The sequence below is a fragment of the Nonomuraea sp. NPDC002799 genome (genome assembly GCF_053592075.1).
In genome coordinates, this window is sequence record NZ_JBSFVA010000033.1 from 1 (window position 1) to 114,556 (window position 114,556).

Annotated in this window: 96 protein-coding genes and 1 pseudogene; 54 read left to right on the forward strand and 43 right to left on the reverse strand. The window is 72.3% G+C overall.

The features are described 5' to 3' along the window. Positions 1–134 (reverse strand): helix-turn-helix domain-containing protein (locus ACWD0F_RS39985; protein WP_449886316.1); only part of this gene is annotated, 134 nt, incomplete at its 3' end. On the opposite strand from ACWD0F_RS39985, the pseudogene tnpA reads away from it, so the two are divergent. Together tnpA and ACWD0F_RS39995 are read left to right on the forward strand one after the other, a co-directional pair. Further along, positions 134–385, forward strand: a pseudogene (gene tnpA, locus ACWD0F_RS39990) (IS200/IS605 family transposase); the annotation flags it as partial. The gene ACWD0F_RS39985 and the pseudogene tnpA overlap by 1 nt on opposite strands. Positions 386–511: 126 nt before the next feature. Further along, entirely contained in the window at positions 512–865 is a 354-nt protein-coding gene (locus tag ACWD0F_RS39995; protein ID WP_449886073.1) for an MmcQ/YjbR family DNA-binding protein, read from the forward strand. Between the two features lie 77 nt (positions 866–942). On the opposite strand, the gene ACWD0F_RS40000 is transcribed toward ACWD0F_RS39995, so the two are convergent. Further along, positions 943–1,818 (reverse strand): hypothetical protein, encoded by an 876-nt coding sequence (locus ACWD0F_RS40000; protein WP_449886076.1) that lies wholly within the window; start codon positions 1,816–1,818, stop codon positions 943–945. A gap of 108 nt (positions 1,819–1,926) precedes the next feature. Between ACWD0F_RS40000 and ACWD0F_RS40005 the strand changes: the two genes are divergently transcribed. The 8 genes from ACWD0F_RS40005 to ptsP all read left to right on the forward strand — a co-directional run bounded on the left by ACWD0F_RS40005 (position 1,927) and on the right by ptsP (position 8,537). Further along, positions 1,927–2,688 carry a DeoR/GlpR family DNA-binding transcription regulator gene (locus tag ACWD0F_RS40005; RefSeq protein WP_449886078.1) on the forward strand — a complete coding sequence of 254 codons (762 nt, stop codon included), beginning with the start codon at positions 1,927–1,929 and terminating at the stop codon, positions 2,686–2,688. Further along, the gene (pfkB, locus tag ACWD0F_RS40010) at positions 2,685–3,671 is read left to right on the forward strand and encodes a 1-phosphofructokinase (RefSeq protein WP_449886081.1); all 987 of its coding nucleotides are present in this window, start codon (positions 2,685–2,687) and stop codon (positions 3,669–3,671) included. Before ACWD0F_RS40005 ends, pfkB begins: the two co-directional genes overlap by 4 nt. 78 nt (positions 3,672–3,749) lie before the next feature. Then, positions 3,750–4,862, forward strand: a complete 1,113-nt coding sequence (gene mtlA, locus ACWD0F_RS40015) for a mannitol-specific PTS transporter subunit IIC (RefSeq protein ID WP_449886084.1) — start codon at positions 3,750–3,752, stop codon at positions 4,860–4,862. A gap of 3 nt (positions 4,863–4,865) precedes the next feature. Continuing rightward, complete coding sequence (locus tag ACWD0F_RS40020) at positions 4,866–5,174, forward strand: PTS lactose transporter subunit IIB (RefSeq protein ID WP_449886086.1); 309 nt, start codon at positions 4,866–4,868, stop codon at positions 5,172–5,174. After that, a complete protein-coding gene (locus tag ACWD0F_RS40025; protein ID WP_449886088.1) occupies positions 5,167–5,592 on the forward strand; it encodes a PTS sugar transporter subunit IIA in 426 nt (141 codons plus the stop codon). The genes ACWD0F_RS40020 and ACWD0F_RS40025 overlap by 8 nt, the downstream gene beginning before the upstream one ends. Continuing rightward, positions 5,589–6,605, forward strand: a complete 1,017-nt coding sequence (locus ACWD0F_RS40030) for a zinc-dependent dehydrogenase (protein ID WP_449886090.1) — start codon at positions 5,589–5,591, stop codon at positions 6,603–6,605. The genes ACWD0F_RS40025 and ACWD0F_RS40030 overlap by 4 nt, the downstream gene beginning before the upstream one ends. Positions 6,606–6,607: 2 nt before the next feature. After that, the gene (locus tag ACWD0F_RS40035) at positions 6,608–6,889 is read left to right on the forward strand and encodes an HPr family phosphocarrier protein (RefSeq protein ID WP_449886092.1); all 282 of its coding nucleotides are present in this window, start codon (positions 6,608–6,610) and stop codon (positions 6,887–6,889) included. Beyond that, entirely contained in the window at positions 6,882–8,537 is a 1,656-nt protein-coding gene (ptsP, locus tag ACWD0F_RS40040) for a phosphoenolpyruvate--protein phosphotransferase (protein ID WP_449886095.1), read from the forward strand. Before ACWD0F_RS40035 ends, ptsP begins: the two co-directional genes overlap by 8 nt. A gap of 44 nt (positions 8,538–8,581) precedes the next feature. Here ptsP and ACWD0F_RS40045 read toward each other — a convergent pair whose 3' ends face one another. The 3 genes from ACWD0F_RS40045 to ACWD0F_RS40055 all read right to left on the reverse strand — a co-directional run bounded on the left by ACWD0F_RS40045 (position 8,582) and on the right by ACWD0F_RS40055 (position 12,839). Further along, positions 8,582–11,080 (reverse strand): ATP-dependent Clp protease ATP-binding subunit, encoded by a 2,499-nt coding sequence (locus tag ACWD0F_RS40045; RefSeq protein ID WP_449886098.1) that lies wholly within the window; start codon positions 11,078–11,080, stop codon positions 8,582–8,584. A 78-nt stretch (positions 11,081–11,158) separates the two neighbouring features. Then, positions 11,159–12,193: an aldo/keto reductase gene (locus ACWD0F_RS40050; RefSeq protein WP_449886100.1), complete on the reverse strand. Its 1,035-nt coding sequence runs from the start codon at positions 12,191–12,193 to the stop codon at positions 11,159–11,161. A 4-nt stretch (positions 12,194–12,197) separates the two neighbouring features. Beyond that, a complete protein-coding gene (locus ACWD0F_RS40055; RefSeq protein ID WP_449886102.1) occupies positions 12,198–12,839 on the reverse strand; it encodes an SDR family oxidoreductase in 642 nt (213 codons plus the stop codon). A 24-nt stretch (positions 12,840–12,863) separates the two neighbouring features. Between ACWD0F_RS40055 and ACWD0F_RS40060 the strand changes: the two genes are divergently transcribed. Together ACWD0F_RS40060 and gndA are read left to right on the forward strand one after the other, a co-directional pair. Then, positions 12,864–13,556 (forward strand): HAD family hydrolase, encoded by a 693-nt coding sequence (locus tag ACWD0F_RS40060; RefSeq protein WP_449886104.1) that lies wholly within the window; start codon positions 12,864–12,866, stop codon positions 13,554–13,556. A 63-nt stretch (positions 13,557–13,619) separates the two neighbouring features. Next, the gene (gene gndA, locus ACWD0F_RS40065) at positions 13,620–15,044 is read left to right on the forward strand and encodes an NADP-dependent phosphogluconate dehydrogenase (protein ID WP_449886107.1); all 1,425 of its coding nucleotides are present in this window, start codon (positions 13,620–13,622) and stop codon (positions 15,042–15,044) included. Between the two features lie 127 nt (positions 15,045–15,171). Here gndA and ACWD0F_RS40070 read toward each other — a convergent pair whose 3' ends face one another. Then, complete coding sequence (locus tag ACWD0F_RS40070; RefSeq protein ID WP_449886109.1) at positions 15,172–15,963, reverse strand: acyl-CoA thioesterase domain-containing protein; 792 nt, start codon at positions 15,961–15,963, stop codon at positions 15,172–15,174. Positions 15,964–16,057: 94 nt separating this feature from the next. On the opposite strand from ACWD0F_RS40070, the gene ACWD0F_RS40075 reads away from it, so the two are divergent. The 4 genes from ACWD0F_RS40075 (at position 16,058) to ACWD0F_RS40090 (ending at position 20,617) form a co-directional block, all read left to right on the forward strand. Continuing rightward, positions 16,058–16,489 (forward strand): type II toxin-antitoxin system PemK/MazF family toxin, encoded by a 432-nt coding sequence (locus ACWD0F_RS40075; protein WP_449886112.1) that lies wholly within the window; start codon positions 16,058–16,060, stop codon positions 16,487–16,489. Between the two features lie 296 nt (positions 16,490–16,785). Continuing rightward, a complete protein-coding gene (locus tag ACWD0F_RS40080) occupies positions 16,786–18,312 on the forward strand; it encodes an FAD-dependent oxidoreductase (RefSeq protein WP_449886115.1) in 1,527 nt (508 codons plus the stop codon). 102 nt (positions 18,313–18,414) lie between these two features. Then, positions 18,415–19,161, forward strand: coding sequence for a DUF3152 domain-containing protein (locus tag ACWD0F_RS40085; protein WP_449886118.1), 747 nt, complete (start codon positions 18,415–18,417; stop codon positions 19,159–19,161). 19 nt (positions 19,162–19,180) lie between these two features. Next, complete coding sequence (locus ACWD0F_RS40090; protein ID WP_449886121.1) at positions 19,181–20,617, forward strand: carboxylesterase/lipase family protein; 1,437 nt, start codon at positions 19,181–19,183, stop codon at positions 20,615–20,617. Positions 20,618–20,641: 24 nt separating this feature from the next. On the opposite strand, the gene ACWD0F_RS40095 is transcribed toward ACWD0F_RS40090, so the two are convergent. Together ACWD0F_RS40095 and ACWD0F_RS40100 are read right to left on the reverse strand one after the other, a co-directional pair. Further along, complete coding sequence (locus ACWD0F_RS40095; protein WP_449886124.1) at positions 20,642–21,130, reverse strand: DUF5946 family protein; 489 nt, start codon at positions 21,128–21,130, stop codon at positions 20,642–20,644. 66 nt (positions 21,131–21,196) lie between these two features. Beyond that, on the reverse strand, positions 21,197–21,772 hold the full coding sequence (locus ACWD0F_RS40100; RefSeq protein ID WP_449886125.1) for a TetR/AcrR family transcriptional regulator: 576 nt from the start codon (positions 21,770–21,772) through the stop codon (positions 21,197–21,199). 110 nt (positions 21,773–21,882) lie between these two features. On the opposite strand from ACWD0F_RS40100, the gene ACWD0F_RS40105 reads away from it, so the two are divergent. From ACWD0F_RS40105 to ACWD0F_RS40115, 3 genes are all read left to right on the forward strand, one after another. Continuing rightward, positions 21,883–22,671, forward strand: coding sequence for an SDR family NAD(P)-dependent oxidoreductase (locus ACWD0F_RS40105; protein ID WP_449886128.1), 789 nt, complete (start codon positions 21,883–21,885; stop codon positions 22,669–22,671). An 88-nt stretch (positions 22,672–22,759) separates the two neighbouring features. After that, on the forward strand, positions 22,760–23,890 hold the full coding sequence (locus ACWD0F_RS40110) for an MBL fold metallo-hydrolase (RefSeq protein WP_449886131.1): 1,131 nt from the start codon (positions 22,760–22,762) through the stop codon (positions 23,888–23,890). Positions 23,891–23,933: 43 nt separating this feature from the next. Continuing rightward, positions 23,934–24,848 carry a pirin family protein gene (locus ACWD0F_RS40115; protein WP_449886134.1) on the forward strand — a complete coding sequence of 305 codons (915 nt, stop codon included), beginning with the start codon at positions 23,934–23,936 and terminating at the stop codon, positions 24,846–24,848. Here the strand turns inward: ACWD0F_RS40115 and ACWD0F_RS40120 are convergent. Both ACWD0F_RS40120 and ACWD0F_RS40125 read right to left on the reverse strand, forming a co-directional pair. Next, complete coding sequence (locus ACWD0F_RS40120) at positions 24,845–25,864, reverse strand: coiled-coil domain-containing protein (RefSeq protein WP_449886136.1); 1,020 nt, start codon at positions 25,862–25,864, stop codon at positions 24,845–24,847. The genes ACWD0F_RS40115 and ACWD0F_RS40120 overlap by 4 nt on opposite strands. A gap of 122 nt (positions 25,865–25,986) precedes the next feature. Beyond that, complete coding sequence (locus ACWD0F_RS40125; RefSeq protein WP_449886139.1) at positions 25,987–27,696, reverse strand: protein kinase domain-containing protein; 1,710 nt, start codon at positions 27,694–27,696, stop codon at positions 25,987–25,989. Positions 27,697–27,832: 136 nt separating this feature from the next. On the opposite strand from ACWD0F_RS40125, the gene ACWD0F_RS40130 reads away from it, so the two are divergent. The 3 genes from ACWD0F_RS40130 (at position 27,833) to ACWD0F_RS40140 (ending at position 32,188) form a co-directional block, all read left to right on the forward strand. Continuing rightward, positions 27,833–28,471, forward strand: coding sequence for a GNAT family N-acetyltransferase (locus ACWD0F_RS40130; protein WP_449886142.1), 639 nt, complete (start codon positions 27,833–27,835; stop codon positions 28,469–28,471). 378 nt (positions 28,472–28,849) lie between these two features. Beyond that, positions 28,850–29,374 (forward strand): hypothetical protein, encoded by a 525-nt coding sequence (locus tag ACWD0F_RS40135; RefSeq protein ID WP_449886145.1) that lies wholly within the window; start codon positions 28,850–28,852, stop codon positions 29,372–29,374. Between the two features lie 3 nt (positions 29,375–29,377). Further along, positions 29,378–32,188, forward strand: coding sequence for a hypothetical protein (locus ACWD0F_RS40140; RefSeq protein ID WP_449886148.1), 2,811 nt, complete (start codon positions 29,378–29,380; stop codon positions 32,186–32,188). Here the strand turns inward: ACWD0F_RS40140 and ACWD0F_RS40145 are convergent. Beyond that, positions 32,185–33,207, reverse strand: coding sequence for a LacI family DNA-binding transcriptional regulator (locus ACWD0F_RS40145; protein ID WP_449886151.1), 1,023 nt, complete (start codon positions 33,205–33,207; stop codon positions 32,185–32,187). The two genes, ACWD0F_RS40140 and ACWD0F_RS40145, sit on opposite strands and share 4 nt — an antisense overlap. Beyond that, a complete protein-coding gene (locus ACWD0F_RS40150) occupies positions 33,191–35,647 on the reverse strand; it encodes a glycoside hydrolase family 3 N-terminal domain-containing protein (protein ID WP_449886154.1) in 2,457 nt (818 codons plus the stop codon). Before ACWD0F_RS40150 ends, ACWD0F_RS40145 begins: the two co-directional genes overlap by 17 nt. A 342-nt stretch (positions 35,648–35,989) precedes the next feature. Here ACWD0F_RS40150 and ACWD0F_RS40155 point away from each other — a divergent pair, with 342 nt between their 5' ends. The 10 genes from ACWD0F_RS40155 to ACWD0F_RS40200 all read left to right on the forward strand — a co-directional run bounded on the left by ACWD0F_RS40155 (position 35,990) and on the right by ACWD0F_RS40200 (position 47,709). Then, positions 35,990–37,336, forward strand: a complete 1,347-nt coding sequence (locus ACWD0F_RS40155; protein WP_449886156.1) for an extracellular solute-binding protein — start codon at positions 35,990–35,992, stop codon at positions 37,334–37,336. Next, on the forward strand, positions 37,333–38,244 hold the full coding sequence (locus tag ACWD0F_RS40160) for a carbohydrate ABC transporter permease (RefSeq protein ID WP_449886159.1): 912 nt from the start codon (positions 37,333–37,335) through the stop codon (positions 38,242–38,244). The genes ACWD0F_RS40155 and ACWD0F_RS40160 overlap by 4 nt, the downstream gene beginning before the upstream one ends. Position 38,245: 1 nt before the next feature. Next, positions 38,246–39,136 carry a carbohydrate ABC transporter permease gene (locus ACWD0F_RS40165; RefSeq protein WP_449886162.1) on the forward strand — a complete coding sequence of 297 codons (891 nt, stop codon included), beginning with the start codon at positions 38,246–38,248 and terminating at the stop codon, positions 39,134–39,136. Positions 39,137–39,232: 96 nt separating this feature from the next. Next, positions 39,233–40,279, forward strand: a complete 1,047-nt coding sequence (locus tag ACWD0F_RS40170; protein WP_449886165.1) for a LacI family DNA-binding transcriptional regulator — start codon at positions 39,233–39,235, stop codon at positions 40,277–40,279. Positions 40,280–40,377: 98 nt separating this feature from the next. After that, positions 40,378–41,673, forward strand: coding sequence for a DUF1996 domain-containing protein (locus ACWD0F_RS40175; RefSeq protein WP_449886168.1), 1,296 nt, complete (start codon positions 40,378–40,380; stop codon positions 41,671–41,673). A gap of 128 nt (positions 41,674–41,801) precedes the next feature. Beyond that, on the forward strand, positions 41,802–42,536 hold the full coding sequence (locus tag ACWD0F_RS40180) for a response regulator transcription factor (protein WP_449886171.1): 735 nt from the start codon (positions 41,802–41,804) through the stop codon (positions 42,534–42,536). 111 nt (positions 42,537–42,647) lie between these two features. Further along, positions 42,648–44,222 carry a sensor histidine kinase gene (locus tag ACWD0F_RS40185; RefSeq protein ID WP_449886174.1) on the forward strand — a complete coding sequence of 525 codons (1,575 nt, stop codon included), beginning with the start codon at positions 42,648–42,650 and terminating at the stop codon, positions 44,220–44,222. An 82-nt stretch (positions 44,223–44,304) separates the two neighbouring features. Then, on the forward strand, positions 44,305–45,246 hold the full coding sequence (locus ACWD0F_RS40190) for a VTC domain-containing protein (protein ID WP_449886176.1): 942 nt from the start codon (positions 44,305–44,307) through the stop codon (positions 45,244–45,246). A gap of 6 nt (positions 45,247–45,252) precedes the next feature. Then, on the forward strand, positions 45,253–45,930 hold the full coding sequence (locus ACWD0F_RS40195; RefSeq protein ID WP_449886178.1) for a DUF4956 domain-containing protein: 678 nt from the start codon (positions 45,253–45,255) through the stop codon (positions 45,928–45,930). A gap of 6 nt (positions 45,931–45,936) precedes the next feature. After that, positions 45,937–47,709, forward strand: a complete 1,773-nt coding sequence (locus ACWD0F_RS40200; protein WP_449886181.1) for a CotH kinase family protein — start codon at positions 45,937–45,939, stop codon at positions 47,707–47,709. On the opposite strand, the gene ACWD0F_RS40205 is transcribed toward ACWD0F_RS40200, so the two are convergent. Together ACWD0F_RS40205 and ACWD0F_RS40210 are read right to left on the reverse strand one after the other, a co-directional pair. After that, positions 47,710–48,291, reverse strand: coding sequence for a hypothetical protein (locus tag ACWD0F_RS40205; protein WP_449886183.1), 582 nt, complete (start codon positions 48,289–48,291; stop codon positions 47,710–47,712). It lies immediately after the preceding gene. 2 nt (positions 48,292–48,293) lie between these two features. After that, a complete protein-coding gene (locus tag ACWD0F_RS40210; protein WP_449886185.1) occupies positions 48,294–49,061 on the reverse strand; it encodes a bestrophin-like domain in 768 nt (255 codons plus the stop codon). Positions 49,062–49,428: 367 nt separating this feature from the next. On the opposite strand from ACWD0F_RS40210, the gene ACWD0F_RS40215 reads away from it, so the two are divergent. Further along, positions 49,429–49,773 (forward strand): hypothetical protein, encoded by a 345-nt coding sequence (locus tag ACWD0F_RS40215; RefSeq protein WP_449886188.1) that lies wholly within the window; start codon positions 49,429–49,431, stop codon positions 49,771–49,773. A 47-nt stretch (positions 49,774–49,820) separates the two neighbouring features. On the opposite strand, the gene ACWD0F_RS40220 is transcribed toward ACWD0F_RS40215, so the two are convergent. Further along, positions 49,821–50,462 carry an Lrp/AsnC family transcriptional regulator gene (locus tag ACWD0F_RS40220; RefSeq protein WP_449886191.1) on the reverse strand — a complete coding sequence of 214 codons (642 nt, stop codon included), beginning with the start codon at positions 50,460–50,462 and terminating at the stop codon, positions 49,821–49,823. Between the two features lie 107 nt (positions 50,463–50,569). Between ACWD0F_RS40220 and ACWD0F_RS40225 the strand changes: the two genes are divergently transcribed. The 10 genes from ACWD0F_RS40225 to menC all read left to right on the forward strand — a co-directional run bounded on the left by ACWD0F_RS40225 (position 50,570) and on the right by menC (position 61,168). After that, complete coding sequence (locus ACWD0F_RS40225; RefSeq protein ID WP_449886194.1) at positions 50,570–52,150, forward strand: ABC transporter substrate-binding protein; 1,581 nt, start codon at positions 50,570–50,572, stop codon at positions 52,148–52,150. Positions 52,151–52,160: 10 nt separating this feature from the next. Further along, positions 52,161–53,348, forward strand: coding sequence for an ABC transporter permease (locus ACWD0F_RS40230; RefSeq protein ID WP_449886196.1), 1,188 nt, complete (start codon positions 52,161–52,163; stop codon positions 53,346–53,348). Next, positions 53,345–54,220, forward strand: a complete 876-nt coding sequence (locus ACWD0F_RS40235; RefSeq protein ID WP_449886199.1) for an ABC transporter permease — start codon at positions 53,345–53,347, stop codon at positions 54,218–54,220. The genes ACWD0F_RS40230 and ACWD0F_RS40235 overlap by 4 nt, the downstream gene beginning before the upstream one ends. Then, a complete protein-coding gene (locus ACWD0F_RS40240) occupies positions 54,217–54,990 on the forward strand; it encodes an ABC transporter ATP-binding protein (RefSeq protein ID WP_449886202.1) in 774 nt (257 codons plus the stop codon). The genes ACWD0F_RS40235 and ACWD0F_RS40240 overlap by 4 nt, the downstream gene beginning before the upstream one ends. Beyond that, complete coding sequence (locus tag ACWD0F_RS40245; RefSeq protein WP_449886205.1) at positions 54,987–55,895, forward strand: ABC transporter ATP-binding protein; 909 nt, start codon at positions 54,987–54,989, stop codon at positions 55,893–55,895. Before ACWD0F_RS40240 ends, ACWD0F_RS40245 begins: the two co-directional genes overlap by 4 nt. After that, the gene (locus ACWD0F_RS40250) at positions 55,892–56,890 is read left to right on the forward strand and encodes a M24 family metallopeptidase (protein ID WP_449886207.1); all 999 of its coding nucleotides are present in this window, start codon (positions 55,892–55,894) and stop codon (positions 56,888–56,890) included. The genes ACWD0F_RS40245 and ACWD0F_RS40250 overlap by 4 nt, the downstream gene beginning before the upstream one ends. An 81-nt stretch (positions 56,891–56,971) precedes the next feature. After that, a complete protein-coding gene (locus tag ACWD0F_RS40255) occupies positions 56,972–58,558 on the forward strand; it encodes a Na+/H+ antiporter (protein ID WP_449886208.1) in 1,587 nt (528 codons plus the stop codon). A gap of 67 nt (positions 58,559–58,625) precedes the next feature. After that, a complete protein-coding gene (locus ACWD0F_RS40260; protein ID WP_449886211.1) occupies positions 58,626–59,186 on the forward strand; it encodes an acyclic terpene utilization AtuA family protein in 561 nt (186 codons plus the stop codon). 120 nt (positions 59,187–59,306) lie between these two features. Further along, entirely contained in the window at positions 59,307–60,071 is a 765-nt protein-coding gene (locus tag ACWD0F_RS40265) for a GNAT family N-acetyltransferase (protein WP_449886212.1), read from the forward strand. Next, positions 60,068–61,168: an o-succinylbenzoate synthase gene (gene menC / locus ACWD0F_RS40270; protein ID WP_449886215.1), complete on the forward strand. Its 1,101-nt coding sequence runs from the start codon at positions 60,068–60,070 to the stop codon at positions 61,166–61,168. Before ACWD0F_RS40265 ends, menC begins: the two co-directional genes overlap by 4 nt. A gap of 36 nt (positions 61,169–61,204) precedes the next feature. Here the strand turns inward: menC and ACWD0F_RS40275 are convergent, their stop codons facing one another. Continuing rightward, the gene (locus ACWD0F_RS40275) at positions 61,205–62,854 is read right to left on the reverse strand and encodes a PucR family transcriptional regulator (protein ID WP_449886217.1); all 1,650 of its coding nucleotides are present in this window, start codon (positions 62,852–62,854) and stop codon (positions 61,205–61,207) included. 192 nt (positions 62,855–63,046) lie between these two features. After that, a complete protein-coding gene (locus ACWD0F_RS40280) occupies positions 63,047–64,360 on the reverse strand; it encodes a serine hydrolase domain-containing protein (protein WP_449886220.1) in 1,314 nt (437 codons plus the stop codon). Positions 64,361–64,702: 342 nt separating this feature from the next. Here ACWD0F_RS40280 and tuf point away from each other — a divergent pair, with 342 nt between their 5' ends. Further along, on the forward strand, positions 64,703–65,872 hold the full coding sequence (gene tuf, locus ACWD0F_RS40285) for an elongation factor Tu (RefSeq protein WP_449886222.1): 1,170 nt from the start codon (positions 64,703–64,705) through the stop codon (positions 65,870–65,872). A gap of 121 nt (positions 65,873–65,993) precedes the next feature. Here the strand turns inward: tuf and ACWD0F_RS40290 are convergent, their stop codons facing one another. From ACWD0F_RS40290 to ACWD0F_RS40330, 9 genes are all read right to left on the reverse strand, one after another. After that, complete coding sequence (locus ACWD0F_RS40290; RefSeq protein WP_449886225.1) at positions 65,994–68,936, reverse strand: glycoside hydrolase family 2 TIM barrel-domain containing protein; 2,943 nt, start codon at positions 68,934–68,936, stop codon at positions 65,994–65,996. Positions 68,937–69,051: 115 nt separating this feature from the next. Beyond that, the gene (locus ACWD0F_RS40295; RefSeq protein WP_449886227.1) at positions 69,052–70,299 is read right to left on the reverse strand and encodes a M20 metallopeptidase family protein; all 1,248 of its coding nucleotides are present in this window, start codon (positions 70,297–70,299) and stop codon (positions 69,052–69,054) included. Continuing rightward, complete coding sequence (locus tag ACWD0F_RS40300; protein ID WP_449886229.1) at positions 70,296–71,450, reverse strand: amidohydrolase family protein; 1,155 nt, start codon at positions 71,448–71,450, stop codon at positions 70,296–70,298. The genes ACWD0F_RS40295 and ACWD0F_RS40300 overlap by 4 nt, the downstream gene beginning before the upstream one ends. A 183-nt stretch (positions 71,451–71,633) precedes the next feature. Continuing rightward, entirely contained in the window at positions 71,634–75,017 is a 3,384-nt protein-coding gene (locus ACWD0F_RS40305; protein ID WP_449886231.1) for a phosphodiester glycosidase family protein, read from the reverse strand. 89 nt (positions 75,018–75,106) lie between these two features. After that, positions 75,107–77,200: a hypothetical protein gene (locus ACWD0F_RS40310; protein WP_449886234.1), complete on the reverse strand. Its 2,094-nt coding sequence runs from the start codon at positions 77,198–77,200 to the stop codon at positions 75,107–75,109. A gap of 62 nt (positions 77,201–77,262) precedes the next feature. After that, the gene (locus tag ACWD0F_RS40315) at positions 77,263–79,494 is read right to left on the reverse strand and encodes a hypothetical protein (RefSeq protein ID WP_449886235.1); all 2,232 of its coding nucleotides are present in this window, start codon (positions 79,492–79,494) and stop codon (positions 77,263–77,265) included. A 119-nt stretch (positions 79,495–79,613) separates the two neighbouring features. Beyond that, a complete protein-coding gene (locus ACWD0F_RS40320) occupies positions 79,614–80,465 on the reverse strand; it encodes a sugar ABC transporter permease (RefSeq protein ID WP_449886238.1) in 852 nt (283 codons plus the stop codon). Next, entirely contained in the window at positions 80,462–81,454 is a 993-nt protein-coding gene (locus tag ACWD0F_RS40325) for a carbohydrate ABC transporter permease (RefSeq protein ID WP_449886240.1), read from the reverse strand. The genes ACWD0F_RS40320 and ACWD0F_RS40325 overlap by 4 nt, the downstream gene beginning before the upstream one ends. 3 nt (positions 81,455–81,457) lie before the next feature. Continuing rightward, positions 81,458–82,747: an extracellular solute-binding protein gene (locus tag ACWD0F_RS40330; protein WP_449886242.1), complete on the reverse strand. Its 1,290-nt coding sequence runs from the start codon at positions 82,745–82,747 to the stop codon at positions 81,458–81,460. A 317-nt stretch (positions 82,748–83,064) separates the two neighbouring features. Here ACWD0F_RS40330 and pulA point away from each other — a divergent pair, with 317 nt between their 5' ends. The 3 genes from pulA (at position 83,065) to ACWD0F_RS40345 (ending at position 88,517) form a co-directional block, all read left to right on the forward strand. Further along, entirely contained in the window at positions 83,065–86,625 is a 3,561-nt protein-coding gene (gene pulA, locus ACWD0F_RS40335) for a pullulanase-type alpha-1,6-glucosidase (RefSeq protein WP_449886245.1), read from the forward strand. Between the two features lie 182 nt (positions 86,626–86,807). Further along, positions 86,808–87,455, forward strand: a complete 648-nt coding sequence (locus ACWD0F_RS40340) for a hypothetical protein (protein WP_449886247.1) — start codon at positions 86,808–86,810, stop codon at positions 87,453–87,455. A gap of 339 nt (positions 87,456–87,794) precedes the next feature. Beyond that, positions 87,795–88,517: a VIT1/CCC1 transporter family protein gene (locus ACWD0F_RS40345; protein WP_449886250.1), complete on the forward strand. Its 723-nt coding sequence runs from the start codon at positions 87,795–87,797 to the stop codon at positions 88,515–88,517. 246 nt (positions 88,518–88,763) lie between these two features. On the opposite strand, the gene ACWD0F_RS40350 is transcribed toward ACWD0F_RS40345, so the two are convergent. The 3 genes from ACWD0F_RS40350 to pgi all read right to left on the reverse strand — a co-directional run bounded on the left by ACWD0F_RS40350 (position 88,764) and on the right by pgi (position 92,292). Next, positions 88,764–89,126, reverse strand: a complete 363-nt coding sequence (locus ACWD0F_RS40350; RefSeq protein WP_449886253.1) for a spore germination protein GerW family protein — start codon at positions 89,124–89,126, stop codon at positions 88,764–88,766. A gap of 75 nt (positions 89,127–89,201) precedes the next feature. Beyond that, positions 89,202–90,659 carry a glucose-6-phosphate dehydrogenase gene (gene zwf / locus ACWD0F_RS40355; RefSeq protein WP_449886256.1) on the reverse strand — a complete coding sequence of 486 codons (1,458 nt, stop codon included), beginning with the start codon at positions 90,657–90,659 and terminating at the stop codon, positions 89,202–89,204. A 1-nt stretch (position 90,660) separates the two neighbouring features. After that, positions 90,661–92,292 carry a glucose-6-phosphate isomerase gene (gene pgi / locus ACWD0F_RS40360; protein ID WP_449886259.1) on the reverse strand — a complete coding sequence of 544 codons (1,632 nt, stop codon included), beginning with the start codon at positions 92,290–92,292 and terminating at the stop codon, positions 90,661–90,663. Between the two features lie 288 nt (positions 92,293–92,580). Between pgi and ACWD0F_RS40365 the strand changes: the two genes are divergently transcribed. Both ACWD0F_RS40365 and ACWD0F_RS40370 read left to right on the forward strand, forming a co-directional pair. Next, positions 92,581–94,884: a phosphoketolase family protein gene (locus ACWD0F_RS40365; RefSeq protein WP_449886261.1), complete on the forward strand. Its 2,304-nt coding sequence runs from the start codon at positions 92,581–92,583 to the stop codon at positions 94,882–94,884. Then, the gene (locus tag ACWD0F_RS40370) at positions 94,860–96,056 is read left to right on the forward strand and encodes an acetate/propionate family kinase (protein ID WP_449886264.1); all 1,197 of its coding nucleotides are present in this window, start codon (positions 94,860–94,862) and stop codon (positions 96,054–96,056) included. Before ACWD0F_RS40365 ends, ACWD0F_RS40370 begins: the two co-directional genes overlap by 25 nt. On the opposite strand, the gene ACWD0F_RS40375 is transcribed toward ACWD0F_RS40370, so the two are convergent. The 3 genes from ACWD0F_RS40375 to ACWD0F_RS40385 all read right to left on the reverse strand — a co-directional run bounded on the left by ACWD0F_RS40375 (position 96,051) and on the right by ACWD0F_RS40385 (position 98,317). Next, positions 96,051–97,118 (reverse strand): PAS domain-containing sensor histidine kinase, encoded by a 1,068-nt coding sequence (locus ACWD0F_RS40375; protein WP_449886266.1) that lies wholly within the window; start codon positions 97,116–97,118, stop codon positions 96,051–96,053. The genes ACWD0F_RS40370 and ACWD0F_RS40375 overlap by 6 nt on opposite strands. Positions 97,119–97,159: 41 nt before the next feature. Beyond that, positions 97,160–97,579 carry an ATP-binding protein gene (locus tag ACWD0F_RS40380; RefSeq protein WP_449886269.1) on the reverse strand — a complete coding sequence of 140 codons (420 nt, stop codon included), beginning with the start codon at positions 97,577–97,579 and terminating at the stop codon, positions 97,160–97,162. Positions 97,580–97,672: 93 nt separating this feature from the next. Beyond that, complete coding sequence (locus tag ACWD0F_RS40385; protein WP_449886272.1) at positions 97,673–98,317, reverse strand: response regulator transcription factor; 645 nt, start codon at positions 98,315–98,317, stop codon at positions 97,673–97,675. 306 nt (positions 98,318–98,623) lie between these two features. Here ACWD0F_RS40385 and ACWD0F_RS40390 point away from each other — a divergent pair, with 306 nt between their 5' ends. Both ACWD0F_RS40390 and ACWD0F_RS40395 read left to right on the forward strand, forming a co-directional pair. Beyond that, the gene (locus tag ACWD0F_RS40390) at positions 98,624–99,025 is read left to right on the forward strand and encodes a cation:proton antiporter regulatory subunit (protein ID WP_449886275.1); all 402 of its coding nucleotides are present in this window, start codon (positions 98,624–98,626) and stop codon (positions 99,023–99,025) included. A gap of 6 nt (positions 99,026–99,031) precedes the next feature. After that, the gene (locus ACWD0F_RS40395) at positions 99,032–100,192 is read left to right on the forward strand and encodes a cation:proton antiporter (protein WP_449886277.1); all 1,161 of its coding nucleotides are present in this window, start codon (positions 99,032–99,034) and stop codon (positions 100,190–100,192) included. Positions 100,193–100,213: 21 nt separating this feature from the next. On the opposite strand, the gene ACWD0F_RS40400 is transcribed toward ACWD0F_RS40395, so the two are convergent. Together ACWD0F_RS40400 and ACWD0F_RS40405 are read right to left on the reverse strand one after the other, a co-directional pair. After that, positions 100,214–101,206, reverse strand: a complete 993-nt coding sequence (locus tag ACWD0F_RS40400) for a hypothetical protein (protein ID WP_449886280.1) — start codon at positions 101,204–101,206, stop codon at positions 100,214–100,216. Further along, entirely contained in the window at positions 101,196–101,804 is a 609-nt protein-coding gene (locus ACWD0F_RS40405) for a copper resistance CopC family protein (RefSeq protein ID WP_449886283.1), read from the reverse strand. Before ACWD0F_RS40405 ends, ACWD0F_RS40400 begins: the two co-directional genes overlap by 11 nt. Before the next feature lie 73 nt (positions 101,805–101,877). Between ACWD0F_RS40405 and ACWD0F_RS40410 the strand changes: the two genes are divergently transcribed. Then, positions 101,878–102,168, forward strand: a complete 291-nt coding sequence (locus tag ACWD0F_RS40410; protein ID WP_449886286.1) for a hypothetical protein — start codon at positions 101,878–101,880, stop codon at positions 102,166–102,168. Here ACWD0F_RS40410 and ACWD0F_RS40415 read toward each other — a convergent pair. The 6 genes from ACWD0F_RS40415 to ACWD0F_RS40440 form a co-directional block, all read right to left on the reverse strand. Continuing rightward, positions 102,158–103,189: a fatty acid desaturase family protein gene (locus tag ACWD0F_RS40415; protein ID WP_449886288.1), complete on the reverse strand. Its 1,032-nt coding sequence runs from the start codon at positions 103,187–103,189 to the stop codon at positions 102,158–102,160. The genes ACWD0F_RS40410 and ACWD0F_RS40415 overlap by 11 nt on opposite strands. A gap of 231 nt (positions 103,190–103,420) precedes the next feature. Then, the gene (locus tag ACWD0F_RS40420) at positions 103,421–104,560 is read right to left on the reverse strand and encodes an FAD-dependent monooxygenase (protein WP_449886291.1); all 1,140 of its coding nucleotides are present in this window, start codon (positions 104,558–104,560) and stop codon (positions 103,421–103,423) included. A 27-nt stretch (positions 104,561–104,587) separates the two neighbouring features. Beyond that, positions 104,588–106,165: an MFS transporter gene (locus tag ACWD0F_RS40425; protein WP_449886292.1), complete on the reverse strand. Its 1,578-nt coding sequence runs from the start codon at positions 106,163–106,165 to the stop codon at positions 104,588–104,590. Between the two features lie 83 nt (positions 106,166–106,248). Next, positions 106,249–107,649, reverse strand: coding sequence for an FAD-binding oxidoreductase (locus ACWD0F_RS40430; RefSeq protein ID WP_449886294.1), 1,401 nt, complete (start codon positions 107,647–107,649; stop codon positions 106,249–106,251). A 64-nt stretch (positions 107,650–107,713) separates the two neighbouring features. After that, complete coding sequence (locus tag ACWD0F_RS40435) at positions 107,714–107,968, reverse strand: hypothetical protein (protein WP_449886297.1); 255 nt, start codon at positions 107,966–107,968, stop codon at positions 107,714–107,716. Between the two features lie 68 nt (positions 107,969–108,036). Beyond that, on the reverse strand, positions 108,037–108,933 hold the full coding sequence (locus ACWD0F_RS40440) for a hypothetical protein (RefSeq protein WP_449886300.1): 897 nt from the start codon (positions 108,931–108,933) through the stop codon (positions 108,037–108,039). Positions 108,934–109,179: 246 nt separating this feature from the next. On the opposite strand from ACWD0F_RS40440, the gene ACWD0F_RS40445 reads away from it, so the two are divergent. Continuing rightward, the gene (locus ACWD0F_RS40445) at positions 109,180–110,856 is read left to right on the forward strand and encodes an exo-alpha-sialidase (RefSeq protein WP_449886303.1); all 1,677 of its coding nucleotides are present in this window, start codon (positions 109,180–109,182) and stop codon (positions 110,854–110,856) included. Between the two features lie 309 nt (positions 110,857–111,165). Here ACWD0F_RS40445 and ACWD0F_RS40450 read toward each other — a convergent pair whose 3' ends face one another. From ACWD0F_RS40450 to fxlM, 3 genes are all read right to left on the reverse strand, one after another. After that, the gene (locus tag ACWD0F_RS40450) at positions 111,166–112,077 is read right to left on the reverse strand and encodes a DUF2382 domain-containing protein (RefSeq protein WP_449886305.1); all 912 of its coding nucleotides are present in this window, start codon (positions 112,075–112,077) and stop codon (positions 111,166–111,168) included. A 135-nt stretch (positions 112,078–112,212) separates the two neighbouring features. Then, on the reverse strand, positions 112,213–112,755 hold the full coding sequence (locus tag ACWD0F_RS40455; RefSeq protein ID WP_449886308.1) for a DUF4142 domain-containing protein: 543 nt from the start codon (positions 112,753–112,755) through the stop codon (positions 112,213–112,215). A gap of 122 nt (positions 112,756–112,877) precedes the next feature. Beyond that, complete coding sequence (gene fxlM, locus ACWD0F_RS40460; RefSeq protein WP_449886311.1) at positions 112,878–114,023, reverse strand: methyltransferase, FxLD system; 1,146 nt, start codon at positions 114,021–114,023, stop codon at positions 112,878–112,880. Positions 114,024–114,153: 130 nt separating this feature from the next. On the opposite strand from fxlM, the gene ACWD0F_RS40465 reads away from it, so the two are divergent. After that, positions 114,154–114,441, forward strand: coding sequence for a Fe-S cluster assembly protein HesB (locus ACWD0F_RS40465; protein WP_449886314.1), 288 nt, complete (start codon positions 114,154–114,156; stop codon positions 114,439–114,441). The last annotated feature ends 115 nt before the right edge of the window (positions 114,442–114,556 follow it).

The following is a 114,556-nucleotide window of genomic DNA, read 5'->3' on the forward strand; positions in this document are numbered from 1 at the left end:
CAGTACGGGTCCTTCTTGGCGTCGGCGAGTTGCGCGCACTGCTCGGCGTAGCCGAGGTGCCCGCCCCGCTTGCGGTACTCGCGGCGCTGTTGGAGGCCGGTGTTCCACACGCTGCGGCAGATCCCGCCCAGCACGCGAGTTCAACGGCGAAGACGACCACGTCCACCTGCTCGTCAACTACCCGCCCAAGATGGCGGTCTCCAAACTCGTCAACTCCCTCAAGGGCGTCTCATCCCTCTACCTGCGCAAGGAGTTCACCGGCCGCGTCAACCGCGTCCACATGAGGGGCCACTTCTGGTCGCCGTCCTACTTCGCCGCATCCTGCGGCGGAGCCCCGCTCACCATCATCAAGGCCTACATCGAACAACAGCGCCGCCCCACCTGACCGCTTCAGGGTCCGCGCCACGCGCTCCGGGATACCCCGCCTCCGCCGGGCCATCACCTTCGGAGACCACATTCATCCCCGGCCTGAAGGCCAAGGCTTTCTGTGGATCTTCGGTAACGTGGCCGTGTGGTCACAGTCGACGAGGTACGCCAGTTAGCTCTGACGCTCCCGCGCACGTCGGAGCATCTCATCAGAGACCGGGTCAAGTTCCGTGTGGGAAAGATCGTCTACGTGGCGTTCTCGCGTGACGAGACGCTGATGGGCTTCGGGTTCCCCAAGGAGGAACGCGAGGCGCTGGTGGCGGCCGAGCCCGCCAAGTTCCTCATGCCGAGGGAGTCCGACCTGCGTTTCAACTGGGTGGTCGTGCGGCTGGCGGCGCTCGACCCGGTGGAGATGCGCGAGCTGGTGCTGGAGGCCTGGCGCATGTGCGTGCCGAAGAAGGTCCGCCTGGAGCAGCAGCTCGGCTCTCAGCACCCCTGAGACCGGCCCGGTCGCCGCGTACGCCGCTGGTGCTGCCTGATGTGGTCCGTGGCCGTCATCGTGTCCCTCCGGTGGATCTAGGAGAGGCTGCGGTAGAGGTCTCGGGTGAGCGTGGTGACGCGCTTGACCGAGGAGCTCCACGTGGCGCCCGCCGGGTGCGCCGTCAGCACCGCCATGACGTAACGCTCGCCCTTGCCCACCAGACCGGTCGTGTACAACACCGGGCGGCCGTAGTCGGGCACGCCCGAGCCGGTGGCGCGCCGCGCGATCCACGAGATGGGCGCTCCGACGGCTCGAGCGTCGCACCTGACCGGCGGCGTCGTGCCGAAGCCCGACCAGCCCTGCTTGACCGCCCACGGCTTGGGCAACGCGTCGGGGATGCCGAACGTCTGGTCGAAGCCGTCGGTGCCGCACGGCGTGGACTGCCGCAGGTGGCCCAGGATCGTCTCCCTGACCTGGGGGGCCGCCCTGTCGAGCAGGTAGCGGTAGGTGCGGACGATGTCGTACGCGCTGAGCGAGGTGTAACCCCAGAAGCCGGGCTTGGAGGCGGGCGGCGGCGCGGTGTCGGACAGGCCGAGCTTGCGGGCGGTCCTGGTGATGATCTGCCCCTTGCCGCCTCGGTCCCAGAACGTCGTCGCCGCGCCGTCGTCGCTGGCGCGCAACATGACCTTCAGCAGGGCGGCGTCGGCCTTGGGCACGCTCTTGCGCCGCTCCAGGTAGTCGATCGCGATCAGGATCTTGACGACGGAGGCCGAGCGGTATCCGCGGTGCGCGTTCTTCGTGGCGACGAACCTGCCCGCTTGCCGGTCGAACACCAGCCACGCCGCCGTGGTGCCGGCGGGGACGCGGGGCGGCTTGGCCGCGGCGGCTCCCGGGGCCTGCGCGGCGCCGGCGGGCGCGGCGGGGGCGACGAGCGCGGCGACGACGAGGGGCACGGCGGCCAGAGGCTTCATACGCACCCGCATATACCTACCAGATTCGGCACGCTCGCTCTTGACCACCCAACGAAAACGGGTATAAACACAGAATAAACCAACTGGAAACGGCGGTGAATCAACATCATGTACGCCGAGGAGCGGCAGCAGGAGATCCTGCGGAGGGCGCGGTCCGCCGGCCGGGTCGACGTGGTGACGCTGGCCGCCGAGCTCGACGTGACCACCGAGACGATCCGCCGTGACCTGACGTCGCTGGAGCGGGCGGGCGTGCTGCGCCGCGTGCACGGGGGCGCGATCCCCGTCGAGCGGCTGGGGTTCGAGCCCGCGCTGGCCACCCGCGACGAGGTGATGACGGCGGAGAAGGAGCGCATCGCCAAGGCGGCGCTGTCCGAGCTGCCCGAGGACGGGTCCGTGATCATCGACGCGGGCACCACCACCGGCCGCCTGGTCCAGGTGCTGCCCGCCGACCGGGAGCTCACCGTCGTGGTCAACTCGCCGCCGCTGGCCACCGCCCTGGCCGCCCGCGCCAACCTGCACGTGATCATGCTGGGCGGGCGGGTGCGCGGCAAGACCCTGGCCACGGTCGACGACTGGGCGCTGCGCCCGCTGGCCTGCCTCAACGTGGACGTGGCGTTCATGGCGACCAACGGCTGCTCACCCGGCCGGGGCCTGACCACGCCCGACCCGGCCGAGGCGGCGATCAAGCGGGCCATGGTCGGGGCCGCGCAGCGCAGCGTGCTGCTGGCCGACCACACCAAGTTCAGCAACACCTACCTGGCCACGTTCGCCGAGCTGAGCGAGATCGACGTGGTGATCAGCGACACCGGGCTGGACGTGACGCTCGCCGCCGACCTGGCGGCGGCCGGTCCGGAGGTGATCCGGGCGTGATCCTCACTCTGACCCTCAACCCGAGTCTCGATCGGACCATCGAGATCGGCGCGCTGGACCGGGGCGCGGTCATCCGGGCCGCCGCCGCGCGCCTCGACCCCGGCGGCAAGGGCGTCAACGTCTCACGCGCGCTGCTGGCCAACGCGGTCGCCTCGCGCGCGGTGGTGCCGTTCGGCGGTGACGAGGGCAGGCAGCTCGTCCGCCTGCTCGCCGCCGAGGGCCTCGACATGGTCACCGTCCCCGTGGCCGGCACGACCCGCTCGAACGTCACGCTCGCCGAACCCGACGGCACCATCACCAAGATCAACGAGCCGGGCACCGCGCTGTCGGCCGCGGAGCTCGACACGATCGCCGACGCCGTCCTCGCCGCCGCGCACTCGGCCGACTGGGTGGTGGCCTCGGGCAGCCTGCCGCCCGAGGTGCCCGCCGACGTCTACGCCCGGTTGTGCCGCAGGTTCGCCGGGGCGGGCATCCACGTGGCCGTCGACACCAGCGGCCCCGCGCTCGTCTGCGCGCTCGGCGCCGCGCCCGCCCTGGTCAAGCCCAACCTGGAGGAGTTGTCGGCGGCCACCGGCAGGTCCATCAGCCGGCTGGGCGACGTGGTCGAGGCGGCGGGCAAGCTCCGGGCCGCCGGCGCGCGCACGGTGCTGGCCAGCCTGGGCGCCGACGGCGCACTCCTCGTCGAGGAGCAGGGCAGTTGGTACGGCGAGGCCGCGGTGACCGAGCCACGCAGCTCCGTCGGCGCGGGCGACGCCATGCTGGCCGGTTTCCTGGCCGGCGGCGGCCACGGCCCGGACGCGCTGGCACGGGCGCTGGCCTGGGGAGCGGCGGCCGTACGCCTGCCCGGCAGCCGGATGCCCGGCCCCGGCGACATCGACCCCGGCGCCGTCACCGTCGGCGCCCCCGACCCCGCACGCCCTCTCACCGCCGGCGCCCCCGACCCGAAACGCCCCCGCACCTCCCCTTCAGCCCGTCTCCCCTGATCCAGCCCTCCAACGTCACCTTCTATGTCCGGCACAGCGGCTTGATCACCTGCTCATCCCCCCGAAGGAGCACGTCCCATGGCCGACAGTTACACACCCACGGTCACCGGAACCGGCGTCAAGGCCACCATCCAGCGCATCGGCGGCCACCTGGCCGGCATGATCATGCCGAACATCGGCGCGTTCATCGCCTGGGGCCTGATCACCGCGCTGTTCATCCCGACCGGCTGGCTGCCCAACGAGACGCTCGCGAAGATGGTCGGCCCGATCATCTCGACCCTGCTGCCCGTCCTCATCGCCTACACCGGCGGCCGCATGGTCCACGGGCAGCGCGGCGCGGTCGTGGGCGCGGTGGCGGTGATGGGCGTCGTGGTGGGCACGGACGCCCCGATGTTCCTCGGCGCCATGGTCATCGGCCCGCTCACCGCCCTGATCCTGAAATATGTGGACAGGTTCACGGAGGAGCGGACCAAGTCCGGCTTCGAGATGCTGGTGGACAACTTCTCCGCCGGCATCGTGGGCGGCGCGATGGCCGTGGTCGGCATGCTGGGCATCGGCCCGATCGTGCAGGCGGTCACCACGGCCGCGGGCAACGCGGTCAGCTGGCTGATCACCAGCAACCTGCTCCCCGTGGCCTCCGTCCTGATCGAGCCCGCCAAGGTGCTGTTCCTGAACAACGCGATCAACCACGGCGTGCTCAGCCCCCTGGGCGTCACCGAGGCAGCCCAGGCCGGCAAGTCGATCCTGTTCATGCTGGAGTCGAACCCGGGTCCCGGGCTGGGGCTGCTGCTGGCGTACCTGCTGTTCGGGCCACGCGAGCTGCGGCCGAGCACCCCCGCCGCGATGATCATCCACTTCTTCGGCGGCATCCACGAGATCTACTTCCCGTACGTCCTGATGAAGCCCCGTCTCATCCTGGCCGTCATCGCGGGCGGCGCGGCCGGCGTGTTCACGTTCATGATCATGGGGGCGGGCCTGGTCGCCACCCCGTCGCCCGGCAGCATCTTCGCCTACCTCGCGGTCACACCGAGGGGCGGCTGGCTCGGCTCCGCGCTGGGCATCCTCGTGGCCACGGGCGTGACGTTCGCCGTCGCGGCCCTCCTGCTGGGCTTCGGCAGGGGCGAGAAGAAGGCAGAAGAGCCCGCCACCCCGGCGGAGCACGTGACCGAACCCGCCACCAAGGAGGCGTGAGCCATGGCCGGCATCGACAGCAAGGACATCCACAAGATCATCGTCGCCTGCGACGCGGGGATGGGGAGCAGCGTGATGCTCGCCTCCCAGCTGCGCAAGCAGCTCAAGGCGACCGGCGTCAGCGTCGAGCACACCCCGGTGAACTCCATCCCCGACGACGCCGACGTGGTCCTGTGCCACGCCGGGCTGGCCGACCGCGCCAGGGCGGCGGCGCCGGGGAAGGTGCTGGTGTCGTTCCAGATCTTCCTCGGCGACCCGGCGGTGACCAGGCTGGTGAACACGATCAAGAACGGCGGCACGGTCGATGCGTGACGACCTGCTCGACCCGCGCGCCGTGCTGCTGCACGAGAGCGCCGCCGACCGCGACGCGGCCATCCGCCGCTGCGGGCGGGCGCTGGCCGACGTGGGGGCGGTGGCGGAGCCGTACATCGAGGCGATGCTCGAACGCGAGCGCGTCATCTCCACCTACGTCGGCGAGGGCGTCGCCATCCCGCACGGGACGAACACCGCCAAGGACGACATCACCCGCGACGCGATCTGCGTGGTCCGCTTCCCCGGCGGCGTGGACTGGGACGGCGAGCGGGTGACGCTCTGCGTCGGCATCGCCGCCAAGGGCGACGGGCACGTGCCGCTGCTGGCGGCGCTGGCCGAGATCCTGCTCGATCCCGGCCGCGCGAGGGCGCTGCGCGAGGCCACCGAGGTCTCCGAGGTGCTGAAGGAGCTCACGTGAAAGTCGCCAGATTCCACGCGCCGGGCGACATCAGGATCGAGGACGCGCCCGAGCCCGTCGCCGGCCCCGGCGAGCTGAAGATCCGGGTACGCAACTGCTCGACGTGCGGCACGGACGCGAAGATCTTCGCGTTCGGCCACCACCACATCAGGCCGCCGCGCGTGATGGGCCACGAGATCGCCGGGGAGGTGGTGGACACCGGCGCGCGCGTGCAGGTGATCGCCGCGATCCCGTGCGGGACGTGCGCCGAGTGCCGGCGCGGCCGCCAGACGGTCTGCCCCGACCAGGAGTCGATGGGCTACCACTACGACGGCGGCTTCGCCGAGTACCTGATCGTGCCGGCCAAGGTGCCGGCCGTGGGCGGCGTCAACGTCATCCCGCCCGGCGTCGGCTTCGCGGAGGCGTCCGTCGCCGAGCCGCTCGCCTGCGTCCTGAACGGGCAGTCACTGGCCGGCGTCGGCGCCGGCGACGACGTGGTGGTGATGGGCGCGGGGCCGATCGGCTGCCTGCACGTCCGCCTGGCGCGGGCGCGCGGCGCGGCCCGCGTCTTCCTCGTGGACGTCAACGCGCGGCGGCTGGCGATGGCGGCCGAGCTCGTCCGCCCGGACGCGGCCATCGACGCCGACCCCGTCGAGCAGGTGCTCAAGCTGACCGGCGGCCGGGGCGCCGACGTGGTGATCACGGCGGCGGCGTCGGGGGCGGCGCAGGAGCAGGCGGTGCGGATGGCGGCCCGGCAGGGGCGGATCAGCTTCTTCGGCGGCCTGCCGAAGGACGACCCGATCATCGCGCTGGACGCCAACCTCGTGCACTACCGTGAGCTGAGCATCGTCGGCGCCAACGGCTCCAGCCCGGCGCACAACGCGGCGGCGCTGCGGCTGGTGGCCGAGGGGGCGGTGGTGGTGTCCGACCTCATCACCCACCGGCTGCCGCTGTCCCAGGTGCTCGACGGGATCGACCTCGTCAGCCGGGGCGCGGCCATCAAGGTCACGATCGAGCCCTCACCGGGAGGATAGCGATGGCACATCGAACGGTCGCCGTGGCCTCGGCCAGCGGGCTGCACGCCCGTCCCGCCAAGCTGTTCGTGCAGGCGGCGATGAAGCTGGGGGTGCCGGTGACGGTGCGGCTCGGCGAGAAGACGGTGCCGGCCAAGAGCATGCTGGGGGTGTTGTCGCTGGGGGCGGTGCGCGGCACCGAGGTGCGGCTGGAGGCGGACGGGCCGGGGGCGGAGGAGGCGCTGGACGCGCTGGCGGCGCTGCTGTCGCGCGACCTGGACGCGGAAGAGGCCGCCGATGCCTGACCCCGCGCCCGCAGACCCCGTGCCCACCGACCCCGTGCCCGCCGACAGCGGCCCCCGAGCGGGTGCCTCTGAGCGGCTGGGCGGGCTGGGGGTCAGCCAGGGCCGGGCGGCGGGCCCGGTCATCCGGATGGCGGGACCGCCCGCGCTGCCCGCGCCCCGCCCGGTGACCGACGCCGGCGCCGAGGCGGCCGCCGTCGCCGGGGCCCTGCGGGCGGTGAGCGCCGACCTCGGCCGGCGCGCCGCCGCCGTGGACGGGGCGGCCGCCGAGATCCTGGAGGCGCTGGCCATGATCGCCGACGATCCGCTGCTCCTGGAGGACGCGGAGCGGCGGGCGCACGACGGCATGGACGCCCCCCACGCCCTGGACGCGGCCTTCGCCCAGCACCGCGCGGCGCTCGCCGAGCTGGGCGGCTACCTCGCCGAGCGGGCCGCCGACCTGGACGACCTCAAGCACCGGGCGGTGGCGTTCGCGCTCGGCCTGCCCATGCCCGGCCTGCCCGCCCCCGGCCACCCGTACGTGCTGGTGGCGGCGGACCTCTCCCCCGCCGACACCGCGGGCCTGGGCCCGGACGTGCTGGCGCTGGTCACCGAGCGCGGCGGCCCGACGAGCCACACCGCGATCCTGGCCAGGGGCGCGGGGCTGCCGGCGGTGGTGGCGTGCGCGGGCGTCCTGGAGATCCCCGACGGCACGGTCGTCGGCGTGGACGGCGGGACCGGCGAGATCACCCTCGGCCTCACCGCCGAGGAGGCGGACAAGATCACCGAGCAGGCCGGCGCCGAGCGGGCCAGGCTGGCGGCGAGCAGCGGGCCGGGCAGGACCGCCGACGGCCATCCGGTGAAGCTGCTGCTCAACATCGGCTCGGCGGCGGACCTGCGGCCGGGCGCGGAGGGGGTCGGGCTGTTCAGGACGGAGTTCCTGTTCCTCGGCCGTACGACGGCGCCGTCGTTCGAGGAGCAGGTGGCCGCGTACGCGGAGGTGTTCGAGCGGGCGGAGCAGGTGATCGTGCGCACGCTCGACGCGGGCACCGACAAGCCGCTGCCGTTCCTCGGGCTGCCGGAGGAGCCGAACCCGGCCCTGGGCGTCCGCGGCCTGCGCGTCGACCGGCTGCTGCCCGGCGTGCTGGACACCCAGCTCGACGCGATCGCCGAGGCCGCCCGCGCGACGGGCACGCCGGCGTGGGTGATGGCGCCCATGGTCACCACGGTGGCGGAGGCCGCCGCCTTCGCCGGCCGCGCCCGCGCGAAGGGGCTGGCCAAGGTCGGCGTGATGATCGAGGTTCCGGCCGCGGCGCTGCGCGCGGGGCGGCTGCTGCGGGAGGTGGACTTCCTCAGCATCGGCACCAACGACCTGGCCCAGTACACCTTCGCCGCCGACCGCCAGCACTCCGCCTTGGCCGACCTGCTCGACCCGCGCCAGCCCGCGCTGCTGGAGCTGATCGCGATCTGCGCCGAGGCGGGGCGGGCGGCGGGCAAGCCCGTCGGGGTGTGCGGGGAGGCGGCCGGCGACCCGCTGCTCGCGCCGCTGCTGGCCGGGCTGGGGGTGACGAGCCTGTCCATGGCTCCCGTGTGCGTGCCCGCCGTACGGGAGGCGCTGGCGGAGCTCACGCTGGAGGAGTGCCGGGAGCGCGCCCGCACCGCCCTGGACTGACCCCGGCGCGCCCCTGAAGCCGGGGCCCCGTGACCCCGCCGCTCCTAGACGTGCTCGGGGTTGTACGCCCTGAGCCGCAACCGGCCGTCCTCGACGTCGATCGCGACCCTGCCGCCCTCGGCCACCTCACCGGTGAGCAGCATGGTGGACAACCGGTTGTCGACCTCCCGCTGCACGGTCCTGCGCAGCGGCCGGGCCCCGAACTCGGGCTGGTAGCCACGCTCGGCCAGCCAGTCCATGGCCGCGTCCGCGACCTCCAGGGAGACGTCCTGGCCGCGCAGCCGCTGCCGGGTGCGCTCCAGCAGGAGCTCCACGATCTGCCGGAGCTGCTCGCGGTCCAGCCGCTTGAAGATGATCGTCTCGTCGATGCGGTTGAGCAGCTCGGGCCGGAGCGAGTGCCGCAGCAGGTCCATCAGCCGGTCTTCCAGCTCAGCGGCGTCGCCCGCGGCGTCCAGGATGAGCTGGGCGCCGATGTTGCTGGTCATGATGATGATCGCGTTGGTGAAGTCGACCGTGCGGCCCTGCCCGTCGGTGAGGCGGCCGTCGTCGAGGAGCTGCAGCAGGATGTTCATGACGTCGGGGTGGGCCTTCTCGATCTCGTCGAGCAGGATCACCGAGTGCGGGTGGCGGCGGGCGGCCTCGGTGAGCTGGCCCGCCTCCTCGTACCCGACGTATCCGGGCGGCGCGCCGATGAGACGCGAGACCGTGTGCCGCTCCTGGAACTCGCTCATGTCGATGCGGATCATGTGATCCTCGCCGCCGAACAGGGCGGCGGCCAGCGCGCGGGCGAGCTCGGTCTTGCCGACGCCCGTCGGGCCGAGGAACAGGAAGCTGCCGATCGGGCGGTTCGGGTCCGACAGGCCGGCCCTGGCCCTGCGTACGGCCTCGGCGATGGCGACGACGGCCTCGTCCTGGCCGATCACGCGCTGGTGCAGGTGCTCTTCGAGGCGCATGAGACGCTCGCGCTCCTGCTCGGTGAGCTGGGTGACCGGGATGCCGGTGCGGCGCGAGACGATCTCGGCGATGTCCTCGACGCTGACCTGCGGCACGGCCTCCCGGCTCTGCCTGGCGCGCTGCACCTCGGGCCGGAGCTTGTCGATCTGCGTCGTCAGCTCCTTGGCCCGGTCGAAGTCGTCGGAGTGCTTGGCCTGGTCCTTGTCGCGGCGCAGCCCGTCGAGCCGCTCCTCCAGCTCGCGCACGTCGGCGGCCGGCGTGCTGGAGCGCAGCCGCACCCGGGCGGACGCCTGGTCCATCAGGTCGATGGCCTTGTCGGGCAGGAACCGGTCGGCGATGTAGCGGTCCGACAGGTGCGCGGCCGCGTTCAGGGCCTCGTCGGTGATGCGGACCTGGTGGTGGGCCTCGTAGGTGTCGCGCAGCCCGCGCAGGATCTCGACCGTCTCCTCCACGGTGGGCTCGGGCACCAGGATCGGCTGGAAGCGGCGTTCGAGCGCGGCGTCCTTCTCGATGTTCTTGCGGTACTCGTCGATCGTCGTGGCGGCGATGACGTGCAGTTCGCCCCGGGCCAGGGCGGGCTTGAGGATGTTGGCGGCGTCCATGCCGCCCTCGGCCGAGCCCGCGCCGACCAGGGTGTGGACCTCGTCGATGAAGACGATGGTCTCGTCGGCGTGCGCCCGCACCTCGTCGATGACCTTCTTGATGCGCTCCTCGAACTCGCCCCGGTACTTCGACCCGGCCACCATCCCGGTCAGGTCGAGGGCGATGACCCGCCGGTCCTTGAGCGTGTCGGGGACGCCGCCGTTCACGATGCGCTGGGCGATGCCCTCGACGATGGCCGTCTTGCCGACGCCCGGCTCGCCGATGAGGCACGGGTTGTTCTTGGTGCGCCGCGACAGCACCTCGATGCACTGCTCGATCTCGTCCTCGCGGCCGACCACCGGGTCGATCTTGCCCTGGCGGGCTTCCTCGGTGATGTCGCGGCCGAACTCGTCCAGCGACGGCGTCTCGCCGGAGGCCCGGCGGGCGTCGGACGAGCGGGCGGCGCCCGACCTGGTGGCCTGCTGCAGGTCCTCCACCGAGGCGCCCCGCTCCCGCAGCAGGCGGGCCGCGGCGGAGTCGCGGTTGGCGGCGATGCCGAGCAGCAGGTGCTCGGGCCCGATGTAGGACGACTCCATGGCGCGGGCGATGCGCTGCGCGTCCAGGATGGCCCGCTTGGCCGCCGGCGAAAGCGTCGAAGGGGGCTCGCCGGCCTGGCCGGGACCGGTCAGCTCGTCGATGCGGTCGCGCAGCCGGCCGACGTCGGCTCCGGCCGTGCGCAGCAGGTTCTGGATGGCGTCGTCGTCGGTCAGCGCGTCGAGGAGGTCCAGGACGTCCAGGTCCGGCGCGCCACGCCGGCCGGCCGCCTCCAGGGCTCCGCTGAGCACCTCCTTGGCGGGCTCGCTGAGCAGCTTGCCCACGTCCACCCGCTGCACGCCGGGCCTGGACGGCGGCCAGCCCTCCATGCCGCCCATCATCCGTCCGGTGAGCTCCTCGAACCCTCGGAACGGGTCCCCGCCAAAAAATGACCTGAACGGCATGTCCGACATGAATGTCCCCCTGAGTAGTCAGGGGACATCTAGCCGCACATGCCGCAAGTCATAGCCAGCAATCGGCAAAGCATCCGGTCAAGGACGTCTGCGGAGGTTCGGGTCGGTCAGCTCCGGCGGCTGCCAGCCCGCGTCGGCCGGGTTGAGCGTGACGCCCGGCGGGACGATCTCGTCGATCCGGTCGAGCACGTCGTCGCTCAGGCGTACGCCGGTGGCGGTGAGCTGGCTCTCCAGGTGCTCCATCGTGCGCGGCCCGATGATCGCCGAGGTGACCGCCCGGTGCCTGATCGTGAACGCCAGCGACAACTCGATCAGCGTGATGCCCGCCTCCTCGGCCAGTACGGCGAGCCGTTCGGCGGCGTCCAGCTTGCGCTGGTTGGCCTCCACCGACATGTCGTAGCGCTGGGGCAACATCGCCGACCGGCGGGTCTCCGGCGGCTCCTGGCCCTTGCGGTAGCGGCCGGTCAGCCAGCCGCCGGCGAGCGGGCTCCAGACGATGACGCCCATGCCGTGCTTCTCCGCGACGGGCAGCACGTCGGCCTCGATGCCGCGGGCGAGCGGGGAGTACGGCGGCTGCTCGCACACGAACCGCTCCAGCGAGCGCCGATCCGAGGCCCACTGCGCCTCGACCATGCGGTGCGCGGGGAAGGTGGAGCTGCCGAGATAGCGGACCTTGCCCTGGCGGACGAGGTCGGTGAGGGCGCCGAGGGTCTCCTCGACGTCGGTGCCGGGGTCGGGCCGGTGGATCTGGTAGAGGTCGATCCAGTCGGTGCCGAGGCGGCGCAGGCTGTTCTCGACGGCCTGGAAGATCCAGCGGCGGGAGTTGCCCCGCTGGTTGGGGCCCTCGCCCATGACGCCGTGGCACTTGGTGGCCAGCACGACCTGGTCGCGCTTGCCCGACTTGGCCAGGGCCTGGCCGACGAACTCCTCCGACTGGCCCTGGGAGTAGACGTCGGCGGTGTCGATGAAGTTGATCCCCGAGTCGAGCGCCCGGTCGATGATCCGGGCCGACTCCCCGGGATCGGCCTCACCCCACCAGCCGAACATCATCGCGCCGAGGCAGAGCGGGCTGACCTTGAGACCGGTACGTCCGAGTACGCGATATTCCGTCACGCCCTCACTCTGTCGCAACGAGCTCCACGATGGGCGTGCCGCCGGAGACGAGTTCGAGCGTGCGGCGGGCGGTGCCCGGGTTGGCGAGCAGCGCCACGATGACCGCGGCCACGTCGTCGCGCGGGATCGAGCCCGGCGGGACCTCGGGGGCCAGCAGGACCAGGCCGGTGCCGGGATCGTCGGTGAGGCGGCCGGGGCGCAGGATCGTCCAGTCGAGGTCGCGGGCGCGAAGGTCGTCCTCGGCCTCGGTCTTGGCCTTGATGTAGGCGGCCCACACCTCGTCGCCTCCGGGCTTCGGCGCCTTGCCCGCGCCCATGGAGGAGATCTGCACGAACCTGCCCACGCCCACCCGCTCGGCGGCGTCGGCGAGCAGCACGGAGGCGGCCCGGTCCACGGTGTCCTTACGGGCGGCGCCGCTGCCCGGCCCCGCGCCCGCCGTGAACACCACCGCGTCCGCACCCTCGACGATCCCGGCCACGTCCTCGACGCTCGCCCGCTCCAGGTCGCACACGACGGCCTCGGCTCCGGTGGCTTCGACGTCGGCCACGTGCGCCGGGTTGCGCACCAGGCCGACGGCGCCCGAGGCGAGGCGCTCCGCCAGGCGCAGGCCGATCTTCCCGTGGCCACCCGCGATGATGATCCGCATGGTTCCCCATGGTGTCATGGAGCCATGGACGACTTTCCGCAGGCCCCGACGCCGGCGTTCCTGTTCGACCTCGACGGGACCCTGATCGACAGCGTCTACCAGCACGTCATCGCGTGGCGGCAGGCCCTGTCCGGCCTGGGCATCGATCTGTCGGTGTGGCGCATCCACCGCCGCATCGGCATGAGCGGCGGGCTGTTCGTCAGCGCGCTGCTGCGAGAGACCGGGCTCAAGCTGAGCAGGGAGCAGATCGACGAGCTGCAGACGACGCACGCGGAGGCGTACGAGCAGCAGGCCGGCTCCGTCAGGCCGCTGCCCGGCGCGCCCGAGCTGCTGGCGGAGCTGACCGCGCGCGGCGTGCCGTGGGCCATCGCCACCAGCGGCTACGCCCGTACGGCCCGGCGCGCGCTGGGCCTGCTCGGGCTGCCCGAGGACACGCCGATGGTCACCCGTGACCTGGTGCGCAGGGCCAAGCCGGACCCCGACCTGTTCCTCGCCGGTGCGGCACTGGTCCACGTGGACCCGGCGCATGCCATGGTGGTGGGCGACAGCGTCTGGGACCTGCTCGCCGCCCGCCGGGCCGGCGCGCTCGGCATCGGGCTGCTCTCCGGCGGGTACGGCAGGGACGAGCTCGAACGCGCCGGAGCCTTCCGGGTGTACGCCGATCCGGCGGACATGCTGAGCCGGCTCGACGAGCTCGGTGTGCGGCTCGACGACTGATATCCGGAATATCCTGCCGAACCCCCGGGCTGGATCATGCGTATCCCCCACAGAGGAGCTTTGATGGACTTGGCAGACATCGGCGTCACCGGCCTGGCCACCATGGGGCGCAACCTGGCCCGCAACCTGGCCAGGCACGGATACGCGACAGCGGTGCACAACCGGTCGCACAGCCGTACGCGGCAACTGGTCGAGGAGTTCGGCGGGGAGGGCACGTTCGTGCCGTCGGAGGACCTGGCCGGCTTCGTGGCCTCGCTGAAGCGGCCCCGGCGGGCGATCATCATGGTGAAGGCGGGCGCGGGCACCGACGCGGTGATCGACCAGCTCGCCGACCTCATGGAGCCCGGCGACATGATCGTCGACGGCGGCAACGCGCACTTCGACGACACGCGGCGGCGCGAGGCCGCGCTGCGGGAGCGGGGCATCCACTTCGTCGGCACCGGCATCTCGGGCGGGGAGGAAGGCGCCCTGAACGGGCCCAGCATCATGCCGGGCGGGTCGAAGGAGTCGTGGGAGGCGCTCGGCCCGATCCTGCAGGACATCTCGGCCAAGGTGGACGGGGTGCCGTGCTCGGTGCACGTGGGCCCCGACGGTGCCGGACATTTCGTGAAGATGGTTCACAACGGCATCGAATATTCGGACATGCAGCTCATCGCGGAGTCCTACGACCTGCTGCGCCAGGCGCTGGGGGCGACGCCGGCCGAGCTGGCCGGGGTGTTCAGGGAGTGGAACCAGGGCGAACTCGACTCCTACCTGATCCAGATCACCGCCGAGGTGCTGGAGCAGGTCGACGCCGAGACGGGCAAGGCGATCGTGGACGTCGTGGTGGACCAGGCCGAGCAGAAGGGCACCGGCCGCTGGACCGTGCAGAGCGCGCTCGACCTGGGCGTTCCGGTGACGGGCATCGCCGAGGCGGTCTTCGCCCGCGCGCTGTCCGGCCATCCGGAGCAGCGGGCCGCCGCCGCGTCGCTGGAGGGCCCCCAGCTGTCCGGCACCGAGGGACGCGAGCTGGTCGAGGACGTGCGGCAGGCCCTCTACGCCTCCAAGATCGTGGCGTACGCCCAGGGCTTCGACCAGATGGCCGCCGCCTCGAAGGAGTACGGCTGGGACCTGGACCTGGGGGCGATGGCCACGATCTGGCGTGGCGGGTGCATCATCCGGGCCAAGTTCCTGGACCGGATCCGGGCCGCGTACGACGCGAACCCCGGCCTGCCGACGCTGCTGGCCGACCCGACGTTCGCCGCCGCGCTGAACACGGCCCAGGAGTCCTGGCGGCGCGTGGTCACCACGGCGGTGCGGATCGGGGTGCCGACGCCGGGCTTCTCCTCGGCGCTGGCCTACTACGACGGGTTGCGGCGCGACCGCCTGCCGGCGGCGCTGATCCAGGGGCTGCGCGATTTCTTCGGCGCGCACACCTACCACCGAGTGGACAAGGAGGGCGCCTTCCACACCGACTGGTCCGGCGACCGCACCGAGCGCCCGGCCTGACGGAGAGCGTGCGGCCTGACCGAGGGCGCGCGGCCCTCCGCCACGCCCGGCCCTCCGCCATGCCCGGCCCTCCGTCATGCCCGGCCCTCCGTCATGCCCGGCCTGACAGAGGGCGCGTGGCGGGCGGTCAGCGGCCGCCGATGGGGACCGCGTTGGCCACCGCCGTGACCACGCAGAAGCCGATCGGACCGGTGGTGTCGTGCAGGGTGACCTGCCCTGTCGCGACACCGCCGGCGCTCAGGTGCCCGGTGGACTCCACCCCGATGAGGTCGGTCCCGGGCAGCCGCGCCAGCGTCAGCGTGTAGTCGGCGTTGATGAAGCGCAGCCCGTCGGACCCGGCATTGCTGAGCGGGCTGGCGAAGTCGGCGGCCAGCGCCGTGCCGACGAACGGCGACACCGGCTCCTCGTCCACCAGCGGGTGCGTCTCCCGCAGCCACACCCGTCCCGGCCCGGGCTCGCCCCATCCGGTCAGCCGCCACAGGTCGAACGGCGGCGTCCAGTCCCCGCTCGTCACCGGCGGTCCCTCGGGCGGCCGCTCGTCCCAGGGCGGCGTGACGATCGCCTGCGCGCCGCCCGGCTGCTCGCCCTGCCGCAGCAGCACGGCGCCGGCCCGCGCGATCACCCCCTGGTCGGTGGAGATCGTCACGTCGACGACCCGGATCCTGCGCCCGTCCCTGACGAGCGAGGTGTGCACTTTCACCGGCAACATCGGGCTGTTGCGGAACAGATCGACGGTCAGCCGGGCGAACTGCATCCCCGGCTGGGCGTACTCCTGCTCGATCGCGCGGGCGGCCAGCCCGCCGAGCAGGCGGCCGTGCAGCATGTCAGGGGACCAGGGGCCACGGGCGTGCGGCGCGGGCACCAGCTCGCCCCGCTTGAGCATGAAGAACGGTTTGTCCGTATGGAACGTCGACGACACAGAATGAGATTCTAGTGGAGAGCCGGTGCTGGTAGGGAACCCGTGGCCCGCACCTCCGGTGGATTCGGCTCCGCGCGGGCCTTAGGCTCCTGCAATGCGCGATCTAGGTGAGGACCCCCAGCCCGCCCGGGGCTCGGTACGCGAGATCCATGCCCTCAACGCCCCCGTCACTCTGGCGTACTCCCCCGACCTCGACGGCCTGGCCGATCCCGGGGAGATCGTCTGGGCCTGGGTGCCCTACGAGGAGGACCCGGCCCGGGGCAAGGACCGGCCCCTGCTGATCGTCGGCCGCACGGGGCGCCGGCTGCTCGGCATGATGTTGTCCAGCAAGGGCGATGACGGGCCCGACTGGCTGGAGATCGGGCCGTGGGGGCGTGACGGCAAGGTGTCGTACGTACGGCTGGACCGGGTCTTCGTCCTGGACGAGGACGACATCCGGCGGGAGGGCGCCGTCCTGGACGGCGAACGGTTCGCGCGGGTGGCGGCCCGGCTCATGAAGTCCCACGGCTGGGACGCCGCCCGCTGATCCCGGCCCGCCGGGACCGTGGCACGGCGGCCCGGCGAAGGGGCGGGTCCCGTCTCCTTCGCCCAGCGGCGTGCCGGACGTCGTGCAGGCCCGCACCTCTCCGTCCGCGGCGCACCAGACGGTCGTCCCGTCCGACGCGGCGGCCCGGACGGGACGGGGCAACTGGACGGCGGCGGTGCGGAGAAGGCACCGGTCCCGCACCCGCAAAGCACGGAAAAGGCCGCGAAGGGGTATGCGCATGGCAAGCGACCGATCCCCGCATCAGCCCAGGTGAACACGGCTGCGATCATGAGTTCATGCGTGTTGTGGTGATCGGGAACGGCATCATCGGAGCCAGCGCGGCCTACTACCTGAGCGGCCGCGGCGCGACGGTGACGGTGGTCGACGGCGGCTACCAGGGCGCCTCGACGCAGGCGGGCGCGGGCATCGTGTGCCCGTGGGTGGACCACCCCGAGGACGACGACTGGTACCGCCTGACCCGGGCGGGCGCCCGCAACTATCCGGATCTGGTGGAGGAGCTGGGCGAGGACATCGGGTACGCCAAGGTGGGCGCCCTCCTGGTGTCCGAGGACCCGGCGGACCTGGAGCCGGTACGCGCGCTGTTGCGCCGCCGTCACCCCGCCGCGCCCGAGATGGGCGACATCACCGACGTGGCCACGCCGTCCGATCTGTTCCCGCCGCTGTCCGACACGCTGAGCGCGCTCCTGGTGCCCGGCGCGGCCCGCGTGGACGGCCGTTCGGTACGCGACGCGCTCCTGCGGGCCGCCGCCGCCCAGGGCGCCGAGATGCGCGCGGGCACCGCGACCCTCACCCCCGACGGCGAGGTGCGCCTGCACGCCAACCAGCCGACCGGCCCGCAGAGCAGCACGCCGGAGCCGCCGGACACCACCGCCTCGCCCCGGCTCCAGCCCCCGAACAACACCCCGTCCCACCCCCAGAACACACCTCGTCCCCAGAGCACGCCTCACCCCCAAGGCACGTCTCACCCCGAAGCCACGCCTCACCCCCAAGGCACGCTCCATCCGCAGGACAGGCCCCACCCGCAAGGCACATCTCACCCCGAAGCCACGCCTCTCCCCGAAGCCACGCCTCACCCCCAAGGCACGCTCCATCCGCAGGACACGCCCCCGCCAGGCGGCACCTCGTCCCGATCGCGGAACTCCGGGGGCGAGCCGGCCGCGGCCGGGCATCCTGGCGCGGTGAGCGGAGAGCCTGGATCGTGGCGTCAGGCCGCGCCCCTCGTCCCCGCCGCGCCCACCCCCTCTTCCACCGGCCTCGGCCGGCCCGCCGGCGAGGGCGTCCCGCTGGACGCCGACATGGTGATCGTCACCGCCGGGGCGTGGACCGGCGAGGTCTGCCGGCCGCTGGGCGTGGAGCTGCCGGTCTTCCCGAGGCGCGGTCAGATCCTGCACGCCACCCTGGAGGGCGTCGACACCGCCTGGTGGCCGATCGTGCTCCCGCACGCCGGCCCGTACCTGCTGGGCTTCCCCGGCTCGCGCGTCGTGGTGGGCGCGACCGTGGAGGACGTGGGGTTCGCGCCCCGCGTCACGATGGGCGGTCTGGACGAGGTGATCGAGGCGGGACTGCGGGTGGCGCCGGGGCTGTTCGGCGCGACGGTGACGGAGGTCAGGGTGGGCCTGCGCCCGGTGTACGCCCCCGGCCAGGCGCTCATCGGATTCCTGACCCCGCGGGTGGTGGTGGCGACGGGCCTGAGCGCGTACGGGCTGACGGCGGGCCCGCTCGCCGGCCGGATCGCCGCGGCGCTCGCCCTCGGCGACGAGCCGCCCCTCGACATCACCCCCTACGCCCCGCCCACTCCCTGAGCACGAGCGGCATCCACGAACCGGACACCCTGCCTACAAAGCGTGATAAGCGGCCACGTATGATCGGTTTCCTCCCCATCGTGATCTCGTGGGGAGGCCGCGTTGCCGCTGTTCGTGCTGCTGATCCTGCTGCTCCTGCTCGCCACCGGCTGCGGCGCCGAGCCACCCGTGGGGCCCGCGCCGCCACCCTCCGCCCAGCCCTCCACCCAGCCCTCCACGCTGCCCTCCTCCGGACCGCCCCGGCTCGAGTTGCCCCGGGTCGAGCCGCCCAGGGTCGCCCCGAAGGTGCGGGTGCCGCACGCGGCCTCGGGGACGTACGCGGTCGTGCACGGCGACGCGCCGCCGCGGCCCGGCCGTGGCCCGGTGGTGCGGTACCTGGTCGAGGTCGAGCGCGGCCTGCCGTTCGACCCGCGCGCCTTCGCCTTCGAGGTGCACCGCACGCTGAACGACGTCCGCGGCTGGGCCCGCTTCCGTCGCGTCGACCGCGGCCCGGTGCGCATCCGTGTCGCCCTGTCCAGCCCCCGCCTCACCATGCGCGAGTGCCGGCCGCTGCGCACCGGCGGCACGTTGTCCTGCTGGAACGGCACCCGCTCGGTGATCAACGCCCTGCGCTGGGCGAAGGGCGTGCCGCAGTACGAGGGCGACCTGGCCGCGTACCGGCACTACGTGGTCAGTCATGAGGTCGGGCACGGCCTCGGACACCACCACCGGTCCTGTCCCGGCCCCGGCCGGCTCGCCCCGGTCATGACGCAGCAGTCGAAGTCGCTGGGCCGCTGCCGCCCGAACCCCTGGCCCTTCCCCGCTCGCAAACCCGGCGAAAGCGACGACACTGAAGAGCGGAGGCCGTGAGCGCAGAGGGGATCCCGGGATGATCAGCATCGGCGGCGGCAGGGTGGCGGGCACGCGGGGCGACGACGGCATCGCGGTCTTCAAGGGCATACCGTTCGCGAAGGCGCCGTTCGGCCCGCTCAGGTTCGCCGCGCCGGTGCCGCCCGATCCGTGGGACGGCGTGCTGGCGGCCGACCGGTTCGGCGCGCGCCCGCCGCAACCGCCCATGCTGCCCGGCATGCCCCCGTGGGACCCGGCCGGCGGGCTCGACTGCCTCACGCTGAACGTCTGGACCCCCGACCCTGGCGGCTCCGGCCTGCCGGTGATGGTGTGGATCTACGGCGGCGCGTACCGCTCCGGCTACGCCGACCTGCCCCTCTACGACGGCGGGACGCTGGCGGGGCAGGGCGTGGTGGTGGTCACGTTCAACCACCGGATCGGTTTCGAGGGTTACGGCCACCTCGCCGGGGCCCCGGCCAACCGCGGGCTGCTGGACCAGGTGGCGGCGCTGCGGTGGGTGCGGGAGAACATCGCGGCGTTCGGCGGCGACCCCGGCGCCGTCACCGTGTTCGGCGAGTCGGCGGGGGCGGGCGCGATCGCGTCCCTGATGGTGATGCCGGCGGCCGAAGGGCTGTTCAGGCGGGCGATCGCGCAGAGCGTGCCGGGGATGTTCGCCACGCCCGCGCACGCCGCCCGCGTCACGGCGGCGATCGAGGCCAGAGCCGGGGGCTCCTCACTGTACGAGAGCGCGCCGGAGGCGCTCGTGGCGGCGGCGGAGGCGGTCGTCGAGGACGACATGGCGGGGAACGTCGAGCAATGGGGCCCGATCTCCTTCGCCGCCATCGCCTTCGCCCCGGTCGTGGACGGCGAGGTGCTGCCCGACGACCCGTGGCACGCCCTGGCCGCGGGCGCCGGCCGCGACGTGGAGCTGATCACCGGCTACAACCGGGACGAGTACCGGCTGTTCCACGTGATGAACGGCGGCTGGGGCGGCGACCTGGGAGCGGCCATGGACGCCCTCGCCCCGCCCGGCGCCGAGTCCGCCTACCGCGCCGCCCTGCCCGGGGCCTCCGACGAGGACCTGTACGTGCGGCTGCTGTCGGACTGGATGTTCCGGATGCCGAGCGCGCTGCTGGCCGACGCCCACACCGGCCCGGCCTTCGTCTACGAGCTGACCTGGAGCCCCTCGCCCACCTGGAAGGCCTGCCATGGGCTGGACGTGCCGCTGGTGTTCGGGACGGTCGGGGACGAGCTGGCGACGCTGCTGACCGAGGACTCGCCGGACCTGGCGAACCTGTCGGGGCAGTTCCGCACGGCGTGGACCGCCTTCGCCGCCACCGGCGATCCGGGGTGGCCCCGATACGAGCCGGAGACCGCCGTCACGCACCTGTTCGACGTCGAGCCCGCCGACGTGGCCGACCCGGAGGCCGCCTCGCGCGCCCTGTGGTGCAAGACCGGCGTTTCGCCGATCGGGTGAGAACGTCCAGGTCCCGGCGGCACGTCAGGTCGGGACGGATCTCCAGGACTCCAGGGTCGCTTCGGCGATGACGCCGACGCGGCGCCCGTAGGCCGGATGCCCGTCGGACACGAAGCTGCCGTCCGTGCACGGCAACTGGCAGAACGAGGCGCGGAAGCTCCCGGGAGCCCCGCCCGCCGGAAGCGGCGCGTACGCCGCCGGCGGCGCCATGTCATAGCCCGGCCGTGCCCGGTGCGAGTTGCGCGCCACCTGGTGCGCCATCACGCGAAGCAGCGCGTCGAGGCCCTCGGCCACGAAGAGCTGCAACCAGCGGAACTGCCCGTCGAGATACTTCTCCCGGCTCCCGGACGGATGCTGCAGGAGGTACGCGCAGACCACCGGCGCGTGCCACCGGTACATCTGCGGATCGGCCTGCTCCTCGGCCAGGATCGCGTGGTAGTAGTCGGCGCACACGCCGAGCGGGCCGGCGCTCGCCCCGCAGTCGCACCGCCGCATGCCGGAGCTGTCCGTCATGATCTGCACCCTAGGGAGGCGGCCACCACCCTGTCGACCGCATTTCGGTCCCCTGATGGCGGCGCGCTAAGCGAGCCCCTGACCTGTGCCGACCCCGCGCAGCAGCGTGTCGACCACGCGCGCCGCGAGCGCGTCCGGATCGCCGTCGCGGCGCTGCGCCGACTCGTGGATCAGCGCGTAGTAGACCCGCCTGGCCCAGCCGGCATCCACGTCGGTTCGGAGCACTCCCGCCTCCCGCGCCCGCGTGAAGAGCTGGTCGCACCTCGCCTCCACCTCGGCGTGCACGCGAGCCACCTCGGGATCGGACGACAACGTCCGGCCCATGGCGAAGCCCCAGTCGATCTTCACCCGCAAGACGTTCGCCGTCACCTGGTACAGCGCCACCAGCGGCGGCGTGGTGTCGGGATGGGCGGCGTCCACCGCGTCGGCGAACTGCCGGGTCGCCCACGCCGTCATCGCGTCCACCAGCGCCTCCCGCGAGGCGAACCGCCGGTGCACGGTCGTCCGCGCCACCCCCGCCGCCTCCGCGATCTGCTCCATGCCGGCCGCCGGATTCTTGCTGAGGACCCGCTCGGCCGCCTCCAGGATGCTCCGCACCGTGCGTTCAGCGTCGGACCGCAACGCCCGCGTCGTCTCACTCACCCCCTCAACGGTACGGCAACGTAGCCACTGAACTCTAACTTGCGTCATCAGTGTTGCAAGTCGTAGAGTTCCGGCATCTTAACTGACGCACATTGCTCCAAGGGGAACTCATGGACATGCGACTCACCGGCAAGACCGCCGTCGTCACGGGCGCGAGCAGGGGCCTGGGCCTGGCGATCGTCCGGACATTGATGGACGAGGGCATGCGCGTCGTGGCCGGCGCGCGCACGATCTCGCCCGCGCTGAAGGAGACCGGGGCGACCCCGGTGGCGGCCGACCTGTCCACCGCGCACGGCTCCGCCGAGCTGGTCGGCCAGGCGCTCACCGCGCTGGGCGAGATCGACCTGCTGGTCAACAACGTGGGCGGCGGCGACGGGGGCGAGGGGCAACTCGACGGCTTCCTGGGCTTCGGCGACGACGAGTGGCACCGGGCCTACGACCTGAACTTCCTCAGCGCCGTCCGCGTCACCCGCGCCGCCCTGCCGAGCCTGCTGCGGCGGCGCGGCACGGTGGTCAACATCTCCTCGAACGGCGCCCGGATGCCGCACGCGGGCCCGATCACGTACACGACGGCCAAGGCGGCGCTGACCGCGTTCGGCAAGGCCCTGTCCGAGGAGGTCGGCCCGCGCGGCGTGCGGGTCAGCACGATCTCGCCCGGCGCCATGCGGACCTCGATGTGGGAGGCCCCCGACGGGTACGGCGCCGCGCTCGCGGCCTCGCTCGGCCTGGCGCACGAGCAGTTGCTGGCGGGGCTGCCGTCGAGCACCGGAATGACGACCGGTAGGTTCGTCGAACCGGAAGAGGTCGCCGCTCTGGTGACATGGCTGGCATCGCCGCACGCCGGAAGCGTCAACGGCGCCGACTACGTCATCGATGGCGGGGCGATCAAAACGGTCTGACCTATCGCGATATATCGTAGAAACCAAGAACAGTGGGGCATCCCGTGCGGCTGGCCGGGATGGACTGACTTCCAGGGGAGTGTTTGCTATGGGAGAGAAGCGGCGGGGCTCGGCGGCGCGGCGGGTCCTGACGGGCGGTGTGGCGCTCGCGGCGGCGGGCTGGGCACTGCGCGAGGTGCCCGCGGAGCTGGGCGTGCGGCCTCTGACGTCGGGGCCGGACCGGGCGGCGCGGGTGCGGCGGTCGCCGCAGTTCCGGGACGGGACGTTCGTCAACCCGATGCCGGAGCAGACCACCCTGATGACCGCCCCGCCGGTGGGGCTGCTCGGCGAGCTGGCCAAGGACCGGGAGCAACGCCGCCCCGGCGGCCTGGTCCCGGTGCGCGTCCCGCCGTCCGGCCCGCCGCCCGCCGACGGCCTGCGCGCCGTCTGGTACGGCCACGCCTCCACGCTGGTGGAGATCGAGGGCAAGCGGGTGCTGTTCGACCCGGTGTGGAGCAAGCGGCCCTCCCCCTCGCAGCTCGTGGGGCCGAAGCGGCACCACCCGGTGCCCGTCAAGGTCGGCGAGCTGCCCCGGGTCGACGCCATCGCGATCTCCCACGACCACTACGACCACCTCGACCTGGCCACCGTGCGCTCGCTGACCAGGACGCAGAAGGCGCCGTTCCTGGTGCCGCTGGGCATCGGGGCGCACCTGGAGCGGTGGGGCGTGCCCGCGTACCGGATCATCGAGCTCGACTGGGACGAGGAGGCCGAGGTGGCGGGGCTGCGCTTCGTCGCCACGGCGGCGCGGCACTTCTCCGGGCGGGCGTTCACCCGGAACGACACGCTGTGGGGCTCGTGGGTGGTGGCCGGGGCGAGCAAGCGGGTCTTCTACGCGGGCGATTCCGGATATTTCGCGGGTTATCAGGGCATCGGGTCGGCGCATGGGCCGTTCGACCTGACGCTGATGCCGATCGGCGCCTACAGCCCCGCCTGGCCGGACATCCACATGAACCCGGAGGAGGCCGTCAACGCCCACCTCGACCTGGGCGGCGCGCTGCTGCTGCCGGTGCACTGGGCGACGTTCACCCTGGCGCTGCACCCCTGGGCCGAGCCGGTGGAGCGGTTGTGGCGCGAGGCCAAGGCCAGGGACGTCAACATCGTCGTGCCCCGGCCGGGCGAGGCCGTCGACACCACCGCCGCCCCGGCCGTGGACGGCTGGTGGGAGACGCTGGCCTGACCGCGCGCGGCGGCCGCGCCCGGCGAAGCCGTACAGTCGTGGCGTGAGCAACCTGGAGCTGGATCCGCGGGAGCTACGCTGCGGCGCCGACGCCGGCGCGGAGCGTGAAGTGCTGGCAGGACGCGAGGTCCCGCTGGGCGGGCCGCGCGCGATGACGGTGAGCAGGACGCTGCCGGGCCGGCAGCGGCGCATGATCGGCGCCTGGTGCTTCGTGGACGCCTACGGGCCGCAGCGGTCGGCCATGCGGGTGCCGCCGCATCCGCACACCGGCCTGCAGACGGTGAGCTGGCTGCTCGCTGGCGAGGTGCTGCACCGCGACAGCCTGGGCACCCTGCGGCAGGTACGCCCGGGGCAGCTCAACCTGATGACCGCCGGTCGCGGCATCGCGCACTCCGAGGAGTCGCCGGAGACGGTGCTCCACGGGGTGCAGCTCTGGGTGGCGCTGCCCGGCGAGCACCGGCACACCGCCCCCGCCTTCGAGCACCACCCGTCGCTGCCCGTGCTGGCGGAGCCCGGCTTCGAGGCGCGGGTCGTCATGGGGACGCTCGGCGGGGTGACCTCGCCCGCCACCGCCTACACCCCGCTCGTGGGCGCCGAGATCACCGTGGACGGCGCGGGCGAGGTGCCGCTCGATCCCGCGTTCGAGCACGGGCTGCTGCTCCTCGACGGCGCGGTCGCGGAGGTGGAGCCGGGGCCGCTGGTCTACCTGCCGCCGGGCGCGGACGGACTGCGGTTGTCGGGGCGCGGACGGGTGCTGCTGATCGGCGGCGAGCCGTTCGCCGAGGAGATCGTCATGTGGTGGAACTTCGTGGGCCGCTCCCACGACGAGATCGCCGCGTTCAGGACGGACTGGATGGAGGGCTCGGGGTTCGGCGCCGTCGAGGGGTTCGACGGGGCGCCGCTCCCCGCGCCCGTCCTGCCGACCACCCGGCTGAAGCCGCGCGGCCGGGTGCGCTAGTAGACCGAGATGTGCGGATGGTCGTAGTGGTTGGCCGTCGTGCCGCCCCGGTCCGTCATGGTGCGCCAGCCGCCCGTCCTGGCGTGCCAGATGCGCTGCCGGTAGATGATGTACATGATGCCCAGCCGCTTGGCGTTCTTGATCGCCCAGGCGGCGATCTCGTCGCCGCGCCCCACCTCCGAGCCTGCCGGCATCGTGCCGCCCCGGCTCAGCATGAAGTCGCAGGCCCGGCCGAGCGGATGCTCGCCACCGTCCTGGATCGCCCGGTAGCACCCGATCCCGTACGGCACCCCGAACCGCTCCTTGATGAGCTGCCTGACCAGCGCCATCCGGGGCGTGATGTTGTCGGCGCCCTGCGGGAGCTGCGGCACCCACGTCCCGTCCGAGCGCCGCACCCCCGGCGCGCTGAACAGCAGATCGATCTTGTCCTTGATCTTCTCGATCTGCTTCTCGGCCTTCTTCTTGCGCTTCTCCTGGTCGTCGATCGTGCCCGCGAGCTCTTTCGCGCGGGCGGTCGCCTCGTCCTTGGCCCGCTGGTGGTCGTTCCTGACCTTGGCGTAGCCGCGCAGCCGGGCGTCCTGGAGATCGATGAGGTGCTGGGTGAGCGCCAGCCTGCGGATGACGGCCGGCGGGTCGGCGTTGCCGGTGAGGAGGAGGATCTGGTCGGGCTGGCCGCCGGTGTACTCGGCGAGGGCGATGGCTCGGAGCTCGGTGGACTCGCGGTCGTAGACCTGCTGGGCGGCGGCCAGCTTCTCCCGTGCCGATTTTTCGGCTTTTTCCGCCTTCTGCTGGGCGATTCTGCTGTTGTAGTAGTCGGTGATGAGCTTGTCCGAGTCCTTCTGGAGCTCGGCCAGGTCCTTCCTCAACTGCTTGACCGTGGGCTTGGGCGCCTGCGCGGCCTGCGCCGTCGTCGCCGTTCCTGCCACGAGGAGCAGCGCGGCGAGGGCGGGCCAGACGCTCAGGGCGAACGTGCGGGCTGTGCCCCGCAGCCGGTCGGTGGAGGACGGAACCGCCACTCTTCTCCCTTACCCCGAGCCGCAGGGCGGGTTCCGGTCAGCAGTAAATCCGGCCGGGGGACGCCCTCTATTCGAGGCCGATAGTAGAGGATCCCACGTCCCGGCACGCAACTTACGACTTTTCAGCGTTCTCCCGGCTTGCCGGGATCGTCCGGGGACTCCGCGTCGAGCCACGTCGCCGGGTCGCGTGGCCGCCGTACCCGGCGGACCACCAGGTGCCGGCCGAGCAACATCGAGCCCGGCACCACCACCAGGCCCAGCAGGCTGGAGCCCAGGCCCAGGTCGATGTCGGCGTCCAGCAGGCCGTCACCGTCCCCGCCGAGCAGCGGCACGCCGAGCGACACCTTCACCGAGACCGACAGGAGCGGCTCCTTGGCCTTCGCCGCCGGCGTGGTGGGGTCGGGGGCCCGCGTGGCCGGCGGCTCGGTGGCGGGCGGCTCGGCGGCGGGCGCCTTGGTGGCGGCCGCCTTGGTGGCGGGCGGCTTGCCGGCGGGCTGGTCGGCGGCCTGCTGGTCGCGATCCGGGGGCGCGCTGGTGGCCGGGCGGGTGCTCGGCTGCGGCCGGTCGGACCGGGCCGGCGCCCGCGTCGCCTGGCCGGGGGCCGGCACGCGCGTGCTCCTGGGCGGTGCCGTGGCCGGTCCGCCCCAGGTCGGATACTGCCCGAGCGTGGGCGGAGTGGACGGGAGCGCGCTCGGCTGGCCGGCGTGCGTGACGGACGGCGTGCCTGTGACGGACGCGTCCGGGGTGGGCAGGACGGACGTCGGCGAGGTGGGCGAGCCGGTGAACGGCGGGGCGGAGGAGGCGGGCGGCAGCGCCGTACCGCTCTCCGGCTCGGGCGTGTCGTGCCAGATCACGAACGCCGACGCCACCGCCGCCGTGGTCGCCAGCACCAGCCCGCCCGTCACCGCGAGCTTGGCCACGGGCGTGATCGCGTTCTGGAACAGGCTCGTGGCGCCGCCCTCGGCAGCCGGTTGCGGCTCGGGCAGCAGCGCGGCCAGCGGCACGGTCAGGATGCCGAGCCCGGTCCGTCCCCGCAGCTCCCACTCGTCGCCGTACGCGGCGAGCGCCGCCGCCTCCAGCTCGGCCAGGAACGCCTCGGCCGACGCGGGCCGCTCGGCGGGGTCCTTGGCCAGGCCGTGCTCGACCAGCGGCCGCAGGGCTTCCTCGACGTCCGTCAGCGGCGGCGGTGTGTGCTGGTGCTGGTAGGCGAGGGCGGCCATGTTCTCGCTGCGGAAGGCGCGGTGACCGGTCAGGCACTCGAAGAACACCAGCGTCGCCGCGTACACGTCGGAGGCCGGACCGGCCGGCGCGTCGTCCCACTGCTCGGGCGCCATGTAGGCGGGGGTGCCGGCCAGGGCGCCGGTCTCGCCGGAGTGCGCCGCCACGCCGAAGTCGACGAGCTTGCTGTCACCGTCCTGGGTGACGATGACGTTCTCGGGTTTGAAGTCGCGGTGCACGACCTCGTGCCGATGGGCCTCGGCCAGCCCCAGCAGCGCGCCCTTCAGCAGCACGAGCGCGGCCTCGGGGCCCGTCGGGCCCTCGTGCTCCAGCAGCCGCCGCAGGGTGACGCCGTCGACGAGCTCCATGACGATGACGGCGTCGCCGCCCGCTTCGGTATATTTCAGCAGGCGGGCGATGTGCGGGCTGTCGATCTCCCGAAGGACGCGTGCCTCCGCCCGGAACCTCGTCACGAACTCCTTGTCCGCGCGCAGCCGCTCGGATAAGTGCTTGATGGCGACGGCCAGCCCGTCGGAGTCGCGAACGGCCAGCATGACCCGGCCTGTCCCGCCGTGTCCGAGTTCCCGGATCTCCGTGTAGCCGGGAACCCCCATGGTTAATCCTCCTGACCGGATAAAGATCCTTATGTCAGGACGCTAACCCGGCGTCACACGCCGTGTCGACCCCCTCCTCGCGAGTAACCACCACCCTGCCGCAATCGGTATTTTTACTACTTCCTATAGTAGTTCCGTGTCGCTCACCGATCATCTGCGCGCGTGGCTCGGAGCCTGGCCGCCGAGGGAGAGACTCCATGTCACGGGCTCCGACCGGCGCACCACGCCCGGCTGGGACGGCCACATCCACCCCGCGCTCGGGGTCGGCACGCCGGACGGCTCGGTCCTGTCGGTGCCGCCGGAGCACGTGACCCGCGTGGCCGCCGCCCGCACACTGGGCGAGGTGCCCTCGCTGGTCGGGTACGGCGAACGCGGCTGGTTCGATGTCGTCTACCGCTGGACCACCCGGCCCGCGCCGCTGGAGGACGCCGGGCGGTGGCTGCCCGCGACCGCTCCGGAGGTGCCCGACTGGCTGCGGATGTTCGGCGGCGAGGTCCTGGTGGCACTCGATCCCGGGACCGGGGAGCACCTGGCCGGGGTCGGGATCAAGCGGCACGACGCGTACGGGCACGAGTTGTCGGTGGTGACCGCCAGGGAGGCGCGGGGACGGGGTCTCGCCCGGCGGCTGGTCGCGCAGGCCGCCCGGCGGGTGCTGGACGAAGGGGCGGTGCCGACGTATCTGCACGCCGTCACGAACACGGCGTCGGCGGCCGTGGCCGAGGCGGCCGGCTTTCCCGACCAGGGGTGGACGGCGTTCGGCGTCGCCGAGAAGTGAGGGCCCTCCCTGAACGGCCCGAGGGAGGCGCCGCGCGTCAGGCCGGGTTGAGGTGGTGCCAGCCCCTGGCCCTCCAGCGCCTGAGCGTGCCTTGAGCCGCAGGCCCGTGCGGATCCCGGCAAACGGTCTTCGCCTGTCGGGCCGCCGTCGGGGCGTTCCTTTTCCGGTCGAGAACGCATATCCGGTCCCGAAGCCCGTCAGGAACGACAATCCCGGCGGCCATTCTCCGATCATCGGCCGGTGACCTTTTCGCCGCTCCGCCATTGCCGAATCATTCGAGCCGGAACGTGTCCGCCACCGGCCGCCGCCGCCCTGGGGTGACAGCGCCGGGCCCGCGTGATTTCCTATGGGGCTATCGGCTGTGAAGGGGGAACCCTGGTGACCGACGAGGCTGCCGCGGCGCGGCTCCCGCCCGGCGCCCGCGACGCGCTGGTGGCCGAACTGGCAGAGCTCGTGCTGGAGCGGGCGGCGCCGGAGGAGCTGGTGCTGTTCAAGGAGAACGCGGCGGAGTTCTTTCGCGATCCGGGGGCGCTGCGGGCCGCCCAGGGGCGGGACGAGCCGGTGGGGTTCGGGCTCGATCTGGCGATGATGACGCCGTACGCGCTGGTCGTGGCGGTTCCGGTGGTGCAGTTCCTGCTGACGACCATGGCCGAGGCGGTGGCCGAGGAGTACGCGGGGCACGTGGTCGGCGCGGTGCGCCGGCGCTTCCGCCGCTCCGGCCGCCCCGGCCCTTCCGCATCCGAGGAGCCGGCGCAGGTCGAGGGGGCGCCGGAGCCGCTGACCGCGGAGCAGCTCGAACGGGTGCGCGAGATCGCCTTCCGGGCGGCGCGGGGTGTCCGGCTGGACGAGGGCCGGGCGAACGTCCTCGCCGACGCCGTGGTGGGCGGGCTCGTGACGCGGTGAACCGTGAGGCCGGACGCGCTGGCGTATCCGTCGCCGACGACCTCGCGCTTCGTGCTGCTGCTGGCCGGGCTGCTCAGCGCGGGCGCCTTCGTCGGCGGCTGGGTGCACGACACGATCCACAGAGACTGGCTCGCCCTCGCGGCCGGTTGTGAGGGCGAGGCGCGGCAGCAGGTCGCCCGCCTGACGCCGGCCGAGATGGAGACGCTGACGCGGGTCTCGCCCGGGCCCGCGAACACGCTCATGCCGGTCTTGGCCCAGGAGCTCCTGGCGCGGCGGTGCCGGACGACGTACGAGCGGCGCAGGACGGTCTTCGCGCTGACCGGCACCGGCGTCGCGGGCGTGGCCGGGCTGGCCGTGCTGGCCGTGACGCCCTCCGTCATCGAGCGCAGGCGCCGGCTGCGCCCGCTCGCCCCGCTCCTGCCGCAGGCGGCCGGGCGGGTCGCCGAGCTCGCGGCGCAGGCGGGGCTGGCGCGCTGCCCCGCAGTCCTCCTGGGGCCGGCCACGCTGCGGGACGGCTTCAGCTACGGCCGGCCGGGACGTTACCGGATCGTGCTGCCACAGGCCGTGGCCGTGCGGTGGCGAAGCGGGGAGCTGTTCGACCCGTTCGTCCGGCACGAGCTCGCGCACATCGCCCACCGTGACGTCACGCTGGCGTGGCTGGCCCGATCCGTGGAGTACGTCCTGGCGCCGCTGCTCATCCTGCCGGTCGTGGTCATCGCGTGGTCAGGTGACCCCGCTGGGCTGCCCTCCTACCTCTGGCGGGTGGCCCTGCTCGCGGTGATCGCCCTGCTGGTGTCGAGGGCGTTGCTGCGCTCGCGTGAGCATGACGCCGACCTGCGGGCCAGCGGACCAGCGACATTCGCGACGAACGACCTGCGGGCCAGCGGGCCGGAATCGTTCGCGGCGGTCCTCGGCCGGGCGCGGGTCCAGGAGATGCCGTGGTACCGGCGGCCCCTGGCCTTCCATCCCACGCCCGATCGTCGCCTGGCCGTGCTGGAGCGGCCCGAGCTGGCCGGCGGGGTCACCTTCCTGGACGGCTTCGGGGGCGCGTTCTTCGCCGCGCTCACGCTGCCGTTCCTGGTGAGCGGGCTGGCGGGGCTCTTGTCGGAGCGTGGCGAGCTCGCCCACGCGGTCACTGCCGTGCTCTTCGGGCTGCTGCTCGGCGGCTCGGCGGGGCTCGGGCTGTGGCGCGCGTCCCTCCTCCAGCGCGCGTCCCAGACCCCAAGCGGAACCGGCACCCCGGCCGGGACCGGGAGCTCGGGCGGAACCGGGAGCTCGGGCGGGAGGCGGGCTGGAGGGGGTGCGCGGGTGGGGGCGCCGGCGTTCGGGGTGGCGGTGGGGCTGGTCGCCGGGCAGTTCGCCTCGCTGGCCGAGACCGGCACCGACCCCTCCCCCTCGGTCCTGGTCGTGGGATGGGCCGGGCTGGGGGCGACGGTGCTGGCGGCGGGGCTCGGGGAGCTCTGGGCCGATGCCGCGCCCGCGCTGACCCGGCGGGCCTCCTGGATGATCGCGCTCGCCGTCAACTGGGCGCTGTTCGCCGCGGTCCTGTGGCTGGGCGCGATGCTGGACCTCACGCTGAGCCAGGGCGGCTGGGAGGTGGCCCGGCTGGGGCTGGTCAACATGCCGTGGGACGGGCCCGTCCTCGTCATCGCCCTCGCTCTCTCCGCCGTCGCCGCCTGGACGCTTCTAGCCTCCCGGCGTCCCGCCACCACCCCCGGCTGGCTGATCGCCTCCGGCGAGCCACAACCGTGGCCGGTGCCGGGACGACCCGGCACGGCCGGGTTCACGCGGACCGGCCCGGGTCGATCCGCGCGGGACGGTGGTGTCGTGTCAGGGTGGACGGCCGTGTCGGCCGGGCTGGCCGGCAGCGCCGTCGCGCTCGTGTTCGGTCTGCTCGCGGGCCCGCCGAGCTCCGTCCCTGAGCAGCTCCAGCGCTTCTACACGTTCGTCTGGGTGGCAGGGGCGGCCGTCGTGGTGGCGGCGCTCGTGCTCGCGGTGCTCTCGCCACGGCGCGGGGCGGGTCTCGGCCTGGTCGCGGGCCCGCCGGCGGGGCTCGTGGCCGGCGCCGGATGCCTCGTGGCGAACGCCGTCACCGGTGGCCCTGCCGCCGCCACGTTCGCGGCCGGCGCCGTGCCCCGCCTGCTGCTCCTCGGTTTCGTGTTCATGGTGCTCGCCGCCCCGGCGACCCTGCTCCCCTGGCGCCGCCGCACGGGTCAGGGCCTGGAGCGGGCCTCCGAGCAAAGATCTGAGCGGGCATCCGGGCAGGCATCCGAGCGGGCATCTGAGGGGCGGTCGCGACGCCGGTCGTGGGTGGCGGCCGCGGTCCTCGGCGTGGCCGTCTGCGGCGCCGTGGTCATCGCCCGCGTTCCGCTGGTGGGCGCCGTCGAAGCCGTCCCGCCCCTGCCCGACGTGACCGCCCGGCTGGAGGCCGCGCACTACATCGAGAACCTCTCGGGCCGCTACATCGGCAGGCTCGGCGCCCTACGTACGGTCAAGGCCGAGATCGACGCCGACCCGGACGCCGCGCGGATGCGCGAGGAGGTCCTGGCCCCCATGCGCATGCTGCTCGCCGACTCGAAGGCGTACCGGCCGGTCAGCGCCCAGACCCGGGCCGCCCACGCCGACTGGCTGGCGTTCGCGCAGGCGGAGGTGGACGCGTTCGAGCTGCTGGCCGCCTCCATGGAGAACGGCGACGAGAGCGCCGCCCGCAGGGCCGCCGCCACGGAGGAGCGGGCGTTGCGCCACCTGCAGGCGTGGGGCGAGAAGGTCACCGGCGACTGCCCGGCCTGTCTGCCCGCCGTCGCCGGCGGCTAGGGCCGGGGGTTCGGCGAGCGGGCGGGGGCGGTCGAACCCCGGACGATCAGCTCGGTGGCGAGCTCGACATGATGGGAGTCGATCTTCTCGCCGGCCGCCAGGCGCAGCGCCGTCCGCAGGGCGACCCCGCCCATCTCCCGCAGCGGCTGCCGGACGGTGGTCAGCGGCGGCGAGGCCATCCGGGCGATGTGGGTGTCGTCGAAGCCCACGATGCTGAGGTCCTCGGGAATGCGCAGGCCGCGCGCCCTGGCGGCCTCCATGATGCCGAGGCCGATCTCGTCGCATCCCGCGAAGATCGCCGTCGGGGCCCGCGGCAGGTCGAGCACGGCGGCGCCGCCGACGACGCCCTCGTGGTAGCGGAAGTGCCGCGCCTGCACGTAGCCGGGAGGCACCGGAGCCCCTTCCGCCTCCATGGCGGCGCGGTAGCCGTGCAGCCGCGCCTGGTTGCAGGACGCGGTGGCGGGGCCGCCGATGTAGGCGATGCGCCGGTGGCCGAGCGAGAGCAGGTGCTGGGTGGCGGCCAGGCCGCCGGTGAAGTTCGTCGATCCGATGCTGGTCATGCGGGTGCGCGGCAGGTTCAGGGGGTCGATGAGGACGACCGGCAGGCGGGCCCGTGACAGCGCGGCGAGCTGCCCGGAGGTGAGCTCGCCGGTGACCGCGATCAGCGCGCGCCGACCGGCCGCGACCAGGTCGCGGGCCCACGTCGTGGCGCGGCGGGTGTCTCTGCTGATGCTGACGACCACCCCTACGCCCGCCTCGGCCCCGGCCGCCACCGCGCCCTGGATGATCTCCAGCGAGTACGCGTTGAGGTCCGCGTCGAACTGCACCTCCACGGTTTCCTCCCCCCGGCGCGGCGACGGCGCGACGTAGTCGTGCTGGCGCAGCAGCGACTCCACCAGGGACCGGGTGGCGGGCGCGACGTCGCTGCGGCCGTTGAGCACCTTGGACACGGTCGCGACCGACACGCCCGCCGAGGCGGCGACCGTGGCGAGCGTGGCGCGCCTAGGAACGGCCGGCATCGTCACTACCTTGGCCGGCCTCATGACGGGTCCCGGAGCCGGTCCCAGGCCCGGTCTCGGGGGCCGCCGGGCCGACCTCCACGGGTGTGACGAGCCGCCGGTCGGCGCCGGCCACGCGCAGCGGGCCGGTGAGGCGGACGCTGCCCCGGCACGGCAGGTCGGCCGCCGACGTGCCCGCGTACACCTCGATCTCGCCCGGCTCGACGATCCGGAGCAGGTCGCGGCCGGTGAAGGCGGTGCGGTCGGCGTGCACGTGGAAGCGCACGTCCGCGCTCTCGCCCGGCTCCAGCCGCACCCGGGCGAAGCCGGCGAGCTGCCGCACCGGCCGGGTGACCTGCGCGAGGACGTCTCTCAGGTAGAGCTGGACGACCTCCTCGCCGGCCCGGCCGCCGGTGTTGCCGACCCGGACCGTCACGGTGAACTCGCCGTCGGTGGGCACCTCGGCGTCGCTGATCCGCAGGTGGCCGACGTCGAAGGTGGTGTAGGAGGCGCCGTACCCGAACGGGTACAGCGGCGTCGGGTCGACGCTGCTGATGCCGTGGCTGTTGGAGCCGAGCGGCGGCTGCAGGTACGTGCCCGGCTGCCCGCCCGGCGACCGGGGGATCTGCACGGGCAGCCGGCCCGCGGGCTGGACCCGGCCGGACAGCACGCCCGCGATGGCCGCGCCGCCCTCCTCTCCGGGCATGAACGCCTGGACGAGCGCGGCGGCCCCGGCGCGCACCTCGCCCAGCGCGTACGGGCGGCCGGAGACGACCACCACGACGACGGGCGTGCCGGTGGCGGCGAGCTCGGCCAGCAGGTCGGCCTGCACGCCGGGCAGCCGCAGGTCCTCGGCGTCGCAGCCCTCCCCCGAGGTGCCCTGCCCGAACAGGCCGGCCAGGTCGCCCACGACGGCCACGCACAGGTCCGCCTCGCGGGCCGCGGCCACCGCGGCGGCGAAGCCGGAGCGGTCATCGCCGCGCACGTCGCAGCCGCGCTCGTGGCTGACGCGGGCCTGTGGCAGCTCCGCCTTGAGCGCGTCGAGGACGGTGGGCGCCTCGACGCCGAGCCCGAGCCCGGGGTGGCGGGGCAGCACGTGGTTGGGGAAGGCGTAGCAGCCCATGAACGTGCGCGGGTCGTCGGCGGCGGGCCCGACGACGGCGACGGAGCTCAGGCCAGGGCCGAGCGGCAGGACGTCACCGGCGTCCAGCAGGATGATCGACCGCTCGGCCAGCTCTCTGGCCAGGGCCCGGTTGCCCGGCGAGTCGAGGTCCACCGCGTCGGCGTCGGGCACCTCGGGCGTCCAGCCGGCGTCGAGCAGGCCGAGTTGCGCCTTCTGGGTGAGCACGCGGCGCGCCGCCCGGTCCACCAGCGACTCCGGCAGTTCGCCGCGCCGTACCCGCTCGGTGAGCTGCTGGCCGTAACCGAGGGTGTCGGGCAGCTCGACGTCGATGCCGGCGGTCAGCGCCAGCACGCCGGCCTCGCCGGTGTCGGCGGCCACCTCGTGCATCGTGGCCAGGAACGGCACGGACCAGTAGTCGGACACGACGGTGCCGGTGAATCCCCATGCCTCCCGCAGCACCTCGGTGAGCAGCCAGGAGTCGGCCGCGGCGGGCAGGCCGTCCACGTCGGAGTAGGAGTTCATCACCGAGCGGGCGCCGCCGAGCGCGATGGCCGTCTCGAAGGAGGGCAGGATCATGTCCATCAGCTCGCGGCGGCCCATCGGCACCGGGCCGTGGTTGCGGGCCGCCCGCGACGCGGAGTAGCCGGCGAAGTGCTTGAGGGTGGCGATGATCCCGGCGCTCTCCAGGCCGCGGACGTAGGCGGCGCCGAGCACCGAGACGACGTACGGGTCCTCGCCCATCGTCTCCTCGACCCGGCCCCACCGGTAGTCGCGGACCACGTCCAGCACCGGCGACAGGCCCTGGTGCACGCCCACGGCGCGCATGTCGCGGCCGATCGCGGCGGCCATCCGCTCGACCAGGCCGGGATCGAACGTCGCCGCCCAGGCGATCGCCGCCGGGTAGACGGTGGCTCCGTAGGCGGTGAAGCCGGTGAGGCACTCCTCGTGCACGATCGCCGGGATGCCGAGCCGGGAGGCCGCGACGACCACGCGCTGCAGCCGGGTCACCTCCGTGGCGCCCTCGGCCGGGGTCACGGGGGCGCTGCCGTGCACGCGGGTCAGATGGCCGAGCCCGTGCCGGGCCGCCTCTTCCAGCACGATCGTCCCGGAGGCGGCGAAGACGTCCTGCATCGGCGCCACGTTGAACGTCTCGGCGTCGGGCTCGGGATCGGGGTCCTGCATGTCGTTGCCGATCCACCGGCTGCCGAGCTGTCCGACCTTCTCCTCCAGCGTCAGCTCTCCGAGGAGGGCTTCGACCCGGTCGGCCACCGGCAGCGCCGGATCCTGCCACGGGCGCACGGCCCGGCCGGACGGAGGAGTGCGATCTAGGGCCGTCATCTGCTGCTCTCCTTAAGAGGTGAGGTTCTGTCGCAATGTTTCGAAATATTTCGACGACGTGGGGGGACCTCTGCGTAGAACCTCCTTGCACGGAACGGCCTGCTGGGCAGCGAGCGCGAGCGTACCTCACCAAGCCTTGGCGAGCCACGGGTCTTGACACCTCAATAACCGAAACCTAGATTGGCGAGCCCCGCGGTCATGTCGAAAATGTTTCGAAGATCTGACTCAGGAGGAGGCGACGAGTGGCATCGGCACCCGCCGGATCCACGACCGCCGGCCACCGCATCCGATGATCAACGAGCCGCGGCCCACCCCCCACGGCGTTCGAGTACGGAGATCAGCGTGGAGTCCAGGAACACCTCTCGCCGCACCTTCCTCAGCCTCTCCATGGGCCTGCCCCTGGGAGCCGCCCTGGCCGCCTGTGGCAGCTCGGGACCGACCAGACCCGGCGGCGGCGGCGCCAGCAGTGGTGGCGGCTCCAGCGCTACCTACTGGTACCTGTCGACGCAGCCGCAGGAAGGCGTGCGCACCCGAACCATCGAGCGGTTCAACAAGGCCAACCCCAACAGCACGATCAAGGGGACGACCTTCCAGAACGACGCGTTCAAGACGAAGATCAAGACGGCGATCGGCGCCGGCCAGGCGCCCACCCTCATCTGGGGCTGGGGCGGCGGCACGCTGCGCAGCTACGTCCAGGCGGGCCAGGTGGAGGACCTCACCTCCTGGTTCGACCAGAACGCCGCCGTCAAGGACCGGCTCTTCCCGTCCTCCTTCGGCGCCGCCACCGTGGACGGCAAGATCTACGCGACGCCCTGCGAGACGATGCAGCCGATCGTGCTGTACTACGACAAGCGCTCCTTCGAGAAGATCGGCGCCCAGCCGCCCCAGACCTGGGGCGACATCATGGACCTGGTGCCCAAGTTCAACGCCAAGGGCATCGCGCCGTTCTCGCTCGGCGGGCAGTCGCGCTGGACCAACATGATGTGGCTGGAGTTCCTCTTCGACCGCCTCGGCGGCCCCGAGGTCTTCCAGGCCGTGTTCGACGCCGAGAAGGACGCCTGGAACAACCCGATCGCCATCGACGCCCTGGGCAAGATGCAGGAGCTGATCAAGGCGGGCGGGTTCATCAAGGGCTTCTCCTCGATCACCGCCGACTCCAACGCCGACCAGGCCCTGCTCTACACCGGCAAGGCCGCGATGATGCTGCACGGCGGCTGGACGTACGGCAGCATGTCCACCGACGGCGGCGACTTCGTCTCCGGCGGCAACCTCGGCTACATGAACTTCCCGCCGATCGACGGCGGCACGGGCGACCCCGGCAACACGGTCGGCAACCCCGGCCAGTACCTGTCGATCTCCTCCAAGGCGACCCCCGAGGAGAAGGAGATCGCCAAGAAGTTCTTCGCCACCGAGCTGATGGGCGACACGGCGGTGAAGGAGTGGGTCGGGACGGGCGCGGTGCCGATCGTCAAGGGCGCCGACAGCGCGTTCGCCGGCTCCAAGGACGCCGAGTTCCTGAAGTTCGTCTACGGCATCGCCTCCAACGCCAAGACCTTCGCCCAGTCCTGGGACCAGGCGCTCAGCCCGACCGCCGCCGAGGTGCTGCTGGACAACATCTCCAAGTTGTTCCAGCTCTCCATCTCGCCGAAGGAATTCGCCACCAACATGAACGCGGTCATCGGAAAGTGAGCACGGCCGCCACCCCCGCCGCGACCGGTACCCGCACCGGCCGCGGCGGCGGCCTCGCCTGGCTGGCGCTGCCGGCGCTGCTGTTCTTCATCGGCTTCGGCGTGATCCCGCTGTTCGGGGTTCTCGCGCTGAGTTTCAGCTCCTGGGACGGGCTCGGGGACATCAGGTTCTCCGGTCTGGACAGCTGGCGCGCCATCCTCGCCGATCCCGGGCTGCCGCACGCGTTGTGGGTGACGTTCCTGGTCATGGCCCTGTCGTGGGCCGTTCAGACGCCGGCGAGCATCCTGCTGGGGGTGTTCCTGGCCGGCTCGCAGCGTTACCGCGCGGTGTTGTCGGTGTTGTACTTCATCCCGCTGCTGCTCAGCTCGGCCGCCATCGCGATCACCTACAAGGCGCTGCTCGACCCGAACTTCGGGCTCGGCGCGGGGCTCGGGGTGCCGCTGCTGGTGCAGGACTGGCTCGGTGATCCGGTGCTGGCCTTCGGCGTGGTGATCTTCGTGGTGTCGTGGCAGTTCATCCCGTTCCACTCGCTGATCTACCAGGGCGGCGTCCGGCAGATCCCGCGCTCGATGTACGAGGCCGCCGAGCTGGACGGCGCGGGCCGGGTCCGCAAGTTCTTCAGCATCACGCTGCCGCAGCTCAAGTACACGATCATCACCTCCTCCACGCTCATGGTCGTCGGCTCGCTGACCTTCTTCGACCTGATCTTCGTGCTGACGGCGGGCGGCCCCGGCGACGCCACCCGCGTGCTCGCCCTCGACATGTACAAGCGCGGATTCCAGGCCAACCTCATGGGCCCGGCCAGCGCGATCGCGGTCATCCTCGTCCTCGTGGGCCTGGTGCTGGCGCTCGTACTGCGCCGGCTCGGCGGGCGCGACGCCTCGGCGAGCCAGTTGGAAGGGGCCTGACATGGCGGCCACGCTGACGAAGGAACCGCGGCGCACGACCGCGCACGGGCCCCGGCACCGCGAGAGCACGGTCGCCCGCCACCGCAACTGGCTGGGCGGCTCGGCGGGCTGGCTCTGGCTGATCGTGGTGATGGTGCCGATCTACTGGATCGTCATCACCAGCTTCAAGGCGCAGAGCGCCTACTACGCGAGCAACCCGTTCACGCCGCCGGGCGAGCCGACCCTGGCCAACTACCGGCTGGTCATCGAGTCGGACTTCGCGCTGTACTTCCTCAACAGCCTCATCGTCACCCTCGGCGCGGTGGTCCCGGCGGTCGTGGTCTCCTTCATGGCCGCCTACGCCATCGTGCGCGGCGGCCGGGGCCGGTTCCTGCGCTGGACGAACTCGTTGTTCCTCATGGGGCTGGCGATCCCGCTGCAGGCGACCGTGATCCCGATCTATCTGATCATCATCCGGCTGCACCTGTACGACTCCCTGCTGGGGATGATCCTGCCGTCGATCGCGTTCGCCATCCCGCTGTCGGTGCTGGTGTTGTCGAACTTCATCCGCGACGTGCCCAAGGAGCTGTTCGAGTCGATGCGGCTGGACGGCGCCACCGAGTGGGGCACGATGTGGCGGCTGGCGCTGCCGCTGACCCGGCCGGCCGTGGTGACGGTGCTGGTCTACAACTCGCTGCAGGTCTGGAACAACTTCCTGCTGCCGCTGATCCTCACCCAGAGCCCGGACAAGCGCACGCTGCCGCTGGCGCTGTGGTCGTTTCAGGGGCAGTACAGCGTGAACGTGCCGGCCGTGCTCGCCTCCGTGGTCCTCACCACGCTGCCCATCCTCATCATGTACGTGGTGGGCAGGCGGCAGCTCCTCAGCGGCTTGACGGCCGGCTTCGGCAAGTGACCCCCGTCAGTCGCCGGCAAAGCCGCCGCACCGGCCTTCCTCCGGCAGGTGCGGCGGCGGGAGAGCGCTCTCCGAGGGTCGTGCTATAAAGACGGCATGAGTGAAGGCCGGACGCCCAGCCCGCCCACCCTCGAGGACGTGGCCAGGGCGGCAGGCGTCTCCCGCGCGACCGTCTCCCGCGTGATCAACGGCATCCGCAACGTCGATCCCGCGATCCAGGAGGTGGTGCGGCGCTCGATCGCCGAGACCGGCTACGTGCCCAACCAGGCGGCGCGCTCGCTCGTGACCAGGCGGGCGGGCGCCATCGCCCTGGTGGTGTCGGGGGCCGGCGGCGAGCCGGCGGAGAACCCGTTTCCGAGCCAGGTCTTCGCCGATCCGTTCTTCGGCCGGGTGGCCGGCGGCGTGGTGGGCTTCCTGCGGCCGCTCGGCATCCATCCGATCCTCATGTTCGCCGAGACGGAGGAGACCCGGCGTCAGGTCATCGCCTACCTCCGGCAGGGCAACGCCGACGGGGCGCTCCTGGTGTCCACGCACGGCGCGGATCCGCTGCCGCACCTGCTGGTGGAGGCGCGGTTGCCGGCCGTGCTGTTCGCCCGGCCCGCCAGACCGCTGCCGATCAGCTACGTGGACCTGGGCCATCGCGCGGGCGCGCGGCTGGCGGCCGACCGTCTGGTGGCCAGGGGATGCCGGCGGGTGGCGACGATCGCGGGGCCGCTGGACGTGCCGGCCGCCCAGGATCGGCTGGCCGGGTTCCAGGAGGCGATGGCGGTGCACGGCCATCCCTGCGTTCCGGTCGCCGAGGGCAACTTCACGCCGGCCAGCGGGGAGTCGGCGATGGAGCGGCTGCTGGCCGAGCACGCCGACCTCGACGGGGTGTTCGCGGCCAACGACGTGATGGCCCAGGGGGCGCTGGCGGCGCTGCGCCGGCATGGGCGGCGGGTGCCGGACGAGGTGGCGGTCGTGGGGTTCGACGACAGCAGCGTGGCCGTGGCGTGCGTGCCACCGCTCACGACAGTGCGGCACCCGGTGGAGGACATGGCGGCCGAGATGGGGCGGCTGCTCCTCGCCCACCTCGACGATCCCGGGCAGCCGCCCACGTCGAAGATCTTCGAGCCCTCCCTGGTCGTCCGAGACTCCGCCTGACGCCCCGCACTTTCCGGTATTGACATCCGTGAGCGGTGGGCCTTCCATTGGGAGAGCGCTCTCCGAACTGCCAGCCGTTCCGATGTAGAGGAGATGCCATGCGTTCATCCCCGTCACGGTTGTGCGCCGTCGCCGCGATGCTGGCGGCGTTCCTGGTCGCGGTCGCCGCGCCCGCGTCGGCGGCCGACACGCTCCTGTCCCAGGGCAAGACCGCCACGGCCTCCTCCACGGAGGGCGGCGCGAGCACGGCGGGCGCCGCGGTCGACGGCGATCCGGCGACGCGCTGGTCCAGCGCGTTCAGCGATCCGCAGTGGCTCCAGGTCGACCTCGGCGTCCAGGCGGCGCTCGCCCGCGTGGTCCTGCGCTGGGAGGCCGCCTACGCCCGATCCTTCACCCTCCAGGTCTCCGGCAACGGCACGAGCTGGAGCACCCTCTACTCCACGGCCGCCGGCACCGGCGGCACGCAGACGCTGACGGTGTCGGGCGCCGGCCGCTACGTCCGGCTGACCGGCACCCAGCGCGCCACCCCATACGGCTACTCGCTCTGGGAGCTGCAGGTCCACGGCGAGGCGACCGGCGCCGACTACGTCACCCACCGCGAGTTCCAGGCCAACTGCGCGGTCACCGCGAACCGGCCCGACGACCCCATCGTCGTGCCGGGGCTGCCCGGGGCGTCGCACATGCACACCTTCATCGGCAACACCACCACGAACGCGCACAGCACGCTCGCCTCCCTCCTGGCCGGCGGGACCTCGTGCACCAACCCGCATGACCGGTCGGCCTACTGGTTCCCCAGCTTCTACAAGGGCGACCAGCTCATCCAGCCGACCGGGCCGCAGGTGGTCTACTACAAGTCGGGCGTACGGGACTACACCACCGTCAGGACGTTCCCGCAGGGGCTGAGGTTCGTGGTCGGCAGCCCGAATCAGAGCCTCGCGGAGTTCCGGGACGCGCCAGGAGCGGTCGAGGGGTTCGAGTGCGGCGACAGCGCCCACAACTACGACCTGCCGGGCACCTGCCCCGCCGGCACCCAGGTGAACGTGCGCTTCCAGGCCCCGAGCTGCTGGGACGGCGTCAACCTGGACAGTTCCGACCACAAGCGGCACATGGCCTATCCGGTGGACGGTCTCTGCGCGGCCACGCATCCGGTGCCCGTGCCGATGCTGGAATTCAAGATCGCGTTCCCGGCGGACGGCGATCTGTCGCAGGCCCGGCTGTCCAGCGGGCGGGGCTACTCCTGGCACTACGACTTCTTCAACGCCTGGGCGCCGGCCATCCTGCAGGCGCTGGTGCGGCACTGCGTCAGCGGCGGGCTGCAGTGCGACGGGCGCGGATACGACCAGTACAAACCACACCGGGGCGCCGCGCTCGACGCCAACTACAACCTGATGTGAGGGCGGAGCGGAACCTGGCCCGGTGCCGGGCCAGGTTCGTCCATGTCCGCCCGGTACGACCGGTCGCCGCCCCGGGCGATGTGGCCTTTTATCACCAGATTCCCAGATAGACCGGATAGAACAGCACCATGGACGCACCGAGGCCCAGACCCGCGGACAGTCCCGTGGTGCTCGTGGTGGACGACGAACCGAACATCCGCGAGTTGCTGCTCGACGCCCTGGAGCTGCACGGTTTCCGGGTCCGCACCGCCGCCTCCGGCACCGAGGCGCTGGCGTGCGTGGACCGCGAACGCCCGGCCCTCATCGTCCTGGACGTGATGCTGCCCGATCTCGACGGGTTCGCGGTGGCGCAGCGCCTGCGGCCCGACGGCGACGGGCCGCCCGTGTTGTTCCTGACCGCGCGCGACACGGTCGCCGACCGCATCGCGGGGCTGACGGCGGGCGGCGACGACTACGTGACGAAACCGTTCAGCCTGGAGGAGGTGGTGCTGCGGATCCGCGCCATCCTGCGCCGTACGGGGCCGCGCGAGGAGCCGGGCGACGACGGGCTGCTGCGCTACGCGGACCTGGAGCTGGAGGAGGAGACCCACGTCGTGCGGCGGGCCGGGCGGCGCGTGCACCTGTCGCCGACGGAGTTCGGCCTGCTGCGCTACCTGATGATCAACGCGGAGCGGGTGGTCAGCAAGACGCAGATCCTCGACCGCGTGTGGAACGACGGCTTCGGCTCCGACAGCCGGATCGTCGAGTCCTACATCAGCTACCTGCGGCGCAAGATCGACGTGACGGACCCGCCGCTGATCCACACGCTGCGCGGCGTCGGCTACTCCCTGCGCGACCAGCGTCTGCTGGACCGGGGCCGATGAGGCCGATAGGCCGGTCCCGGCCGCTGCGGCACCGGCTCGGACCGGGCCGATGAGGCCGATAAGCCGGTCCCGGCCGCTGCGGCACCGGCTCGGACCGGGCCGATGAGGCCCATGGGCCGGTCCTGGCCGCTGCGGCACCGGCTGCTGGTCGCGCTGCTCGGGTTGTCGGCGGCCGCGCTGACGGTGTTCGCGGCGGCGGGGGTGTTCCTGCTGGACCGGTCGCTGCTGTCGCGGGTGGACACGCAGCTCACCGACTTCGCCCAGACGTTCGGCAAGAGGCCGCCCCCGGGCGCGCCGCCGCCGCGCCGGGGCGACCTGGAGCTGCCCACCCAGTTCCGCGTCGGCGTCTACACCTCGTCGGGGATCCTGGTCAGCCGCGCGGGCAGCGCCGGCGACGGCCCGGCGCTGCCCGCGAACGTGCTCGCCACGATCCCGCCGGGCCCGGTCACCGTGCCCGCCGTGACGGGCGCCGGCGAGTGGCGCACGCTGGTGGTGGCCCTGCCGGACGGCAACCGGGCGGCCGTGTCGATGTCGCTGGAGTCCAACCGCGCCACCGTGCACGAGTTACTGCTCATCGAGGCGGCGGCGGGGGCGCTGGTGCTGGTCCTGCTGGGCGCGGTCGCGCTCGTCGTCGTACGGCTCGGGCTGCGCCCGCTGACCAGGATGGAACGTACGGCCACGGCCATCGCGGCGGGCGAGCTCGACCGCCGGGTGTCCGACAGCGACCCGCGTACCGAGACCGGGCGGCTCGGCCGCGCGCTCAACATCATGCTCGGCCGCCTCGGCGAGGCCCTGCGCCAGCGGGAGCACTCCGAGCGGCGGCTGCGGCACTTCCTGGCCGACGCCTCGCACGAGCTGCGCACGCCGCTGACGTCCATCCGCGGCTTCGCCGAGCTGTACCGGCACGGCGGGAGCGAGCCGGATCCGGTGGTGGCCCGCATCCTGAGCCGTATCGAGGGCGAGGCCGAGCGGATGGGCGTGCTGGTGGCGGACCTGCTGCTGCTGGCGCGGCTGGACCAGGAGCGGGCGCTGGAGCTGACGGAGGTGGACCTGCACGTCATCGCGGGCGACGTGGTGCACGGGGCGCGGGCCAGGGATCCCGGCCGGACGATCGAGCTGGTGCTGGGCGCCCGGCCGGTCCGGGTGGCCGGGGACGAGCACCGCCTGCACCAGGTGGTCGCCAACCTGGTCGGCAACGCCGTCGCCCACACGCCCGCGGGCACGGCCGTGCGCGTCACGGTGGACGAACTCCCGGCCGCACCCCCATGCCCGTCCCCATGCCCGTCCCCTTGCCCGTCCCCTTGCCCGTCCCCTTGCCCGGAGACCGACGCACCGAGGACCGGCGCCGCGAAGGCGGGCGCGGCGGACACCGAGGCGGGGTGGGCGGGTGCGGTCGGCGGGATGGCGGTGGCCGTGGCGGGGATGGAGGTGGCCGGACGGGTGGCGGTCGTCGAGGTGCGGGACAGCGGCCCCGGCATCGAGCCGGAGCATCTGGCCCACGTGTTCGACCGTTTCTACCGCGCCGACGCCGGCCGTTCCCGCGACAGCGGCGGCACCGGCCTGGGGCTGGCCATCGCGGCGGCGCTGGTGGAGGCGCACGATGGCCGCGTCGAGGCGCACAGCCGCACCGGCCACGGCACGGCCTTCCGCGTCCTGCTCCCGGTCGAGGGCCCCGCCGGCGCCTGACGTTCACCTCCGGGCCGGGGTTCGTTCACACATTATTCCCAGGTTGTTGCGGTCCCATATGGGCTGACACGAAGGGAGAGACATGCTGCGTGGATTCCGCCGGCGCACCACCCCCGAAGGCCGGCCCGCCGTCCCGGCCGAAAGCCCTGCCGCCATCTCCACCGCGAGCACTGCCGCGAGCACTGCCGCGAGCACTGCCGCGAGCCCGGAGGAGGCCGGGCACGCGCTGCGTGCCCCCAGCACGCTGCACGCGTTCAACCGGTACGAGATCAAGTATCTCGTCGACGTGGCCGCGGCGGCCGAGCTGCGCAAGGAGATCGAGCAGCGGCTCGACCCCGACCCCCACAACGGTGAGCAGGGCTACGGCATCTGGAGCGTCTACTACGACACCCGGCAGCTCCGGTTCTACTGGGAGAAGATCGAGGGCCTGCGGTTCCGCAGGAAGTTGCGGGTGCGCCACTACGGCGACCGCTTCTCCGTCGACGCCGGCACGCCGGTGTTCGTGGAGATCAAACAGCGGGTCAACCGGGTCACCCAGAAGCGCCGGGCCCGCCTGCCGTACGCCGACGCGCTGCGCCTGTGCGACGGCCGGCAGCAGGTCGGCCACGAGCCGGGCCGGCGGGCGTTCCAGGAAGAGGTGCTGGACCTCGTCCTCCGCCTGGACCTGCGGGCCACCGCCGTCACCGGCTACACCCGGCACGCCTACATCGGCCGGGACGCCGACGTGGGCCTGCGCGTCACCTTCGACCACCGTGTCCGTGGCCGCGACCGTGACTTCCATCTGGGAGCCGACGCCGAGAACCGGCTGATCGTGCCGGCCGGCAAGGCCATCGTGGAGGTCAAGGCCAACGAGCGTGTCCCCTACTGGCTGACCGATCTGACCGCCAAGCGGAATTTGCAGGTCGTGCGCGTGTCCAAGTACTGCCAGAGCGTGGAGGCCTATGGCCTGGCCCCGCGCTCGATCTTCCACATCCCCGACCACGACCTCGACCCCCAGCGGTCGATCGCGTACACGGAGGCCTGACCCCCTATGGACTTCTCTTTCCAGGACCTGTCCGGCACGTTCAGCGTGGCCGACATCGCGATCGCGATGTCGCTCTCGTTCGTGCTCAGCGCCATGATCGGCTGGGTGTACCGGGCGACGCACCGCAACGTCTCCTACAGCCAGTCCTACGTGCAGACGCTGGTCATCCTGGGCATGCTGATCTCGCTGATCATGCTGGTCGTCGGCTCGAACATCGCCCGCGCCTTCGCCCTCGTCGGCGCCCTGTCGGTGGTGCGCTTCCGCAACGCCATCAAGGAGACCCGCGACGTCGGCTTCATCTTCCTGGTGATGGGCGTCGGCATGGCCGTCGGCACCCGCTTCTACCTGCTGGGCATCGTCGCCGCCGTGGCGATCTCGCTGATCATCATGATCATGAGCCGGTTCAACTGGTTCGCGCTCAACGTGCGGCGCCAGGTCGTCAAGGTGCAGGTGCCCTCCGACGAGGACTACAGCGCCGCCATTCAGGATGTGCTGGTGCGGCACACCGACGAGTTCGAGCTGGTCAGCATGGAGTCGATCAGGGCGGGCGCGCTGGTCGAGCTGATGTACACGATCAAGATCAAGAAGGGCAGCGAGCCGGCCGACGTCATCGCCGGGCTGCGCGAGCGCAACCACGGCCAGTCGGTCACCGTCCTGACCGGATACGACCAGACCGACCTGTAGGCGGCCATGGCGCATCTCAGACACCGCATCCCCGTCAAGCTCCGCCACAACTGGAAGCTGGTCGCGCTCTGCGTGGCGTTCCTGGCCGCCTGCTGGGGCGTGTTCGGCAGCGGGACCATCCGCCCGTACGTGACCACGAGCCGGACCGCCGAGGCCGACGAGGTCGTCCAGAACCTCGCCGGGACGGCGGAGCTGTTCGACGGCACGGCACCGCACCAGGTCGAGCTCACGTTCAGGGACGAGAGCTACCAGGACATGCTGACCGAATACTTCAAGGACGGCGACAAGAAGTACGTCGAGGCGGACCTGACCATCGACGGGACCAGGATCCCGAGCGTGGGCATCCGGTTGAAGGGCAACTCCACGCTGATGGGGCTGAGCTGGAAGGGGCAGACCCGGCAGCGCTCCATGCCCGGCGGAGGCGGCGGCGACCGGCCGGGCGGCGGCTTCCAGCCTCCGGACGGCGACTTCCAGCCTCCCGGCAACGGCCTCCCGCAGGGCAACGGCCAGCCCCAGGGCCAATTCCCAGGCCAGCCGCCAGGCCAACCTCAAGACCAACCGCAGGATCAACCTCAAGACCAACCCCAGGGCCAAGCGCCAGGTCAGCCGCAGGGGAACGGGCAGCGGCCCGGCGGGTTCGGCGGGGGTCCCGGCGGGACGCTCAAGGCCGAGGAGCCGGAGAGCCTGCCGTGGCTGATCAGCTTCGACGAGTTCGTGGCGGGCCGCCGCTACCAGGGCCACACCCAGCTCGCCGTACGCCCGGCCGCCGCGCAGTCCTCGACCCTCCTGAACGAGGCCGTGGCCATCGCCATGGTCGGCGCCGCCGGTGAGCCCACCCAGCGCTCCGCCTACACCGCCTTCACCGTCAACGGCCGCGCGTCCAAGCCCCGCCTCCTGGTCGAGTACCTGGACGAGGGTTACGCCGAGAACCTCGGCGACGGCGTCCTGTACAAGTCCCTGGCCTCCAGCTCCTTCACCTACCAGGGCGAGGACCAGACCGAGTACGTCGACGACTTCAAGCAGGTCAACCTGGTGGGCCAGCGCGACCTGCAGCCCGTCATCGACCTGATCAAGTGGGTGGAGCAGGCCCCGGCGGCGGACTTCGCCAAGGGGCTGGGCGATCGGCTGGACGTGGCGTCGTTCGCCCGCTACCTGGCCCTGCAGAACATCCTGGTCAACTTCGACGACATGTCGGGCCCCGGCCGTAACTACTACCTCTGGTACGACCTGGGCACGAAGAAGTTCAAGGTGATCAGCTGGGATCTCAACTTCGCGCTCAGCGGAGACGCCACGGCCGGCCCCGACGACACCATCGGCATGGGCGGCATGGGGCGCCCGGGCGGCGGCGACCGGACCGGCGCCGGCCCACCCCAGCAGCCCGAAGGCCAGGCGACCCAGCAACCCGGAAACCGGTCGACCCAACAACCCGAAAACCAACCGACCCAGCAACCGGGAACCCAGCCGACCCGGCAACCCGGAGGCCGGCCGCCTCAGCAGGATGGAGACCAGTCGGCCCGGCAACCAGGAGGGATGCGGATGGGTCACGCGCTCAAGGACAAGTTCCTCAAGGACGCCACGCTCAAGAAGGTCTACGACCGCGAGTACGCCGCCCTGTACACCAAGCTCCTGGCCGACGGCACCGCCACGGGCCTGCTGGACACGGCGGTCGCGGCGTACGGCAGGAACAAGGGCGCCGACCCGGCGAAGGCCGCCGACGAGGCGGCGGCCGTGCGGACCACGCTCGAAACCCGAGCCGAGGCGATCAGAAAGGCGCTGTGATCACCGGCGCGAGCCGAACGCGACGGCCGTCGTCGAGGTGATGGCCGTCACCAGCACCACCATGACCACGACGGAGCCCAGCGGATGGGGGCGGCGAGCCGGCGGCACGGCGTGCTTGACCCACGCGCGGGCCGCCGGCGTCGGGGTCGGCGTGGGTGTCGGGGTCGGCGTGGGCGTGGGGCTGGGCACGGGAACGGGAACGGGAACGGGCCTGGGCGGTACCCGCGTCGGCACCGGCACCGGCCGGCTCCGGGGGCGTGTCCTCGTGCGCGGGCACTCCCCCACCTGGGTCCCGCTCATGCACACCCCGTCGCGGTAGATCGTCACGCCGGGCAGCGTGATCTTGGGCGCCGTCCGGCGCCTGGGCGGGGGCATCGAGATCGACACCCTGGGAAACGGCGCCCGCCGCGCCGACACCCGGGGGACGGTCACCCTGGGGCCCACGATGACACCCTTGGGGGGCGCCGGCGGGCGGACGGTCACCTTGGGCACGGGCTTCGGCACGGGCTTCGGGTCGGCCGCCGCCGGACCCGCGGCGCAGAGCGCGACCAGGGCGGCGGCGAACAGCAACCGGACGCGCACGATCACATCCCTCCCGCGATGCGGGTGAACTCCTGCAACGCACTCTGGAACGCCTCGGGCCCCACGGCCAGCGGCCCCGCGAAGGCGTGGGCGATGTCCCAGGTCAGGTAGGTGCCGAAGCCGAGCAGCCCGGCCATCGCCACCAGCGGCAGGATCGTCAGCCCGCGCGGCCGGGCCCCGGCCAGGAACGGGAAGAGGATGACGATCACGCCGGTGAGGATGGTCAGCAGCAGCAGGCCATCGGGCGGGGTGGCGGCCGCGTCGGCGCTGCGCAGGGCGCGGGTGGTCGAGATGACCCGGACGTGATCGAGCAGCATGGCCTTGGCCTGCTTCTCGCCTTCGCCGCTCACCGGCAGCGCGGCGATCCGGCCGCGCAGCGCGTCGATCCTGGCGGCGCCGACCGGGTCCATCCGGCCGTCGGCCATGAGTGGCCACTCGTCCCTGACGACGAAGGTGACGTAGTCGCGCAGCGCCGTGCGCATCTGCTGGGGGGCTTCGCCGGGCAGGCCGCCGGCCGCCCAGTAGGCGTCGACGGCGGCCTGGCTCTCGGCGTAGGTGTTGTGGCGGGCGGCGTCGGCGCTGGTCCACGGCACGATGATCGCGATGGCGAACACCAGCAGGAACATGGCCGACAACATCCCGCCCGCATGGGCGGCGGAGGGACCACCCGGGTCACGGTCCTCGCCGGCCCGTTTCACCAGCCTGAACATCAGCGCGGTGAGCACCACCACGGCCACCGCCGCCACGATCGAGAGGATGTACGCCACCATGAAGATCTCCCGAACCTCTTCGAATACGCAGTGTCACTTTACTATCACACACCGCATTGATGGCGTCAGGTCCGCAAAGGTAAAGTCCCGGGCAAGCACCCGCACAGGGCCCGGGACGGCCACGTCGGCTACGGGGCGCGGCCTGCCCGGGGCCTCCCGGCGCGCCGGCATGGCGGTCGAGTATCACCTGGGCAACGCCTACGCCAAGCTCGGGAGTGGCGCTCACCACCAAGATCCTGGACTGACCGTCCGCCGCGCGTCCGCCGCCCGGAGGGGGGCTGGACGGATTGCCGGACGTTGACAGCGGGCCATCACCATATGTCTAGCCGGGTGCTGATATTTCGGAAATGTTCGGGAGCATGGGGGCGTGAATCTCAACGGTCGTGAATTCGTGATGGTGAGCTCGACGGCGAGCGCGGTGGACCCGGACAGTCCTACGGAGTTCCGGTACTGGGAGGCCGACGGAGTGGTGTGGGGCGACTACACGGGCGACACCGTGATCCATGGGCGCTTCGTCGGGACGCGGGACGGCGACCAGGTGACGATCTCCTACGTGCACGCGCTGAAGGCCGGGGGCACGGCGGGCGGGCAGAGCCGCAGCCGGGTCGAGGCGGCCGAGGGCGGGCTGCTCCGGCTGGTGGAGGAGTTCTCCTTCGACGGTGACGACACCGTGCACGTGAGCGTGTGCGACGAGGTGCCCGCCGCCGCCTGACCCGGCCCCGGAGCGGCCGCCCCGCCGCAGGCGGCGTCGCGGGCTGCTCAGTCGTCCTTGTGCAGGGCGGCGCGGCCCTCGGCGGCGCCGACGAAGCGCATCTTGCCCAGCGGCACGTCGCCCTGCGCCTCCTGGGCCGGCCGCCGCCGCTGCTCGCGGGCGGCCTGGTCGCGGTCGCTGGGCAGCACGTACGGCCGTTTGAGCACCTCGTCCAGGATGAACACGGTCTCGGTCGCCTTGACCGCCGGGATGTTGGCCAGCCGCTCGGTCACCATGGCGTGCACGGCCGCCACGTCGGAGACCCGCACCTGGATCATGGCGTCGTGCTGACCGGTGGTGATCGCGCAGTACTCCACCTCCGGCATCCTGGCCAGCTCCGCCCTGAACTGCTTCCACATCTGCTGCCGCACGGTCACGAAGATCAACGCGGTGATGCCGAGCCCGGTCCGCACGTGGTCGATCTCGGCGGTGAACCGCTTGATCGCGCCGTCCGCGCGCAGCGCCTCGAACCGCGTGTACGCGCTCGCGCGCGAGATGCCGACCCGTTCGGCCAGCGCGGCCACCGAGATCCGGCCGTTCTCGCGCAGGACCTCAAGGATCTTCAGATGGATGTCGTCGAGCTCGAGACCGATGCCGATCCGTCCAGCCTGACCGCTGCCGCCGACACCATTTCTGGAAATATCACTCATCATTACCTCACTGACCTTTATATACGTCTCGCGGACCGCACGGTACCTGGACGTTCTGCCGGACAATCCTCGGCATCCTTCTACCGAACGTCCATTTGGAGGACTTCATGGCGACCCGAACGCAGACGGCGGCTGTGCTGCTCGCCGGTGCACTCGCCCTGGCCGCCTGCGGAAGCGGCGGCACCTCACCGGCTCCGGCCGCCTCCGGTGCCGGGGGCAAGACCCTCGTCATCGACACCTCCTTCGACCTCAAGACCGCCGACCCCGGGCGCACGTACGAGCCGACGGGGCTCATCGTCGGCAAGGCGATCTACGAGACGCTGCTCACCTTCGACGGCTCGGACGTGACCAAGCCGGTGCCGGCCCTGGCGGAGTCGTACGAGCTGGCCGAGGACGGCAAGACGCTCACCCTCAAGCTCAAGCAGGGGGCCACCTTCGCCGACGGGTCCGCGATCACCGCGGACGACGTGGTGTTCTCGCTGACGCGGGTCCGTGACATGAAGGGCACTCCGTCGTTCCTGCTGGACGGCGTCGAGGTGGCCAAGACGGACGAGTCGACGATTCAGCTGACGTCGAAGACGGCGAACCCGGCGCTGCCCTACATCCTGCCGAACCCGGCCCTCGGCATCATCAACAGCAAGCTGGCCAAGCAGAACGGCGCGACCGCGGACGCCCAGGACAAGGCCGAGCAGTACCTGAACGCCCACTCGGCCGGCTCGGGCCCGTACATGATCGAGTCGTTCAACGTGAGCAGCCAGGTCACGCTCAAGGCGAACCCCCAGTACCACGGCGCCAAGCCCGCCTACGACAAGGTCGTGCTGCGCAACGTCGAGGCCGCCACGCAGAAGCTGAACGTGCAGCGCGGCGACAGCCAGGTGGCGCTGAACCTCTCCGGCGACCAGGTCACCTCCATGCCCGCCACCCTGCAGGTCAAGAAGGTCGCCTCGGCGAACGTCATCTTCCTGCTCGCCAACCAGGACCCGGCGGTCAGCAAGACGACGCCGAACGCCAAGTTCGTGGAGGCCGTCCGCAAGGGCGTGGACTACCCGGGGCTGCTGGAGCTGGCCGGCGAGGGCTCCACGCAGGCGCCCGGGGTCATCCCGTCGCAGCTCCTCGGGGCGCTGCCCGCCGAGCAGGCGGCCAAGCGGGACGTCGAGGGCGCCAAGGCCGCGCTCGCCGCCAGCGGGGTGCCGAACCCGAGCGTGAAACTCGAGTATCCGAGCGAGCTGACCGTGAACGGCCTGTCGTTCCAGCCGCTGGCCGAGCGTATCCAGGCCAACCTCAAGGAGGTCGGCATCACGGTGGACCTCCAGCCCGCGCCGGTCACCACGGCGCTGGACAACTACCGCAACGGCAAGGAGGAGATGGGCCTGTGGTACTGGGGTCCTGACTACCCGGACCCCAGCGACTACCTGGCGTTCCTGCCCGGCAAGACGGTGGGCCTGCGGGCCGGCTGGAAGACGGGCGCGGCCAAGGAGATCGAGGCGGCGGGCGACAAGGCCGCCACGACCATCGGCGACGACGCCCGCAAGGCCGCCTACGCCGACGTGCAGACCAGGCTCAACGCCTCCGGGCCGTTCATCCCGCTGATCCAGCCGAGCCAGAACATCGTGACGGCCGGGTCGGTGACCGGGCTGGAGTACCACCCGGTGTGGACGGTCGACGTCGCCGACCTCGGCGTGAAGTAGGGACCCGCAGGTGTCCGACATCCCGGGCGCGGCGGCCGGACCGCCGCGCCCCGGCGCCGCCGGCGGGCCCTCCGGCGGCGGTGCCCCCGATCCCGGCGGCCCCGGCCCCGGTGCTTCCGCCTCCGGTCCTTCCGGCCCCGGTGCTTCCGGCGGGCCCGCTCGCGGGCGGCGGGGCGTTCCGCCGCTGGCGCGCTTCCTCATCCGCCGCATCCTCCTGGCCGTCCTGATGGCCTGGGGCATCACCCTGATCACGTTCGTCCTGACGAACCTCGTCCCCGGCGACCCCATCTCCGCGAACCTGGGCCAGCGGGCGCTCGGCGATCCGGCCATCGTCGCCCAGTGGCGCACCGAGCACGGCCTCGACAAGCCCCTGTGGCAGCAGTACGCGCTGCATCTGCAGGGGATCGTCCACGGCGACCTGGGCACCAGCCAGCAGAGCCACCGCCCGGTGAGCGAGGACCTGGCCGAGTTCGTGCCGGCGACGCTGGAGCTGGCCGGAGCGGCGATCCTGGTCTCGCTGGTGCTCGGCGTGGCCTTCGGGGTCATCGCCGCCCTGCGCCGCGACCGGCTCGCCGACCACGCGCTGCGGGTGCTGAGCCTGATCGGCATCTCGGTCCCGACGTTCTGGCTGGCGCTGGTGGCGTTCTACGTGTTCTTCTACCGCCTGCAGATCACGCCGGGCAGCGGCCGGGTGGACGTGGCGCTCGGCTCGGCCCCGCCGGTGACCGGCCTGCAGACGGTGGACGCGCTGCTGGCCGGCCGGATGGACATCTTCTCCTCCGCCGTCGGCCACCTGATCACGCCCGCGCTGGTGCTGGCGCTCTACACGATCGGCCTGCTCACCCGCTTCACCCGCTCGGCGGTGCTGGAGGTGCTCGGGCAGGACTACGTGCGCGCCGCCAGGGCCAAGGGCCTGCCGGGCCGGACGATCCTGTTCCGGTACGTGCTGCGCTCGGCCCTGGTGCCCATCATCACCGTGGCGGGACTGGCCTTCGGCAGCCTGTTGTCCGGCACCGTGCTGGTCGAGGCCATCTTCGCCTGGCCGGGCGTCGGCCAGTACGCCTACAAGAGCGCCACCGCACTCGACCTGCCCGCCGTCATGGGCGTCGGCCTGGTCGTGGGCATCGTCTACCTGGTCATCAACCTGATCGTGGACGTCCTGTACGGCGTCATCGATCCCCGAGTGAGGCTGCGATGAGACGGGACCCCCTGGCCCGCAAGGGGCTTCTGGGACGCCTGCCCGAGGCGTGGCGGCAACCGCTGGCCGTCGTCGGCTGCCTCATGGCGGTGGCCTGGCTCGTCATCGCGCTGGCCGCGCCCCTGCTGGCGCCGCACGACCCGCTCGCCCAGGACCTGCCCCGGCTGGCGGAGCCGGGCCCCGGGCACTGGTTCGGCACCGACCAGCTCGGGCGCGACATCCTGAGCCGCGTCATGTACGGGGCGCGGGTGTCGATCCCGCTGACGCTGCTGCTGGTGGTGTTGTCGGTGCTGATCGGCGGCCTGCTCGGAGCGTGCGCCGGATATTTCGGCAAATGGGTGGACGAGACGATCATGCGGGTGGCGGACCTGGTGTTCGCCTTCCCGACCGTGATCCTGGCCATGGTGGTGGCGGCGGCGCTCGGGGCGAGCCTGACCAACGCGGTGCTGGCCGTGCTGGTGGTGGCCTGGCCCGCCTACGCCCGGGTCACGCGCGGGCTCGTGCTGGGCGTGCGCGAGCGGGAGTTCGTGCTGAGCGGGCGGCTGCTGGGGTTCTCGGTGTGGCGGTCGCTGCGCGTGGACGTGCTCCCGAACGTGACCGGCCCCATCCTCGTGCTGGCCACGCTCGACATCGGCACCGCGCTGCTGCTGCTGTCCGGCCTGTCGTTCCTCGGGCTGGGGGCCAAGCCGCCCTCGCCGGAGTGGGGGGCGATGGTGGCCTCCGGGGTGGAGGTCTTCGACAGCTGGTGGGTGGCGACGTTCCCCGGGCTGGCGATCCTGACGGTGGTGCTGGCGTTCAACTTCCTGGGTGACACGCTGCGGGACGCGCTCGACCCCCGTACCGCCCGCGCGATCAAGGAGCGTGCGCTGTGACGCTGGACATCACCGGTCTGAAGGTGTCGATCGGCGGCAAGGAGATCCTGCGCGGCGTCGACCTGAGCCTGCAGGCCGGGCGCGTGCACGGGCTGGCCGGGGAGAGCGGGTCGGGCAAGACCATGACCGGGCTGGCCGTCCTGGGGCTGCTGCCGCACGGCGCGCGGACGTCGGGCGCGGTCCGGCTCGGCGAGCGCGAGCTGCTCACGCTGCCGCCCAAGGAGCTCAACCGGGTCCGCGGCGGCGAGGTCGCCATGGTGTTCCAGGATCCGGCGACCAGCCTGCACCCGATGCTCACCATCGGCCGGCAGCTCACCGAGCACATGCGGCACCACCTGCGGCTGGGCAAGGCCGAGGCGCGCGCCCGCGCGGTGGAGCTGCTCGGCAAGGTGCGCATTCCCGGCCCCGGCGAGGCGTACGGGCGCTTCCCGCACCAGTTCTCCGGCGGGATGCGGCAGCGCATCGCCATCGCGATCGCGCTGGCCTGCTCCCCCAAGGTGCTGATCGCCGACGAGCCGACCACGGCGCTGGACGTGACCGTGCAGGCCGGGGTGCTGCGGCTGCTGCGCGGGCTCTGCGACGAGCTGGGGCTGGCGGTGCTGCTGGTCACCCACGACCTCGGGGTGATGTCGGCGGTGGCCGACGAGGTGAGCGTGATGAAGGACGGCCTGGTGGTGGAGTCGGGGCCGCGCGGCCGCGTGTTGCGGGAACCCGCGCACGCCTACACCCGCGCGCTGCTGGACTCCCTGCCCGATACGGAGGGGCGATGACCCTGCTGACCGTCGACGACCTGGTCGTCGAGCACCGCTCCCCCGGCCGTCCCGTCGTGCGGGCGGTGGCCGGGGCCAGCCTGACCGTGCGCCCGGGCGAGGTCGTCGGCCTGGTCGGCGAGTCCGGCTGCGGCAAGTCGACGCTGGCCCGCGCGGTCTGCGGGCTGAACCCGATCACCGAGGGCTCCATCGCCTTCGACGGCGAGCCGGTCACGCCGCTCGGCCTGCGGCGCAGGAAGCTGACCGGCATCCAGATGGTCTTCCAGGACCCGTACGCCTCCCTGAACCCGCGCCGCCGGGTCGGCGACCAGATCGCCGACGGGCTGCGCACCTCCCGTGACACCACCAGCACGCCCGCCGACCTGCTGGAACGCGTCGGCCTGCCGCGCGACTTCGCGGGGCGGCATCCGCACGAGTTCTCCGGCGGGCAGCGGCAGCGCATCGCCATCGCCCGCGCGCTCGCGGCCCGGCCGCGGCTGCTGATCGGCGACGAGCCCATCTCGGCGCTGGACGCCTCCGCGCAGTCGCAGGTGGCCAGGCTGATGCGGGATCTGGCCGTGGACGCGGGCGCGGGGCTGCTGTTCATCAGCCACGACCTGTCCGTGGTGCGGCTGATCGCCGACCGGATCGCGGTCATGTACCTGGGCAAGATCGTCGAGGTCGGCGACACGGCCGAGGTGTGGGCCGAGCCGCGGCACCCGTACACCAGGGCGCTGCTGGGCGCCATCCCCAAGCCCGACGGGCTGGGGGTGCTGCCCGCGGAGCTGCCGGGCGACGTGCCGGACCCGGCGAACCCGCCGCGGGGGTGCCGGTTCAGCCCGCGCTGCCCGCTGGTGATGGACGTGTGCCGCGAGCGGGAGCCGGACTTCGGACCGGTCGCCTGCTGGCTGCACGAGCCGAAGTGACGCAGGAGCCGCCCGCCACGCCCGCGCGGTCCGGCCGGTTCTGGGCGGCGGTGCGGGCGGCCATGGACGAGGGCGGCCTGGACGCCCTGGTGTTGCGGCCCTCTCCCGACTTCCGCCTGCTCGGCGGCGGCCACGGCCCGTTCCTCGTGGTGACGCGGGACGCGGTCGCCGAGACCGCCGATCCGGCCGGGCTGGTGCCCGCGGGCGCACGCCGGGTGGGGGTGGACGCGGAGATGCGGGTGCGCGAGCTGTTCGGGCTGGCGATCGAGGCCGAGCTCGTGCCCGCCTCCGCCGTGCTGGCGCCGTTGCGGCTGCGCAAGGAGCCGCATGAGGTCGAGGCGATCGGGCGGGCGGTGGCGGCGGCGGAAGGGGTGCTGCGGCACGCGCTGGAGTTGTCCTGGTTCGGGGCCAGCGAGCGGGCGATGGCCCACCGGCTGCGGGGGCTGCTGCTGGAGTCCGGGTGCGAGGAGGTGGTGTCGCTGCGGGTGGCGGCGGGCGAGCACACCGCGCTCGCCGCGCATGTGCCCGGGGAGCGGGCGATCTACCCCGGCGACGCGCTGCTGGTGTCGGTGTGCGGGCGCTGGGCCGGTTACTGCGCGGAGGTCGCCCGCGTGTTCGCGGTGGCCGAGCCGCCCGAGGACTTCGAGGCGATGTACTCGGTGGTGCTCGCCGCCCGGCGGGCCGGGCTCGCCGCGTTCCTGCCGTCCGCTCCGGCCGGCGCGCCGGCGCGGGCCATGGGCGAGGTGATCGACGGCAGCGGGTACGGGCTGTTCGCGGCGGCGCACACCGGCCGGGGCGTCGGGCTGGGGCACGACGAGGGGCCCCGGCCTGGCGAGGACACCGTGCTGGCGCCCGGGATGACGTTCTGCCTGGAACCGGCGATCTACGTGCCCGACCTGTTCGGGGCCCGGGTGGCCGACGTGGTGCTCTGCACGCCCGGCGGGCCGGTGCCGCTGGGGTCCCACCCGCACGCTCTGCACGTCATCGACCGATAGCCGGCCGGGCGGCCGGTGGTGGCTCGCCCGGCCGCGGCGGCCGCTCGATTACGCTGGTCACGGCGATCATCGGGGGGTGTCGTGGATCAGTTCGTGCTGCTCATGCTGGTGCTGCTGGGCGCGCTGATCATGGTCCCGCTGGGTGACCGGCTGGGGTTGCCGTCGCCGGTGCTGATGACGGTGCTCGGCATCGTGCTGGCCATCCTGCCCTTCGTCCCCAACGTGGACATCCCGCCCGGCATCGTCCTGCCCCTGCTGCTGCCGCCGCTGCTGTACGCGGCGGTGCGGCGCACGTCGTGGCGGCAGTTCGCGGCGAACTGGCAGGCGATCTTCCTGCTGGCCGTGGCGCTGGTGTTCGTGACGACGGCGGCCGTGGCGGCGACGGCGCACGCGCTCGTGCCGGGGCTGCCGCTGGCGGCGGCCGTGGCGCTCGGGGCGCTGGTGGCGCCGCCCGACCCGGTCGCGGCCACGGCGGTGGCGGGGCGGCTCGGGCTGCCCCGGCGCATGGTGTCGCTGCTCGAAGGCGAGGGGCTGTTCAACGACGTCACGGCGATCGTGCTCTACCACGTGGCGATCGCGGCGGTGGTGACCGGCTCGTTCTCCTGGCCGGGGGCGCTCGCGGAGTTCGTGTTGTCGGCGGTCGTGGCGGTGCTGGTCGGGCTGGGGCTCGGCTGGCTCGGCGGGCGGCTGATGGCGCTGCTGGGCGATGCCACGCTGCAGGTCGGGCTGTCGCTGGTGATCCCGTTCGTCAGCTACGCGCTGGCCGACGAGCTGCGCGGGTCCGGGGTGCTGGCCGTGCTGACGTGCGCGTTCTATCTCAGCGATCGTATGTCGGACGCCGACGACGTGCTCGGCCGGTTCGCGGCGGCGACGTTCTGGCAGGTGGTCGACACGCTGGTGACGGGGGTGGCGTTCGGGCTGGTCGGGCTGGAGCTGCACGCCACGTTCGGCACCATTCACGGGGGGCTCGGCGAGGTGGTCGCCTGGAGCGCCGCCGTGGTGGCGGTCGTCGTCCTCGTCCGGCTGATCTGGCTGCTCCCGGCCGCGTGGCTGGCCAGGAAGGCACGGCGGAACGAGCGCGAGGACACCGAGATCCCGCACACCTGGCGCGAGACCATGGTGTTGTGGTGGGCGGGCATGCGCGGGGTGGCCACGGTGGCGCTCGCGCTCGCCATCCCGCTGGAGACCGATGCCGGGGCGCCGTTCCCGCACCGGCCGGTGCTCGTGTTCATGGCGTTCGCCGTCGTCCTGGTGACGCTGGTCGTGCAGGGGCTGACGTTGCCGTGGCTGGTCACGCGGCTGGGGGTCAAGGGGGACACCGCGGCCGAGCGGGAGCTGGAGAAGCAACTGGCGATCAGTGCCGCGAAGGCGGCCAAGCGGCGGTTGCGGGAGATCGACCAGGCCGAGGACCTGCCCGAGGACGTCATGGAGGTGCTGACCCGGCGGATGATGGATCTCGGCATGCGGATCAGCCCGGGGGCGGCCGACGAGGAGCGGCGGGAGGCGTTCGAGCGGCGGACGGAGCGGTTCAGGCTCATCAGGCGGGTGCAGGCGGAGATGATGTCCGCCGCCAGGCAGGCGGTGCTGGAGGCGCGGCGGGATCCGCGGGCCGATCCGGTCGTGGTGTCGCGGGTGTTGCGGGAGCTGGACGCCAGGAGCCTGAGATGAGTTCGTCCGCGTGGACACCACCTCGGAGGGGTAACGGTGTGTTACGGTTCGCGGCAAAGGGTAGTCAATGACTATGCTGCGCATCGGCACGTGGAGCTCGGCCGGATCGCTCGACGTCGTCGCCTGCGGATGGCACGACGGCGGCCCCGGGCAGGTCGAGACGGGCATCAAGCTCATCTACGGGATCGGCGGCGCGCTGCCGCGGCTTCCGGGGCTGCGTGCCGCCACCGAGGCCGCGCGGAGCGCCGAGGAGATCGCGCGGGCGCTGCTCCAGGGGCTCGACGTGGTGATCACCGCCCCGGGCTGCTGCCCGGCCGCGCCGGTGGTGGCGGCGGGCATATGGCACTACGGCTGGACCCGCGGCGACCTGGGCGCGCTGGCGGGGGCGACGGTGGCGGGGCTGGCGCTGGCGGCGCAGCGCGGGCCGTGCTGGGTCGAGATCTGCCGTGACGGGCGCGGCTCGCTGGCCGGCGACGTGACGGCGGCCGCCGTCCGCGCCCGGCTGGCCGCGCGTTTCTCCGGCGGCCGCTATCGCACGCCCGAGGTCACGGTCCCCCTGGAGTCGGTGCGCCTGAGCCAGGAGGCTCCGAGCAGGATCCGCATCGCCCCCTGCGCCGGCACCCGGTAGGCCCGCGCGCTGGGCCCGCCGGACGAAGGACGGCGCTCCTCTTGGTGTTCCGGCACGAATCCCGGTGGCCGCACCATGGCATACGGTCGCCAGTGGGTGTCCATGAGGAGAGGCGGCAGGGTGATCGCGGTCAGGGAGCTCCACGAGATCGCGGAGTTCGGGCGGCTCAACGCGCTGTTCGACGACATCTGGCATTTCGAGCCCGGCGACCAGCCCGTGACCGTCGAGGTGATGCGGGCGTTGTCGCACGCGGGTGGCTACGTGGCGGGCGCCTTCGACGGCGAGCGGCTGGCGGGCGGCTCGGTCGGGTTCCTGGCCGCGGGCAACGCCCTGCACTCGCACATCACGGGCACGCTCACGGGCCGGGGCGCCGGCGCGGAGCTGAAGTGGCACCAGCGGCGCTGGGCGCTGGAGCGCGGCCTGGACCGGATCACCTGGACCTACGATCCGCTGGTGCGCCGCAACGCCCACTTCAACCTGGCCAAGCTGGGGGCCCGGCCGCGGGAATACCTTCAGGGCTTCTACGGCCTCATGGAGGACGCGATCAACCAGGGCGACGAGTCCGACCGCCTGCTCACCGAGTGGCCGCTGCCGGCCCCCCACGTGGCGGCGCTGGCGCGGCGGGAGCCGTACGCCACGGCGCTCCCGGCCGACGCGGTCGTGGCGCTGGGCGACGAGGGCGGGCGGCCGGTCGCGGGGCCGGTGGACGCCCGTATCGTGCTGGTGGCGGTGCCCGCCGACATCGAGGGGTTGCGCGGGTCCGACCCGGGAACGGCGAAGGCGTGGCGGCACGCCGTCCGCGAGGTACTGGGCGGCCTGATGGCCGAGGGCCGCACGGTCACGGGGTTCGCCGGGAAGTCCTACTACGTTGTGGAGAGCTCGTGAAGATCACCGGAGTTGAGCTGCGCCGGATCGCGATGCCGCTGGTGGCGCCGTTCCGCACCTCGTTCGGCACCGAGACGGACCGTGACGTCCTGCTGGTGCGGGTCGTGACGCCGGACGCCGAGGGGTGGGGCGAGTGCGTGGCCATGAACGAGCCCCTCTACTCCTCCGAGTACACCGACGGCGCGGCCGAGGTGATCCGCCGCTTCCTGCTGCCCGCGCTGCCGAAGACCCTGGACGCCCAGGACGTCGGCCGCGCGCTCGCGCCGATCAAGGGCCATCGCATGGCCAAGGCCGCGCTGGAGACGGCGGTGCTGGACGCGCAGCTCAGGGCGGCGGGCGAGTCGTTCGGGCGCTTTCTCGGCGCGGCCGTCCCCCGGGTGCCGTGCGGGGTGTCCGTCGGCATCATGGACTCGATCCCGCGCCTGCTGGACGCCGTCGAGGGCTATCTGGACGAGGGCTACGTCCGCATCAAGCTGAAGATCGAGCCCGGCTGGGACGTCGAGCCGGTCCGGGCCGTGCGCGAGCGGTTCGGCGACGACCTGCTCCTCCAGGTCGACGCGAACGCCGCCTACACCCTGGGCGACGCCCGCCGCCTGGCCAAGCTGGACGCCTTCGACCTGCTGCTGATCGAGCAGCCGCTGGCCAACGACGACCTGGTGCAGCACGCGAGCCTGGCGCGGCTGCTCGCGACGCCGATCTGCCTGGACGAGTCGATCGAGTCGGCCGAGCACGCCGCCGCCGCCATCGCGCTCGGCTCCTGCTCGATCGTCAACATCAAACCGGGCCGGATCGGCGGCTATCTGGAGGCGCGGCGCATCCACGACCTGTGCCGGGCGAACGGGATCGCGGTGTGGTGCGGCGGCATGCTGGAGACCGGCATCGGGCGGGCGGCGAACGTGGCGCTGGCGGCGCTGCCGGGGTTCACGCTGCCGGGCGACACGTCGGGGTCGCGGCGTTACTACGCGAGGGACGTCACCGAGCCGTTCGAGCTGGTGGACGGGCATCTGGAGGTGCCGACGGGGCCGGGGCTGGGCGTGGAGCCGATCCCGTCCGTGCTCGACGAGGTCACCACCGGCACCGAGTGGATCGCCCTGTGAGCCGGGGCGCCGCCGCCTGCGCCGGGCGGCCCGTCGCTAGCGGCCCAGGATCCGCATCTGCAGCATCACCGTGAGCCGCGCGTCGGGGTCGGACAGGTCGAGCCCGCTGATCTGCACGAGGCGCCGCAGCCGGTAGCGGAAGGTGTTGGGGTGCACGTGCACCCGGGAGCAGGCCGCGTTGACGTCGCCGAAGGCGTCCAGGTAGGCCCGCAGCGTGGCGGTCAGCTCGGTGCCGTGCTCCGCGTCGTGGTCGAGCAGCCGCCGGTAGGGGCCGGTGGGCGTCTGCTCCTCGGCGGCGGCCACGTCGGCGACCTGGAGCAGGAGCGCCTCGAAGTGCACCTCCGCGTAGCCGGCGGCCTGGCCCGTGACCCCTCGGGAGCGCAGCACCCGCAGCGCCCGGTCGGCGTCGGCCCGTGACCTGGCGACCTGGGCGAGGTTGAGCGCCAGGCGGCCCACGCCGATGTCGGCGGCGTGCCGCGGGCCGACCCTGGCCAGGAAGCTCTCCGCGACGCGTACGGCGCGGGCCTCCTCCTCCCCCTGGCCTCCAGGCCCTCCCGGGCCTCCCGGGCCTCCTGGGCCTCCTGGGCCTGCCGGGCCTGCCGGGCCTGAGGCGTGCAGGGGCAGCACGGCGTAGGCGACGGAGCCGACGAGCGCGGCGGCGGCCTTGGGATGGATGGCGCCGACGTGCAGCGCGAGCGCGTCGCAGAAGCGCTGCCGATCGCTCTCACCGCGAGCGGGGTCGGCGGCGTCGGCGAGCTGGGCGGCCAGCACGCACAACCGGGTGGTGGCGACGCCGAGCCGCTCGGCCGCCTCGGCCGCGTCCGCGCCGCCGGCCAGCACGGTCGACAGCAGGTCGGCGTGGAGCCTGCGCCGGGTGTCGGCCCCCGCCCGCTCGCGCAGCAACCGCAGCGCCACGATCTTGGCGGCGTCGGTGAGCGCGCGCTCCCGCTGCTCGCTGAGCGGCTCGTGGACGGCGACCCAGATGGAGCCGAGGATCTCGTCGCCGCTGCGCACCGCCAGGGCGACCCGGTTGATCAGCGTGTCGTCGTCGAACTCGACGTAGATGGGCTCGCGGCTCTGGTAGAGCCGCTTGAAGACGCCCTGCTCGTCGAGCAGCCGCAGGTAGCGGTCGGGCACCTGACGACCGAGCACGGTGTGCACCCGGCCCTCGTCGGCCTCCTCCTGCCGCCCCGAGTACGCCAGCACCCGCGAGGAGCGGTCCTCGATCGTGACGGGCGCGTCGAGCAGCGCGCAGACGGCGTTGGCCAGCGCGAACAGGTCGCCCTGCGGCTCCTCCCCCGGCTCGGCCAGATCGCCCTCCGCCAGCAGGGAGCGCAGCAGCGCGGAGACCTGGGCCCAGGAGGCGGCCCTGGTGAGGCCGAGCACGGCCACACCGGTCTCCAGCACGCTCGCGCGCACCCGCTCGTCCACGGGCACGGGCAGCTTGACCACGACGGCCGCGGCGTCCGGAACCTGGGCGAGCAGGGCGCTGAGGTCGTCGGCGCGATGCATCCCGACGGCGAGCACGATCGCGCCGGGAGGCACGACCAGCTCGTCGAGGGGGTCGTGGATGTGCACGCCGGTGACCTCGGCGCCGAGGTCACCGGGGGAGGCCGCCACGTCGAGGACCGTGGTGCCGAGATCCTCCAGGATCCGGCCGAGGCTGGCACGCGGACGGTTCCGCATCCGATCACGATAGTCCACGGGAACCGGCCTCAGCGGAACCGCCCGGCCATGGTGCGCACGGCCGGGCCGGACGGCTTCCGCCGGGGGGAACCGCCCGGCCATGGTGCGCGTGGCCGGGCCAGACCGGAACCGCCCGGCCGTGGTGCGCCTGCGGCCGGCCTGGGCGGCTGCCGCGGGCGCACGCCGCCGGTCTCAGCCGGTCTTCGGGGTGGCGCGGGCGCCCAGGTGCACGTACGGGGACCCGTCGGGCAGCTCGTAGAAGACGACGGACGCCCAGTCGGGGTCGTCGGGCGACTTCCACACGAACGTGGCCTCGTCCACCGCCACCAGCGGGTTCTCCTCCGGCTTGTCCTGCAGGGCGGCCAGCGCTCCCGTGGCCTCGTACCGCATCCAGGGCACGCCGTCGCGGACGGACACCGTGAGCCGCGTCCCCGCCCGCTCGTAGAGCCCGGCGTAGCGCGCGGGATCCACCTCGACCGGCGTCTGCGGCGGCCCGAGCGGCGGCGGCGGGGTCAGCCCGTCCAGCTCGGCGAACAGCTCCGCCGCCAGGGCGCGGGTGAAGGCGTTGCTGTGGCCGCCGTTGGCGGTGGCGCAGACGATGGTGCCGGTCTCGGGCACGGCCCAGAGCATGGCGTGCTGGCCGATGGTGTTGCCGCCGTGGGAGATCACCCGCCGGCCGTCCCACTCGTCGAGGATCCAGCCGACGCCCCACTGGGGGCCCAGGGTGTAGGGGTTGGGCACGTCGGCCTGCGGCTCCCACATGGCCGCGGCATCGTCGAGCAGCCCGCCTTCGAGGTGGGCGCGGGCGAAGGCGACCACGTCGGCGGGCCTGGCGCAGATCAGCCCGGCCGGGCCCATCGCGCGCATGAGGCCCCACGCCGGCGCCGGCTTGCCGTCCTGGTGACCCATCGCGGCGCGGAAGCGCAGCACGTCCTCGGGCAGCGTCCAGGTGTGGGTGAGGCCCAGCGGCTCGGCGATCTCCTCCCTGATCACGTCGTCCCAGCGTTTGCCGGCCAGCCGCTCGACGATGCGGCCCGCGACGACGAACCCGGAGTTGCAGTAGGACTGGGTGGCGCCGAGCGGATGGCTCTGGATCAGGTCGGCGCAGGCCTCGACGTATTTCGCGACGCAGTCGTCGCCGCGCCCGGTGTCGATGAAGAGGTCGCCGTCGATGCCGCTGGTGTGGGAGAGCAGGTGCCTGATCGTGACGGTCTTGGTGACCTCCGGATCGGCGACCTTGAACTCCGGCAGCACGTCCGCCACCGGGGTGTCGAGCGTGAGCTCGCCCCGTTCGATCCTGCGCATGATCAGGGTGGCGGTCCACACCTTGGTGATCGAGCCGATCTGGTAGAGCGCGTCCGTGGTGGCCTCGACGCCGGTCGCGGTGTTGAGCGTGCCCGCGGCGAGCTCGTGCAGCTCCCCCTGGTGCAGGTACGCCAGGGCGGCGCCGGGCACCTCGTACTTCGCGATCAGCTCGGGGAGTCGCCGACCCATTGCTTCAGCCACGCGATGATCCTTTCGTTGTGGTCAGCGGCATGCCGCCACCGTAAGCCAGGATCCCCCGGTCATCTTCGGTCCGCCCGACGAACGACGGCCTTCCTGTTGTCCTGAGGACCAAGCCGGCCGCCCGGAATATCGTGTTGCGCCCCCGACGCCGACTCCCGCACCATAGACCTCATGTTCCTGCACGCACGCCACGCGACGCCCGCCATGCCGGGCGCCTTCGGGCCTGCCTGCGACGGCCTGGAGCGCTGACCTCTTCCCGTAAGTCCTTGAGAGTGACCCGGCGGGGGGAGGTCGACCGGCCCTGACGGGTCACACCATCTCCAGGTTCGAAGAGGGACGACCATGGCCAAGCAGGCCTACGTACGGAACAAGCCGCATCTCAACATCGGCACGATGGGGCACGTCGACCACGGCAAGACCACGCTGACCGCCGCGATCACCAAGGTCCTGGCGGAGCGGGGGCAGGCCACGTACACGCCGTTCGAGCGGATCGACCGCACCCCGGAGGAGGTCTCCAGGGGCATCACGATCAACATCTCGCACGTCGAGTACGAGACCGCCACCCGCCACTACGCCCACGTGGACATGCCGGGCCACGCCGACTACGTGAAGAACATGATCACGGGGGCGGCGCAACTCGACGGCGCGATCCTGGTCGTGTCCGCGCAGGACGGGATCATGCCGCAGACCAGGGAGCACGTCCTGCTCGCCAGGCGGGTCGGCGTGCGGCACCTGGTCGTGGCCGTCAACAAGGCCGACGGCGCCGACCCGGAGCTGACCGACCTGGTCGAGCTCGAGCTGCAGGACCTGCTCGCCGAGCACGGCTACCTCGGCGTGCCGATGGTCCGGGTGTCCGGGCTGCGGGCGCTGGAGGGCGACCCGGTCTGGACGGCGTCGGTCGAGGCGCTGCTCCAGGCGGTCGACGAGCACATCCCCGTGCCGGTCCGGTACGTGGACGCGCCGTTCCTGATGCCGGTCGAGAACGTGCTGACGGTCACCGGCCGCGGCACGGTCGTCACCGGCGCCATCGAGCGCGGCACGGTCCGGGTCGGCGACACGGTGGAGGCGGCCGGGTTCGGCGAGGGGTTCAGCGCCGTCGTGACGGGCGTGGAGACGTTCGGCAAGACGATGGAGCGGGGCGAGGCCGGCGACAACGCCGCCGTGCTGCTGCGCGGGGTGCGCCGGGAGCAGGTGCGGCGGGGCATGGTCCTGGCCGAGCCGGGCAGCCAGCGGGCCCGCACCTCGTTCACCGCCCGCGTCTACCTCCTCACGCCGGAGGAGGGCGGGCGGCGCGGGCCGATCGTGTCCGGGTACCGGCCGCAGTTCTACCTGCGCACCACCGACGTGCCAGGTGAGCTGACCCTCAGCGGGCCCGCGCGGCCGGGTGACACGGTGGAGGTGACGGTCGAGCTGGGCAAGGCGGTCGCGCTCGAGCCGGATCTCGGCTTCGCCATCCGCGAAGGCGGGCTGACGGTGGGCGCGGGCACGATCCTGACCGTGCCCGGCGCCTGACCGGGCCGCGACCGAGGCTCGAACAGGAGGCCGGGCCCCGCGCTGAGCGGGACCCGGCCTTCCGCCGTCAGGCAGGCGCCGCGCGTTACCCGGACTGCCGAGCCCGCCCGGTTCTCCAAGGTCAGGCAGGGGTGAAGCGGAGCTCGAAGGTGGTCCGCCGCGCCGTCAGGTCGTAGTGCGGCAGCGTGCCGGGCCCGCACGTGGCCGTGCCGATGCCCTGCTGGGCCAGGTCCAGGTGCAGGTGCACGCGGTCCCCCGCCACCAGGTCGGGCCGGTGGCGGGCGGCGGCCAGCTCGTCGGTGCTCCACCGGCGCGCGGTCATCCCGAACACCGGCGACCCCGACACCGTGAACACCCCGAACGAGGCCCACCGCACCTCGGCGCGGTGACCGTTCTCCTGCGGATAGACGTACGGCGTCTGCAGCTCCTCGACCGTGGCCGTCCAGCGGCCCACCCGAGCGGCCAGGCCCGTGTCCGGATACGCCTCCCCGGGCCCCCGCCCGAACCAGGTGACCCGTTCGACCGCGGTCCCCGGCAGCGTCATCGTGACGCCGAGCCGCGGGATCGGGTCCGGCCAGTCGCCGTCGGGCTCGATGTCCAGGCTCAGCAGCAGCCCGCCGTCCCCGGATCCGCGCCACCGGTAGGTCGCCTGCATCCCGAGGTCCGTGGCGGCCGGCGCGACCCGGGTGCGGACGGTCAGCCCGTCGCCGCCGGTCTCGACGGCGTCCACCCGGTGGGTCAGGCGGTGCAGGCCGAGGATGCGCCACCGCGTTTCCAGCCCGCCGTAGCGGTCGTTGTCGGTGGGCGCCCGCCACAGGTCGAGCCGGGGGCCTTCGACGTCCAGCCCGAACAGCCGCACGAGCCGTCCCGTCGCCGCGTCGAAGGTCGCCGCGTCCAGGGCGCGGGTCCCGACGGAGATCTCGCCCCGCTCGGGCACGAACGTGGCGACGACCGGCAGCCGGTCACCCACGTCACCGACGTACGGCCGGGCGCCGGCATCGTTGCCGTGCGGCCGGTCGGCAGCGTCACCGGCGGGTGGCCGGTCGGCAGCGTCGCCGGCGGGTGGCCGGTCGGCAGCGTCGCCGGCGGGTGGCCGGTCGGCAGCGTCGCCGGCGTGCGGCGACGGCAGCGGCGTCTGGCCCCACGCGACCTCGTGCCCGGCCGCCGCCCACGGCTGGTCACCCGCCAGCACCGCCCGCACGGTCAGCCACCGTTCCCCCGCGCCGCCGGGCGCGACGGGCAGCTTGACCTCGCCGCCTTCGGCGGCCACCGCCAGCCGGTGCTCGGTGACGGGCTCGCCCTCCTCCGCCACGGTCGCGACGAACTCCAGGTGGGACAGGTCGCTGAAGTCGTAGCCGTTGACGACCCGCACGACGCCGTCCGCGAACCCGAACCTGACCGGCTCGAACACCTTCTTCAGATCGGCCAGCCCAGGCGACGGCGTGCGGTCGGGGAACACGAGCCCGTCGATCACGAAGTTGGCGTCGTGGACGGGCTCGCCGTAGTCGCCGCCGTAGGCGTACTCGTGGCCGGGATGCGCCAGGCCGTGGTCGATCCACTCCCAGATGAAGCCGCCGGCCAGCCGCGGATGGCGCTCGAACAGCTCCTGGTACTCGGCCAGCCCGCCGGGCCCGTTGCCCATGGCGTGGGCGTACTCGCACTGCAGGAACGGCATCGCCCGCCGCCGCGCGTCCAGCTCAGGGTCGTCGAGGGGGGCCTCCTCGCGCCGGCCGATGGCCTCGACCTCGGCGTGCGAGGCGTACATGCGCGAGTAGACGTCGGTGTGCGCGCACGACAGGTCGCCCTCGTAGTGGAGGGGACGGGACGGGTCGCGCTCGCGCGTCCAGTCCGCCATGACGGCCAGGTTGCGGCCGACGCCGGCCTCGTTGCCGAGCGACCACATGATGACGCTGGGGTGGTTCTTGTCGCGTTCGACCATCCGGCGCATGCGGTCGAGCAGCGCGTCGGCGTAGCGGGGGTCGTCGGTGGGGTTGCCGCGCCAGCCGACCTGGCCGAAGCCGTGGGTCTCCAGGTCGCACTCGTCGATCACCCACAGGCCCAGCTCGTCGCACAGGTCGAGGAAGGCGGGGTGCGGCGGGTAGTGGCTGGTCCTGACGGCGTTGACGTTGTGCCGCTTCATCAGCAGCACGTCCTCGCGCATCGTCTCGTACGGGACGGCGCGGCCGTGCTCAGGATGGAACTCGTGCCGGTTGACGCCCTTGAGCAGCAGCGGGCGGCCGTTGGCCAGGAGCACGCCGTCGGCGATGGCGATCGTGCGGAACCCGACGCGCAGCCGCACCGACTCCTCGGGGCCGGTGACGACGGCGTCGTACAGGCGGGGCGTCTCCGCCGTCCACGGCTCCGCCTCGACCGTGACCTCCACGCCGGGCTCCAGGCCCGCGACGCCGAGCTCGGGGACGCTCAGCGTGCCGGGCCCGTCGAAGGAGAGCGTGCCGAGCCCGCCGGCCCAGGCGGCGCGCACGAAGACGTCGGCGGTCGAGCGGGTGAGCGTGACGTCGCGGAAGATCCCGGGCAACCACCACATGTCCTGGTCTTCCAGGTAGCTGGCGGCCGACCACTGGTGCACGCGCACGGCCAGCACGTTGCGTCCCGGCCGCAACCACGGCCCGGCGTCGAACTCGACGGGCAGCCTGCTGCCGGTCCAGAAGCCCAGCTCGTGGCCGTTCAGCCAGACGCGCGCGAAGGAGTCGGCGCCCTCGAACCGCAGCCGGCCGCCCGTCCAGCCCTCGGGCAGGTCGAACGCGCGCCGGTGGTCGCCCGTCGGGTTCTCGGTGGGGACGTGCGGCGGGTCCACGGGGAAGGGGTAGGCGACGTTCGTGTACGCGGGCGCGCCGTGGCCGTGCAGCGGCCAGTGGGACGGGACGGGCAGGTCGTCCCAGGCCGCGTCGTCGTAGTCCGGACGGGCGAAGTCGTCCGGGACGTTCGCGGTGGGTGAGAGGCGGAAGCGCCACGTCCCGTTGAGGTCGAGAGCGGGCGCGTCGGAGCGGAGATCCGCCCGGGGTTCGAGTCGCCCCGAACCGGGCGCGAAGGTTTCGAGATCCATCGTGGCCGAGCCTAAAGGTTCGCACGCGATTTAGGCAGGGATGTCGGTATCCGCGCTTTGATCCGGCGGGCGGAGCCGAATGGCTCAGGCGCGGCCGGCTCACCAGGCGCCAGGCTCACGTGTTCCTGGAGGAGGCGCTGGTGCGGCTGCCGGCGGACATCGTTCCGCTCGTGCTCGACGACGCCGCCAGATAGCCCGCCAGCAGGGCCTCGGCGACCGCGCCCACGCTCTCGTCGCCGGGCAGGAACGCGGGGCTGTGCAGCCCGGCCGCCGTGTCCACGCCCACGAACATCATCAGCGACGGTGCCACCTCTCCGTAACGCGCGAAGTCGTCGGCTCCGCAGGAGCGCAGGTCCTCGTCCACCGTCCAGCCCTGCTCGCGCAGCAGCGCCGCGGCCCCCGCCGCCAGGAGGGCATCGTTGACCAGCACCGGCTCGCCGGGCAGGATCGCCACCTCGGCCACGCATCCGTACGCCCTGGCCACGTCCTCCACGAGCTGCGTGAACCGGAAGTGCAGCTCCTCGCGCCAGCTCTGCTCCATCGTGCGCAGCGTGCCCCTGGCCACCGCCTCCCCGGGGACGGCGTTGGGCGTGGTGCCCGCGTTCACCATGCCGAACGTGACCACGGTCGGCACCATCGGGTCGGCGGCCCTGCTGACGAGCTGCTGGGCGGCCACGATCACCTGCGCCATGGTGGCGACGGGGTCGCGGGTGAGATGCGGGTAGGCGGCGTGACCCTCCGCCCCCTTCACGGTCACCCGGAACTCGTCGGACGCGGCGTTCACCGGGCCTGGCACGCAGGCCACGGCGCCCTCGGCGAGGACGGGCTGCACGTGGGCGCCGATCATGGCGCGGACGCGGTGGCGTTCGAGCACGCCCGAGGCGACGACGTCGAGGGCGCCGGACGGGAAGGTCTCCTCGCGCGGCTGCAACACCACGAGCAGCGGCCTCATCGGCCCGCCGGGCGCCGGGGGCGCGGCGGCGTCGAGGCGGGCCAGGGCGCGGGCCAGCGCGACGGTGGCGGCCAGGTGGACGTCGTGCCCGCAGGCGTGCATCGCCCCGTTGACCGAGGCCCACGCCACACCCGTCCGCTCGGCGATCGGCAGCGCGTCCAGCTCCCCGCGCACCCCCACCGCCGGTCCCGGTCCACCGATCCGCACCACCGCGCCGGTCCCCGCCACGTGCTCGGCCGCCCCGCCGGGCAGCGCGTCGAGCACCCGTTTGAGCGTCGGCCCCTCCTGGCCCGACACGCGCGGCGCCGCGTGCAGCTCCCGCCGCAGCGCCTGCGCGGCGGGCAGCTCCAGGTGCAGGGCCGCCCTCAGGGCCGTCTCCGAGAACGCGCGGCCATCCCATGCTCCGCTCACGCGACGGCCCCCAGACCGTAGACCCGGCGCGCGTTCCCGACGCCGGTCAGCGCGGCCACGTGCAGGGCCTGCGCGATGGACCACTCCCCCTCGGCCACGAACCCGCCCAGCACCCGCGCCATCGCCCGCCGCCACAACACCGCTCCGAGGTGGTGCAGCTCGGCGGGCCCCCAGGCGTCGGAGGAGAAGAGCACCTTCGCGAACGGCGCCACCTCCAGGCTCTCCGCCACCAGCGCCGCGCCGCGCGCCCCCGAGTGGTTCACGGCCAGGCCCACGTCGAAGTAGACGTTCGGATACGCCTGCGCGAGGAACCCGGCCTGGCGGTGGTACGGATAGCAGTGCAGCAACATCAGCGGCACCCCGGTGGGCTCGGCCAGCTCGATCAGCCCGCGCAGCCGCAACGGGTCGGAGCGCCGCAGGTCCACGTCAGGATCCCCGAACCCGACGTGCAGTTGCAGCGGCAGCCCGCGGTCGATCCCGGTCCAGATGAGGTGCCGCAGCACCACGGGGTCCGCCAGCCGCCCGCCCCCTGCCGCCAGCCAGCGCCCGGCCGCCTGGGCGACCTCCCCGGCGCCCGGCCGCCCGGGATCGAAGTCGAAGCCGTAGCGGTAGGCGACGATGCTCTTCAGGCCGCGCGCCGTCCGCGTGCGCTCCCACAGCGCCTCGGCGTACCGGCCGGCGAACTCCTTGGCCGCGCACCCGCTCGCGGCCACCTGCTCGGCCACCGCCTCCAGCCGTACGATCTCGTCGGCCGGCACCCCGCTCACCTCGGCCATGCCGGACGGCCCGAGCAGCTCCTCGCCCCGGTAGCCGGTCTCCACCAGGAAGTGCCCGGCACCGGCGGCGCCGAGCAGCCGCCGGTTGACCTCGTCCACGCCGAGCCTGGTGCGGCGGGCCAGGTACGCCTCCGGTGAGCAGTGCGGTTCGAGGCCGAGCACGGGCGCGCAGTGGCGCAGGATCGCGTAGCCGACCTGGGAGTCGAACTGGGTCATCCAGCCGGGGACCGGCCGGTCCGACTCGGTGATCATCTCCTCGAACGCCGTGCGCGACAGGTCCCGCGTCGAGGCCCCGTGCACGTGGTGGTCGATCAGCGGCAACGCGTCGATGGCGTCGGCGAGCCCGCTGGGCACCAGATCGAGCTCCATGGACATCCGCACTCTCCTCACAGGGCCCTCGGGCAGGCCCTCAAGTGACTTTGCCCCGCCCGCCCCGAGGAACACCCCCGAAACGGCCCACCACCCCACCCGAAACGGCCCAAGCCATCCGAAACCGACCCAGCCCGCCACGCGAAACGGGCCCCGCGCCGGAGCGCGGGGCCCGTGAGCACGACCAGGTCAGGCGGCGGCCTTGGCGCTCACCGCCACCGCCGCCTGCTCGGTGACGCCGCTGACCGTGACGGCCACCGTCACCTGCCCCGCGCGCAGCGCCGTCAGGGTGCCCGTCGCGGGATCGAGCACGGCCACGTGCCACGGCTTGGCGCTCTGCCGGGTGCCGACGTGCAGGTTCGGGGAGCCGGACCAGGAGGCCGACACCGGGTACGCCACGGGAACCGTCCTGGTCCCCTGCTGGACCGAGGCCGTCACCGTGGCCGGCGTGCCGACGGCGACCGAGGCGGGCGCCGTGAGCGTGAGGGCGTCCACGTGCGGGCGCACCTGCGTGCCGATCCAGTCGGGCGCGTCGGCGAACCAGTTGCGTTTGACGTGCTCGGCCTCGGCCGGGGTCACCGGGTCGACACCCCACAACGACCAGCCGGTGAAGCCGCCGTCGTCGGCCGCGGTCGCGGGGTTCTTGCCGGAGTTGCCGTTGATGAAGTACGGCACCGCGTCCACGTGCGAGGCGTGGAACGTCCCCACGTGCGCCCCGATGTAGGCCGCGCCCTTGCCGGTGGTGCGCTGGAAGTCGGCCAGCCAGCCCTCGACCAGCGCGGCCTCCTTCCGGTCGCCGAGCTGGCTGCCCTTGCCGGGCGTCGGGTCGCGCGGCGGCACGTGGAAGAGCACCGTGACGGACCCGATGGAGGCGTCCTCGGCGGCCTTGTCCAGCTCCGAGCGGAGCAGGGCGACCTGGTCGTACCCGCCGCCCCTGAGGTTCAGGCGGGAGGTGTCGAGGGTGATGAAGCGGGTGCCCTTGTGGTCGAAGGTCTGGTACGTGTCGCCGAAGACCGCCCGGAAGTTGTCGATCTTGCCGCCCATGACCTCATGGTTGCCGGGAATGTAGCGATATTTCACGGAATCGCCAATTTCCTCGTCGAGGATCCGCTTGGCCAGCGCGAAGTCCTCCGGCGACGCCTCGTCCACCAGGTCGCCGTTGATCAGCAGGAAGTCCGGCTGGGCCGCCTTGATCTCCCGCAACGTGCGGCGCGCGTTCTTGACGATGTCGCTGTCCGGCTCCCTGGCCACGAACTGCGCGTCCGACATGACCGCGAACCGCCACGGCATCGTCGCCACCCCGGCCTTGACCACCGGATCGGCGACCTTGGCGGCGGGGGGCGCCGACACCGACGGCGGCACCTTGGCGACCAGCCCGTCGATGAGGATCTCGTTGGTGTACTTCACGTCGGCCTTGGTCTCGGCCACGTAGAAGCGCCGCAGCTTGAGCGGGTAGTTGACGCCCGCGGGCACCGCGAACTCGACGTACTTCCAGCCGGTCCACGTCATGTACGGGCCGCGCAGGATCTGCGACTGGCCGAGCGCGTCGTAGAACTCCAGGCTCGGCCACTCCCCCTTGCCGGTGGAGTTGATCCACAGGCCGAACGCCTGCGGCTGCCCGTCCACCACGATCTGCTGCGGCGGGCCGGCGTAGGCGGCGCGGGTGGCGGTGGAGGTGGTGAAGTCGTAGGACAGCTTGAGGCCGCCCCCGCTCTGCCCGGGCGCGGCCGACAACGAGCCGGTGGCGCGGGCGGCGGCGAAGGTCCACGAGGCCGCGTTCTCGAAGTCGGCGACCGGCTTGGCCTCGGAGCCGACGGTGACCGGCACGGCGGTGGTCAGCTTGCCGACCTTGGCGGTGATCAGGCCGGAGCCGGTGGCCTGCGTGGCCTTGACGGTGAAGGAGCCGTGCTCGGCGGCGGTCACCTCGAAGAGGCTCTTGTCGTAGTCGAGGGTGAGGTCGTCGGGCTCGATCGGCGCGGAGTTGCCGTTGCGGTCGTAGCCGACGACGCCGAACGTGGCCGTCCCGTCCGCGCCCGCCATGCCGAGCCGGTCGGCGGTGGTGCCGAGCCGTTCCAGGGGCTGCAGGACGGTCAGGCCGAGGGTGCCCTTCGCGCCGCCGCGCGAGGCGGTGACGGTGCTCTCGCCGGGCACCAGCGCGTGGAAGCGGCCGTTCCTGACCACGCCGTGGATGGCCGGGGCGGCCCGCCAGGACGGGGTTCCGGCGGCGGGGCCGTAGGTCTCGTCGTATCCGGCGGCGGTCAGCCGCCTGGTGAGGCCGGGGAAGACGCGCTCGGGGCGGCCACCGGTGACAGGCCCGACGCCGGCCGCCTTGGCGGGGTCGGTCGCGGTCTCCAGCCAGTAGCCCTTGAGCTTGCCGCTGCCCTCCGGCGCGTAGAGCGCCAGGCCGTTGGGGACGTGCCGCTCGCCGCCGTCGGAGGGGCTGTTCTCCACCTGGACGTCGGCGGCGCCGGGCTCGCGGGCGAGCATGGTGGAGGAGCCGCCGCCGTCGAGGTTGAGTGCGTCGGCGGCGCCGAGCTCGACCATCATGCCGGCGAGCTCGTTGAGCGTGACGCCGCGGCTGTCGGCCTGGCGGCCGTCCACGGTCAGCAGGTACATCTTCCGGCCGTCGGCGGAGAACCCGACGGCGGTGCGCGGGTGCGCGGCCGGGTCGGCGGAGTTCTGCACGGCGCCGTCCTTGACCAGCACCCAGTTGCCGCCGACGGCCGCCTTGACCGTGCTTCCGTCCGACGGCTTGGGCCGGTACTTCACCTCGACGCGGTCGCCGGCCTTCAGCGCCGACAGCGCGCTCGCCCCGGCGTCCCGGCCGAGCAGCACCGTGGTCCCGGCCGGGATCGGGCCGGTGCCCGCGGCCGTGCGTACCTCGGAGACTACGCCGTCCACCAGGACGACCTCGGCGACGGACGTGGCGCCTTCGACGGCGCGGGCCCGGTTGTAGGAGCCCCACAGCGGCGTGAACAGCCCGACGCCGCCGCCCTGCACGATCTGGTTGAACTGGGTGAGCACGATCGGCGATCCGCCCGACGGGGTGGCGCTGCCCTCGAAGTACATTTTGAGCACGCGCCCGACGCCGTCCCCGGTGACCGCGACCGCGTTCTCGTGCCCGGCCACGGGCGACTGGACGAGCGTGCCGTCCTGGACGCCGATGCCCTGGGCGGCGCCGGAGCTGTTGATGTCGAAGAAGTCGCCGTTGACGGCCGCCACGGCGTGCGAGCGCTTGGCCGGCCCGGACAGCGGCTCGGTCTTGGACACCTCGCCGGAGAACACGTAGTCCGCCTTGGCGCCGCCGAGGTCGGCGGTGACCGCGTCCGCGCGCAGCCAGCCGAGCGCGTCATAGGTGTCGAACGAGGTCAGCGAGATGCCCGGCGCCACCGGCCGGGTCCTCTTGGCCGTCTCCAGCTTCTGCCCCGCCTCTTGGGCGAGCAGGGTGGAGGGCGGCGGGTAGGAGGACGCCTCGATCGCGTCCTCCGCGGGGGGCGTGGGATCGGCCTGCGCGGGCAGGGCGAGGGGCCCTAAGACGAGCGCCGCGGCGGCCAGAAAACGGAGGGTCTGCACGACCGAACTCAATCGCTCGTGGATATAACTTTCAAGACCATGGAGTGAACTAAAAGATAATTTCAGATCGTGCGCGTCCCGCCCCTAGCTCACGACGACGTCGCCCTGGCGACCACGCTTGCGTTCCCGAGGGGCTCGTCCTCCTCCGGTGAGCGCACCCCGGCGTACAGCACCAGCGGCACCGCCAGCGCCACCGCCATGGACAGCACGGCGGTGCCCGAGTCGTTGACCAGCATGCCGACCACGCCGCTGACCAGCGCCCCGATGAGCCCCGCCCGCAACATGGGCGCCCGCGCGAACGCCCGCGGCACGATGCCCGCGCTGATCTGCCCCGGCCGCAGCACCGCGAAGATCAGGAAGGCCAGGCCGGCGATGACGATCGGCATGAGGTTCGGCGAGAGCATGGTGTGCAGCATGGCGCCCAGCTTGCGCCCGATCATCGGCAGGAAGGTCCCGTCGGCCACCTGCCCGGCGAACCTGCCCAGGTGCGTCTGCGACTGCGGCGGACGCAGGTGGTCGAACACCGCGATCACCGACACCGCGACCCCGCCCAGCACGCAGAACCCGGCCAGCTTCACGATCGAGACCCGCTGCCCCGCGACGAGCAGCGCGGTGACGGCGATGCCGGGCACGAACGCGATCACGCCGCCGAAGTCGCTGCCGATGCCGGGCCAGCCCGCCAGCAACATCGCGGTCACCCCGAGCCCCGCCACCCCGGCCACGGCGGCGCGCCGGCGCCCGGCGCGCACCAGGTGCTCCGCCGCGACGGCCGTGCCCATGAGCACGGCGGTGGCCAGCAGCGCGAACGGGATGTTCGCCAGCCCGTAGTAGCGCCCGCCGACCACGGCCGTGTAGCCCATCAGGCTGTCGAACTGCAGCGTCGTCCCGGTCAGCAGGTCGCCGACCAGGACGGCGGCGGTGGTCGCGGCCACGGCGGCGGGCGGCCCGAGCGGGTCGCGCCGCCACGGGCCGAGCAGCGCGGCGCAGGCGATGACGGCCGTGCACCCGAGCACCCCGCCGACGAGGGTCACCACCGGGTACGGGCCGCGCTCCCACGGCAGCAGGTTCACCACGTACGTCGAGACGGGCACCGAGGCGAGCACGATGGCGGCGACCCCGATCGCGCCGAGCCGCCGCCGCCGGGAGAGCAGGAGGTAGGCGAGGGCGTAGAAGGCCACCTGGACGATCGCGAAGGCGGTGAAGAAGATCCCGGTCGCCCCGCGCACGGTGGTCCCCGCCAGGTCGTCCCTGCGCAGGTCGGCGGGGGTGGTCGGGTCGCCGAGCCGCCACGGCAGCCCGATCATGGTCGCGGGCGTGGCGATGCCGGCGGCGGTCAGGATCGTGGGCGTGATGTCGGGCAGCACCACGATGTCCGCGCGCCGGGTCGAGTTCGCGCCGATGGACGGCCCGGAGACCGCGCCGGTCGCGGGGGCGGCCGCGCCCGCGCGCCGCCACATCGCCACCCGCAGGTGCGGCACGGCGCCGTGGTCGCCGATCCCGGCGAGCACGATCTCGGTGTCCGCGGGCAGCTTGGCCAGCGCCGCGCCCACCTGGGCGTCGGCCTGGCGGGCCAGCGCCCGGCGCCGCTCCGCGGCGATCGGCTCGGCCTCCTGCGGCAGCCGGTCGTCCACCAGGTACGGCTCGACCAGCGTGGCGACGTCCACGGCCAGCACCCGGCAGGACGACCAGTCGGCCAGCCCGTCCAGCTCGCCGGCGTAGAGGTCGACCTTGCCCTCCCGGTCGGCCAGGGCCAGCGCGGCCCCTCTCCCGACGGCGGCTGTGCACTGCCCGGCGGCGTGCACGGCCGTCCCGAGCGCGCCGGCGTAGGCGCCGTCGGTGGTCCGCGACAACTCGCCGACCTGGGGAACGACGGCGCCCTGTCCCCGCGTGACCGGCTCGGGCGGCAGCCCGCACCGGTGCCCCACGGCCGCGCGCACCCCGGACGACACGGTCAGCCAGCCGTCGTACGGGCAGGTCACGGTGCCGACGGCCTTGACCGACACGGACCCGAGCCCGCTCTGCCCGGCCAGCCGCCACAGGTGGGGTGTGCCGGCGGGGTCGACGTCCGCCCACATCAGTCCCGGCACCCCGATGAACGCCACCCGTCCCCCGGCGTCCTCCTGGACCGCCCGCGCGGGCGAGGCCCCCCACCACAGAGCCGGAACCGCCAGGAAGAGCAGCACCCACCGCACCGTCGACCCCCCGCTTGTTGGGAAACGCCCGAAACCCTACACGCCGGGGCGGCTCAGGCGGCGGGTTTGACGGTGATCAGCCGCTCCAGCGCCTCGTCGTAGGGCGGGCAGAGCCAGTAGTCGGAGTGCCAGTGCGCCTCCGGCAGCGGCTCGCCGAGGCGGGGCCTGGGCGGATCCCAGCAGAACAGGTCCACCCCCGCCCGCTGGTCGGCGGCGGCGAGCGGGTCGGTGCGCGCGAAGACGGGGCCGCCGATGGGATCGCTGAGCCGGTAGAGGTTGTACCAGGGGACGGCCTCCCGCACCGCCGCCAGCCCGGCCGTGCCGAAGTAGGCGGGGAAGTACGCGGCGTACAGGCGGCGCAGCGGCGAGCCGTGGGTGAGCAGCCGCACGCGCCGCCGCAGCTCGGGCCCGAGCTGCGGCACCAGCGCGGCGACGATGACGCTGCCCTGGCTGTGCCCGGACAGCACGACCTCGTCGCGGTCGGTCGCGGCCAGCGTGCCGACCCGGGCGATCAGCTCGGGGATGACGCGCTCGGTGTAGCAGGGCGGCGAGAGCGGATGAATGGCCCGGGGCCAGAACGTGCAGACGTCCCACAGGATCCCGACGGTCCTGCGCAGCCCGGTGTCGCTGTACGTGCGGCGGCCGAGCAGCACCAGCCCCACGGCGATCGCCGTCATGGCCCAGCTCCCCATGGTGGCGAGCAGCCCGCCGACCCCGCCGTCCGGGGTGAACAGTTCGAACCGGTAGATCACGGTCACCGCGGCGAACCCGGTCACCCCGATGCCGGTGAGCACCCCCAGCACGAGCCCGGCGCGGTCGGTGAGCGAGGCGAGCGCCCAGATCCCGGCGACGGCGGCGGCGTCGTCACGCTGGCCGTAGCAGGGCTTCAGCTCCGGGGCGAGCCGGGCCGCGACCCGCCGCCGGATCACGTAGAGGGCGACCGCCAGGGCGGCGAGCCCCACGGCGATCAGCGGCACCAGGGCGGCCGTCCACCAGATCGGATCGTCGAGGTAGAGCTTGTGACCGACCGGCCCCGGGTCGGCGGAGGTGCCCGGCACGCCGAAGAACGTGGCCGTCCAGAACAGCAGGCCGAGCGCCAGCACGTTCGCGCTGCCCGCGGCCACCATCAGCACGAACCAGGCGGCCGCCCCGCCCATCGCCCGCCGCTCCAGCGGATCCCCCTCGCGCCGGTCCATGCGGGCCAGCACGCAGGTGGCCACCAGGATGAACAGCCCGATCCCCAGCGTGAGCACGAACTGGAACGCTCCAAAACCGGCGCCGGGAAGGTGCCGCACGGTCGAGGTGGCCGGCATCCCGGCCAGCGCCAGCACGATCGTGGCCAGGAACACCAGCGGCGCCGCCACCCGCAGCACCTGGCAGGCGAACGTGGGCCAGACCGGGACCCGCTCTCCGGGGCGCGGATCCACCCGCCGGGCCAGGCACGGCAGCACCACCAGCACGACGGTGGCGAGCTGGACGCCCCCGTTGGCCACGGTCAGGACGAGCCCGGCGGGGCCGCCGGCGAACGGGGCGGACACCGCCAGCCCGATGGAGGCGATCGAGAAGCTGACGTGCACCACCCGCAGCCGCCACACCGGCGCGCCGCCGTGCCACAGGCGCGACCGCGCCAGCAGCGGGCCGCTCCGCGCGGCGAAGTCGGACGGGGCGACCGTCCGCTCGTCACGGTGCCAGGTGCGCCGGGCGGCCCACCACAGCAGGACGACGACCATCAGCGGCACGAGCGCGGTGATCGCCAGCCGCTTCGACGGCTCGCCGCCCCACATCGTGCCCAGCCAGCGCACCCACACCGACGCCGTCTCATAGGTGCAGGCCCGGCCCGCGGCGGTGCACTGCCAGCCGATGAGATCGACGCTCGCCCTGGTGACGGCGCCGATGAGGATCCCGGTGAGCAGCAGGCCGAACAGCCGCTGCGCCGCCTCGATCGTGTGCCGCAGCCGGACCCCGGCCGCCGGTCTCGGCAGCATGAAATAGGACAGGTTGGCCAGCGAGAACGGCAGCAGGAGCAACCACAACGCGATCGTCCTGCCGCCGGAGGTGAGCTTGCCCCAGGCGTAGGCCTCCCGGTGGCGGACGCCCGGCACGTCCGCCTGGTCGCCCGTCGGCCTCCCGCCGGCCCACCAGCGCCGGTAGAACCCGGTGGTGCCGTCGCCGGCGACCAGGCGGGGATGCGGATGGTTGAGCATGCCGGCCGGCGGGCTGCCCGAGACGCCGTGCACGCGCAACTCGGTCACGCCCGCACAGGTCTCGTCGATGAATCCGTCCATGTGACCATGATCTGACCAAGACCATGGCTACGTACAGTAATTAAACGGTTACTCTCATGTGAGATCTTCGCCATCGCGCCTGGTCATGGCTGCGGGGACGGCCGTCATACGCCGGCGGTCTACGCCTTCGTGGCGCCGGCGGTCAGGCCGGTGACGAGGTGGCGCTGGACGAGGAGGAAGACGGCGCCCGCGGGGATGGCGATCAGCACCGCCGAGGCGGTCATCAGCCCCCAGTCCGACCAGTGCTGCCCGATGAACTGCTGCAGCCCCGCGCCGAGCGTGCGCTGGTCGTCGCCGATCATGAACACGGTGGCGTACCCGACCTCACCCCAGGCGGTCATGAAGCAGTAGAACGCGGTGACCGCGATCCCGGGCCGCGACAGCGGCAGCACGACACGCCAGAAGGCGCCGAACGGCGTCAGCCCGTCCACCATCCCCGCCTGGTCGATCTCGATCGGCACGGTGTCGAAGTAGCTCTTCATCATCCAGGCGCAGAACGGCACCGCGATCGTCATGTACGCGATCACCAGGCCGGGGATCTGGTTCAGCAGCCCGAGCCCGGCCATCAGGTTGTACAGCGGCACGATCAGGATGGCGACCGGGAACATCTGGGTGATCAGCAGCAGCCACATGACCCCGCGATGGCCGGGGAAGCGGAACCGGGAGACCGCGTAGCCGGTGGTCGCGGCCAGGAAGACGCCCGCCACCATGGTCAGCCCGGCCGTCAGCACGCTGTTGAGCAGCCACTTCGGGAAGGCGCTCTCGGTCAGCACGCGGACGTAGTTGTCGAGCGAGGTCTGGTTGAACAGCCGCAACTCGGCCGAGAGCCAGGCGTCGCGCGGCTTGAGCGAGGTCAGCACCAGCCAGACGATCGGGAACAGCGAGACGGCCACCGCGAGCAGCAGCCCGGCGTGCAGGCCGATCGAGGCCAGCGGGCCGCGCTCGCCGCGCCGGCGGGACGTGCGGGTCACCAGGGGTCTCCTTGATTGCGCAGGGTACGGCGGTAGCCGACGGCGAGGACGACCAGCATGAGCAGGATGATCACGCCCCAGGCCGCCGAGCCGGAGTAGTTGCGGATGCCCTCGAACGCCTCGCGGAAGGCGTAGGTGACCAGGATCTCCGTCTCGCTGCCCGGCCCGCCCCTGGTGACCAGGAAGATGATGGGGAACATGTTGAACGTCCAGATCGTGCCCAGCAGCACCACGGTGCTCGACACCTGGCGCAGCCCGGGCAGCGTGATCGCCCTGAAGCGCTGCCAGGGGGAGGCGCCGTCCACCTCGGCCGCCTCGTAGAGCTCGGCCGGGATCGACTGCAGCCCGCCCAGCAGGGCGACCATCATGAACGGCACGCCGATCCACACGTTCACCACGATCACCGCGATCTTCGCCGTGGTGGGGTCGTCCAGCCAGCCCACCCCGGACAGCCCGGCCAGCTTGAGGAAGCCGTTGATCACGCCGTAGTCGCTGTTGTAGAGGTAGCGCCAGATGAAGGCGGCCACGAACGCCGGCACCGCCCAGGGCAAGATCAGCAGCACCCGGTAGAGCGAGCGCAGGCGCATCTCGCGGTTGAGCATGACGGCCAGGCCGAGGCCGATGCCGTAGTGGGCGGCCACGCACACGACCGTCCAGAGCACCGTCCAGAGCAGCTTGTCCCAGAAGACGCTGCTGGTCAGGATCTCGACGTAGTTGCCCAGGCCGATGAACTCGTAGGTGGACGGGATGACGTTCTGCCCGATCGTGCGGCCGATGTTGCCCTCGGTGGCGTCCGTGAGCGACAGGTAGATCCCGCGCACCAGGGGCCAGCCGATCAGCACCAGCATCACGAGGACCACCGGGGTGATCATCGCCCAGGCGTACCAGTGCGTGCTCAGGGCGCGGCGCACCCGGCCCGGCCTGTCGTGGCGGCGGCTCCGGCCGCGGGTGTCACCCGCGGCCGGCGCCGCTCCGGTCGAGACCGCCACGGGTCAGCTCCAGCCCTTCATGATCCCGTGGTACTGCTCATCCACCTTCTTGAGCATGTCGGCGGGCGCCGATTTGCCGCCCACCAGCGACTGGTAGCCCTCCAGCAGCGGCTGGAAGAGCTGGCCGCCCTCGGGGATCCACGGCCGCGGCACCGCCGTGTCCATGATCGGCTTGAAGACCGCGACGTCGGCGTTGCCCTGGACGTCGGGGTTGGCGTAGGCGGAGGTGCGGGTGGGCAGGAGGCTGATCTCCTTGGCGATCTTCGCCTGCGCCTGGGCCGTGGTCATGAAGCGGACGAACTCGTAGGCGGCGGGGATGTTCTTCGATCCGGCGTAGATCGCCAGGTTCCAGCCGCCGGTGGGGGCCGCCGCCTTGGCCGAGCCCGCCGGGACCGGCGCGATGCCCAGGTTGGCCTTGTCCTTGAACTCCTTGCCCTGGTAGATCTCCGACAGCGCCCACGGGCCGTTGTAGATCATCGCGGCCTTGCCCTCCTTGAGGGCGGTCATCGCGTTGGCGTAGCTCTCGGTGGTGGCGGGTTTCGGCGCGGCGCCCGAGGTGATCAGGTCCGACACCGTCTCGATCGCCTTCACGTTCGCCGGCGAGTTCACCACGATCTTCTTGTTCGCCACGTCCAGCAGGTCGCCGCCCTCGCCATAGATGAACGGCAACAAGAAGTAGGAGTCGACGTTGAGCGCCAGCCCCGCCGCGCCGGTCTTGGCCTTGACGTCAAGGGCGGTCTGCTTCAGCTCAGCGATGGTCTTGGGCGCCTCGGTGTGGCCGGCCTCCTTCAGCAGCCGCTTGTTGTAGATCAACGCCAGCGTGTCGGTCACCTGAGGCACGGCATAGGTCTTACCGTCGTACTTCGTGCTGCTCAGCGGGCCGGCCAGGAAATCCTCCGACTGGTCCACCGCCCGGGAGCCGTCCAGCGGCTGCAGATAGCCCAGCGACGCGAACTGCGACGTCCAGGCCACTTCGGAACGGATCACGTCCGGCGCGCCCGATCCCGCCTGCGCGGCCGTCTGGAACTGGCTCTGTGCCTGGTCCGACGGCACGTTCACGTACTTGACCTTGACGCCGGGGTACGCGGTCTCGAACTCCTTGATCAGGGCCTGGAACGTCGGGCCCTCACTGTCCGGCCGGGTCGTGTCCCACCAGGTGAGCTCGCCGGTGATCTTCGACGGGTCCGAGACCGACGGGGCCGGAGCGGCGGTCTCACCGCTGCCGCCGCCACAGGCGGAGACTGCCAAAGTGATGGCCGCGGCGACTGCTGCGGCTGATAAATGTCGTCGCATGTCCTTCTCCTCACAGCTCGATCAGAGGTTGGAGTAAGCCGGACGTTACGCCGACGTGACGCTGACGGGTAGATGGAGGCGTCAGGTTTCTGCAAGTTGTTACATTGAATCCGGGCGCACTTGCAGTAATTTCCTGAAATTGTTGCAAAGCCGGGGGAGGGTGCGTAACTTCCGGGCAGCACGGGACTGGGGTGTCGATCCCGCCGCCGGGTGCGGAGTCGCGCCGGGGCGGGCGACGCGTACCGCGGACGACGTTGCCGGATATTTCATGACGTGCGGGGCTAGCTGGCGGGACGAAAATCGCGTACAAGGCAGTGGTGAAGGACTCGGCGGGCGTGGTCCGGCGCGACTGGCTGGTGGTGCACTACCGGCGGGCCGGCTACGACGGCTGGGGCCTGCACGTCTGGGGCGACGTCGAGAGCCCCACGCGGTGGAGCGCGCCGCTGGCCCTGGAGGGCGAGGACGCCTATGGCCGCTTCGCCTGGATCAGGCTCAAGCCGGGCGCCACCAGCGTCGGCGTCATCGCGCACCAGGGCGATGAGAAGGACGGCGGCGACCGGATGGTCGATCCCGCGCGGACGGGCGAGATCTGGGTGGCGGCCGGCCAGGCGGACACGTTCGCCTCCAGGGCCGCCGCGGACGGCTTCGCCACGGTCCGCTACCACCGGCCCGACGGGGCGTACGCCGGATGGGGCCTGCATCTGTGGGGCGACGCGATCGCCGACGGCGTGGCGACGGAGTGGGCGAGCCCGCGCCCACCGGACGGCGCCGACGCGCGCGGGGCGTTCTGGCGGGTGCCGCTGAAGAACCCGGCGGTGCCGCTGCACTTCCTCATCCACCAGGGCGGCGTCAAGGACCCCGGCGCCGACCAGTACGTGATCCCGGCCGCGCAGCCGGAGGCGTACGTGAACTCCGGCGTGGCGGCGATCCACCGGAGCGGAGCCGCGGCCGAGAACGCCGTCGTCCTGCATTACCGCCGCTCAGACGGGAATGACGACTCCTGGGGGATGCACGTGTGGGGCGGCGCGGCCGAGCCGACCGCATGGACCTCCCCCGTGCGGCCGTCGGGCGCCGACGGCTTCGGGGCAGTGTTCCGCGTGCCGCTCGCCGAGGGGGCGAAGAGCCTGAGTTATGTCATCCACCACGGCGACGACCGGGACCTGCCGGGCGACCAGCTTCTGGACCTCGCCCGCTCCGGCCACGAGATCTGGCGGCTGGGCGGCACCGAGGGCCACCTGCTGCCGCAACCGCCGGCCACGGGCGCGGACGCCGACCTGGCCAAGGCGAAGGCCCACTGGATCGACCGCGACACGGTTGCGTGGCGGGTGCCGCCGTCGCTCCACCACACCCTCGCCTTCAGCGCCAAGGGCGACCTCGCCTGCGACAAGGGCGACCTGACCGGCGACCTGCGGCTCATCCGGCTGTCCCCCGGCACGCTGAGCGACGCGCAGCGGCGCACGTGGCCGCACCTGGCCTCCTGCACCGCGCTCAAGGTGGACCCGCGGGACGCCGGCCTGGTGCGCGAGGCGCTGCGCGGCCAGGTGGCGGCGGTGGCGCGGGACGCCGCCGGGGCGCTGGTGGCGGCGACGGGCGTGCAGATTCCGGGCGTGCTCGACGACCTGTACGCCAAGGCGGCCACAGCGGCCCTCGGCCCCGAAGGCACGAAGTTGTCCCTGTGGGCACCCACGGCGCAACGAGTCGACGTCGCCCTCTACGCCGCCGACGCCCCCACGCACAGCACCGCCTTCCCGGGCGCCGCCCCGGGCAGTGCCGGGGCGCCCGCCGTGCATCCCATGCGGCGTGACGACGAGACCGGCGTCTGGTCCGCGCAGGGCCCGCCCTCGTGGCAGGGCTGCCAGTACACCTACCTCGTCACGGTCTACTCCCCCAGGGACGGCAAGATCGTCACGAACGAGGTGACGGACCCCTACAGCGTGGCCGTGACCGTGGACGGCGTGCGCAGCAGGCTCGTCGACCTGGACGCCGCCGCGCAGAAGCCCCCCGGCTGGGACCGGCTGGCCAAGCCCGCGCCCGTGCCCCAGGAGCGGGCGTCCATCTACGAGTTGCACGTGCGCGACTTCTCCGCCTCCGACGCGACCGTCCCGGCCGGGCGGCGCGGCACGTACACCGCCTTCGGCGGCGACTCCGCCGGGATGCGGGAATTGCGCGCGCTCGCCGCGGCCGGGCTGACGCACGTGCATCTGCTGCCGGTGTTCGACATCGCGACGATCCCGGAGCGGGCGGCCGACCGCGCCGAGCCCGGCTGCGACCTGGCCGCGCTGCCTCCCGACTCCGAGCGGCAGCAGGAGTGCGTGGCGCGCACGGCCGCGAAGGACGCCTTCAACTGGGGGTACGACCCGCTGCACTACACGGTGCCCGAGGGCTCGTACGCGACCGAGCCGGACGAACGGACCAGGGAGTTCCGCGGCATGGTGGCCGGGCTGAACCAGGCCGGGCTGCGCGTGGTGATGGACGTCGTCTACAACCACACGTACTCCACCGGCGTGCTTGACCCGATCGTGCCCGGCTACTACCACCGGCTGCTGGACGACGGGACGATCGCCACGTCCACCTGCTGCGCCAACACCGCCCCCGAGCACACCATGATGGGCAAACTGGTCGTCGACTCGCTCGTCACGTGGGCCAGGCAGTACAAGGTCGACGGCTTCCGCTTCGACCTCATGGGACACCACCCGAAGGCGAACATCCTCGCCGTCCGCGCGGCCCTCGACGCGCTCACCCCGGCCGGCGACGGCGTGGACGGCAGAGCGATCATCCTGTACGGCGAGGGCTGGAACTTCGGCGAGGTGGCCTCCGGCGCCCGGTTCGAGCAGGCCACGCAGGAGAACATGGCCGGGACCGGGATCGGCACCTTCAGCGACCGGCTGCGGGACGCGGTACGCGGCGGCAGCCCCTTCGACGACGATCCGCGGGTGCAGGGATTCGGCTCCGGCCTGGCGGGCGCGCCCAACGGCTCCCCGGCCAACGGCACGCCCGAGCAGCAGCGGGCCCGGCTGGCGCACTACACGGACCTGATCAGGGTGGGACTGACCGGGCACCTGCGCGACTACGTGCTGCCGTCGGGCCGGAAGGGTTCGGAGATCGACTACAACGGCTCGCCCGCGGGCTACACGTCCGCGCCCGCCGAGTCGGTGACGTACGTGGACGCGCACGACAACGAGACGCTGTTCGACGCGCTGGCGTACAAGCTGCCGCAGGCGACGCCGATGGCCGACCGGGTGCGCATGCAGGCGCTGTCGCTGGCCACGGCGGTGCTGGCGCAGGGGACGACGTTCGTGCACGCGGGCAGCGAGCGGTTGCGGTCGAAGTCCCTGGATCGTAACTCCTACGACTCCGGCGACTGGTTCAACCGGCTGCTGTGGGACTGCGCGGCGGGCAACGGCTTCGGCTCGGGCCTGCCGACGAGGGCGGACAACGAGGCCAGGTGGCCCTACGCCAGGCCGCTGCTGGCGGATCCGGCGCTGCGGCCGGACTGCTCCGCGATCAACGCCGCCCGGGCCCGTTACCAGGAGTTGTTGCGGATCAGGACGTCGTCGCCGGCGTTCGCGCTGGGGTCGGCGGAGGAGGTGGGACGGCGGCTGACGTTCCCCGCCTCGGCCGAGGGCGTGATCGCCATGCACGTGGACACGGCGGGCCTTGATCCGGTGGGCCTCCGGTGGACGTCGGTCACCGTCGTCTTCAACGCGACGCCGTCGGTCCGTACGCAGGTGATGGAGTCGCTGGTGGGGCGGGAGGTGTCGCTGCATCCCGTCCAGGCCGGGTCCGACGACCCGGTGGTGCGGCAGTCGTCGTTCGACGCCGCCACCGGAACGCTGACCGTTCCCGCCCGTACGGTTTCGGTCTTCGTCGCGTCATGAGGCCCTATGGTCGAGCCCTTCCCCGGCATTACGGACGACCAAAAATGGACAGAAAGGATGCCAGCGGGACGCTCAGGACAAATGGACACTTATCCCTGGCGCTGGCGGGTACAACAGCGCAGACTGGAGAGACGGCGATCACGTGGAGCAGTGGAGCTACTGTGGACAATCACCTTGATCACATGCCGGTCCTGTCCCGCGGCAGGCATCGCAACCCGAAACGCGGCGCCTGCTTCATGGAACTGGCCTCCTACCTGGCCGGGGAGCGGTGGAGCGACCATCCGGCCTGCACGCATCCGTTGCTGGCCGCACTCGCCCGCCTGGTCAACGACAACACCAACGACACCAGCCGCGCCCAGCTCGTCCACCTCGTACCGTCCATCATCGGGCTGTCCAGCGACGACCTGCGGGTCGACGCGCGCATCGCGCTGCGCTGCGCCACCACGGCCCTGCCGGTGTCGGCGGCCGAGCGCCAGCTCGCGCTCGCGGTGTCGGTGCTCGCGGCGGAGGAGATGCTGGCCCGGCTCGACGGGGCGCCGCCGGGGCGGCTCGGCGAGGCGAGCCGGCGCGCCATGGAAGAAGTGCCGCACGCGGCCGAACAGGCCAGGCGCTTCAGCCGCGCGGCCCGGATCACGGAGAAGGGCTTCCGCCGGTACGCGGCGCCGAACGCGGTGCAGCTTTCGGTGGTGGGGATCGTACAGGCGTGCATCCCGGAGCCGGACGCGTTGCTGCGCAGGCTGCTGGAGGGGGCGATCGCCGACTGCGACGCCTTGATCAACGGCTCGACGCCCAGCGACTCGCCCGTCGCCCCGGCCCCGATCCACGCCTGAACACCCACAACCCGCCCCGGCCACCCGGGTCGTCCACCTGGCCCCTGTCCGACCTGTCCGACCTGTCCGACGGGCTGAGGCCCCTCGGCCTGAGGGGCTGACGCCTCTGCGGCGCTCGTGCTGGTCGCGCGCGCCGCTTCAGGCTGCGCGTCGCAGACGAGGCACCGCTCGCTGGGGCGTCCGTCCATGCGGCCACTAACCGTTTCCTCTCCCCGCCAACCAGTACGCGCTCCGTTACCCGTTGGCCTTTTCGCAGTTCAGGCAAGCCTCTCCTTCGTTGCGGATCTTCGGGCAAATGCGTAAATTTCCTGACGAGTCGCTCGTAACTGGAGGAAATGCATGACCATCGAGCTCGCCCGGCCGTACTCCCCCGAGAAGCACCACAGCCACCGGGACGTCACCGGCGGCTGGCTTCGGCCGGTGGTGTTCGGGGCGATGGACGGGCTCGTGTCCAACTTCGCGTTGATCGCCGGAGTCGTCGGGGCGGCGGGCGCCGGGCAGGGTGCCGTACTGGCGGGGTTCGCGGGACTGATCGCCGGAGCGTGCTCCATGGCGGCCGGCGAGTACACCTCCGTGAAGTCGCAGACCGAGCTGATGCGGGCCGAGATCGCGGTGGAGCGGCGCGAGCTGGCCCGCAACCCCGAGGGCGAGCAGGCGGAGCTGGCCGCGCTCTACCGGGCGCGGGGCCTCGACGCCGACCTGGCGCAGCGGGTGGCCGAAGGGTTGTCGGCCGATCCCGAGCAGGCGTTGCGGGTGCACGTTCGCGAGGAGCTGGGGGTGGATCTCGACGATCTGCCCTCGCCCCGGCTGGCCGCCGCCTCTTCGTTCGGCGCGTTCGCGGCCGGGGCGCTGGTCCCGCTGGCGCCGTTCCTGTTCGGGGCGTCCGGGCTGATGCTGGCCCTGCTGGTGAGCGTGCTGGCGTTGTTCGGGTTCGGTGCCGTGGTGGCGGTGATGACGGCGCGGCCATGGTGGCTGGGCGGTCTGCGCCAGCTCGCGCTGGGCGTCGGAGCCGCGGCCGTCACCTTCGGCCTGGGCCACCTACTGGGCGTAACCGTCTCCTAAGCTGCACATTCGAGGCCGCGACGATCGCCGGCGGTCTCCTCACGTCCTGCCGGACCGCGATCGGCACACACACACCGCGGTCGGCGCACACCACGGTCGGCGCACGCCGCGGTCGGCACACATCAGGCGAATCGAGCTGGAGCTCGCCCCCTTGCGCAGCGCCTCGACTCCGAGGTGGCGCAGGTAGACCGCGCCGAACCACCTTGACCACGAGGAACGCCATCGCCGGGGGCGAGCGGGGGTTGGTCAGCGCCTGCGCCCGCGGCGCTTCTTGAAGATGGCGCGCAGGGTCAGCAGCAGGACGACGGCCACGAACTGGCCGCCCAGGACGATGCGGTTGACGTCTACGGCGGGCCGCCAATGAGCGTCGCCGTTCTTCAAGATGTACACGCCGGCGGGACTCGCGCCGAAGCCGAACCCGCCGCCACCGCCCGCCTGCTCCCCTTCCTCGCCCTTCTCGCCCTTGATCGAGCCCTGGCCCCCGCCGCCCCCTTGGCCGATCTTGGCCACGGGGATGACGATGATGTCACCGTGCTGAATCGGCTCGCCGAAGACGCGTTTGACGGTCGCGGCGTCCTTTGACCGTTCCACCAGCTCCATGAAGTTCATGAGCCCATCGTGACCCCGGATCGCCCGCCTGGCCACTTCGGCCGAGCCCGACCGAGGCGTAAGCCGTGGGGGAGGTCAGTCGAAGGTGGTGGAGATCTCGTGCCAGCCGCCCGGCGCGATCTTCGCCGCCGGGTCCGGGCCCCAGGCCCCCTTCTCGTACGGCAACGGCTGGTCCGTCAGGTCGAGCACCGGCTGCACGATCCGCCACGACTCCTCCACCAGGTCGAACCTGGCGAACCTGCGCGGATCGCCGCTGATGGCGTCGGTCAGGACGCGCTCGTAGGCGGCCTCCATCGGCCCGAGCACCTTGGTGAAGTCGACGCTCACCGGCACGGGCCTGGTGTGCTGCCTGCCGGGCTCCTTGGCCAGCAGGTCGAACGTCACCCCGGCGTCGGGCTGCAGCCGGAACCGGATGAGGTTGGGGCCGGGCGGCGCGCCGCCCTCGCCGCCGAACATGGTCACCGGCGGTCTGCGCAGCTCGGCGACGATCTCCAGGTCGGTGGTCGGCAGGCCCTTGCCGGAGCGGATGCACCAGGGCACGCCCGCCCACCGCCAGTTGTCGATGTAGGCGCGCAGGGCGACGTAGGTCTCGGTGGTGGAGCCGGGGCGGACGCCGTCGGTGTCGAGATAGCCGGCGTATTGGCCGCGTATGACGTCGGCGGGGTTGATGGCCTGGACCGCGCGCAGCACCCGCCACTTCTCGTCGAGCTGGGCGCGGGCGTCCTTGGACGGCGGCGGGTCCATGGCGAGGATGGCCAGGAGCTGGAGCAGGTGGTTCTGGACGACGTCGCGGATGGTGCCGGTGGCGTCGTAGAAGGCGCCCCGGCCACGCACGTCGAAGTCTTCGGCCATGGTGATCTGCACGCTGCGGACGTGGTTGCGGTTCCAGATGGGCTCCAGCAGCGTGTTGGCGAAGCGGAAGACCATCAGGTCCTCGACCGGCTCCTTGCCCAGGAAGTGGTCGACCCGCCGCAGATGGTCCTCGTCGAAGTATTCGAGCAGCTCGTCGTTGAGCTTGCGCGCGGAGTCGAGGTCCTGCCCGAACGGCTTCTCCACGACGAGGCGGGCGTCATGGTGGAGCCCGGCCCCCGCCAGCCCCTCGGCGACGACGGAGAACAGGAACGGCGGCACCGCGAGATAGTGCACGAGGAAGCCCTTGTCCGCCACCTCCTCGCGGAGCCGGTCGAACGTCGCCGGGTCGCGGTAGTCGCCGGCGACCAGCCGCAGGTTGCCCGCCAGCTTCTCGAACGCCGCGTCCTCGGCGCCGCCGCAGGCCTCGCGGGCGAACGCGCGCAGCCCGTCGAGGTCCATGTCGGTCTTGGCCACGCCGATGATCGGCAGGTCGAGCCGGCTGTCGGCGGTGAGGTGGTAGAGGGCGGGCAGGAGCATCTTGCGCGCGAGGTCGCCGGTGATGCCGAACAGCACCAGCGCGCCCGCGTGCTCGGCGCCCGTGCCGTGCCGGTGACCCTTCGTGTGCTGGTCGCCCGGCGCCCGGCGGTGTCCGCCGTCCGCGTGCTTGTCGCCGGCGGCCATCTCAGACGCGCCTTCCGCGCAGCTCGCGGTATCGGCGCACCAGCCGCTCGGTGGAGGGGTCGGGGAACGTGGTCGGCGGATCGGCCGAGGTGAGCGCGGGCGCCACGTCGAGCGCCATCTTCTTGCCCAGCTCGACGCCCCACTGGTCCAGGGAGTCGATGCCCCAGATCGTGCCCTGGACGAAGACGATGTGCTCGTAGAGGGCGACGAGCTGGCCGAGCGTGGACGGGGTCAGCTTGGGGACGAGGATCGTGGAGGTGGGCCGGTTGCCGGGCATCACCTTGTGCGGCACGATCTCGGGCGCGGTGCCCTCGGCGGCGACCTCCTCGGCCGTCTTGCCGAAGGCCAGCGCCGACGTCTGGGCGAACAGGTTGGCCGAGAGCACGTCGTGCATGCCCTCGCGGTCCTCGAAGGGCTCGCCGAAGCCGATGAAGTCGGCGGGCACGAGCCGGGTGCCCTGGTGGAGGAGCTGGTAGAAGGCGTGCTGGCCGTTGGTGCCGGGCTCGCCCCAGTAGATCTCGCCGGTCTCGACGGCGACGGGGGTGCCGTCGGCGCGCACGGACTTGCCGTTGGACTCCATGGTGAGCTGCTGGAGGTAGGCCGGGAAGCGGTGCAGGCGCTGGCTGTAGGGCAGCACGGCGTGGGTCTCGGCGCCGAAGAAGTCGGCATACCAGATGCCGAGCAGGCCCATCAGCACCGGCATGTTGGCGTGGAAGGGGGTGGTGCGGAAGTGCTGGTCGATGGTGTGGAAGCCGTCGAGCATCTCGCGGAAGCGCTCCGGGCCGATCGCGATCATCAGGGAGAGCCCGATGGCGCCGTCGAAGGAGTAACGCCCGCCGACCCAGTCCCAGAAGCCGAACATGTTGTCGGTGTCGATGCCGAACCCGGCGACCTTCTCGGCGTTGGTGGAGACGGCGACGAAGTGGCGGGAGACGGCCTCCTCGCCCAGCGCCTCGACCAGCCAGCGGCGGGCCACCCGGGCGTTGGTGAGCGTCTCCAGCGTGGTGAAGGTCTTGGAGCTGACCACGAAGAGCGTGGTCGCGGGGTCGAGACCGGCGAGGGCGCCGGTGATGTCGGCCGGGTCGATGTTGGAGACGAACCTGGCCGCGATCCCGGCGTCGGCGTAGTCGCGCAGCGCCTCGTAGGCCATCGCGGGGCCGAGGTCGGAGCCGCCGATGCCGATGTTGACCACGGTCTCGATGGGCCGGCCCGTGGCGCCCGTCCACTCCTTGCCGCGCACGCGGTCGGCGAAGGCGGTCATCTTGTCGAGCACGGCGTGCACGTCGGCCACGACGTCCTGCCCGTCCACGACGAGCTCGGTGTCACGCGGCATGCGGAGCGCGACGTGCAGCACGGCGCGGTCCTCGGTGACGTTGATGTGCTCGCCGCCGAACATGGCCTCGATCCGCTCGCGCAGGTGCGCGTGCTCGGCCAGGGCGAGGAGCAGGTCGATGCTCTCCTGGGTGGCACAGTGCTTGGCGTAGTCGAGGTAAAGGTCGCCGGCGGTGACCGTCATGCGGTCGGCCCGGCCGGGATCCGCCGCGAACAGCTCACGTAGATGCCTGCCGGCCAGCTCCTCGTGATGCTTGCTCAGAGCCGCCCACTGCTGGCTCCGGCTGATGTCGCCGTTCACGTTTTCTCCTCCTCTGAGCGCCAAACCGATCAAGCCGGTCCCATCGTCCCGCAACCCCGTACCCACGGAGGTCGATTCCGCGCATGGCGGAGCCGAGTCTTTAAACGCTCAGTGGGATTCCCGGCCCACGTGGCCGCCACTGGAGCCGATGCGGAAGGAGGTCGCGGGCGGCGTGCCCGCGCGCGGTGTGCGGGACGACCCTCCCGTACGCGGCACCGCATCCCCATGTTCGGCACCTTATCCAGCGATATGGGGGTTCGGGATGCGCTGGGGGGAATCAGCAGAAGCATGGACTCTATTGACGCGTACTGGCGGGCGGCGAACTATCTGGCCGTCGGGCAGATCTATCTGCTGGACAATCCGCTGCTGACGGAGCCGTTGCGGCCGGAGCACATCAAGCCGCGCCTGCTCGGCCACTGGGGCACGACCCCGGGTCTGAACTTCTGCTTCGCCCACCTCAACCGGATGATCACCGAGCGCGACCAGGACATGATCTACATCGCGGGCCCCGGGCACGGCGGCCCGGCGGCCGTGGCGCACGCCTGGCTGGAGGGCTCCTGGTCGGAGCGCTATCCGGACGTCTCGCGGGACGCCCAGGGCATGCGGCGGCTGTTCCGCCAGTTCTCCTTCCCCGGCGGGATCCCGAGCCACGTCGCCCCGGAGACGCCGGGCTCGATCCACGAGGGCGGCGAGCTGGGCTACTCGCTCGCGCACGCCTACGGCGCCGCGTTCGACAACCCGGACCTGGTCGTGGCCTGCGTCATCGGCGACGGGGAGGCCGAGTCGGGCCCGCTCGCCGCGAGCTGGCACTCCAACAAGTTCCTCGACCGCCGCCGCGACGGGATCGTGCTGCCGATCCTGCACCTCAACGGCTACAAGATCGCCAACCCGACCGTGCTCGCCCGCATCCCCGAGGCGGAGCTGGTCAAGCTCATCGAGGGGTACGGCTACCGCCCCCACGTGGTCGGCCCCGACCACGAGCAGATGGCGACCACCCTGGACACGGTCTTCGACGAGATGGCCGCCTACAAGGCCGGCGACGCCGACCGGCTGCCGATGATCGTCCTGCGCACGCCGAAGGGCTGGACGGGGCCGCGCGAGGTGGACGGCAAGCCGGTCGAGGGCACCTGGCGGGCCCACCAGGTGCCGCTGTCGGCGGTGCGCGACAACCCCTCCCACCTGGCCATGCTGGAGGAGTGGATGCGCTCGTACCGGCCCGAGGAGTTGTTCGACGGGGACGGGCGGCCGGTCGGGGAGATCCTGGAGACGGTGCCGCGCGGGGAGCGCCGGATGAGCGCCAACCCGCACGCCAACGGCGGCGAGCTGCTGGTGCCGCTGCGGCTGCCGGACTTCCGCCGGCTCGCGGTGGAGGTCAAGTCGCCCGCCACGCAGTCGACCGAGCCGACGCGGGTGCTCGGCGGGTTCCTGCGCGACGTGATCGCGGAGAATCCCCGGACGTTCCGGCTCATGGGGCCCGACGAGACCGACTCCAACCGCCTGTCGGAGGTGTTCGAGGTCACCGACCGGGCGTGGAACGCCGAGACGCTGCCGACGGACGAGAACCTCGCGCGCGGCGGGCGGGTCATGGAGGTGCTGAGCGAGCACCTGTGCCAGGGCTGGCTGGAGGGCTATCTGCTGACGGGGCGGCACGGGCTGTTCAACTGCTACGAGGCGTTCATCCACATCGTGGACGCCATGTTCAACCAGCACGCCAAGTGGCTGCAGTCCGCGCAGAAGATCTCCTGGCGGCGGCCGGTGGCGTCGTTGACGTACCTGCTGTCGTCGCACGTGTGGCGGCAGGACCACAACGGCTTCAGCCACCAGGATCCGGGCTTCCTGGACGTGGTCGTGAACAAGAAGGCCTCCGTGGTGCGGGTGTACCTGCCGCCGGACGCCAACACGCTGCTCTCCGTCGGCGACCACTGCCTGCGCTCGCGCGACTACGTGAACGTCATCGTGGCCGGCAAGCAGCCCGTGCTCGACCTGTTCACCATGGAGGAGGCGATCGCGCACAACACGCGCGGCCTCGGCATCCTGCCCTGGGCCTCCACCGACGCGGGCGCGGAGCCCGACGTGGTGCTGGCCTGCGCCGGCGACGTCCCGACCCTGGAGACGCTGGCCGCCGCCGCGCTGCTGCGCGAGCACCTGCCGGAGCTGAGGGTCCGGGTCGTCAACGTGGTGGACCTCATGCGGCTCCAGCCGCCGTCCGAGCATCCGCACGGCATGCCCGACACCGAGTTCGACACGCTCTTCACCCGGGACAAGCCGGTCATCTTCAACTTCCACGGCTACCCCTCGCTCATCCACCGGCTCACCTACCGCCGCCACAACCACGCCGACATCCACGTGCGCGGCTACAAGGAGGAGGGCACCACGACGACGCCGTTCGACATGTGCATGCTCAACGACATCGACCGCTTCCACCTGGTGCTCGACGTCATCGACCGCGTCCCGGGGCTCGGGGCGACCCAGGCGCACCTGCGCCAGCGCATGAGCGACGAACGGCTGCGGGCCCGCGCCTACACGCGCGACCACGGCGAGGACCCGGCGGAGATCAGGACGTGGACATGGCCGGCCGCATTCTCGTCCTGAACACGGGCTCCTCCTCGATCAAGTACGAGCTCGTCGCCACCGACACCGGCGAGCGCCCGGCCAGGGGTCTCGTCGAGCGCATCGGCGAGGAGGGAGGCCGGCTCACCCACCACGCGGGCGACGGGCCGCCGTACGTGCGCAAGGCTCACTTCCGCGACCACGCCGAGGCGCTGGAGGCGGCCATGGAGGCGTTCCGGGCGGCGGGGCCGGAGCTGAGCCCGGTCGCGGTCGGTCACCGGGTCGTGCACGGCGGCGACCGGTTCACCGAGGCCGTGCTCGTCGACGACGGCGTGATCACCGCCATCGAGGAGTTGTCGGCGCTCGCCCCGCTGCACAACCCGGTCAACCTCGCGGGCATCAGGATCGCCCGCGCGGCGTTTCCCGGAGTGCCGCAGGTGGCGGTGTTCGACACGGCGTTCCAGCTCACGCTGCCGCCGGAGGCGTACACCTACGCGGTGCCCCGCGACTGGCGTGAGCGCCTGGGCGTGCGGCGGTTCGGCTTCCACGGCACCTCGTGCGCCTACGTCTCCCGCCGCGCCGCCGCCTTCCTCGGCCGCGACCCCCAGGAGCTCGACCTCGTCGTGCTGCACCTGGGCAACGGCGCCAGCGCGACCGCGATGTCCGGCGGGCGCAGCGTCGACACCTCCATGGGCATGACGCCGCTGGAGGGCCTGGTCATGGGCACCCGATCCGGCGACGCCGACCCGGCGCTCGGCGGCTACCTCGCGCGGGTGGCCGGGCTGGACGCCCGGCGGGTGGAGGACGACCTCAGCCGCCGCAGCGGCCTGCTGGCGCTGGCCGGGACGCTCGACATGCGCGAGGTACGCGAACGCGGCGACGGCGATGGCGACGACGACGCCCTCCTGGCCCTGCGGATCTACACCCGGCGCGTGCGCAAGTACGTCGGCGCCTACTACGCGCTGCTCGGCCGCCTGGACGCGATCGTCTTCACCGGCGGCGTCGGCGAGCACGACGCGGCCACCCGCGCCGAGTCCCTGGCCGGGCTCGACCGCCTCGGCGTCACCGTGGACCCGGAGCTCAACCGGGCCGAGCGGACCGGAGAGCGCGCGGTCTCGCCCCAGGGCGCCGAGGTGGCCGTGCTCGTCATCCCCACCGACGAGGAGTGGGAGATCGCCCGCCAGACGCTGGAGCTGCTCGGCGGCGGCTCATGACAACTCACTCCGCCCCTGGTCGTGCACACCGCGCGGCTGGTCGCGCGAGACGGCGGGCACCCAGAACTCCACGGTCGTGCCCGCGCCGGGCGCGCCACGGACGGACCACCAGCCGCCCGCCGCCTCGGCCCGCTCGCGCATCTCGATGAGCCCGAAGTGCCCGGCCTGCCCGTCGCCGGCGATGGGCAGGCCGATGCCGTCGTCGCGCACCCGGACGTGCACGCCCCGGTCGAGCGCGGCCAGCTCCACGGTGACGGCGCCGGCCCTGGCGTGCTTGCGCACGTTCGCCAGGGCCTCCTGGCAGACGCGGAAGACGGTGATCGTGGTCTCGGCCGGCGGCTCGCCGTCCAGCCGGTCCTCCAGCGCCCAGGTCAGCCCGTCCATGGTCTGCTCCAGGTAGGCGGTCAGCCCCTCGGCCAGGCCCCCGGCGGGCGGGCGCAGCCGGAAGGCGAGGTCGCGCAGGCGGACGACGGCCTCCTCCACGGCGGCGTCGAGGTCGCGGACGGCGGCGGCGTACTCCTCGGGGAGGTCGTTCTCCAGCAGCCGTAAGCGCATGCCGACGGAGATCATGGACTGGATGGTGTCGTCGTGCACGTCGGAGGCGATCCGGCGGCGCTCGCGCTCCTGGGCCTGCACCAGGTGGGTGAGGAGCTGGCCGCGTTCGTCCAGCGCCCTGGAGAGGCTGCGCCGCTCGGTCAGGTCACGCGTCACCTTGCCGAAGCCGCGCAGGCGGCCGTCCTCGCCGTACAGGGCGGTGATGACCACGCTGGCCCAGAACCTGGTGCCGTCCTTGCGCACCCGCCAGCCCTCCTCCTCCCACTGCCCCTCGGCGGCGGCCACCTTCAGCTCCATGGCGGGCTTGCCGGCCGCGACGTCCTCGGGCGGGTAGAAGGCGGAGAAGTGGGTGCCGATGATGTCGTCGGCGGTGTAACCCTTGATGCGCTGCGCGCCGACGTTCCAGCTCACGATCCTGCCGTGCGGATCGAGCATGAAGATGGCGTAGTCACGGATGCTCTGAACGAGCAGCCTCATGTCCTCCAGGGGGCGGTCATGCTCGGGCATACCGCAGCCTTTCACGGACCGGAGAAACTCCGAAACCGGGGTCAGGCGTCGAAGGGGCGAGCCTGGAGCGGCGCGAGGCTGGCGGCCAGCTCGCACCACACCGTCTTCCCGCCCTCGGCGGGAGCGGTGCCCCAGTGGGTGGAGAGCATCCGCACCACGTGCATGCCCCAGCCGCTGGACGGGCCGGGCTCGCGGGGCTGGGGCAGCAGGGTGCCGGTGTCGCCCACCTCGATCCGTACCCGTGACGGGTCGCCGGCGACGCGCAGCCAGGGTGAGCCTTCGCCGTGCACGAGCGCGTTGGTCACCAGCTCCGACACGACGAGCAGGACGTCCTCGTGACGTCCCTGGTAGCCGCACTTCTCCAGTGCCTGGCGGGTGATGTCGCGGGCCAGCGTGATGCTGCCCATCTCCTCCGGCAGATGGGTGTCCACCTGGTGCGACCCCGCCCCCTTACTGCCCACCCCTCTACTGTCGGGGAGGTCGGCGGCCGATCACGAGACGCAGCCGTCCCAAGTGGTCTGGTACGGCTGCGGGATATATCTGGTGCATCTGCATCAATCCAGCAGCCCTTCCCGGCGCGCCACGGCCACCGCTTCCAGCTTTGACCGGGCACCCAGCTTCTCCAGCACGTGCTGAACGTGGTTGCGCGCGGTGTTGCGGGCCACGCCGAGACGCGCGCCGATCTCCAGGGTGCTCGCCCCCTCGGCCAGGAGCAGCAGCGTCTCACGCTCGCGGGCGGTCAGCGCGGACCCGAGGTGGCCCACGCGGCCGGTCAGCCGGTCGAGCACGCCGGGCAGCAGCCCGGGGGCGAACACCACCCCGCCGGCCGCCACCTCCCGCACCGCCGACTCCAGCTCCCCCAGCCGGGACGACTTCACCACCAGCCCGGCGCCGCCGGCCTCCACCACCCTGGCCGCCACGGACGCGGTCGCCTCACCGGTCAGGACCAGCACGCGGGTCCTGGGCGCGGCGGCGGCGAGCCGCCCGATGGCCGCGATGCCGTCGCCGTCGGGCAGGTGGCGGTCGAGCACCACGACGTCGGGCTGGCATTTGCCGGTGTCGGCGACGGCGGCGGCGATCGAGCCGGCCTGGGCCACGACCTCGATGCCCGGCGCCCGGCCGAGCGCCAGGCCGATGGCTTCGGCGACCATCGCGTGGTCCTCCACGAGCACCAGCCTGATCGAGGGGGGAGACGGCATGGCGCGATGTTCCTTCGGTCTCGCCTGCATCCGGACTGTCGGTCTCGCCGTGCTAGGGACTGTCGATCTCGCCCTCACGGACTGTTCGCCGGGCGTCACGAACAGTCTCGCACAGACCGCCCCAGCAGGGCCCGCGCCCGGCCGACGCCAGTCAGCCGAAAACCGGGCATAGTCATAAATTGGTAAGGTTGTCAGGAAATGTTCAGATCTGAACGGGTGGGATAGGTGGAGGTCGAACAAACAGCGCTGCCGGGAATCGGGTTGAAACATGATTTCACCACCCGCAAAGGTCAGCGCGTAGGCGTCGTGTCACATCGCACCGGCCGCCGTGATCTGGTGATCTACGACCTGGAGGACCCGGACGCGGTCTGCCAGACGGTCAAGCTCAACGACGAGGAGGCCGACGCCCTGGCCGAGCTGCTGGGCGCTCCTCGCATCGTGCAGCGGCTCAACCAGTTGCACGAGCAGGTCGAGGGCCTGGTCAGCGTGCAACTGGTCATCCCGGCCGACAGCCCCTACACGGGCCGGCCCATGGGAGACGCGCGGGTGCGGACCCGTACGAGCGCCTCCATCGTCGCGGTGGTCCGCGGCGGGCAGGTGTTCGCCAGCCCCGGCCCCGAGTTCGTCTTCGGCTCGGGTGACGTGGTGGTCGTGGTGGGCAGCGAGGACAGCACCGCGGAAGTGGCCGACATCCTGGCGAACGGGTAACCGCGGGTGCACGAAACCGCGATCCTCTTTCTCGAGTTCGGTGCTGTACTGCTTGGTCTGGGAATACTGGGCGCTCTGGCGTTGCGTGGCGGCATCTCCCCCATCCCGCTCTACCTGATCGCCGGTCTGGCGTTCGGGACGGGCGGGGTGCTGCCCCTGGCGACCAGCGAGGAGTTCATCTCCGTCGGCGCGGAGCTGGGCGTCGTGCTGCTGCTGCTGACACTCGGCCTGGAGTACAACGCCGACGAACTGGTGACCAGCCTGACGAAGAACGCCCGCGCGGGCATCGTCGACCTGGTGCTCAACGCCGCGCCGGGCGCCATCTGCGCGTTACTTCTCGGCTGGGGTCCCGTGGCGGCCGTGGCCATGGCGGGCGTCACCTACGCCACCTCCTCGGGGATCACCGCCAAGGTGCTGTCGGACCTGGGATGGATCGGCAACAGGGAGACGCCGACGGTCCTGTCGCTGCTGGTGTTCGAAGACCTGACGATGGCGATCTACCTGCCGGTCCTGACCACCATGCTGGCCGGGCTGAGCCTGGTGAGCGGCGCGATCTCGGTCGGCATCGCGCTGCTGACCGTGAGCGTGGTGCTGGTGGTGGCGCTGAAGTTCGGGCGCTTCATCGAGGCGTTCGTCTCCAGCCCGAACAACGAGGTGCTCCTGCTCAAGGTCGTCGGCCTGGCCCTGCTGGTGGCCGGCCTGGCGCAGCAGCTCCAGGTGTCGGCGGCGGTCGGCGCGTTCCTCGTCGGGATCGCGCTCTCCGGCCAGCTCGCCGAGGACGCGCAGGCGCTGCTCGCGCCGCTGCGCGACCTGTTCGCGGCGGTGTTCTTCGTCTTCTTCGGCTTCCAGACCGATCCGGCGAAGATCCTCCCGGTGGCGGGGCTGGCGGCGCTGCTGGCGGTGGTCAGCATGATCACCAAGCTCGTCACGGGCGCGTACGCGGCCCGGCGGGCGGGCATCGCCAAGGCCGGTCAGGCGCGGGCGGGCATCGCGCTCATCCCGCGCGGCGAGTTCAACATCGTGATCGCCGGTCTGGCGGTGGGCGCGGGCGCCCATCCGGACCTGGGGGCGCTGGCCGCGGCGTACGTCCTCATCCTCGCGGCGTTCGGCCCGCTGGCGGCCAAGCTGGTGCAGCCGCTGATCACGGCCATCGCCAAGCGGGCCTGACCCGGCCCCGTCAGCACCCGGTCAACACAGGGCCATGGCCGTCTGCCACACGCCGGGGAGCGCCGCCAGGACCCGGTCGCCGCTCCGCCGGCGGTCGGCGAACGTCGCCACCCCCAGGTCGGCCAGCAACTCCAGGAACCCGTCCTCGTGCCCGGAGACCTCCTCCGCCGCCGCCAGCTTGGCCAGGGACCTGGAGTACGTCGCCGCGATCCAGAAGACCGTCTCCCGATGCAGCCCCTCCCTGATGAGCTCCCTGCTGCCGTCGATGGCGATCGGCCGCGCGAGCGGGGTGACGTCGGAGTCGAAGCGGTAGGAGGGCACCCGCACGGCGGCCGCCGCGTCGTAGACCCGCTCCAGCGCCGCCAGGTGCCGCTCCACCCGCGCGGCGCTGAAGTCGGCGCAGCCCAGCAGGCCGAGCAGGCTCTCGTGGAAGTCCTGCCGCCCGTGGGCGGTGAGCAGGTCGCGGACGTCGGCGTACCGGCGCCGCACGGTGGGGTTGCGCAGCCCGGCCACCAGCAGCACGTGCGTGGTCACCCCGGTGCCGAACAACCACGAGCCGACCTGGTCGGGCAGCGGCGCGGACTCGTCCATGCCGTTGATGAAGCCGCGTACCCGGTCCATGGCGTTCGTGCACCGGGCCAGGATCCACGGGCGCTCGGCGAAGTCGCGCGCCACGACCCGCTGCGTCTCGGTCAGCCGCCCCGTGGGATCGGCGAGCACGCCCGGGAGGTGGAGGTTGGAGGCCAGGTGGTAGTCGCTCAGCACCTCGTGCGTGGAGCCCAGCTCGGCCAGGCCCGAGACTTCGAGCAGCACCCCCTCGTAGAGGAACTTCCCGAGGTGGACGGGCGGGTCGGCGATCACCATGACGTCCACGTCGGACGTCGGGGCCAGCTCCGCGCCCGGCTCCGCCCACAGCGCGGATCCGGTCAGGAAGGCCCCGTCGAACCCGGCGAGGCCGGCGCCCTCCTTGCGTACCCACTCCCGCGCGACCTGTCTGGCCTGCTCAACCCGCATCCACGTCCTCCCGATCTGGGCCGCGGCGCGCGGTCCTGAGCAGAACGAACGCGCCCAGCACGACTAGCACCGCCAGCCCGCCCCAGATCCAGCCGGGAACGCCCGCCGACACCGCGGGCCGCTCGCCGGCCGCCTGCGACGCGCCCGGCGAGGGCGCCTCGCCCGTGGCGGGACCCGCACCGGCGGGCGAAGACGAAGCCGATGGCGAGGCCGATCCTTTCACGCTGAACGGGATTTCGCCCTCGATCGGATGGCCGTCCGAGGACACGACCCGCCAGCCGATCGTGTACCGGCCCGGCGTGAGCGGCCGCGCGAGGCCGGTGCGCACCTTCGGCCCGTCCAGCCGCGGCTTGCCGAGCGGGATCTCCTTGCCCGCGGCGTCGTGCAGCACGACGAACGGGAACTTGACCCCGGCGCTGTACTCAAGCTCGATCTCCTCGACGGAGGACACGTCCGCGTCCTTGGCGGGCGTACTGCTCTTGAGCGTGTCGTGGGCATAGGCCGGCGACGCCTGAACCATCAGGAAAGCTGGGAGAACCGCCAGGGAAAGGACACAGGCGAGCACCGCCGCGCGGATGTGCCTGAGCAGGAACGCCATGGTGGACCATCCTTACACACCAAGGTGGCGGTCCCGCAGGTTCATGACGCGCGTGCCGGGGCAGCGGATAAGGATGGACACCGCCTGCAGCGCCGGCGCGGACCTGGAGCAGTTGGTCCGGCGGGAGTTAACCGACGCGGGATTCACCGTCGAGCCCACGCTGATGTCGGCCGACGGAGGGCTCGGGGTCTGGCACGATCCCACCCGCGGTGTGGTCGTCACCTGGGGCACCTCGGCCGACCAGCTCGTCAAGTACGCGACCGTCCGCGCCGCGGTCCAGCTCGCGCTGCGCATCGTGCTGGTCGAGGCGGGTCACGAGGTCCGGGAGGACATCCACGGGCTGGAGCTCGTCGTCACGTCCTGACGCGGCGCAGCGGGCGGCCCGCCTCGTGCAGGTGGCGCAGCGCCTGACCCCATGACGCGAACAGGCCGCACTCGACGTAGTCCACGCCGATCTCGCGGCAGTACTCGCGGACGATGGGCTGAGCCCTGCGCAAATTCGCGCTGGGCATGCTGGGGAACAGGTGGTGCTCGATCTGGTAGTTCAGGCCGCCGAGCGCGACGTTGACGACCCGGCCGCCCCGGACGTTCCTGGAGGTCAGGACCTGGCGGCGGAGGAAGTCCAGCTCGTCCTGCGCGGTGAGCACGGGCATGCCCTTGTGGTTGGGCGCGAACGTGCAACCCAGGTAGACGCCGTAGCAGGCCTGGTGGACGGCGAGGAAGATCAGCGCCATGCCGGGCGGCAGCACCAGGAAGATCGCGCCGGCGTAGGCCAGGACGTGCGCGCTCAGCAGCAGCCCCTCGACCTTCCTGCCCTTGAGCGACTTCCGGCGCAGCGCGCGGAAGCCCGACACCTTCAGGTTGAGACCTTCGAGCGTGAGCAGCGGGAAGAACAGGAACGCCTGCCAGCGGCCGATGAGGCGCGGCAGCCCCCGGCTGGCCTCGGCCTGCTTCTGCGACCAGAGCAGGATGTCCGGCGAGACGTCGGGGTCGTGGTCCTCGTGGTTGGGGTTGGCGTGGTGGCGGGTGTGCTTGTCCATCCACCAGCCGTAGCTGAGCCCGACGGCCAGGTTGCCCGCCAGCAGCCCGGCCATCCTGCTGGTGCGCCGGGACCGGGAGATCTGGCCGTGCGCCAAATCGTGGGCCAGCAGCGTGACCTGGGCGAAGGCCACGGCCAGCAGCGCCGCGACCGGAAGCTGCCACCAGGAGTCGCCGACCATGGCGAACACCGCCCAGCTCCCGGCGAACAGCGCCGTGACCATGCCGATCCTGGCCGCGTAGTACCAGGGCCGCTTGTCCAGCAGCCCGGCGCGGGCGACGCGGCGCGACAACCTCGCGAAGTCGCTCCCCCGCTCTCCCGGGCGGACGCGGGAAGTCTCCAGCACAGTCACATCTCTCTCCGATGCTGCCGAGGCGTACGTGATCAGTCATCAGCATCGCGAAAGAAGAGGGACCCGCGGACCCCCGCTGTCACCCGTCCTGACGGTAGTGCTGGCCCTACCGGGTGAACGGCGACCCCGCCGCCTGGGATCGGGCGCGCCCATCGCACTCAGCGTGGCACTGGACGACCTCACCAGGTGGAACGGCGGGCGGCGGGGGCACCGGCTCGGACGGACTCAGATGGGCTGCAGGGCCGGCAGCACCGCCGGCGCTGCGGGTTCGCCGTAGATGTGCAGGTCGGGCCGGAAGGCCGTGAGGTAGGCGTCCCGGTCGCGGAAGGTGGCGGCCAGGGCGTCCCCGTAGTCGATGAGCTCCATGTGGGCGTGCCTGCGGGGCTCGTAGCGGGCGTGGAGCAGCCGGTCGAGCAGCTCCTCGTCGCCGTCGGCCGCGCAGATGACCTCGGCCAGGATCTCGGCGTCGTGCAGCGTGTAGCTCATGCCCATGCCGGTCATCGGATGGCAGGCGAAGGCGGCCGAACCGAGGAGCGCGGCGTTGCCCTTGTGGTAGGCCGCCACCCGCATCGAGGAGACCTTCATCCGCTGCCAGGTGGCGGGCTGGAGGAAGTTGAAGGCGTCGGAGCTGTCGGTGACGAACCGCTTCAGCTTGTCGAGCAGCGCGGGGATGCCGTCCTGGAAGATCTCCTTGTCGTCCTCGGGCGGCAGGCCGACGAAGACCCTGGCCTGGTCCCTGTTGATCGGGTAGAGGTAGGCGAACCAGCCTTCGGAGCTGAAGTAGAGCCGGTTGAGCTGGGCGACGCTGGTGCTCAGCGGCACGGTGGCCACGCGCATCAGCAGCCGCTCGTACGGCATCGTGCGCTGCTCGACGTCGAGCGCCTGCCGTACGGCGGACTTGGTGCCGTCCGCGCCGATCACGACGCCCGCCCGCAGCCGGTGCCCGTCGGAGAGCGTCAGCTCCTCGACCCGGCCCTCGCCGAGGGTGATGTCGTCGATGCTGGCGTCGAAGCGGAACTCGACGCCCTCCATCGCGCAACTCGTGTAGATGAGCTCGACCAGCTCCCGGTAGGGGCGGATGAGGAAGCCCCCGTCGGGGAAGCGGCACTCCTGGATGGGGTCGCCGTCGTGGTAGTAGCGGATGACGTCGCGTCTGAGGCCATGGCGTTCGACGAGGTCCGCCAGTCCGTGCCGGGCGAGCACCCGGAGGCCCGGGGGCTTGAGGAAGTCGGCGCCCGCGCTGGGCACGGAGGGTCCCTGCTCGATGACGACGACGTGCCGGCCGCGGCGGCCCAGCAGTAAGGCCAGGAAGCAGCCGCCGAGCCCGGCGCCGACGATGGCTACGTCGCAGGATGTGGTTGCCATGACGAGAGCCCTTTCGGTGGTTCGAGGTCAGTGCGTGGTCCCGCGGGTGCCGGCGAGCGGTCCGGGTTCGGCCGCCCGCTGGCGCGGGATGTGTTCCATGGGGGGAGTGCGGGTCTCGACAGGCAGCAGCGCGTCCGCCTCCGCCGCGACGGTGGCGAGGGTCATGCGCAACTCCAGCAACATCCGGCGTGGCACCTTGATCATGACGTCGCCCGGATCGGTCCGCAGCCGGGTGATCTTGGTCAGGGCCAGCGCTCCGATGAGCACCGAGATGGCCACGCACATCGCGAGCGCGCCCGCCAGACCGGCGAAGGGGCCGGTCATGAACGGGTGGTCGATGACGACCGACACGACCGCGACGCCGACGGCCCCGCCGACCATGCGCGCCATGGTGGCCGCGCCGACGGCGGAGGCGTACTGCTGGGGACGGGCGGCGAGGGTGGTGGCGACGGAGGTGCCCGGCGCGAGCGCGCCGACCCCGACGCCGACCACGACGCTGGCCACCAGGCCCCACACGGTGGGCCCGGCCTGCGTCAGGACGATCACGCAGGCGCCGCCGCAGAGCAGCGACCCGGCGTAGATCAGCCCGTACGCGCCGACGCGCTTGACGATGCGCCCGGCCAGGAAACTCGTCACGACGACGGCGACCGAGGTGGGTGTCAGCCACATGGCCACTTCGAGCATGGGATAGCCCAGGTGGAGCAGGTACAGCGGCTGCACGGTCAGCAGCCCGTACGACAACGCGCCGAAGCCCCAGGTGGCCAGCCAGCCCCAGACGAACCGGGGCCGCCGCCACAGGGCCAGGTCGATGGCGGGCAGGCGGTGATGCCTGGCCTGCGCGAGCGCGCCGCCCAGCAGGGCCAGCGCCGCGAGCGCCAGCCACACCACGTCCATGCCCCAGGCCATGGCCTTGGAGATGGCCAGGACGATGACCGCGATGCCCGCGGCCAGCAACCAGGCGCCGAGCACGTCCGGCACGCCCCTGCCCGTGGCGGCGCGCCTGCCCGATGGCAGGCCGACGCAGGCGATCAGGAGCAGGACGCCCATCACGACGTCGGGGACGAACAACGACCGCCAGCCCACGGCGGCGGCCAGCCAGCCGCCGCCCGCCTGCATGAGCAGGCAGCCGAGCCCGGAGGCGGAGCTCCACAGCGCGATGGCGCCGCGCCGCTGCGACTCCGGCAGCTCCCCGAGCAGCAGTCCGAGGCTGGCCGGGATCATCGCCGCGGCTCCCGCGCCCTGGACCGCCCGTGCGGCCAGCACGTACGACCAGGAATCGACGGTGACGGCGGCGATGGCGCCCAGGGTGAAGATCACGAGCCCGACGGCCAGCACCCGCCGCCGGCCGAACAGGTCGGCCCAGCGGCCGGCGGTGGCCAGCAGGGCGGCGATCGGGATGAAAGCCGCGCTGGTCAGCCAGACCAGGTCGCCGAGCGGCATGCCGGCACCCGCCGGCGTGTAACGCAACATTCCGACAGCGAGCGTGGTGGCCGTGGTGTCGGCCATCACCGTCAACATCACGCCGGCGCCGACCAGCCGCAGCATCACGCCGTGGCGTCGGTCTCCGCCGGCCGTGCTCGTCCCCCGCGCTGGTGACGTACGCACGAGGTCACCTCCTTGAAGCCTTGGAGCGAACTCCGTCCGCGGGCAGCCTCCGGCGGTGCGGGCGGCGGAGCAGGATGGTGGTGTCAGGCGCCGTAGCGGCCGGGCGACAGCAGGCCGTCCGGGTCGAGCGCCGTCTTGAGCCTGTGCAGCATGCCGAGGCTGGCGGTGCTGGTCTCGGACCAGACGTCGGCGGCGGCGTGGTCGATGTCGGAGCGGTAGATGGCGCAGCCGTGCCCGCGCAACAGGCAGTTGCCGTCGTTGCGGAGCTGGTGCGCGCGGTAGGGCGCGTCGGCCGCGCCGCGTTCGAAGAAGATCTGGATGACGCCGTTGGCCATGTGCGTGCTGACGAGGTTCCACTCCACCATGAGGGCGGTGCCGTGCGCGTCCACGGCCGTCTGCAGGGCGGTCAGGAGATGGTCGGTCCTTCGTGCGTGCATCGGCATCAGCGGCAGCAGCGCCAGGAAGCCGATCGGGCCCTCGTCGATCTGGTCGCAGGAGGTCAGGCCGAGCGCGTTGTGCACGCCGCGGCAGGTGGGGATGCCCTGGGACATGAGCGCCCTGGGGTAGAGCGGGTCGTCGGGGGCGACCTCGGCCGCGTCCACGACGCGCAGCGCCTCGGCGCCCTCGACCTCGACCAGCGCCTTGCGCAGCAGCTCCTCGGCCAGCTCGACCGTGGCGTCGGTGCCCATCAGCGGCCCGAGCACGGTGAACAGGCCAGGGTCGGCCCCCGGCGGCAGGAACCAGTCGCCGTCAGCGGGCGTGAGCGCCAGCTCGCGTACGCGCAGCAACCCCTCGGCCGGGTTGCCGCGGCGCAGGAAGCCGGTGATCGCGCCGAGCGCGACGCCGACCTGGTCCCGGTGCATCCGCCCGTGCACGAGCCCGATGGTCTGCGGGCGCGGCACCAGCGACACGGCCATGGCGGTGACGACGCCCAGGTTGTGCTGGATGAACGCGGGCGTCAGGTCCGGTCCGGCGACCCGGCCGTGGTAGCGCCCTGCGGGGTCGAGCCCGCCGGTGGTGATCACGCTGCCGTCGGCGAGCACGGCCTCGATCCCGGCCACGTCGTGCACCCGGGAGCGGACGCAACCGTCGCCGCGGTCGAGCGCGTTGCCGATCACGGAGGTGTCGGCGCAGGAGGCGGTAACGTTCAGCATCCACGGGGTCTCGCGCAGCACGTCGGCGAGTTGCGCCTGCGTCACTCCCGGCTCGATGACCGCGTAGCCGGCCTCCAGGTCGAGGCTGCGGACGCGGTTCATGCCGCTGAGGTCGACGACCACGTTGTCCTCGGTGACCGGCATGGAGGAGCCCATCCCCCAGTTCCTGCCGGTGCTGATCGGATAGAGGCGGCTGCGGGCCGCCATGGCGCGACGGACCAGAGCCCGTACCTCGTCGAGGGTGCGCGGCTTCTCGATGCCGGCGATGGAGCGTGGTTGGTGGCCCCCGACGTCACGCGACTTCAGCTCCAGCCGCGATAGTCCCTGCATGACTCTCCTCAAAGGGTGAGATATCGCTCTATCGGCTCCCGGTTGGGGGCCGCTGAGGCACACGTCAGACCGTGTGCTGGAGCAGGTCGTCGATGGAGCCGATGGCCTGGTTGGACATCTCCCTGATGCCGAGCAGCCGCTGCTCGACGTAGACGTCGGGCTCGTCGGCGAGGTCGGTGCGGGGGAAGTCGAGGGTGCCGCGCGGCGCCGCCTGCACGGGGACCTCGTGCAGGCCGTAGGGGTGCCGGCGGGCTCGCGGTGTCTCGGTGTCTCGGGGTTCGCGCATGGAGCGGACGGGCGGATGCGGGGGGGTTCGCATGACGGGAGGTCTCCTACCGGACTCGGGTGGGTTTTCCGGGCGAGTGCTCGCCGTTGAGCGGCTCGGGGTCAGCGCGCGCCCTCCTCGTGACCGAGGTGTTCGGCCCGGGGAGTGACGGCCGCGGGGATGGCCCGCGGCACGCCGTGGTTGATGACGCTCGCCGCGATGCGGCGCTCGGCCAGGCCCATGTGGGGACGGCCGCCGCCGGGGAAACTCGGCCGTGCGGTGGCCGAGCCGCGGATCATGGAGCTGGCGTGCACCCACCGGCGCGCGTCCGCCAGCACGTCCCGCTGCGCGCGGGACAGGTCGGAGTGCTGCGCGTACTGCTCGCAGACGGCCCGCGCGAGCACCCGCGCCATGATGAGATGCTCCTCGCAGGCCGCCGCGACCTTGGACTCCAGCCCGGTGACCTGGGCGAGGAGCAGTTGCAGGTGCGGCAGGCTCGAGCTGCGCTCGAACCCGTCGAGCTCGGCCAGCCGCTCGGGCCAGCGCAGCCGCCGCTCGATCGACGCGCAGACGCCCGCCACCACCTGGGCGGGAGGCTGCTCGCCTGGATCACGCCCATCGAGCTGGACGGCTCGCTGGGCGGTGTGCTCGAAGCCGGACAGCCGGCGCAGCCCGCTCTGCAGCAGGCGTACGCGGTTGTGCAGGCACGCGGCGCTCCAGCCGAGGATCAGCAGGCGATCGGCGTCGGCCTCACAGTGCCAGCCGACCAGCGCCACTTCACGCGCCATGCGATGGTGGAGCACCCAGGACTCCTGCTCGGTGATCGGCACCGGAGTGTCGATCCACACCTGCAGGCCGCCGGGGGGCACCTCGCCGACGCCGATGTCGATGCCGCCCGGCGCGACTCTGGCGCAGATCCGCTGCACCACGCGCCGCTGGGCTTCCGTCTCCGGCGCCACGGGCACCGGGCCGGGTAGCACGCGCTCTGGCGCGATTTTGGCTCTGGGCTCGATGCTCATGTGGGGCCACCTCCTGACCCTTGGACCACTTCGTAAATTCACACTTAATTGTGCCGCCCTCAGGGTCGTCAGGGAGGCGTTTTCTGTCAACTCCCACTTAACGGATCGGGCATGTTTACCCGGCCGCGGCACCGCGCCGCGCGGCAGGCCGAAGACTTCCCGCAGGTGAATACCGCGTTACGGCGAGTGAATGATCTAAGGTCCGTACGGTTGCGTGATACGGGAAATCAGGCGAGGAGCGAGCCGGTGCCGGTCCCCAAAGCCATGGTCGTGGCCATGTGCGTGGCCGCCGCGCCGCCTGCGTACATCGGGGCGACCGGGGCGGAGAGTGGTTACTGTGTGCTACCAGAGCACTCCCAGCAGTCCGCGTCTTACCTGATCGATACTGATTCCTCACTAGACTGGATTCATCCGAATCCGCCGCCCGCCGGGGTGGAGCCGTCGGAGTCCGAGCGGCTCGACTTCGCCGGATTTCCGAACGTGTCCGTCTTCGGCCGGAAAGTGGTCGTCACCTACACCACGAACGTGGACGAGGTGGCCACCCTCACCAGCGACAGCGCCTTCTCCGGGGACGGCGGGGCGACCTTCGGCCCTGGCGGCGCCACGCCGCTGCGCGAGTCCCCCATCGAGCTGCTCGACGGCCGCTTCTTCGCCACGGAGTACTACCTGACGAGGACCGGCCCGCACACGGCGCGGCTGGGGGTGCTCACCTCGTCGTCGCCGGACGCCGGCGAGAGCTGGCTGCGCTCGGAGTCGACCCTGACCACGCCCGGCGACCTGCTGCCCGGCGGGGCCGCGCACGGACTGCCGATCCAGCTCGCCGACGGCACGATCCTCATCACGGTGTACGCCGGCTACAGCGACACGGGGACCTCCCAGGCCGAGGTGTACGCCAGCGCGGACGGCGGCCGGACGTTCGCCCGGCGCGGCGTGATCGCCGGCCCCGCCGGCGGGTTCGTCTACAACGAGGCGGCCGTCGAGCAGACGGCGGACGGGAGCCTGCTGGCGGTGCTGCGGCGCGACGGAGGGCCGTACTCGACGCTGCACCAGAGCCGCTCCGCCGACGGCGGCCACACCTGGTCACCGGTCACCGGGCTGCGCTTCACCGGCCTGGACTGCGTGGTGCGCGGGGTGGCGCCGCGGCTGCTGCTGACGCCCGGCGGGGTGCTCGTGCTGAGCGCGGGGCGGCCGGACAACTGGCTGGCCGTCTCCCCCGACGGGCTCGGCGACTCGTGGCTGGAGCCCCGGGTGACCTACCACAACCGCGACGGGATGTGGGACACGCACGGCTCGTCGGGCTACACCGGGCTGGCCGCCGTCGGACCGCACCGGCTGATCCAGGTCTTCGACAACTGCAAGCTGCCCGGGGCACGTCCCGACGGGCTGCTGAACGAGACGGCGTGCCCCGCGCACGGGCTCTTCGAGCAAGGGGGCTGGTACGCGGTCAAGCGGCGGCTCTTCGACGTCGCCACGCCGCGCCCCGGCCGGCTGGACCTGGCGGCCCTGCATCGGCGTGGCGAGCTTCGGGTCTCCACGACCATGCGCTGGACCGGCCGCGCCCGGACGCGGCCGCAGGCGGCCTTCGACGGCAGCACCGCGTACTGGTCGAGTGCCATTGGCCGTGGGCCGGGACAATTCGTGCTGCACCTGGACCGGCAATATCCGATCCATTCGATAGGGCTCAGTCTGCGGCCGGGGCATGCGGCGAACGCGCGGGTTCATGTGTCGCGCGACGGGCGCTCGTGGGGCGCGCCGGTGGTGCGGGTCAGCGGGCGGACGGATTACGCGCTGCGTTATTCCGACGTGGGGGTCACGGGGCGGCACGTGAAGATCGTCACCGAGGCCGCAGGACCGTGCGATGCCGAGGTCGGGCGGGGTTCATGCGGTGTGCTCAACGAGGTGGAGCTTTACTCCGGAAAGTGAGCGGACCGGCCGTTCCGGCCGCTCTGTATGCGCGAAACCGGCGGCGATCCGGAAATATCAACATAAAGGCGCCGGGCCTTCCCACAATGTGCCGATAGCTTCTGCGGCGCGCAGGTAGCGCACCGATGAGTTTTCGCAGTGCGCATATAGCGCACTTTTCAGCACGGGGGTGCTTATAGCACCTTTGAGTGCTCGGGCACATAGAGCGCATTTTTGAGCGCCCGGCCGCACATTATGCATCTTTGAGCGCGAGGGCGCAGATGAGCGCCCCCGCGCGAGACCTCACTCCACGGTCTCACTCCGCCGGCCTCACCGGTCGCCGGGGAAGTCCTTGTCGCGCCGGCGGCGCAGCTCGTCCTCCGGCTTGGATGATCCCTTCTTGCCGGACCCCTCCTCGTCGATCTCCAGCCGCTCCTTGCGGACCTGGCCCTGCACGGTCTCCTCGCCCTGCACGCTCTCCTTGTGGACGTGGATGCGCTCGACGGGCTTGGTCTCCTTGCCGACGACCGGGTGCTCCTCGTAGAGCCGGATGTCCCGCTCCTCCTCGTGGATCTCGTACACGCCGCCGGTCTCCCCGTCGCGGATGACCTCGCGCTCGATCACGACCTCCTCGTGCATGACCGGGACCCGCTGGCTGACGTTCTCGGTGTCGACGTACTTGTGCAGGCGGACACGGCCCGTCTCCCTGCGCTCCTTGCCGATGTGGAGCTGCTCCTCCGAGCGCGTCATGTCGAAGTCACGGTCGGACTGGCCCATGTCGCGGTCGCGGCCGGACATGGCCGGGTCGACACGCCGGTCGCCGGGCACGGCCCTGCGGGTGTCCTCCGCACGACCTCCTGCGGCCTGCCGCCCGGTCGCCTCCCCCGCGATCGGCGACTTCCGCTGCTCGCCGGCCCGCTGTTGCGGGATGCTCGACGGCTGCATGCCGTAGTAGCGGTAGAGGTCGGCCTCCTCCTCCAGGGAGAGGCGGTCGTCCACGTCGATATTGGGCGCTCCCTTGATCATTTCCTTGTCGAAGGGGACCCGGATCTCCTCGTTCGAGCGGCGGGCGTTGGTCAGCGGCACGAAGGTCTGCTTCATTCCGAAGAACCCCGTGCGTACCGTGACCCACTCCGGCTCGCCCGTACGATCGTTGAGGTAGACCTGGCCCACCTTGCCGACCGACTGTCCGTCCGACCCGACCACATGGCAGTCGAGCAGGTTACGGATCTCTGTTTGCATGGCCACGACGATCCCCCCGATGCGTTCGTCCTGGGTTCAAACAGGACAAATACCCCAAATCGTCTCATTCCCACACCCGGTCTGGGCAGTTTTTCCCCTCTTTCATCCTCCGCCCCCAGGATGGTCATCGAACGGTCACTCGCCGTGACCTTGCTGGAGTGCGGTCAGATGCTTCTGCAGCGCCGGCTCGGCGGCCTTGGCCAGGGCCACCACCGCCGGGGAGGAGCCTTGCGCGACCTCCTTCTTGGTGGCGGCCAGCGCGGCCTTGTGCTCCTTGGTCATGGCGGCGACGAAGTCGTGGTCGAAGTCCTGGCCGGACGCGTCCTGCATCCGCACGAGCTCCGCGCGCTGCTTGGCCGTCGTCGAGGTGGGCAGTTCGACCCCCATCTGCGAGGCCGCCTGGGTGACCTTGGTGTCGAGCGCCGTGTGGTCGTCGAGGAGCATCTTGCCGATCGACTTGACCTGCTTCGTGGTGCCCTTGCCCACCGCCAGCCGGCCGGCCTGCACCTCGGTCAGGTTGCCCTGGTGAATGGTCCGCATCCAGGTCCGGTCCTGCTCGGATGGTTGTGTGTCGGTCTGGGGCGCCAGGCCCGCGGTGTTCGGCGGCACGTCCGCTTGGCATCCGGCGAGGGCGGCGACGGCTACGGCCGCCAGCGACATGGTCAGACGAGTGCGCATGAGTTACCTCTGACATGGTGGTATTGTTTGACTACCGACAGTAATCGCCAGCAGGCCCCGCACCCGGCATTCGGCCCTCCGAGCGCGTTTCGCCGGTGTCGTCCCTCCGGAGCGGCGGCGGTCTAGCCGAAGCTCAGCGCCAGGTTGACGTGGCGTTTGCGGATGACCGTCCGGTCACCGGGGACCGGCCCCTCATACGCCTCCACCCGCAGCGTCTCCGCCCCTGGGCGGCCGGCCTCGTCCCATGCCGCGACGTGACCGGCCAGCTCGGCCGCCAGCCGGGCGCCGCCGGCCCCGTGGCCGCGGACGGCGAACGAGCCCTCCACCACCACCAGCAGCGCGATGCCGTCGCCCTCGGCGAGCCCGGCGCTCATGCCGTAGCCGGTGTCAGGCCCGAGCTTGCCGATCACCGCGCACCAGCGGGGCTCGTGCAGCGCCAGCCACAGCGCGACGCTCATGTCGGAGTGGGCCGCCTCCGGCCGATGCGCCACCTCGGTCACGATCTCGGTGGGCTCGGCGTCGAGGGCGGCGAGCACGTCGCCGAGCACGCGCGGCTCGGGCAGCGCCAGAGTGAGCTCGGGATCGCGGCGCAACACCGTGACGGCCTCGGTCCCGGCGAACGGCCCGCGCATCCGCATGAACCCGCACGGCGCCGCCGACCGGCTGGCCCAGTGCCCGCCCTCGCGCTCCATGGCCACGGAGACCTGCACGCCGCGCAGGTCGAGCGGCACCACCAGCCGCCCGCCGGGACCGAGCTGGGCCAGCCAGGCGGGCGCCAGGTCCCACACGCCCACCGTGGCGATCAGCCGGTCGTAGGGGGCGGCGCCGGGCAGTCCCAGCGCGCCGTCGGCGCAGACGACCTCCACCTGGGGCTTTCCTGCGTCGGACAGGAGCCGTCTGGCCCGCGTGGCGATGTCGTCGTCGATGTCGATGCTGACCACCCGGCCCTCGGGGCCCGTGAGGTGGGCCAGCAGCGCCGCGTTGTAGCCGGTGCCCGCGCCGATCTCCAGCACCCGGTGCCCGGGGGCCACGGCGAGCTGGTCGAGCATGGTGGCCATGATGGCGGGCTGGGAGGAGGAGCTGATCGGCCGGCCGTCGGCGTCACGTTTGGTGACGATGGGCTCGTCGCGGTAGGCGTCGTCCGGGTCGACCCCGGGCAGGAAGAGGTGACGTGGCACCGCGAGGAACGCCGCAGCCACCGCGTCGCTGACCTTCTGACGCCGGCGGAGCAGCGCCACCATGGCTTCCCTTTGCGGCGCGAAGTCCATGGGCCCCATTGTCCACGCGGGCGGGATCGTCCGAGAGCCCTCAGGCAAAGAAACGGCCAAGGAGGGTTAGGCCGCAAACCGAGGGGCAGGGCAGGAAGCTCCTGTACGTCGACCGTGAGGAGGAGCAGTAGTGCTCACCCTGACAGCCAACGCAGCCCAGGCGATCCGTGATCTGACTGCGGCGGCGCCCGAGCCCACCCAGAGCGGGATTCGCATCTCGTCTCAGGGGGAGGGCGCGGGTTCGCTCACCCTTTCGCTGGCCACCGAACCCGAACCGGCGGACGCCGTGGTCGAGGCCGAGGGGGCCCGGGTCTACCTGGACCCGGTGGCCGCCACCGCTCTGGACGACAAGGCTCTGGACGCGGGAGCCGACGATCAGGGAAGCGTGTCGTTCCTGGTCACCGAGAAGAACGCCTGACGCCGTGCCGCCGCGGCCCGCGCCCCGACCGGGGCCGGCCCCGCGGGCCGCCGCGCACCCCGCCGGAAGCATGTTCAGGTAGCGGAGGAGCGGAAACCTCTGGTCGCCCCGCCCC

Bases quoted from the DNA above. Each gene is read 5' to 3' on its own strand.
- ACWD0F_RS40450 (WP_449886305.1), bottom strand. From the start codon at position 112,077: ATGCAAACAGAGATCCGTAACCTGCTCGACTGCCATGTGGTCGGGTCG.
- ACWD0F_RS40245 (WP_449886205.1), top strand. From the start codon at position 54,987: ATGACCCTGCTGACCGTCGACGACCTGGTCGTCGAGCACCGCTCCCCC.
- ACWD0F_RS40060 (WP_449886104.1), top strand. From the start codon at position 12,864: ATGGACGACTTTCCGCAGGCCCCGACGCCGGCGTTCCTGTTCGACCTC.
- ACWD0F_RS40315 (WP_449886235.1), bottom strand. From the start codon at position 79,494: ATGGACGGATTCATCGACGAGACCTGTGCGGGCGTGACCGAGTTGCGC.
- mtlA (WP_449886084.1), top strand. From the start codon at position 3,750: ATGGCCGACAGTTACACACCCACGGTCACCGGAACCGGCGTCAAGGCC.
- ACWD0F_RS40405 (WP_449886283.1), bottom strand. From the start codon at position 101,804: ATGGCGTTCCTGCTCAGGCACATCCGCGCGGCGGTGCTCGCCTGTGTC.
- ACWD0F_RS40020 (WP_449886086.1), top strand. From the start codon at position 4,866: ATGGCCGGCATCGACAGCAAGGACATCCACAAGATCATCGTCGCCTGC.
- ptsP (WP_449886095.1), top strand. From the start codon at position 6,882: ATGCCTGACCCCGCGCCCGCAGACCCCGTGCCCACCGACCCCGTGCCC.
- fxlM (WP_449886311.1), bottom strand. From the start codon at position 114,023: ATGGACTTCGCGCCGCAAAGGGAAGCCATGGTGGCGCTGCTCCGCCGG.
- ACWD0F_RS40340 (WP_449886247.1), top strand. From the start codon at position 86,808: ATGCCGGTCCTGTCCCGCGGCAGGCATCGCAACCCGAAACGCGGCGCC.
- ACWD0F_RS40000 (WP_449886076.1), bottom strand. From the start codon at position 1,818: ATGAAGCCTCTGGCCGCCGTGCCCCTCGTCGTCGCCGCGCTCGTCGCC.
- ACWD0F_RS40165 (WP_449886162.1), top strand. From the start codon at position 38,246: ATGGCGGCCACGCTGACGAAGGAACCGCGGCGCACGACCGCGCACGGG.
- ACWD0F_RS40275 (WP_449886217.1), bottom strand. From the start codon at position 62,854: ATGCGGAACCGTCCGCGTGCCAGCCTCGGCCGGATCCTGGAGGATCTC.
- ACWD0F_RS40260 (WP_449886211.1), top strand. From the start codon at position 58,626: ATGACTATGCTGCGCATCGGCACGTGGAGCTCGGCCGGATCGCTCGAC.
- ACWD0F_RS40200 (WP_449886181.1), top strand. From the start codon at position 45,937: ATGGCGCATCTCAGACACCGCATCCCCGTCAAGCTCCGCCACAACTGG.
- ACWD0F_RS40290 (WP_449886225.1), bottom strand. From the start codon at position 68,936: ATGGATCTCGAAACCTTCGCGCCCGGTTCGGGGCGACTCGAACCCCGG.
- ACWD0F_RS40110 (WP_449886131.1), top strand. From the start codon at position 22,760: ATGGGAGAGAAGCGGCGGGGCTCGGCGGCGCGGCGGGTCCTGACGGGC.
- ACWD0F_RS40235 (WP_449886199.1), top strand. From the start codon at position 53,345: ATGAGACGGGACCCCCTGGCCCGCAAGGGGCTTCTGGGACGCCTGCCC.
- ACWD0F_RS40150 (WP_449886154.1), bottom strand. From the start codon at position 35,647: ATGACGGCCCTAGATCGCACTCCTCCGTCCGGCCGGGCCGTGCGCCCG.
- ACWD0F_RS40220 (WP_449886191.1), bottom strand. From the start codon at position 50,462: ATGAGTGATATTTCCAGAAATGGTGTCGGCGGCAGCGGTCAGGCTGGA.
- ACWD0F_RS40145 (WP_449886151.1), bottom strand. From the start codon at position 33,207: ATGCCGGCCGTTCCTAGGCGCGCCACGCTCGCCACGGTCGCCGCCTCG.
- ACWD0F_RS40345 (WP_449886250.1), top strand. From the start codon at position 87,795: ATGACCATCGAGCTCGCCCGGCCGTACTCCCCCGAGAAGCACCACAGC.
- ACWD0F_RS40045 (WP_449886098.1), bottom strand. From the start codon at position 11,080: ATGTCGGACATGCCGTTCAGGTCATTTTTTGGCGGGGACCCGTTCCGA.
- ACWD0F_RS40440 (WP_449886300.1), bottom strand. From the start codon at position 108,933: ATGAGCATCGAGCCCAGAGCCAAAATCGCGCCAGAGCGCGTGCTACCC.
- ACWD0F_RS40125 (WP_449886139.1), bottom strand. From the start codon at position 27,696: ATGGGGGTTCCCGGCTACACGGAGATCCGGGAACTCGGACACGGCGGG.
- ACWD0F_RS40195 (WP_449886178.1), top strand. From the start codon at position 45,253: ATGGACTTCTCTTTCCAGGACCTGTCCGGCACGTTCAGCGTGGCCGAC.
- ACWD0F_RS40025 (WP_449886088.1), top strand. From the start codon at position 5,167: ATGCGTGACGACCTGCTCGACCCGCGCGCCGTGCTGCTGCACGAGAGC.
- ACWD0F_RS40420 (WP_449886291.1), bottom strand. From the start codon at position 104,560: ATGGCAACCACATCCTGCGACGTAGCCATCGTCGGCGCCGGGCTCGGC.
- ACWD0F_RS40400 (WP_449886280.1), bottom strand. From the start codon at position 101,206: ATGCGGGTTGAGCAGGCCAGACAGGTCGCGCGGGAGTGGGTACGCAAG.
- ACWD0F_RS40180 (WP_449886171.1), top strand. From the start codon at position 41,802: ATGGACGCACCGAGGCCCAGACCCGCGGACAGTCCCGTGGTGCTCGTG.
- ACWD0F_RS40225 (WP_449886194.1), top strand. From the start codon at position 50,570: ATGGCGACCCGAACGCAGACGGCGGCTGTGCTGCTCGCCGGTGCACTC.
- ACWD0F_RS40375 (WP_449886266.1), bottom strand. From the start codon at position 97,118: ATGCCCGAGCATGACCGCCCCCTGGAGGACATGAGGCTGCTCGTTCAG.
- ACWD0F_RS40105 (WP_449886128.1), top strand. From the start codon at position 21,883: ATGGACATGCGACTCACCGGCAAGACCGCCGTCGTCACGGGCGCGAGC.
- ACWD0F_RS40095 (WP_449886124.1), bottom strand. From the start codon at position 21,130: ATGACGGACAGCTCCGGCATGCGGCGGTGCGACTGCGGGGCGAGCGCC.
- ACWD0F_RS40300 (WP_449886229.1), bottom strand. From the start codon at position 71,450: ATGTCCATGGAGCTCGATCTGGTGCCCAGCGGGCTCGCCGACGCCATC.
- ACWD0F_RS40435 (WP_449886297.1), bottom strand. From the start codon at position 107,968: ATGCGAACCCCCCCGCATCCGCCCGTCCGCTCCATGCGCGAACCCCGA.
- ACWD0F_RS40330 (WP_449886242.1), bottom strand. From the start codon at position 82,747: ATGCGACGACATTTATCAGCCGCAGCAGTCGCCGCGGCCATCACTTTG.
- ACWD0F_RS40035 (WP_449886092.1), top strand. From the start codon at position 6,608: ATGGCACATCGAACGGTCGCCGTGGCCTCGGCCAGCGGGCTGCACGCC.
- zwf (WP_449886256.1), bottom strand. From the start codon at position 90,659: ATGGCCGCCGGCGACAAGCACGCGGACGGCGGACACCGCCGGGCGCCG.
- gndA (WP_449886107.1), top strand. From the start codon at position 13,620: ATGGACTTGGCAGACATCGGCGTCACCGGCCTGGCCACCATGGGGCGC.
- ACWD0F_RS40410 (WP_449886286.1), top strand. From the start codon at position 101,878: ATGGACACCGCCTGCAGCGCCGGCGCGGACCTGGAGCAGTTGGTCCGG.
- ACWD0F_RS40090 (WP_449886121.1), top strand. From the start codon at position 19,181: ATGATCAGCATCGGCGGCGGCAGGGTGGCGGGCACGCGGGGCGACGAC.
- ACWD0F_RS40075 (WP_449886112.1), top strand. From the start codon at position 16,058: ATGCGCGATCTAGGTGAGGACCCCCAGCCCGCCCGGGGCTCGGTACGC.
- ACWD0F_RS40370 (WP_449886264.1), top strand. From the start codon at position 94,860: ATGGCCGGCCGCATTCTCGTCCTGAACACGGGCTCCTCCTCGATCAAG.
- ACWD0F_RS40185 (WP_449886174.1), top strand. From the start codon at position 42,648: ATGGGCCGGTCCTGGCCGCTGCGGCACCGGCTGCTGGTCGCGCTGCTC.
- ACWD0F_RS40385 (WP_449886272.1), bottom strand. From the start codon at position 98,317: ATGCCGTCTCCCCCCTCGATCAGGCTGGTGCTCGTGGAGGACCACGCG.
- ACWD0F_RS40170 (WP_449886165.1), top strand. From the start codon at position 39,233: ATGAGTGAAGGCCGGACGCCCAGCCCGCCCACCCTCGAGGACGTGGCC.
- ACWD0F_RS40350 (WP_449886253.1), bottom strand. From the start codon at position 89,126: ATGAACTTCATGGAGCTGGTGGAACGGTCAAAGGACGCCGCGACCGTC.
- ACWD0F_RS40175 (WP_449886168.1), top strand. From the start codon at position 40,378: ATGCGTTCATCCCCGTCACGGTTGTGCGCCGTCGCCGCGATGCTGGCG.
- ACWD0F_RS40455 (WP_449886308.1), bottom strand. From the start codon at position 112,755: ATGCGCACTCGTCTGACCATGTCGCTGGCGGCCGTAGCCGTCGCCGCC.
- ACWD0F_RS40055 (WP_449886102.1), bottom strand. From the start codon at position 12,839: ATGCGGATCATCATCGCGGGTGGCCACGGGAAGATCGGCCTGCGCCTG.
- ACWD0F_RS40210 (WP_449886185.1), bottom strand. From the start codon at position 49,061: ATGGTGGCGTACATCCTCTCGATCGTGGCGGCGGTGGCCGTGGTGGTG.
- ACWD0F_RS40190 (WP_449886176.1), top strand. From the start codon at position 44,305: ATGCTGCGTGGATTCCGCCGGCGCACCACCCCCGAAGGCCGGCCCGCC.
- ACWD0F_RS40005 (WP_449886078.1), top strand. From the start codon at position 1,927: ATGTACGCCGAGGAGCGGCAGCAGGAGATCCTGCGGAGGGCGCGGTCC.
- ACWD0F_RS40365 (WP_449886261.1), top strand. From the start codon at position 92,581: ATGGACTCTATTGACGCGTACTGGCGGGCGGCGAACTATCTGGCCGTC.
- tuf (WP_449886222.1), top strand. From the start codon at position 64,703: ATGGCCAAGCAGGCCTACGTACGGAACAAGCCGCATCTCAACATCGGC.
- ACWD0F_RS40430 (WP_449886294.1), bottom strand. From the start codon at position 107,649: ATGCAGGGACTATCGCGGCTGGAGCTGAAGTCGCGTGACGTCGGGGGC.
- ACWD0F_RS40080 (WP_449886115.1), top strand. From the start codon at position 16,786: ATGCGTGTTGTGGTGATCGGGAACGGCATCATCGGAGCCAGCGCGGCC.